The following is a 113744-nucleotide window of genomic DNA, read 5'->3' as shown; positions in this document are numbered from 1 at the left end:
GGACGGGGGCGCGAAGGCCACGCTGACCACAGGCGACGGGGTCTTCTCGCACTGCCTGAGCATCCCGGCGGACGCGCACACGAAGGCCGAGGTCTTCCAGCTCGTCGCCACGTCCGGCGAAGTCCCCGCCCGGTTCTCGGTGCTGGACTCCACCGGGAAGCAGGTCTGCGACCGCGGCGCGAGCACCAACGGCTGGGTGGTCTGCACCCTGACCCCGGGCAAGGCCCACACCGTGCTGGTGACCGGCCGGGACCAGGCCGCCACGTACACGCTGACCCGGCGCGACGTGACCGGAAGCGCCGCCTCGGCGGGGTGCGCCAGGACGGCGGCGGCAAAGGTCGGCGGTCCCTCGGTGGGCGGCACGTACGACGCCCCCGGCACCCTGCGCTGCCACCAGATCACCACCGAGGCGGCCACGGACGTCGTGCACGTCGACGTGCGGGACCCGCTGGGCACCGCCAAGACCGCCGTCCTCGGTGGGGACGGCACCGCCGAGTGCTCCTTCCGCAACCACTCCTGCGCGGTGACCGGCTCCACCAGCCACCAGGTCCTCGTGCAGACCCCGCCGACCGCCAAGGCGGCCCCCACCTACCGCCTCGACGCCCTGCGCATCGCCACCGCGGAAGGCCCCGCCCCCGAGTGCACGCGCGTCCCGTCGGTCGCCTACGGGTACGGGCCGGTCACCGGCACGCTCGACGAGCAGCACACGGCCGTCTGCGCGGCGCTGCCCACCGCCGGCATCGACGTCTTCGACGCCGAGATCACCGACACCACCGGGGCGGACACCACGGCGGTGCCCGCGCTGTACGACAGCGACTGGTCCGACGGCTGTATGCGCTACATCCCGAGCGGCTACCAGTGCTCGGCCGGAGGTTCCGGCTCCGCAGCCGCCCCCACCGTGCTGGTCCTCGGACTGCCCGAGAAGGCGTCGAGCACGGCCTACCGCGCGAAGCTGGTCTGCAAGTTCGGCCTGTGCGGCCCGGACCGGGTGTCCGTCGCCTCGGTGAGCCCGGACACCGGGGCCGCCGAGTCCAAGGTGACGCTCACCGTGACGGGCACTGCGCTCGGCCCGGACGCCGAGGTCCGGCTCGCCCGCAGCGGTGCCTCGCTGACCGCCACCACCCAGTCGGTCTCCGCGGACAACCGGACGCTGACGGCGACCGTCGACCTGACCGGCGCGACCCCGGGCACGTACGGGATCAGCGTGCTCGCACGCGGTGCCGAGTACCAGAAGGGCACGTTCACGGTGACCGGCCCCGAGCTGCGGAACACGGCCGCGCCCGAGGTGACGGGAGCGGTGAAGGTCGGCGCCGAGGTCACGGCGTCGCCCGGCAGCTGGTCGTCGGTCCCGACGTCCTACACGTACCAGTGGAAGGCCGACGGCCAGGCCATCTCGGGCGCGACGGCGCCGACGTACACCGTCCCGGCCTCGCTGCTCGGCAAGCGGCTCGGCGTGACCGTCACCGCGGTCCGCGGCGGATGGAAGGACGGTACGGCGTCCTCGGCGGCCACGGTCGTCGCCGAGGGGGACGCTCTCCGGGCGACCCAGCGCCCGGTGATCTCCGGTACCGCCAAGGTGGGCAAGGCGCTGATGGTGTCCGCCGGAGCCTGGAGCCCCGCCGCGGGGTCCTTCAGCTACCAGTGGTTCGCGGACGGCCGGGCGATCCCCGGGGCGACCGCGCGCGTACTGATCCTGAAGGCCGCGCAGCAGGGCAAGAAGATCACCGTGAGGGTCGTGGCGCACCGTGCCGGCCATCGGGACGGGGCCGCGGTGAGCGGGCCGACCACGGCCGTCGGTGCCTTCCCGGTGACGAACCGGCGCTGACCTGTCTTTAGGCGTCGTCACGTGCAAGGGAGGGGCCCCGTCTCGGCGGGGCCCCTCCGATTCCCCCTAGGCCACCGCTTCCGGCACCCGTTCGTCGGTCGGGGTGTCGGGTTTGGGGGCCCTGGCCGTCACCATCAGGCCCGCGACCAGGCCCGCCAGCAGCATGATGCCGGCGGCCAGCCAGATGGCGACCGTGTAGCCGTGGACCATCCCCTCCCGGACGACCGCCTCGCGCCGGGACGGGTCGGTGAGGTGGGCCGTGATGTAGGAGGCGCTGCTGGTGGTGGCGACCGTGTTGAGCAGCGCCGTGCCGATCGAGCCGCCCACCTGCTGCGAGGTGTTGACCGTCGCGGAGGTCACGCCGGCGTCCCACGGGGCGACGCCGGCCGTGGCGGTGGAGAAGACCGGCATGAAGGTCAGGCCCATGCCGAGGCCCATCAGGATCAGGGCGGGCAGGATCTCGGTGGCGTAGGCCGAGTGCACGGTCATCCGGGTGAGGACCACCATGCCGGCACAGGCGAGGAGCATGCCGGGGACCATCAGCATGCGCGGACCCACGCGGTGCAGCAGCCGGGCCGAGATCTGGGTGGAGCCGACGAGGATCGAGACGGTCAGCGGCAGGAAGGCCAGGCCGGTCTTCACGGGGGAGTAGCCGAGGGCGACCTGGAGGTAGTAGGTCATGAACAGGAACATGCCGAACATGCCCATGACGGCGAGCATCATGGTCAGGAAGCAGCCGGCGCGGTTGCGGTCGCGGATGATGTGCAGCGGCAGCAGGGGCACCGGCGCCCGGGTCTGCCACCACACGAAGACCAGGAGCAGGACGATCCCGGCGGCGAACAGCGCGAGCACGTACGGGTCGGTCCAGCCGCGCGGCTCGGCCTCGCTGAAGCCGTGGACGAGTGCGACCAGGCCGCCGCAGCCCAGCAGGACACCGGGGACGTCGAGGCGGGCGCCGGGGCGGCGGGGGCGGTCCTGCAGCAGGACGAGCGCGCCGATCACGGCGGCGACGGCGATGGGGATGTTGACGTACAGGCACCAGCGCCAGTTGAGGTACTCGGTGAGCGCGCCGCCGACGATGAAGCCGACGGCGGCGCCGCTGCCGGCGAGCGTGCCGTAGATGCCGAATGCCTTTCCGCGCTCCCGGGAGTCGGTGAACGTGGTCGTCAGCAGCGACAGCGCGGAGGGCGCGAGGACGGCGGCGAAGACGCCCTGGAGGGCGCGGGCGCCGAAGAGCATGCCCGGACCGGTCGCGGCCCCGCCGATCGCGGAGGCGGCGGCGAAGCCGACGAGTCCGACGACGAAGGTCCGCTTGCGGCCCACGAGGTCGGCGACCCGTCCGCCCAGCAGGAGCAGTCCGCCGAAGGCGAGGGTGTAGGCGGTGATCACCCACTGGCGGTTGCCGTCGGACATGCCCAGGTCGCGCTGCGCCGAGGGAAGCGCGATGTTCACGATGGTCGCGTCGAGGACGACCATCAGCTGGGCCAGGGCGATCACCATCAGTCCCCACCAGCGGCGGGGATCGGCGTCCGCGGCGGCGGCTCCTTCACCAGTCCGAGCGGCACTCATCTGGCCAGAAGACCATGAATCGGGGCGTATCGCATCTTCACCCGCGTCCCACTGGTTACGGCTCCAGCACCACCTTGCCGGTCGTGCCCCGCGTCTCCAGCGCCCGGTGCGCGGCGGCCGCCTCGGCGAGCGGGAAGCGCTGGACGGCGGGCCTGAGCCGGCCCTCGGCGGCCGCGGCGAGGGCGCGCAGTTCGAGGGTGCGTACGGGGTTGGGACCGCCGGCCTTCTCCATCATCACCGGCCCGAGCACCTGCTCGGAGACCCCCTCGACGAGGTGGGGGCTGCCGTCGTGCAGGCCCTCGCCCGACCAGCCGAAGACGAGGTGCCTGCCGCCGGGGCCGAGCAGGGCGACGGCCTCGCGGGCCACGTCCCCGCCGACGCCGTCGAAGACGACGGTGGCGGTCCGCCCGCCGAGGTGCGCGCGGACCTCGGCCGGCCAGCCGGGGTTCGTGTAGTCGACGGCGAGGTCGGCGCCGTTCGCCGCGACGCGGGCCGTCTTCGCGGGGCCGCCGGCCAGACCGATCACGGTGGCGCCGGCGTTCTTGGCGTACTGCACCAGCAGGGTGCCGATGCCGCCCGCGGCGGCCGGGACCACGGCCACCGCGTCCGGGCCCAGCTCGGCGAACTGCACGATCCCCATCGTCGTACGACCCGTGCCGATCATGGCGACGGCCTCGGCGAAGTCCAGACCGCCGGGGATCTCGTGCAGCCGGGCGGTGTCGGTGACGGCGAGTTCGGCGTAGCCCCCGGGAACGAAACCGAGGTGGGCGACCACGCGCCGGCCGAGCCACTCGTCCGCGACCCCCTCGCCGAGGACGTCCACGACGCCCGCGACCTCGCGGCCGGGGATCGTGGGCAGGGCGGGCAGCTCGGGCGCCGGGCCCCGGACGCCCGCGCGCAGGGCGGTGTCCACCAGATGCACGCCCGCGGCGCGGACGGCGACGCGGACCTGGCCCGGCCCCGGCTTCGGGTCCTCCACCTCTTCGAGGGTGAGGTTCTCGGCCGGGCCGAAGGAGTGCAGACGGATGGCGCGCATGGCGGTCCCCCCAGTGGACGTCGGTGCTCTTGGCCTGACCGCACCCACTCAACGACCTCAAGCCCGCTTGAGGTCAAGTTCCCGCCGCCCGAGCGCCAGGGACACCGCCGTCAGGGCGCTGTTGAAGGAGACCTCCGACAGCAGCCCGGGCGCGGCGACCTGGTCCCCGGCGAGGTAGACGCCGTCGCCGCGGTCGACGGCGGGCCGGTCGCGCCAGGTGGTGCCGGGCGGGTCGACGGCGCCTGTACGGCCGTTCGCCACGGACTCGCGCCGCCAGGTGACGCGCTCGCGCCAGCCGGGGAACCCGAGGTCGAGCAGTTGTTCGGCACGGGCGGTGCCGTCGGCCTTCGACTCGTCCGGGGCCAGGGGGATCTGGCCCTGGATCAGCTGCTCGCCCGCCGGTGCCAGGGTGCGGTCCTGCGCGGTGAACCGCTCGATCCAGCCCGGCGCGTCCAGATCGGAGATCGCGAAGGCGTCGCCGCGCCGGGTCCGCACCGCGAGGTCGACCAGGGTGGTGCGCCCGCTCGGCCAGGTCAGCGCGGGGTCGAGCAGCAGCTTCCGGGCGGCGTCCAGCGAGGTGGCGACGACCACGGGGGTGTCGGTCGGAAGGGCGTCGACCCGGGAGAGGGTCTCCACCCGCACCCCGAGGTTCCAGGCCCGCGCGGCCATCCGGTCGATGAGCCCGCCCCAGCCCCCGCGCGGGTAGTGCGCCTCGGGCGGCAGCTTGGCGGCCCGGCGCAGGCGTTCCTGCACGAAGGCCGCGGACAGGGAGCCGGGGTCGTGGTGGAAGAGGGCCACCGCGCAGTAGTGGGCCGCGGCGCGGGCGCCCTCCTCGCCCGCGATGCCGGTCGCCCAGGTCAGGAAGTCGGTGTCCACGGGGGCCTGCCCGACACTTCGGCGCAGCAGCTTCAGCATGGCGAAGGGCGGTGTGCGGCGCAGCGCGCCCCGGTGCCGCAGCCGCAGCCGCGCCCCCTCCAGCGGGGGAAGGGGCGCGAGCGGTCCGATCAGCCCGCGCTGCTTGAGCCAGGTCCAGTGCGGGCCGCCGTTGTAGAGGGCGTGCGGGCCCTCGTTGGTGCGGTACGGGCCCTCGGCGGTCCGGGCCCGTCCGCCGAGGGTGTGGTGGGCTTCGTGGACGGTGACCTTGGCGCCCGCCTCGGCTGCGGTGATGGCCGCGGTCAGTCCGGCGAAGCCGCCGCCGATGACGGTGATGCGTTGCATGGCTGGGGTCTCCCTCGTGTCGGCGTCGCCTCACGTGTTCCGTTGGCACTGGTGCCTGTGCCTCTGGGGAGTACGACGACCCTGGGCCCCGGAATGTGACATCGGGCCCGCGCCGCACGGCGTCTGCGCGGGCCGGAGGGATTGTCGGTGGTGGGGTGCAGCATGGGGGCATGGCGAGAAGAGCGGCGGGCGGCGGGGGTACGGCGGTGAAGGCGGCACGGCGCCCCGAGGTGCGGCTGCCGTCCCTGGAGCCGTACGGCGGCGGGGAACTGGAGCCCGACGGGGACTATGACGGGCTGGAGTTCCGGGGGACGGACTTCGCCGGGCAGGACGCCGCGGGCGCCCGCTTCATGGACTGCGCGCTGACGGCGTGCGCGCTGGACGAGACCTCCCTGCGGCGGGTCCGGCTGCTCGACTCCGTCCTCACCGGCCTGCGGGGCGTCGGCACGGACCTGGCCGAGGCCACCCTGCGCGATGTCGAGCTGGTCGACGCCCGCCTCGGCGGCACCCAGTTGCACGGCGCGGCGCTGGAGCGGGTGCTGATCCGCGGCGGCAAGATCGACTACCTGAACCTGCGGCGGGCCCGGCTCAAGGACGTCGTCTTCGAGGGCTGCGTCCTGGTCGAGCCCGACTTCGGGGGTGCCCGCCTGGAGCGGGTCGCGTTCGTGGACTGTGCCGTGAAGGAGGCGGACTTCAGCGCGGCGGCCTGCACGGACGTCGACCTGCGCGGCGCCGCCCCGCTGGAGATCGCCCGCGGGGTCGACCGCCTGGCGGGGGCAGTGATCAGCCCGGCCCAGCTGCTGGACCTGGCGCCCGTGCTGGCCGCGGAGCTGGGTGTGCGCGTGCTGGCGGAGCAGTAGGGGCCGGGAGAGGCCTCAGGGCAGCCGGGGGAAGCGGGCCTGCAGGGTCCAGATCGCCGGATTCTCCGCGAGGTCCTCGTGCATGTCCGTGAGATCGGCGATCAGGTCGTGCAGGAAGTCCCTGGCCTCCCGGCGCAGTTCGGCGTGGGAGAAGGACAGCGGCGGCTCCGACGGCGGCAGCCACTCCGCCTCGATGTCGACCCAGCCGAAGCGGCGCTCGAAGAGCAGCCGGTCGGTGGACTCGGTGAAGTCCAGCTCCGCCCGCTGCGGCCGGGACGCCCGGGACCCCGCCGGGTCCCGGTCGATCCGCTCCACGATGTCGCACAGCGCCCAGGCGAAGTCGAGCACCGGCACCCATCCCCAGGCTGTGGACACCTCCCGGTCCGCCTCGGTGTCGGCGAGGTACACGTCCCCGCAGAACAGGTCGTGCCGCAGGGCATGGACGTCCGCGCGGCGGTAGTCGGTCTGCGGGGGGTCGGGGAAGCGGTTGGAGAGGGCGTAGCCGATGTCGAGCACGGGGGTGATGGTGTCATGGTCCGCGCGGACCGGGCCGGGGGCGTCGCCGTCACACGGTGCCGACGGGCCGAGGGTGTCCCCGTCACACGGTGCGGACCGGGGCGGGGGCATCCCCGTCAACACGGTGCGGACCGGGCGGGGGCATCCCCGTCAACACGGTGCGGACCGGGGCGGGGGCATCCCCGTCAACACGGTGTGGACCGGGCGGGGACGCCTCCGTCACGGCCGGTCCGGACGGCCCTCCCCGTACAGCCAGTCCTCCCAGATCACCGAGAAGTCCTCGTCCGGCGCGGTCCTCTCCACGTACGCGGTGAAGTCCTCCGTGTCCGCGTTGCCGTGCCGGTGCGCGGACGCCCAGCCCCGCATCAGCGTACGGAAGCCGTCGTCACCGACCGTCCGCCGGATCTTGTGCAGGACCATCGCGCCGCGCTGGTAGACCGGGCTCGCGGAGATGTGCGCCGCGTCGGGCGGGTCCGCGGGCGGGAACGCCCAGACCGAGTCGTTCGCGTCCTCGCCGTCGTAGTAGTGCCCGGCGTACAGCGCGTCGAAGGTCTCCTGCGCGGTGTCGCCCCCGTGGTCCTCCTGCCACAGCCACTCCGCGTAGGTGGCGAAGCCCTCGTTGAGCCACATGTCCCGCCAGGTCTTCGGGCTGACGGAGTTGCCGTACCACTGGTGGGCGAGTTCATGGACGAGGAGGACGGTGTCGGGGGCGCCGGCGAAGACGGGCCGGTTCTGCGTCTCCAGGGCGTAGTCGGCGTCCTCCGGCCGGTCGACGATCGCTCCGGACGAAGAGAAGGGGTAGGGGCCGAAGTGCTCCTGAGCCCAGGTCAGGACCTCGGCGATCGTGTCCGGCAGCTTCCGGCTCGCCTGCGCCTGTCCGGGATCGACGGCCGTGTACACCGGGAGCCCGTCCCGGGTGGCGGAGCGGTGGACGTCCCAGTCGCCGATCGCGACGGTGGCGAGGTAGCTCGCCATGGGCTCGGTGGTGCGCCAGGTGTACGTCGTCCGGCCCCGGGCGGTCCGCTCGCCGGCCGGTTCGCCGTTGGAGACGGCCCCGAGGCCCTGTGGCACGGTCACCGCCAGGTCGTAGGTCGCCTTGTCGGACGGGTGGTGGTTGCCCGGGAACCAGGCCATCGACCCGGTGGGCTGGCCGAGCGCGAGCGCCCCGTCGGCCGTCCGCAGCCAGCCCTCCTCGGAGCCGTCGGGGTCGGTGATCGTCACCGGGGTGCCGGAGTAGCGCACGGCCACCCGGAACGTCCGGCCGTCGTGGAGCTCGACGGGCGGGCGGACGGTCAGTTCCTGGCCGGCGCGGTTGAAGCGGGCGCCGTGGCCCTCGACGGTGACCTTCTCGACGTCCAGGCCCTTGAGGTCCAGGTTGAACGCCGACAGGTCCTGGGTGGCCCGGGCGGTGATGGTCGCGGTACCGCTCAGCTGGTGGGTGCCGGGGTCGTAGGCGAGGTCCAGGGCGTAGTGGCCGACGTCGTAGCCGCCGTTGCCCGCCTTGGGGAAGTACGGGTCGCGCGCTCCGGAGCCGCCGGGGGTGCCATGCACACCGCCGCCGCACGCCACGAGGGAGGCGACGGCGGCGGCGGTCACCACGGCGAGCGGACGGGGGATGCGCACGCCGTGATCCTATGGGGCGTTTCACGTGAAACACCCGTCGGCAGGGGGCGGCCAGCAGGGGGTGGCTAGTCGGCCAGCGCCGCCGCGCCCGCCCGCGCGAACTTCTCGTCCAGGTCGCCGGAGGGGGCACCCGCGACGCCGATGCCGGCGATCGGAGCGTTCTGGGCGGTGACCGGGACACCGCCGCCCAGGAACAGCGTGCCCGGGATGTCCTTCAGGTTCGGGGCGTTCTCCAGGCGCTTGGCCAGCTCGGAGGTCGGGGCGTTCCAGGAGACCGCGGTGAACGCCTTCTTCACGGCCGACTCGTACGACTGCGGGCCGGCACCGTCGCCGCGCATGGTGAGGATCGTGTTGCCGTTGCGGTCGACCACGGCGACCGAGATCCGCTGGTTCTCCTTCGCGGCGGCCTTCAGCGTGGCCCTCGCCGCCTCGGTGGCGGCGTCGATCGTCAGGTGCGTGGAGGTGGTGGTGTCGTCGCGGTCGACGGAGGCGGCCCGGGCGGCGGCCGGAGCGGCCTCGGGGGCGGCGGCGTTCGCGGACACCGTGCCGAAGGTGCCGGCGGCGACGGCGGCGATGACCGCGCTGCCGGTGACGATGCGGGCGCGCCGGGAGAGGATCTTCTTCATGCTGGTCTGCTCCTTGGAGTCGGCCGGGCGGCCACTGCGGTCCGGCTGCCCGTCTGCACTCCAGCCTCCGTCCGTCACCCCGGGCGGACCGTCGGTGTTCCGGATGCCGATCGGCCGCGGAACGGGCGACGGGCGGGTCATCCGATCGGCTGACCCGCCCGCCGCCCCGAGCGGTCACAATGGGGGTGTTTGCGCAGTTCAGCGCGGTTGGATGGCGCCTTGGGCGACACTGGGAAGGGAGGCGGTCCGCATGCCGAGACCATACGACCCGGACAGCCGGTGGCTGGGTGCCGTCATGCACGTGGCTTTCTTCCTGCTGCTCGGTGGTGCCCTCGCCCGCTTCCTTCTGCGCCACCCCGGTGAGCCCCGCACCCCGTGGATCATCGCCCTGTCCCTCGCCCTCGCGGCACTGCACCTGCTCGGGCCGGTCCTGAGCGGCCCCGGGGCGCGGTCTGCCCGGCGGCGGCTGGCCTGGCTCGGGCTGGTCGTGGTGGTGTGGATGGTGCTGGTCGTCCTCGCGCCCAGCTTCTCCTGGTGCGCGGTGCCGCTCTTCTACACCGGCCTGCGCACCCTGACGGCGCGGGCCTCGCTGGTCCTGGTCGCGGTGCTGACGCTGTTCGTCGTCGCCGCACAGATCCGCCTCGCCGGGCGCTTCGATCCGAACCTGCTGCTCGCGCCGCCCGCCGTCGCCGCCATCGCCACGGCCGTGTTCCTGCAGACCGAGCGGCAGGCGGCCCGGCAGCGGGCACTGATCGACGACCTGATCCGCACCCGCCGCGAACTCGCGGCGTCCGAGCGGCGCGAGGGCACCCTCGCCGAGCGCCAGCGGCTGTCCATGGAGATCCACGACACCCTCGCCCAGGGCCTGTCCAGCCAGCGGATGCTGCTCCAGGCGGCCGAGCGGGTGTGGGAGTCCGACCCCGGCAAGGCCCGCACCCACGTCCGGGGCGCGGCCTCCGTCGCCGAGCACAACCTCGCCGAGGCCCGGCGCTTCGTGCACGACCTGGCCCCCGCCGACCTCGCCCGCGGCGGTGGCCTGGACACGGCACTGCGCGCCCTGGCCGCACGGGAGTCCGGCGACCACCTCACCGTCCGCGTCCAGGTCGACGACGGCGGGCGGGCACCGCTGCTGCCGGACCGCGTCCAGTCGGCGCTGCTGCGCATCGCCCAGGGGGCCCTGGCCAACGTCCGCGAACACGCGGGCGCGACCACCGCCGCGCTCAGCCTCACCCTCCTGGACGACCAGGTCGTCCTGGACGTCAGCGACGACGGACACGGCTTCGATCCGGCCGTCCTCGCCGACACCCCTGCCGGACTGCGCGGCCACGGCCTGCCCGCCATGCGCGCCCGGCTGCGACAGCTCGGCGGCACCCTGACCGTCGAGTCCGCCCCCGGCGAGGGCACCGTCCTGTCCGCCGCCGTCCCCCTGGAGAGTCCCCGATGACCGCTCCCGACCCCGTGCGCATCCTGGTCTGCGACGACCACATCGTCGTACGGGCCGGCCTGCTGGCCCTGCTCGACAGCGCCCCCGGCATCGAGGTGGTCGGCGAGGCGGGCACCGGCGAGGAGGCGCTGGCGCTCGCCGCGAAGCTCACGCCGGACGTGGTGCTGATGGACCTCCAGCTCGGCGAGGGCATCGACGGTGTGGAGACCACCCGCCGCCTCACGGCCGCCCCCGGCACGACCCCGCACGTCCTGGTCCTCACCACCTACGACACCGACGCCGACATCACCCGCGCCATCGAGGCGGGCGCGACCGGCTACCTCCTCAAGGCCGAGCGCCCTGAGGAGCTGTTCGCCGCGATCCACGCCGCCGCCCAGGGCCGTACGGCGCTGTCCGGGCCGGTCGCCAGCCGGGTCATGGCCAACATGCGCAGTCCGCGGCCCTCCCTCACCGACCGCGAGCGGGACATCCTGGCCCAGCTCGCCCGCGGCCTCGGCAACCGGGAGATCGCCCGGGCCCTGTTCATCAGCGAGGCCACGGTGAAGACCCATCTGCGCCGCATCTACGACAAGCTGGGCGTCGACACCCGCGCGGGCGCGGTCGCCGTGGCGAAGGAGCAGCGCCTGCTGCCGTGACGGCACCGGCCGGGGTGCCCGGCGGCTGCCGGTCCGCTCAGTCGTCGAACTCGTCGAACTCGTCGAGCAGGCGGGCCAGTTCCGGCGGCCACAGGGGCTCGGGTGCCTCGGCGAGTTCCTCGCGGCTCCACCACCGCCAGGTGAGGATGCCGTCCGCGGCATGCGCGGCGGCGAGCCGGGCACCGGTCGGCTCGCGGTGCGGACCGTGGGCGAGGTAGACGTGCTCGTGCTGGCGGACGGGGCCGACGCTCAGGTGCGTGAAGTCGTGTTCCCAGGTGCACAGCAGGGGCCCCGGCTCCAGGTCCGTCCAGCCGGTCTCCTCGCGCAGTTCGCGCAGGGCGCCCTCGCGGGGGCTCTCGTCCGCCTCCAGGCCGCCGCCGGGCGGCGCCCAGTGCACGCCGACCTCGGCGTTGTCGTACCGGAAGAGGAAGACCGCGCCCTCGGGGTCGCTTACGACGACGCGGGCGGCGCGGCGCGGGGTGCGCAGCGGCTTGCGCAGCACCGCGCAGGGGCGGCCGCGTCGCAGGTCGGGGCGGCGGTCGACGGTCTCGTAGCCGAGGGCCGTCCAGAAGGCGAGTCCACCGGTGTTGCCGTCGAGGACGGCGAGGCGCACGGCGGTGCGGCCCGCGGCGCGGAAGCGGTCCTCCACCAGGGACGCGAGCCGCCTGCCGTATCCCCGCCGGCGCAGGCCCCCGTCCACCATCAGCAGCCCGATCCACGGGTCCGGGTCGGCCGGGTCGGGGTGGTGGCCGAGGGTGACGGCGACCCCCACCAGCCGGCCCGCGTCCCTGGCGAGCAGCACCTCGGCGCCGGGTTCCGCCAACTCCTCGGCCAGCGCCGCCGCCACCTGCTCCGGACGGATGTCGTCCGGGTCGGGGAAGTCGCCGCCGAGGGCGTGGAAGGCGCGGTTCGAGGCGTGGAGGGCGGTGAGTTCGGTGAGCAGCGGGCCCGGGATGTCGCGGTCGGGGGTGACGCGGAGCGGGGTGAGGATCACGCGGGCACGGTACCGCGGGGGCGCACGGCCTTTCCGGCGTTCCCGCCGGGCGGATCGGACCCCCGGAGTAACGCAGGGCGGACCGGACCCCGGGCGTTACACGGGGCAGACCGGACCCTCGCGCCTTCCGGTCGTGAAGACGCCGGAGCCCCGGCCCCCACGGGCCGGGGCTCCGGCGCTGTGCCGGGGTGCCGTCCGTCAGACGTTCACGCCGAAGTCCTGGGCGATGCCGACCAGGCCCGAGGCGTAGCCCTGGCCGACGGCGCGGAACTTCCACTCCGCGCCGTTGCGGTACAGCTCGCCGAAGACCATGGCGGTCTCGGTCGCCGCGTCCTCCGACAGGTCGTAGCGGGCGATCTCGGCGCCGCCGGCCTGGTTGATGATGCGGATGTAGGCGTTGCGGACCTGGCCGAAGTTCTGCGAGCGGTTCTCGGCGTCGTAGATCGAGACCGGGAAGACGACCTTGTCGACGTCGGCCGGGAGGGCGGCGAGGTTGACGTTGATCGCCTCGTCGTCGCCGGCGCCCTCACCCGTGCGGTTGTCGCCCGTGTGGACGATCGTGTTGTCCGGGGTCTGCTTGTTGTTGAAGAAGACGAAGTGGGCGTCCGAGTAGACCTTGCCCTGCGGGTTGACCGCGATGGCGGACGCGTCGAGGTCGAAGTCGGTGCCGGTGGTGGTGCGGACGTCCCAGCCGAGGCCCACGGTGACGGCGGTCAGGCCCGGAGCCTCCTTGGTGAGCGAGACGTTGCCACCCTTGGACAGGCTTACAGCCATTGTTGGGAGTCCCTTCCCTCGTTTACGTACGGCAAGAAAGTTACAGCTACCCCCATGAACGACGAGAGGGGTACGCAAGGTTCCTGGTCTCTTTACTTTCTTTACCCGGGATATTCGGGTGACGCGGGCCGGGCGCGGGCGGGAACATGGACGGCATGTCCGGACCCCATGTCGTCAGAGGCTCCGTCTCCCTCCCGGAGGCCGAGCTCATGTGGCGTTTCTCGCGGTCGTCGGGGCCCGGCGGACAGCACGTCAACACCACGGACACGGCGGTGGAGCTCCGCTTCGACCTGGCGCGGACCGAGGCGCTGCCCGAGGTGTGGAAGCGGCGGGCGCTGGAGCGGCTGGCCGGCCGGCTGACCGACGGAGTGGTCACCGTGCGCGCCTCCGAGCACCGGTCCCAGTGGCGCAACCGCGAGGCCGCCGCCGTACGTCTCGCGGCCCTGCTCGCCGAGGCCACCGCGCCCCCGCCCAAGCCCCGCAGACCGACGCGCATCCCGCGCGGCATCAACGAACGCCGGCTGCGGGAGAAGAAGCAGCGCTCGGAGACCAAGCGCGGACGCTCCCCGAAGAACTGGTCCTGAGCAGCGGCGCCGCCGGCCCGCGGCCCGGCCCGTGACGCCCGCTGCCGGCCGCCGCCCGGGCCGCGGCTCAGCCCAGCTGCCGGTACCGCCCCCGGAAGTACGCCAGCGGCCTCCCGTCCGCGCTCGGCACCCGGGCGGCGAGCACCCGGCCGATCACCAGCGTGTGGTCGCCGGAGGGCACGCGCTGCTCGGTCCGGCACTCCAGGGTCGCGAGGGCCCCGCCCACCAGCGGCGCGCCGGTCGCCTCGCCCCGCGTGTAGGGGATGTCCTCGAAGAGCAGCCGGTCGCTGACGCGGCCCTTCATCGCGAAGCGGCCGGCGATGTGGCGCTGGCTCTCGGACAGGACGGAGACCGCCCACAGCGGCTGTTCGGTGAGCAGGTCGTCCATCCGGGAGCCCTCGCGCAGGCTGACCAGCACCAGCGGCGGGTCGAGGGACACCGACACGAACGCCGTGGCCGTCATCCCGACGTCCTCGCCGCGCGGGGCGTGCGGGTCGTCGGGGTCGAGCGGCGGCTCCTGCGCGGTCACCAGGACCACGCCCGAGGCCAGCCGGGACATGGCGGCGCGGAACTCGTCGTTGCTCACCCCCTCAGCATGCCCGGCGGCCGGTGACGGCAACGTCGGGGCGGGGACGGCGGCGAGGGTGGGGGAGGGTGTGTTCGGCACGTCGTCACGCTAATCGCCGCCCCGGGCGCCCCGCATCGGGCCCCGGTCCGAGGCGGGACCTAGGACCACCGGCGGAGTCGCGTGCACACCTAAGACATTTGCGTTCAGTAAACGCACGGGAAAATCGCAGAAACATCATTCAATTGTTCACGTTTTGCTGTGACTTGAGTCACAAGAGGCAGTAATTGTTGACCCTGTGTACCGAGTGGGCAGCGCGCTGTGATTCAGTGGCGGGGAAGCTGCCAGGACGATACGCCGAAGAGAACCCTTGATTCGCTGCGAGGTCTCGGGGGGAGGGCGAGCATGGAGACCGAGTCGGAGCCCTACGTCCGCCTTGCGTCCCTGCGGCAGCTCCACCAGGTCATGGCCGACATGAACACGGCCCGCAGCCTGGCGGACACCCTGCAGACCGTCGCCGACGGCGTCGTCCACGCCCTCGGGTACGAGCTGGCGTGCGTGAACCTGGTCCGCGCCGACGGCGACCTCGTCGTCGCAGCCTTCTCCGGCAACCAGGCAGCCGAGGCCCTGATCACCGGCCGGGTCGGCTCCCGCGAGTCCTGGGACCGCAGGCTGGGCATGGGCGAGCAGTGGGGCGACCTGGTCTTCATACCCCACACCGAGGGCTGGGTCCTCGACGACGACGACGTCCCGCAGTGGTACACCGACGGACCCGCACCCCGCTTCGAGGACGAGTGGCACCCCTCGGACCGGCTCTTCGCCCCCATGTACGCGCCCGGACCGCAGGGCGGCGGATCGAGCGGCGAGCTGATCGGCGTGCTCTCCGTGGACCGGCCGCGCAACGGCCGCCGGCCGGGCGCCTGGGGCCGCGAGGCTTTGCAGATGTACGCCTTCCAGGCCGCGATCGCGATCAGCAACGCCCGGCTGAGGTCCAACATGCAGCGCGCCCTGGTCCGCCTGGAGCGCGAGCAGCAGGCCCTCCGGGCCAGCGAGGAGAGCTTCCGGCAGGCGTTCGAGTACGCCCCCTCCGGCATGGCCATCGCCGAGATGGGCGGCGACCAGCACGGGCGGATCCTGCGCACCAACGACGCCCTGTGCCGGCTGCTCGGCCGGCCCGCCTCCGCGATGCGCCGCTACTCCTTCTCCGACCTCGTCCACCCCGAGGACATAGGCACGCTGCTGCGCACCTCGGCCGAGGGCGGGCGGGCGGAACTCAGACTCGGCCGCCGCGACGGCACGTACGTGTGGGTCTCCCTGCGCAACAGCGTCGTCGCCGACGCCGCCGACGGCCCCCGCTTCCTGCTGACCCACGTCGAGGACATCGAGGAGCGCAAGCGCCGCGAGCTCCAGCTCGCCCACCGCGCCTCCCACGACTCCCTCACCGGCCTGCCGAACTCCGCCGAGCTGCGTTCGCGCCTGTCCGCCCGGCTGTGCCGGCGTCCCCAGTCCGCGAGCGACGCCGTGCCGGACACCATGGACGCGGCCTTCGGGCACGCCCTGTTCGACTCCGGCGGCCACTCCTTCGACTTCGGCTCCACCACCGATCCCTACGGGGCCTACGACCACCACGTGCACGTCGTGGCCCCCGAGGGCGACCGGGACGACGGCACAAAGGGGCTGGCGGTCTTCTTCTGCGACCTGGACGGCTTCAAGTCGATCAACGACCGGTTCGGGCACAACGCGGGCGACGCCGTCCTCATCGAGGTCGCCCGGCGGCTCGGCGGCGGCGTGCGAGACGGCGACACCGTGGCCCGGCTCGGCGGCGACGAGTTCGTGATCCTCGCCGACGGGCTCGGCCGGGCCGACGCACAGGACCTCGCCGTACGGCTGCGCAACGAGATCATCCAGCCGATCCGGGCCGAGGGACGGGCCGTCCGCGTCGGCGCCAGCTTCGGCATCGGGTGGGCCCACTGCGGCATGACGGCGGACGAGGTCCTGAAGTCCGCTGACGAACGGATGTACGTCGAGAAACGATCTCGTCCCAAACAGCACCGCCGTGCGGGATGATCCCCAGGTCAGCGAGTTGATGCGGTCGGAGTCACCCGTTCGGGTCATCCGGAGCGGGTAGGCTCGCCCTCTCACCACTCGAACCGCAAACGCACCGCACCTGGTTAGGAGACCTAGGGATGACGCCCGGCAACAACGGCGCGAGCACGCCCGAGGACGACGACCCGTTCGGCTACCTGTACGCCGACGGGCAGGCCAACGGGGCCCAGCCGCCGTCCGGGGGCTACGGCTACCCGAACTCGGTCAACCGGGTGCGTCCCGTCGGCACACGGCAGTACGGCGCGCCGCAGGGCCAGGCCGGCCCGACCGCCGCGTACGGCCAGGCGGCCCCGCAGCAGCAGGGCGCCTACGGCCGTCCGAACGCGCACTACGCGGCGCCGGAGACGCTCCCGGGCGGCGGCGCCCCGGCCGCCCCGCAGCAGCCGTCGCGCGGCGGGGGCACGGGCGGCGGCCGAGGCCGGGGGCCCAACACCAAGGGCCTGCTGATCGGTGCCGTCGCCGTGGTCGCCGCCGTCGTGATCGGCATCGCCGTGGCCATGACGAGCAGCGGCTCGGACGACGACAACGGCGGCAACGAGGCCGGCGGCGACACCACGCCGACCCAGTCCCAGACCACCGACCCGAGCCCGTCGGCGAGCAGCAGCGCCGAGGACGAGGTGGAGCTGCCGACGATCGACGCGAAGGCGCTGCGGCTCTCGCCGGGCGTGACGACCGCGTCCGACGTCCAGGGCGCCGAGTCGGACGGCGGCGTCTACGTGGCCAACCTCAACCAGTCCGGCGCCTCCGTCACCTGGACGGTCGACGGCATCCCGAAGGACGGCGCCTACACCCTCTTCGCCCGCTACAGCGCGGCCGGCGAGGACCAGTCGATGACGCTGACGGTCAACGGCAAGGAGTTCGGCAACAAGCTGAACCTGGGCAACTTCGCCCGCGCCGAGGACGGCGACTTCGCCAAGGGCTGGACCGAGACCTACGCCTGGCCGACCCTCAACAAGGGCACCAACACGATCTCGCTGTCCTGCCAGGACGGAGACAAGTGCAACGTCCTGCTGGACCAGTTCTGGCTGAAGGAAGGCCAGGTCAAGCGCAGCTAGGCCGCGCTGGCCTCCGCCGTCACCGTCACCTGGCCCAGCAGCTCCTCGTACGCCGGGCGGTCGAACTCGCCGGCCGCCGGGGCCAGCACCGTCGCCGCCGACAGGGCGACCGCGCGGGCCAGCCGGTCCGGCCAGGCCAGGTGCTCGACCAGTCCCGCGAGCAGGCCCGCGACCGCCGAGTCGCCGGCGCCGGTCGGGTTGCCGCGGACCCGGGCGGGCGGCGCGGCCCGCCAGTGGCCCTCGGGCGTCACGGCGAGCAGCCCCTCGGTGCCGAGCGAGGCGACGACCGCGTGGGCGCCGCGGCGCCGGGCGTCCCGGGTGGCCCGCAGCGGCTCGTGCGAGCCGGTCAGCTCGGCCAGTTCGTCGGCGTTCGGCTTGATCATGTCCGGGCGGGCGGCGACGCCCCGGCGCAGCGGCTCCCCGCTGGTGTCCAGGAGGACGGGAACCCCGGCGGCACGCGCCGTCCGCACCAGCCCGGCGTACGCGCCCACCGGCACGCCCGGCGGCAGGCTGCCGCACAGGGCGACCGCGGAGACGTCGGGGAGCAGATCCGCGTAGACCTCCTGGAAGGCGTTCCACTCCGCGGGCGCGATGGCCGGGCCGGGCTCGTTGAGCTGGGTGGTGTCGCCGGTGAGCTCGTCCACGACGGCGATCGTGCGGCGGCTGGCGCCGGCGATCGGCACCAGCGCGTCCGTCACGGCCGGCTCGGCGGTGAGCCCGTCCCGCACGGCGTGTCCGGTGGCCCCGCCCGCGAAGCCCGTGACCGTCACCTCGTGCCCGAGGGCCGCGAGCACCCGGGCCACATTCAGCCCCTTGCCGCCGGGACGTTCCGTCACCTCGGTGACGCGGTGGGAGGTGTGCGGCCTCAGGCCACGCACGCGGTAGGTGATGTCGAGAGCGGTGTTCAGCGTGACCGTGAGGATCACCGTGCCGACCTCCCCCGATTGCCTGCGTCCGTCGTCGCCCCGGAGTTGTTCCGGGGGCACGATCATGCCAAACAGACGGCGGCCGGCCCAGCCCCGGACCGGCCACCGTCGGCCGACTCGCCGGACGGATCAGCCCAGTTGGGGATCGACCACCCATTCACCCCGGCGCATGACGCCCACCAGGTCGAAGCCGGAGTCCAGCACCACCAGGTCGGCGTCCTTGCCGGGCTCGAGCGAACCGATCCGGTCGGCCATGCCGAGCAGCCGGGCCGGGTTGGCGGAGATCGCCGCCACCACGTCCTCCACGGGCAGCCCGTCCACCGTCACCGCCCGCTTGAAGGCGCGATCCAGGGTGAGCGTGGAGCCGGCGATCGAGCCGCCCTCCACCAGCCGGGCGACGCCGTCGGCGACCTCGACTTCCATCGGGCCGAGCATGTAGCGGCCGTCCCCGAAGCCGGCCGCGTCCATCGCGTCGGTGATGAAGGCGACCCGGGCGGCGCCCGCGTGGTGGAAGGCCAGCTGGAGCGCGGCCGGGTGCAGATGGGTGCCGTCGTTGATCAGCTCGACGGTGACCCGCTCGTCCTCCAGCAGGGCGGTGATCGGGCCGGGGGCGCGGTGGCCGATCGGGGGCATGGCGTTGAACAGGTGCGTGGCGACGGTCGCGCCCGCGTCGACGGCCTGGAGCGTCTGCTCGTACGTCGCGTCCGTGTGCCCGACCGCCGCGATCACGCCGTGCTCGGCCAGCAGCCGTACGGAGTTCAGGCCGCCCGGCAGCTCGGTGGCCAGCGTCATCATCTTCGCGTGGCCGTGTGCCGCGTCGATCAGCTTGCGGACCTCGGCCGGGTCGGGGTCGCGCAGCAGCTGCTCGTCGTGCGCGCCCTTGCGGCACGGGGAGATGAACGGCCCCTCGAAGTGGATGCCGGCGATGTCGCCCTGCTGGGCCAGCTCGGCGAGCACCCCGGCGTGCCGGGCGAGGAAGTCCAGGTCGCCGGTGACCGCGGAGGCGACCAGCGTGGTGGTGCCGTGCAGGCGGTGGGTGCGGACGCCCTGGAGGATGTCCTCGGGGGTGCCGCCGGCGAAGGAGGCGCCGCCGCCTCCGTGGTTGTGGATGTCGACGAAGCCGGGGACCACCCAGTGGCCCGTGACGTCGACGACCTCCGCGTCCGGGGGTGCCGTGTCCGTGATCCGCGGGCCCTCGACGATCACGCGGCCGTCGTCCACGGTCCCGGTGGGCAGTACCACCCGGGCGCCGGCGAGAACCTTGCTTGGGGCCATCAGGTGGTTACCTCCGGGGGAGTCGTGGTGGTGGTGAGCAGGTCCCAGGCCATGAGCCCGGCACCGAGGCAGCCGGCCGTGTCCCCCAGGGCCGCGGGGACGAGTTCCGGCAGCTTCTGGAAGGTGACGCGTCGCCGGACGGCGTCCCGCAGCGGTGTGAACAAGGTTTCCCCGGCCTCGGCGAGACCGCCACCGATGATCAGGGTGCGCGGGTCCAGCAGGGTGAGCGCGGTGACCAGTCCGTCGGCGAGCGCGTCCACCGCGTCCTGCCACACGCGTGCGGCCCGGGCGTCGCCGGACTCGACCGCCTTGGCGCAGTCGGCGGCGTCCGCGTCCGGGTCCCCGCACGCCTCGGCCCATGCCTGGCTGACCGCCGAGGCGGAGGCGAACCGCTCCAGACAGCCGCGCTGTCCGCACGGGCAGGGGGCAGCGCCGGGGCGTACGACGATGTGGCCGATCTCGCCCGCGAAGCCGTGGGCGCCCGCCTCCACCCGGCCGTCGATGCCGATGGCGCCCGCGATGCCCGTGCCCAGCGGCACGAACAGGAACCGGTCGGCGCCCCGGCCGGCCCCGATCCGGCCCTCGGCGAGTCCGCCGCTGCGCACGTCGTGGCCGAGGGCGACCGGGATGCCGCCGAGCCGGTCGCTCAGCAGGGAGCGCAGCGGGACGTCGCGCCAGCCGAGGTTGGCGGCGTACACGGCGGTGCCGTGCTCCTCGTCGATGATGCCGGGGACGGCGACACCGGCCGCGGCCGCGGGTTCGCCGAACCGCTCGGCGCCCAGCTCGCGCAGCTCGGCGGCGAAGTCCAGGATGCCCGCGACGACGGCCTCGGGTCCGCGCTCGCGCCCGGTGGCCCGGCGGGCCTGGTGCAGCAGCTCGCCGCCCGGACCGGCCAGGGCGGCCTTCATCCCGGTGCCGCCCACATCGAGGGCGATGACATGTCTCACGGGGACAGTGTGGCCCGATGACCCGCGAGAGGTCTAGTCCACTCACGTGGTGTAGACCTTAATCCGGTAAACGAACAGCAGAATCGGCAGGGTGGGGCGACAAAGGTGCAGCGGCGTAGGAAAGGAACGGTCGCGGTGGTGTCCGCACTGGGCATGACGGCGGTCCTCGGCGGCTGCGGGCTCACCGGCGACTCCGGCGAGGTGACGCTCAGGCTGGTGGCCGCCGACTACGGCGACACAAAGGCCAACAGCTCCCGGAACTACTGGAACGAGCTGGCCAAGGCCTACGAGGCCAAGCACCCCGACGTGCACGTCGACGTCACCGTCTACTCGTGGAACGACGTCGACCGCAAGGTCCGGGAGATGGTCGACGCCGGCCAGGCCCCCGACATGGCGCAGATCGGCGCCTACTCCGACTACGCGGCCAAGGACCTGCTCTACCGGGCCGACGACGTGCTGTCCATCCCGGTCCAGGCGGACTTCGTCTCCCAGCTCGCCGCTGCGGGGCAGGTGAACGGGGTGCAGTACGGCATGCCGTTCGCGGCCTCCACACGCGTGCTCTTCTACAACAAGACCCTGTTCGAGAAGGCCGGCATCACCCCGCCCAAGACCTGGGACGAACTCGCCGAGGCGGCCGAGGCACTCAAGGCGGAGGGCGTGAAGTACCCCTACGCGCTGCCGCTGGGCCCCGAGGAGGCGCCGGCCGAGACCATGCAGTGGATGCTCAGCGGCGGGGGCAACTACACCGACGCCGTCGGCACCTACTCGATCGACTCGCCCCAGAACGTCGACACCTTCACCTGGCTCAAGGACGAACTGGTCGCCAAGGACCTCACCGGCCCGGTCGCCCCGGGCAAGCTCAACCGGGCCGACGCCTTCGCCGCCTTCGCGAACGGCGACGTCGGCATGCTCAACGGCCACCCCTCGCTGATGAAGATCGCGTCCAAGAAGAACGTCGAGTACGGCATGGTGCCGACCCCCGGCGTCGACGGCGAGAGCAAGAACACGCTCGGTGTCACCGACTGGATGACGGCCTTCAAGGAGAACGGCCACCAGGAGGAGATCGGCGACTTCCTCGACTTCGTCTACAACGACGAGAACGTGCTCGACTTCTCCCGCGAGTACGACCTGCTGCCGGTCACCAGCTCCGCGTCCGAGGTGATGAGCACGGCCCCGGAGGACAAGCACCTCAAGCCGTTCCTGAACGAGCTGCTGCTCTCCGAGCTGTACCCGGTCGGCAAGAGCTCCTGGGCCTCGGTCAGCATGGACGTCAAGAAGCGCATCGGCCAGGCCGTCGACCCCGGCGGCAGCCCGTCCGCGGTGCTCGGCCAGCTGCAGACGACGGCGGTCCGCGCGGAGAGCGGCGAGTAGCCGCTGTCCGTGCCCGGGGCTACGGTGCCGCACATGGAGTACGAGGCACAGCTCGGGCAGCGGGAGCGGGACATCCTCGCGCTGGAACGCCGCGGCTTCCCCGGCCCCGGCGCGAAGGAGCGGGCGATACGCGAGGAACTGGGCCTCGCCCCCGTCCGCTACTACCAACTGCTCAACGCCCTCCTGGACGACCCGCGGGCCCTGGCCTCGGACCCGGTGACGGTGAACAGACTGCGCCGGGTCCGCGAGGCCCGCCGGGCGGAACGCTGACCCGCGCCCGGGGCGCGGCGCGTCCTTGGCCGTTGCCGGGCGGGGAGGAGCCGGCCCGGCGGCACAGGGCGCCCCGGTCCGCCCTGCGCCGGGACGGACCTCGCCGTTCGCCGGAATGCGGGTCCCCGGGCGCAGGCAGTACGCGCGCGGGTGCGCGGCCTGCGGGGAGCGCTCGTGCCGGTCCCCGAGGACCGTCCGCCCATGGGGGCCGGCGCCCGGGCGGCGGCACCCGGCCGGACGGGTCACGCGTGCGCGCGGCCCCGCCGGGATAGGTTCGGCGTATGGGCAGCCACTCGGACTCCACCCACGCATCGCACGACCACCTGCCGACGCCGGACGGCCGGGCCGGACGCGACGGGCTCGACGCCCTCGTGTCCCGGCCGGCCCGCGCGGTGGTCGCACTCGACTTCGACGGCACGCTCGCCCCGATCGTGCCGGACCCCGACCAGGCCCGCGCCCACCCGGACGCGGTACCCGCCCTCACGGCCCTCGCCCCGAAGGTCGCCTCCGTCGCCGTGATCACCGGCCGTCCGGCCGAGGTCGCCGTCCGCCACGGCGGCTTCGCGGACGTACCCGGCCTGGAACACCTCGTCGTCCTCGGCCACTACGGCGCCGAGCGCTGGGACGCGGCCACCGGCACCGTCACCGCCCCCGACCCGCACCCCGGCGTCGCCGCCGTCCGCGCCGAACTGCCGGCCCTGCTGGAGCGGTCGGCGGCGGGACCGGGCACGTGGATCGAGGAGAAGGGCCGGTCGGTGGCCGTCCACACCCGCCGCGCCGACGACCCGCAGGCCGCGTTCGACGCCCTGCGCGCCCCCCTGTCCGACCTGGCCGGCCGCCACGGGCTGATCGTCGAGCCCGGCCGCATGGTGCTGGAACTGCGCCCGCCCGGCATGGACAAGGGCGCCGCCCTGCTGGCGTACGCCCGGGAGACCGGCGCCGGGTCCGTCCTCTACGCCGGCGACGACCTCGGCGACCTGCCCGCCTTCGCGGCGGTGGACGAACTCCGCTCGGCCGGCACCCCGGGCCTGCTCGTCTGCAGCGGCAGCGACGAGGTCACGGAACTGCGCGAACGAGCGGACGTGGTGGTGGACGGCCCGGCCGGAGTGGTGGCCCTGCTGCGGGCACTGGCGGCCCGGCTGGGGTGACCCGGCCGCGCCGGCGCCGTTGCGGGGCCTTCGTCCGTCAGCCCCGCAACGCCTCCAGCTGATCCAGGAACCACCGCTCCGGCGGCAGCGCCGTGGCCGCCGCGGCCAGCCGCTTCGAGCGCTCCGCCCGCTCCGCCGCCCCCACCGACAACGCCTCGTGCAGGGCGGCGGCCGTCCCCGCCACGTCGTAGGGATTGACGACGACCGCGTCCTCGCCGAGCTCCTCGTACGCCCCCGCCTCCCGCGACAGCACCAGCACGCACCCCTCGTCGGAGACGACCGGCACCTCCTTCGCCACGAGGTTCATGCCGTCCCGGATGGGGTTCACCAGCGCCACGTCGGCCAGCCGGTACGCCGCCAGCGACCGCGCGAAGTCGTCCTTGACGTGCAGGACGACCGGCGTCCACCCCGCCGTCCCGTACTCGGCGTTGATCTCCTGGGCCAGCCGCTGCACCTCGGCCGTGTAGTCCCGGTACACGGCGAGGTCCTGCCGCGAGGGATACGCGAAGGCGAGGTGCACGACGCGCTCACGCCACTCGGGCCGGTCGGCGAGCAGCTGCCGGTACGCCAGCAGCCCGCGCACGATGTTCTTGGACAGCTCCGTGCGGTCCACGCGCACGATCGCCTTGCGGCCCGCGCCGATCTCCGCCCGCAGCGCCGCCATCCGCTCGTCGACGTCGGCCTCGCGCGAGCGCCGCCGCAGGAACTCCGCGTCCGCACCGAGCCCGTGCACACCGATCCGGGTGCCGCCGAGCCCGCCCACGAGAGCGTCGCAGCACGAGGTGAACGCCTCCGCCCAGCGCCGGGTGAGGAACCCGAGCCGGTCGGCGCCGAGCATGCCGCGCAGGATCTGCCCGGCGATGTCGTCCGGCAGCATCCGGAAGTAGTCGACCGGCGCCCACGGCGTGTGCGAGAAGTGGCCGATGCGCAGATCGGGCCGCAGCTCCCGCAGCATCCCCGGCACCAGCGTCAGGTGGTAGTCCTGGACGATCGCGACCGCCCCCTCGGCGGCCTCGTCCGCCAGTGCCTCGGCGAAGGCCCGGTTGTACTCCTCGTACGACGCCCACTGCCGCCGGAACTCCGCGTCGAAGACCGGCTCCAGCGGGGTCTGGTACAGCATGTGGTGGACGAACCAGAGCACGGAGTTGGCGATGCCGTTGTACGCGTCGGCGTGCACGGCGGCCGGGATGTCCAGCATCCGCACGCCCTTCTCGCCCGTGCCGCGCCGCACGGCCTCGCGGTCGCCGTCGGACAGGGCCGAGCACACCCACAGCGCGCCCGCTTCCGGCCCGATGGCCGACAGTCCGGAGACCAGCCCGCCACCACCCCGTTTGGCGTGCAGTGCACCGTCGTGACCGACCTCGTACGAGACCGGGCCCCGGTTGGAGGCCACCAGTACCTGAGCCGCACCGAACGTTGAAGCCATGTGCCTCAACCTAGCCCGGCCCGGAAACGCTCAAACGTACGGTGCGCCAGGTGGCCGGGGGCCGGCCCCGCGCTCAGGCCACCCGCCGTGCCGCGTACTCCGCGATCTCCGTCATCGGCGGCCGTTCCTCGGTGTCCACGGAGTACGTCCGGGGTTCGAAGCCGTCCTCGCTGCGTTCGAACTGGGTGAGCGAGGGCCGGACCAGGTGGCCGCGGGCCAGCCGGAGCTGGGCGGTGCGGTAGATCGCGGCGGACATCCGGCCGAGCGCCTGTCCGTCCTGGTGGCGGTGCTTGCGGACCCCGACGTCGACCTGGGCGAGGGCGTCCAGGCCCACCAGGTGCAGGGCGTCGACCAGCATGCCCAGCTCCACGCCGTAGCCGACGGGGAAGGGAAGCTGCTCCAGCAGGGAGCGGCGGGCCGCGTACTCGCCGCCGAGGGGCTGGACGAAGCCGGCCAGCTGCGGCCAGTGCATGTTGAGCAGCGGGCGGGCCATCAGCTCCGTGACCCGGCCGCCCTGCCCGGCGGTCGTGCCGAGGGGGCGGTCGTACATGGCCTTCACGAGGTGGACGTCCGGCTCGGTCAGCAGCGGGCCGACGATGCCGGAGACGAAGTCGGAGGAGAACTCCCTGAGGTCCGCGTCGACGAAGCAGACGATGTCCCCGCCGGTGACCAGCAGCGACCGCCAGAGCACCTCGCCCTTGCCGGGCACGGCCGGCAGCCGGGGCAGGATCGCGTCGCGGTGCACCACCCGCGCCCCCGCGGCGGCGGCGACCTGCGAAGTGCGGTCGGTGGAGCCGGAGTCGACGACCACGATCTCGTCCACGAGCGGCACCCGCCGCACCAGGTCGCGGCGGATCACCGCGACGATGTCGCCGACGGTCTCCTCCTCGTTGAGCGCGGGCAGCACGACGCTGACCGTCTGACCGGTCGCGTTCTTCGCGGACAGGAGCCGGTGGAGCGGACGGTCGGCCACGGACCAGGAGCGTGTGCTCAGCCAGCGCTCGACTTCTTCCAGCACGGTCGGAGGCTCCTTTGTGATCCATCTCGCGGTACGGACGACTATCTCAACTGTCATCGCCTTCGGTTACAGTCTTGAACAACGCGGATGACCAACGCATGCCGGGGTCGTCGCGCGTACCAGCGAAAAACAACCGCATACCGCTCATCCAGAGGGGCAGAGGGACACGGCCCGATGAAGCCCCGGCAACCCTCCAGCCGGTTCTCGTAGATCGCGAGGCTCCCGGCTAGGGAAGGTGCCAAATCCGTCTCACGGCGAGATGCGTCGTGAGGAAGATGAGGAGAAAGGGCCTCGCCTCACATGGCTGTGCAGACCGTCGCAAGCAACGCCGACACCGCCGCCTCCCCCGTCGACCTGGGTCCCGCCGCCGCGCTCTCCTGCCGCGAATGCGGCCACCGCGTCCCCCTCGGCCCGGTCTTCGCCTGCGAGGAGTGTTTCGGCCCGCTGGAGATCGCCTACGACTTCTCGGCCTACGACACCGAAGAGCTGCGCCGGCGCATCGAGGCGGGTCCCGCGAACATCTGGCGCTACGCCCCCCTGCTGCCCGTCCCCGCGGACGTGGCGACCAAGCCGAACATCAACCCCGGCTGGACCAAGCTCGTCAAGGCCGACAACCTCGCCCGCGAACTCGGCGTCACCGGCGGGCTGTACGTGAAGGACGACTCCGGCAACCCGACGCACTCCTTCAAGGACCGCGTGGTCGCCCAGGCCCTGGAGGCCGCCCGCGCCTTCGGCTTCACCACCCTGTCCTGCTCCTCCACCGGCAACCTCGCCGGCGCCGTCGGCGCCGCCGCGGCCCGGGCCGGCTTCCGCTCCTGCGTGTTCATCCCGCACGACCTGGAGCAGGGCAAGGTCGTCATGGCCGCCGTCTACGGCGGCGAGCTGGTCGGCATCGAGGGCAACTACGACGACGTCAACCGCTTCTGCTCCGAACTGATCGGCGACCCGGCCGGCGAGGGCTGGGGCTTCGTCAACGTCAACCTGCGGCCGTACTACGCCGAGGGCTCCAAGACCCTCGCGTACGAGATCTGCGAGCAGCTCGGCTGGCGGCTGCCCGACCAGATCGTGGTCCCGATCGCCTCCGGCTCCCAGCTCACGAAGATCGACAAGGGTCTGCAGGAGCTGATCAAGCTGGGCCTGGTCGAGGACAGGCCGTACAAGATCTTCGGCGCCCAGGCCGAGGGCTGCTCGCCGGTGTCCACCGCCTTCAAGGCGGGCCACGACGTCGTCCGGCCGCAGAAGCCGGACACCATCGCCAAGTCGCTGGCCATCGGCAACCCGGCCGACGGCCCCTACGTCCTCGACATCGCGCGCCGCACCGGCGGCGCGGTGGAGGACGTGACCGACGAGCAGGTCGTGGACGCCATCAGGCTGCTCGCCCGCACCGAGGGCATCTTCGCGGAGACCGCGGGCGGCGTGACGGTCGGCGTCACGCGCAAGCTGATCGAGAACGGCGTGCTCGACCCGGCCCTGACCACCGTCGTGCTCAACACCGGCGACGGCCTGAAGACCCTCGACGCGGTGGCCGGCACCGGCCTGACCGCCACGATCCGTCCGAACCTCGACTCCTTCCGAGAGGCTGGCCTCGCATGAGCGTGACCGTCCGCATCCCCACCATCCTGCGCACCTACACCGGCGGACAGGCGGAGGTGAGCGCCGAGGGCGCGACCCTCTCCGAGGTCATCGCCGACCTGGAGAAGAACCACACCGGCATCGCCGCCCGGGTCCTGGACGACCAGGGCAAGCTCCGCCGCTTCGTCAACGTCTACGTCAACGACGACGACGTGCGCTTCGAGCAGGGACTGGAGACCGCGACGCCGGACGGCGCGGGCGTCTCCATCATCCCGGCGGTCGCCGGCGGCTGACGTCACGCGCGGTTCACCGGATTGCCCCCTCCGTAAGAGAAACGGAGGGGGCAATTCCGTGTGGTTGAGCGCGGTACAGTTGGGGAACGCGATGCCGACCACGAGGTCGGAAACTCCGAATTCCTGCCGCACGCCCGACAAGAAGTAGCCAAAGTGTGGGTGTATTCTGCGGCTTTTGTTCCTTTTGTGGGGCCCGGGTTGCCCCGAGTTCTGACGAATTCTCACCATATTCCGGACCGGGTGCGTCCAGAATTCTCGTCCGATTGACCTGTTGCAGACGGCAGTTGGACAGATACATTCAGCCGCGGTCGACGCGTTCCGGCGCACGCCCCCAACCGTTGGGGGGTGAGGTCTGACCCGGGTCCGCGAAGTGTGGATCTGTGCAAGGGCCAGTAATAGGGGAGTTAGGCATGGCTCAGGGCACCGTCAAGTGGTTCAACGCGGAGAAGGGGTACGGCTTCATCGCGGTCGACGGTGGTGCGGATGTTTTCGTCCACTACAGCGCGATCCAGATGGACGGCTACCGCACCCTTGAAGAAGGCCAGCGGGTCGAGTTCGAGATCTCGCAGGGCCAGAAGGGCCCGCAGGCCGACATGGTTCGCGTCAGCGCCTGAGGCGCGCGGCCGACCGCAAGCGAACGGTCTTCTCCGAAGGGCCCGCACCCCTGGGGTGCGGGCCCTTCGGCCTGCCCGGACCCCGGCGACACGCCGTGCGCGCCCTGCCCGATCCCGAGGAGCCGCTTGCACTCGGCATGGGCGAGTGCTAATCATTGGCGTTAGCACTCTGAAGGTGAGAGTGACAACGAAGGACCGGGTCGGTGAGGCCCGCGGGCCGGGTGGGGCAAGGAACCACGAGGCCGGCGAGCCGTCCGTCGCGGGCGCGGGCGCGGTCCGAAGGAATCACCCCCAGTCCTGGAGGGACCACTTCACATGGCCAAGATCATCGCGTTCGACGAGGAGGCGCGGCGCGGCCTCGAGCGCGGCATGAACCAGCTCGCGGACGCCGTGAAGGTGACGCTCGGCCCCAAGGGCCGCAACGTCGTCCTCGAGAAGAAGTGGGGCGCCCCCACGATCACCAACGATGGTGTCTCCATCGCCAAGGAGATCGAGCTCGAGGACCCGTACGAGAAGATCGGCGCCGAGCTGGTCAAGGAAGTCGCCAAGAAGACGGACGACGTCGCCGGTGACGGTACGACCACCGCGACCGTCCTCGCCCAGGCCCTGGTGCGCGAGGGTCTGCGCAACGTGGCCGCCGGCGCCAACCCGATGGCCCTCAAGCGCGGTATCGAGAAGGCCGTCGAGGCCGTCTCCGCCGCCCTGCTGGAGCAGGCCAAGGACGTGGAGACCAAGGAGCAGATCGCTTCCACGGCCTCCATCTCCGCCGCCGACACCCAGATCGGCGAGCTCATCGCCGAGGCCATGGACAAGGTCGGCAAGGAAGGCGTCATCACCGTCGAGGAGTCCCAGACCTTCGGTCTGGAGCTGGAGCTCACCGAGGGTATGCGCTTCGACAAGGGCTACATCTCGGCGTACTTCGCCACCGACATGGAGCGTATGGAGGCCGTCCTCGACGACCCGTACATCCTGATCGCCAACTCCAAGATCTCCAACGTCAAGGACCTGCTCCCGCTCCTGGAGAAGGTCATGCAGTCGGGCAAGCCGCTGCTGATCATCGCCGAGGACGTCGAGGGCGAGGCCCTGTCGACCCTGGTCGTCAACAAGATCCGCGGCACCTTCAAGTCCGTCGCCGTCAAGGCCCCGGGCTTCGGCGACCGCCGCAAGGCCATGCTCGGCGACATCGCCATCCTCACGGGCGGCGAGGTCATCTCCGAGGAGGTCGGCCTCAAGCTGGAGAACGCCACGCTCGACCTGCTGGGCAAGGCGCGCAAGGTCGTCATCACCAAGGACGAGACCACCATCGTCGACGGCGCCGGCTCCGCCGACCAGGTCGCGGGCCGTGTGAACCAGATCCGCGCCGAGATCGAGAACAGCGACTCGGACTACGACCGCGAGAAGCTCCAGGAGCGTCTGGCGAAGCTGGCCGGCGGCGTGGCCGTCATCAAGGCCGGTGCCGCCACCGAGGTCGAGCTCAAGGAGCGCAAGCACCGCATCGAGGACGCCGTCCGCAACGCGAAGGCGGCCGTCGAGGAGGGCATCGTCGCCGGTGGTGGCGTGGCCCTGCTCCAGGCCTCCCAGGTCTTCGAGAAGCTGGAGCTCGAGGGTGACGAGGCGACCGGCGCCAACGCCGTGAAGCTCGCCCTGGAGGCCCCGCTGAAGCAGATCGCCGTCAACGGTGGTCTCGAGGGCGGCGTCGTCGTGGAGAAGGTCCGCAACCTCCAGGTCGGCCACGGCCTGAACGCCGCGACCGGTGAGTACGTCGACATGATCGCCGAGGGCATCATCGACCCGGCGAAGGTGACCCGCTCTGCCCTGCAGAACGCCGCCTCCATCGCCGCGCTGTTCCTCACCACCGAGGCCGTCATCGCCGACAAGCCGGAGAAGGCCGCGGCCCCGGCCGGCGGCGGCATGCCGGGCGGTGACATGGACTTCTGATCGGCCCGAGGGTTGATCGAGCGTCCTTGACCGAGGGCGGCACCCCCTGGAGAAGGGGGTGCCGCCCTCGGGCGTTTCCGGTCCGCGCGCCCCGGGGCGGCGGTGCGTGTGACTCGGATCACGGAATTCCGGGGACGGACGGGCCCGTTGTGCTGGACGCATGCTCGATGCATGTGCACATACTGACTGGTATCCGTCTACGAGGAGCCCCCACGTGTCCGTCACCTCCCCCGACGCCGCCTCCCGCGCGGCCGAGATCCTCGCCCGCCCGGCCACCATCAACGGCCTGACCGTCCCGAACCGCATCGCGATGGCGCCGATGACCCGCATGTTCTCGCCGGGCGGTGTGCCGGGTGAGGACGTGGTGTCGTACTACGCCCGCCGTGCCGCCGCCGGTGTCGGGCTGATCGTCACCGAGGGCACCTACGTCGGACACGAATCGGCCGGGCAGAGCGACCGCGTGCCGCGGTTCCACGGCGAGGAGCAGCTGGCGGGCTGGGCCAGGGTCGCCGAGGCGGTGCACGCGGCCGGCGGCACGATCGTGCCGCAGCTGTGGCACATCGGGATGGTGCGCAAGCCGGGCGACCAGCCCTTCCCCGACGCCCCCGCCGTCGGCCCGTCGGGCCTGCGCATCGGCGAGGACGAGGTCACCGGCAAGGCGATGACGCAGGCGGACGTGGACGACGTCGTCGGCGCGTTCGCCGAGGCCGCCGCGGCCGCCGAGCGCATCGGCTTCGACGGCGTGGAGATCCACGGCGCCCACGGCTACCTCGTCGACCAGTTCCTGTGGGCCGGCACCAACCGCCGCACCGACGCCTACGGCGGCGACCCGGTGGCCCGGACGAAGTTCGCGGCGGAGATCGTGGCGGCCGTGCGCGAGACCGTCTCGCCCGGATTCCCGGTCATCTTCCGCTACTCGCAGTGGAAGCAGGACGCCTACGACGCCCGTCTCGCCGAGACCCCGGAGGAGCTGGAGGCGATCCTCGCCCCGCTCGCCTCGGCCGGCGTCGACGCCTTCCACGCCTCCACGCGCCGCTACTGGCGCCCGGAGTTCGACGGCTCCGACCTCAACCTCGCGGGCTGGACCAAGAAGCTCACCGGCAAGACCGCCATCACGGTCGGCTCGGTCGGCCTCGACGGCGAGTTCGGCAGGGCCTTCCAGGGCGAGGGCGCCGGGCTGGGCAGCCTCGACGACCTCCTGGAGCGCCTGGAGCGCGACGAGTTCGACCTCGTGGCCGTCGGCCGCGCGCTGCTCCAGGACCCGCGCTGGGCGGAGAAGGTCCTCTCCGGCCGCTTCGACGAGCTGGCGCCCTTCGACGCCGCGGCGCTGAAGACCCTGAGCTGAGCCGGGCGCCGGCCACGGCGTAGGGTCCGGAGATCACCAACTGGCGTACGTCCAGCGGCAACCAGTGAGGAGTGATCGATGACGAGCACCGAGGCCGTGGAGCCCATGGAGCCCGTGGAGGACGTCGTGCGCACCGCCGCCGGTGCGGTGCGCGGGCGGCGGGAGGCCGGCCTGACCGTCTTCCGCGGCATCCCGTTCGCCGAGCCTCCGGTGGGCGAGGCCCGGTTCGCCGCGCCTCGCCCGCCCCGCCCCTGGGACGGCATACGCGACGCGTACGCCTTCGGGCCGCCGCCCCCGCAGGACCTGGGCCTGGCCGGCCAGACCGGCGCACCGGCCGCACCGGAGGGCGACGAATGGCTGACGGTCAACGTCTGGACCCCGGAGCCCGACCCGGCCGCCCGCCGCCCGGTGATGGTGTGGATCTACGGCGGCGCCTACAAGCTCGGCCACGCCGGCAGCCCCGGCTACGACGCCCGCCGGATCGCCGCCGACGGCGACCTCGTGGTCGTCACCTTCAACTACCGCGTCGGCATGGAGGGTTTCGCCCGCATCGACGGGGCGCCCGCCAACCGGGGGCTGCTCGACCAGGTGGCCGCGCTGGAGTGGGTGCGGGACAACATCGCGGCGTTCGGCGGCGACCCGGGCCGGGTCACCGTGTTCGGCGAGTCGGCGGGCGCCGGTTCGATCGCGGCGCTGCTGGCCATGCCGAGCGCGGCCGGGCTGTTTTGGCGGGCGATCGCGCAGAGCGTGCCGGGCACGTTCTTCTCCGACGAACTGGCCCGGGACATCGCCACCGCCCTCGCCGCCGAGGCCGGCCTGCGCCCGACGGTCGCCGACCTGTCGGCCGTGGCCCCGGACCGGCTCGTGCCGACGGGACAGGCGCTGGCGGCGAAGATGCCCCGCTACGTGGACCGCTGGGGGCAGGCCGCGCCCACGGTCACCCCGTACTCGCCGGTCGTGGACGGCGAGGTCCTGCCGGTGATGCCCTGGCGGGCGCTGGCTGAGGGGGCGGCCCGGGACGTGGATCTGGTCGTCGGGCACAACCGGGACGAGTTCCGCCTCTTCACCGCCATGGCCGGTCGGACGGACGGGATCGGCGACGAGCGGGCCGCCGCGGCCCTGCGCCTGTTCGGCCCCGGCCCGGACGGCGAGAAGGCCTATCGCGCCGCCTTCCCCGACGCGTCCCTGGGCGAGCTGTACGAACGCGTCCAGACGGACTGGCTGTTCGCCATGCCCTCCCTCCACCTGGCCGAGGCGCACCTCGCCGGCGGCGGCCGGGCCCACGTCTACGAGCTGACCTGGCCGGCCCCGGGCAACGGCGGCGGCCTCGGCGCCTGCCACGCCCTGGACCTTCCCCTCCTCTTCGGCACCTTCCACGCCGACGTGGGCGCCCTCCTCTTCGCCGGCACGGAACCCTCCCCCGAGGCCCTGGCCCTGTCCGCCCGCTTCCGCGCGTCCTGGACGGCGTTCGCGAGGACGGGCGACCCCGGCTGGCCCGCGTACGACACGCGACGGCGGCTGGTGCAGGTCCTCGACGCGGAGCCGGTCGTCGTGCCGTACCCGGAGGAGACCTCACGCCGCCTGTGGGAGGGCCACGAGTTCGCACCGCTGCCCCTGCTCGGCGGCGGCGACCGATGAGTTCGCGCGGTGTCCGCAGTCAGAAGGTGTGAATGAGCCACGGAACACGAGGAGACCACCCATGCGCACCCTGATCAGCACCGCCTTCATCTCGCTCGACGGCGTCGTGGAGGCCCCGGGAGGCGAGCCCGGCTACCGGAACTCGGGGTGGGCGGTCAACGGCGTGGACTTCCTCCCGGAGGCGTACGAGATCAAGGGCCGGGAGCAGAAGGAGGCCACCGCGATGCTGATGGGCCGGGTCAGCTACGAGGCGTTCAGCCCGGTCTGGCCGGACATGGAGGACTTCGCCGACTACAAGGTGATGCCGAAGTACGTCGTCTCCACCACCCTCACCGAAGGCGACCTGGTGTCCGACTGGGGCGAGACCACCGTCCTGCGCTCCCTCGACGACGTCGCGGCCCTGAAGCGGACCGAGGGCGGCCCGATCATCGTCCACGGCAGCGCCACCCTCAACCGGAGCCTCGCCGACGCGGACCTCATCGACCGCTACCACCTGCTCGTCTTCCCGCTGCTGCTCGGCGCGGGCAAGCGGCTGTTCAGCGACGCGGACCGGGACACCCGGAAGCTGGAGCTCGTCGAGCACGAGGCGTACGCCAACGGCCTGCAGAAGAACGTCTTCGACGTCGTGCGCTGAGGACGACTGAGGACATTGAGGACGAGCCCCGGCCGCCGGCGCGGCCGGGCTCCTTCTCAGCCCATCGGCTCGATGTCCATCCGCACCGGCGTCCCCCACACCCGCAGCACCTCGTAGTCCGTGAACTCGTGCACGAGCCGGTACGCCATGGCCGGGCGCGGTCCGCGCCGCTGGGCCGCGAGGTACAGCTCGGCCTCGCGGCGGTCCCGGCGCGGGGTGCCGCACAACTGCCACGCCTGACCGTTCCACAGCTCCGGGAGCCAGCGCTGCTGGGGCTGCGGACGGTCGCCGCGGACCCCGTACCGGGACTGGACCGGCTCGGTCTGCGGGGCCGGGAGGGGGCCGCCGCCGTACTCCGCGCGGCGGGCGGCGCGCCGGCGGGTCTCGCACAGCAGGCACAGGTCCGGGGCGGCCTTGTCGACCGGTCCGTTCGGATGCTCGGGGCAGCGGGTGCTGGGGGCCGTCGTCGTGACGCTCTCCTCCAGCAGGTCCAGGGCGCGGCGCAGATCCGTCCTGACCTCGTGCAGCTTCGCGTCCGGGGTGTCGGCGGCCAGGGCCTCGCCGTGCTCACCGAGGAGACGCAGGGCGCGGCCCAGGGCGGTCAGCTGGGCGTGGTTCATGCTCCCCAGCGTCGCACACGGCACCGGCGGCCAGGTCCGCGTCCACCGCCGTCCGCCCGCCCAGGCCGAACAGGTACGTCGCCGCGAAGCCGACCGCGTACCCCGTCAGCAGCCCGCCGCCGTACACCGCCGCCGTCACCGCCCAGCCCCCGCTCCCCGCCAGCAGCGGGAACAGGGCCCATCCCGACGGACCGATCGCCGTCGTCCCCACGTCGGTGCCCAGCATCGCGAACAGGCCGACGAAGGCGCCGCCCGCCGCGCCGCCGGCGCAGGCGGTGAGGAAGGGGCGGCCCAGGGGCAGGGAGACGCCGTAGATCAGGGGCTCGCCGATGCCGAGGAGACCCGCCGGGAGCGCCGACCTGATCGTCGTGCGGAGGGACGTGTCGTGGCGCAGGCGGACGTACACCGCGGCCGCGGCGCCGACCTGGCCCGCGCCGGCCATGGCGAGGACGGGCAGCAGGACGGTGTGGCCCTGCTGTTCGATCAGGGTGGTGTGGATGGGGATCAGCGCCTGGTGCAGGCCCAGCATCACCAGGGGGAGGAACAGCCCGCCGAGGACCAGTCCGGCCAGGGCGCCGGTCGTCGACAGCAGCCAGTTCGCCGCGGTGCCGACGGCGGTGGCGACCTCGCCGGCCGCGTACATGAGGACGTACAGCGTGACCAGTCCCGACACCAGCACCGTCAGGGTCGGGGTGAGCAGGACGTCGGCGGTGCCGGAGAGGCGGGCGCGGCACCACTTCTCGACCCGGCAGGCGAGCAGGGCCGCGGCCAGCGCGCCGAGCACCCCGCCCTGGCCGGGGGCGAGCGTGACCCCGAACGCCGTCACCTTCGCCACCCCCGGGTAGACCACGACGGCCGCGACCGCGCCGCCCAGCACCGGCGTCCCGCCGAACTCCTTCGCCGTGTGGTGGCCGACGAACACCGCGATCAGCGCCATGAAGGCGGAGGAGAGCGCGGCGAGGGCGGGGGTGAGGCCGGGGAGCCACCCCAGATTGGTGAGCAGGCCGCCGACGCCCGCCAGGACGCCGCAGCCGATCAGGGCGGGGATGAGGGGCACGAAGACGGCCGCGAGACGCCGCAGGGCCGTCTTCAGCGGCGTCGCGTTGCGCCGCCTCTGCCGCTCCTTGAGCGCGGCGCCCCGGCGGGCCAGGGCGTCCGCCGTACCGCCGGCCCCGAGCAGCGCCTCGAACGCCTCGGTCACCCGCCCGACCACCCCCGGGCCCAGGACGATCTGGTACGACTCCCCGTCCTCGACCACGCCGAGCACACCGGGCAGGGCGCGCAGCGAGGCGTCGTCCACCCGGGACCGGTCGGCCAGCCCCAGGCGCAGGCGGGTCATGCAGTGGGCGACGGAGGTGACGTTCGCGGGGCCGCCGACCAGGGGGAGGATCGCCGCGGCCGTGGAGTGGGGGTCGTCGTTGCGCACGCTCCGAGCGTGCGCATCAGCCCTTCGCCGCCGCCAGCGCGGCGCGCAGATGGCCGTCGGAGTCCTCCAGAAGGCGGGCGGCCGTCGGGCCGTCCACATCGGCCAGGAGGGTCAGGATGGCGTGCTTGACCTCGCCGTCGGTGGCGGCGAGCGCGGCCTCGATCTCGTCGTCCGGGGCGCCCGTGGCGAGGGCGACGATCCGCCGGGAACGGGCGCGCAGCTTGGCGTTGGAGGCACGGACGTCGACCATCAGGTTCCCGTACGTCTTGCCGAGCCGGATCATCGTGATCGTCGACAGCATGTTGAGGACCAGCTTCTGTGCCGTGCCGGCCTTCAGCCGGGTCGAGCCGGTGATCAGCTCGGGGCCGGTGACGATCTCGATGCCGTGCTCGGCGGCGGCGGCCAGGGCGCTGCCGGTGTTGCAGGCCAGGCCGATGGTGAGGGCGCCGAGCGCGCGGGCGTGCTCGACGGCGCCGATCGCGTACGGGGTGCGGCCGGAGGCGGAGACGCCGACCACCGTGTCGTCGGCGGTCAGGGCGAGGGCGTCGAGGTCGGCCCGGGCCAGCTCCGCCGAGTCCTCGGCGCCCTCCACGGAGGTGACCATGGCCTCCGGGCCGCCCGCGATCAGGCCGACGACCTGTCCCGGCGCGGTGTTGAAGGTCGGCGGGCACTCGGAGGCGTCCAGCACGCCGAGCCGGCCCGCCGTGCCGGCGCCCGCGTAGACCAGCCGGCCGCCGCGGGCCATGCGGGCGGCCACGGCGTCGACGGCGGCGGCGATCTCGGTCAGCCGCTCGGCGACCGCGGCGGGCACGGCGGTGTCCTCGCCGTTCATCAGCCGGGCGATCTCCGCGGTGGGCAGCCGGTCGATCTCGGACAGCTCGGGGCGGAAAGCCTCGGTGGTCAGGTGCTCCAACTGGGCGCGGAGGTCGTGGTGGTGGGAGGTGGAGGTCATGGCGGGCGGCTCTCTTCGGTGGCTTTCCGGTGCGGTACGGGTGCGGTGCGTCTGCTCGGTGAACTCGGTGAAGAGGAGGGCGGGGGCTAGCGGTGCGTTCCGCCGCGCGGGCTGTGCCGGTGGGCCAGCGCCTCGTAGGAGGCCGCCAGCGCCGGCGCCGCCGTCTCGTAGGTGCGCTGCGCCACCCCCACGAACAGGCAGTCCACGACGAGGAGCTGACTGGTCCGGGAGGACATCGCGGCCGGGCGCAGCTCGCTCTCCCGGGAGGTGGAGGTGGTCAGGACGTGGTCGGCGTACTGGGTGACGGGGCTGTCGGGGCGGCCGGTGACGGCGATGGTGGTCGCGCCGTGCTCGAAGGCGACGCGCAGCGGCTCGATGACGTCCCCCGTCGAGCCGGAGTGCGTGATGGCGACGGCGACGTCACCGGCGCGCAGCTGCACCGCGTTGGTCACGGCGAGGTGCGGATCGCCGGGCGCGTGGGCTATCAGCCCTATGCGCAGGAGCTTCTGGGTGAGGTCCTGGGCGACCAGGCCGGAGGCGCCGATGCCGTACACGTCGGTGCGGCGGGCGGCGGCGATCGCGGTGACGGCCGCGCCGAGCTGGGCGGTGTCCAGGCCGGCGGCGGTGTCGGCGAGGGTCTGCTGCTCGTCGTAGGCGAGTTTGGCGACGACGTCGGCGATCGGGTCGTCGATCGCGATGTCGGTCGTGAGGGCGGGCGCGCGGCCGGACTGCTGCTGGGCGGCGAGCCCGGCCAGCGCGAGGCGCAGATCGCGGTAGCCGGGGTAGCCGAGCAGGCGGGCGGTGCGGACGACGGTCGCCTCGCTGGTGCCGGTGAGCTCGGCGAGGCCGGTGACCGTGAGGGCCGCGCAGCCGGCCGGGTCGCTCGCGACGGCCTCGGCGACCCGCTGCATGGAACGGGTCATCGACGGCGCCAGCGTGCGCACCTTGGCCGCGAGGGCGCCGGGTGCGGGAGGAGTGGCGAAAGTTTCCTTCACTTCATCGGTCACTCATGAAAGATATTTTCGGTTCGGCGTGTGGGTCAAGAGTGCGCACAATGGGTGCATGGACCCCATCAGCCCCCTGGAGCAGGCGCTGCACGCCGCGCGCGCCCTCGTGCTCGCCGACCTGATGGCGGGCGAGGTCGCGGAGGCGGACGTCGTGTCGCTCGTCGAGGAGTCGGTCGTCCAGCGGCGGTGGTGGGTCGAGCAGTGGCCGCAGGGTGCGGAGTTCGTGGCCGGGCTCGTCGCGCAGGACGTGCAGGACGCCCTGCTGGAGCGGTACGGCCGCTGGCCCCTGTGCCCGGTGTGCGGCTCCGGCGATCCGCACGCGCTGGACGTCGAGCCCGAACTCGGGCCCGACCCGCACTGGGTGTGCCCCAAGGCGGGCGTGAAGGTCGCGGCGGTCGGCTCGCTGGGCGCGGCCGCCGGCGGCATGCCGTCCTCGTGAGCGCCGCCCGGTGAGCGTCTACATCGACCCGCCGACCTGGCCGGGCCACGGCCGCATGTGGTCACACCTGGTCAGCGACGTCTCCTACGACGAACTGCACACGTTCGCCGCGGCCCTGGGCGTGCCGCGGCGCGCCTTCGAGCGCGACCACTACGACATCCCCGCGCACCGGTACGCGGACGCGGTGTCCGCCGGCGCCCTGGAGGTGAGCAGCCGCGAGGTGGTGCGGCTGCTGCACGGTGCCGGGCTGCGGCGGCGCAAGCGCGTCGCTCAGCCCCGCAGTTCGTAGGCGACCTGCTCGTCGTCCGCCAGGACCCGGCGGAAACCGGCGCGCTCGATGACGCGCTGGGAGGCGGTGTTGGCGGGCTCGGTCGTCGCGAACACGCTCGTCACCTCCTCCCGGGCCAGCGCCCACCCGGACAGTGCGCTCAGGGCCTCGGTGGCGTAGCCGTTGCCGCGGGCCGCCTCGGCGAGGTCGTAGCCGATCTCCACCCGCCCGTCCTCGTCCGGCGCCCCGTGGAAGCCGATGCCGCCGACCGCGCGGCCGTCCTCTTGGCGCACGAGCGCGAACACGCCCCACTCCGGCCGGTGGACGCCGGCCTCGTACGCCTTCAGCAGCATCCCGGCGGCCTCCCGGGTGCCGTCGTACGGGCCGCCGTCGACCCAGGCGAACCCGCCGTCGCCGCCCGTGGCCAGGTCGGCCGCACCGGCGGGCGTGATGCCGTCGAGGGTGAGCCGCCCGGCCGGGATCACGAGGTTGTTGCTCCAGCGCCACTCGGTGACCGGGGCCCGGCCCGGCAGTTCGCCGCGGCCGGTGGCCCACAGCAGGGTGCGCCAGTGGTCGGGTCCGGGCTGGACGTGCGGGAAGATCCGGGTCAGGACGTAGGCGCACACCTCGGCGGGCGGCTCGAACGCCACCCCGAGGCCGGCGGCCATGTCGTGCGTGTGCAGCAGCGCCTCGGCGATGCCCATCGCGGCGAAGCCCTCGCGGTTCGCGCTGCGGAACGGGTACGGGTGGAAGGCGCGCACCTCGCGCGGGGTGGTCCGCACGGTGGCGGCGAGCAGGGCGCCCATCGTCTCGACGACCCGCAGGACGCCCTCGTTGTCGGTGCCGTCCTCCAGGGCGAGTTCGAAGGGCACGTAGCCGTCGGCCGCCCGTCCGGCGAGCTGGCCCGCGTAGCCGACGAGGCACTCGGCGACGTGCAGTGCCGTGTCCCGGCAGCTCCAGTCCAGCCCGGCCGCCGTCACCCGCTCCCAGTCCTGGTCCGTCGCCGCCCGCAGCGCCGCCACGGCGCTCGCGACGGCCTCTTCCACACGTTCCCCGCCCATGTTCCGCATGCCGGGCAGGCTACGGGGCCGGGCTGTCCTTGAGCGAGAGCATTTCCAGCTCGGCGGTGACGTTGTAGCGGGCCGTGGCCTCCCAGTGCTCCCGCCCGTACGGGGTGCGGAACAGGCTGGGCAGGCCGAGGAGTTGGCGCAGTACGGCGGCGCGTCCCTCGCGGAAGGCGTCGTTCGGCACGAAGTGGTACTCCTCGCGCACGGCCGCGGTGTAGGCGGCGTACGCCGACGGCGGCGAGGCGAGGACCGCGAGGTCGGCGTCGCACAGCACCTGCCCGTTCCGGTCGCCGTCGGCCGGATCGTGGCCGGCGGTGAGCCGGACCAGCCGCGCCACCTCGGCGGTCCTCGCCCCCGAGACCCCGGCCTCGGGCAGGGCGCGCTCGGCGAGGCGGGCCGAGCGCTCCTCGTTCTCGGACCGGTCGGGCTGGTAGACGGCGTCGTGGAACCAGGCGGCCAGCCGGACGGCGTCCGGGTCGTCGGCGTACTCCGCCAGCGCGTCGACGCGGTCCAGGACCGCGGTCAGGTGCGCGAGCGTGTGGTAGTGGCGCTGGGGCTCCTGCCAGCGGGCGAGCAGGTTGCCGGCGTACGGCGCCGGGTCGGGGCCGGAGGCGGAGCCCCTGGCTCCGTCCAGCGCGCGGGCGAAGCGGGAGCGCAGGGCATCGAGATCGGCCATGCCTTCATTCTCCCGTGGCGGGGCGTCCGGCCCCTAGCGTGGAGCCCATGACGACTCCTGCCGACGTGCACGACGTACACGACCCCGAGCTGCCCGGGCGGCTGCTGACCATCGAGCGGGACGCGCTGGTGCCGCTGCTGCGCTCCAGGAAGGACGGGGATTTCGCGCTGCCGGTGGCCGCGTGTCCGGGCTGGACCGTGCGGGACGTGCTGGCGCACTGCTCCTCCGCGCTGACCAGGGTGGTGGAGAACCGCTTCGAGAAGGGCGTCTTCTCGCCCGAGTCCAACGACCGGGACATCGCCGAGCGCGCCGGCTGGTCCAACGCCCGGGTGGTCGACGAGCTGGAGCGCGGGATGACCGAGGCGGGGCCGGTGATCGCCCGCGCGGGCGGTGCGCTGGACGCGATCGCGCTGGGCGAGTGGGTGCACGCCGGTGACGTGCGCGTGGCCCTCGGCGAGCCGGGGGCGTACGCCGGGCCGAGCCTGCCGGAGGCGCTCGCGCTGCTGGTCTCGGTCACCCGGGCCGGCGGTCACGTCCCGCTGCACGCCGACCTCGACGACGTGGACGAGCCGCTGAAGCTGGGGGAGGCGAGCGGCGAGCGTCCGCCCGGGCGCTTCATCGGCGACGCGGCGACGCTGGTGCGGCTGTACGCGGGCCGGCCGGTGGACGCCGGTGCCGGGTACGAGCTGGCGGGGGTGGAGCCGGCGGAGCTGAACATCTTCGGTGGCTGACCGGCGGATGGACGCGGCCCGCCGGCGGTGGACGCGGCCGGCCGGCGGCCGGATCAGGACTGATCGGCGGGTGAGGGGAACTGGGTGCGGGTGGTCGGGCGTAGTCTTGGATTGGACTAGACCTGTAGCAGCCCGAGAAGCCTGACGAATGGGGCCCCATGAGCAAGCGTGCAGTCCTGGAGGTGATCGCCCTCGACGTCGAGGACGCGGTCGCCGCCCAGGCCGGAGGCGCCGACCGCCTCGAACTGGTCACCGACATGGCGGCCGACGGGCTCACCCCGTCGGCCTCGACCGTCGCCGCGATCCGCGCCGCCGTCGACATCGACGTACGGGTGATGCTGCGGCTCGCGGACGGGTTCGCCGCCGGGGACGTCGAGCGGCTGGTCCGGGTCGCGCAGGAGATGCGGGGGATCGGCGCCGAGGAGTTCGTGCTCGGGTTCCTGGGCGCGGACGGTGACGTGGACCTGGGCGCGGTGGAGCGGGTCGCCGGGGCGCTGGAGGGCTGCCGGTGGACGTTCCACCGGGCCATCGACCGGGCCGCCGACCGGGACGCCCTGCGCAAGCAGCTCGCGGACTTCTCGGGGCTGGACACGTATCTGACGGCCGGGGCGGCCGGCGGGGTGGACGAGGGGCTTCCGGTGCTGCTCGCCGAGGCGCGGCGGCGGGGGGAGCCGGGGTATCAGCAGCAGTTGCTGGTGGGGGGCGGGCTGCGGCTCGACCACGTGCCGACGCTGCTGGACGCCGGGATCGACGCGTTCCACATCGGGGGCGCGGCGCGGCCCGGCGGGTGGGACGGGCCGGTGTCGGCGGAGGCGGTCGCGGAGTGGCGGCGGGTGCTGGGGGACTGAGCGTCGGCCGCCGCGGGCCGGGGGTGCCGGTGCCGTCGCCTGCCGCCGGCCGGGGGTGGGGACGCGGCCCGGCGTTGCGGGGTGCCGCCGCGCCCACCCGTGCCGCCCTTGGCGGCACGATTGCCCGCGGCTACGGCGGCTGTGCGGCTGCGCCGGCGCGACGGCCCGTGGCCAGCGTTGCAGGGTGCCGCCGCGCCCGCCCACCCCTGGCGGCACGATGGCCCGCGGCTACGCGGCTACGCGGCTACGCGGCTACGCGGCTACGGCGTGAGCTGGTGCCGCCGCCCACCCGTGCCGGCCCTGGCGGCACGATTGCCCGCGGCTACGGCTGTGTGAGCTCGGGTGGGAGGTCTGTGGTGTGGGTGACGATGAGGCCCGAGACCGCTCGGGTCAGGCATACGTACAGGCGGCGTAGGCCCGTGCGTTCGTCCGGTTCGCCGTCGACCACGGCCTGCGGCTCGTCCAGGACCACGTAGTCGTACTCCAGGCCCTTGGCCAGCGACGCCGGGACCAGGGTCAGCCGGGTGTCCTGCGTCGTCTCCTCGCCCGGGCCGAGGTGGCGGATCCCCGCCTCCGTGAGGGACCGGGCCAGCTCCGGGACACGGGCGTCGGCGGCGATCAGGCCGACCGAGCCCTCCCGGTCCAGCAGCTCACGGCACGCCTCCACCACGTCCCCGTCCCCGGTGGCCGTTCGGATCTCGAAGAACCCCGGGTTCTCGCGGATCGACGCCACCGGCGTCAGACCCGGCGCGATGTGCGGCAGCAGCCGGGAGGCGTAGGTGATGACGTCCGTCGGCACGCGGAAACCGGCGGTCAGCTCCTCGATCACGGCATCGGCCTTGCCCAGGTGGGCCAGGGCCTCCTGCCAGCTCCGGGTCGCCCAGGGCGTGGTGCCCTGCGCCAGGTCGCCGAGGACGGTCGCCGAGCCGGTGGTGCAGCGCCGGCCCACCGCCCGGTACTGCATGGGGGAGAGGTCCTGCGCCTCGTCGAGGACCACGTGCCCGAGGGAGTGGGTGCGCTCGATCAGGTCGGTGGCCTCGTCGATCAGCACGGCGTCCGCGGGCGACCACTTCGCCGACTTCACCGACCGGGCGGGCTTCACCCACAGGACCGCCTTCTGCTCCTCCTCGGTGAGGACCCCCTCGGCGTGCTCGGCGAGGAAGTCCGCGTCCGAGAGCAGACGGAGTACGAGCTTCGCCGGGTCGACGGCCGGCCAGATGGCCTTCACGGCCGCCTTCACCGCCGCGTTGCGGGCCACCGCGTTCTGCACCCGGTCGTCCGGCGCCTCGCCCGCCCGCTCCATCTGCACCAGCACGGCGTGCGCGATGCGCTGCGGCAGGGCCTCGCGGGCGGCGCCGTAGCGGATGTCCCGGTCCAGCAGTTCGCGGACGATCTCCTCCAGCTCGTACGCCGCGACGCGCCAGCGGCGTGAGCCGCGTACGACGACGACCGGCTCGGCCGGCATCGTCACGTGCGAGTAGAGGGCCCTGCGCAGCACCTCCGCCATCCGGGCGTCGCCCTTGACCACCGCGGCCTGGGCGTCGTCCGTGCCGCGCACCTCCACGTGCCCGACCAGGTCGTCGACGGTGGCCTGACGGACCGTCAACTCGCCCAGCGCGGGCAGCACCTGCTCGATGTAGTGCAGGAAGGACCTGTTCGGGCCGATCACCAGCGTGCCGGTACGGGCCAGCCGCTCGCGGTGGGCGTAGAGGAGGTAGGCGACCCGGTGCAGGCCGACGGCGGTCTTCCCGGTGCCGGGGCCGCCCTGCACGCAGACGCTGCCGCCGAGCCCGGCGCGCACGATCTCGTCCTGCTCGGGCTGGATGGTCGCCACGATGTCCCGCATCGGACCGACGCGGGGCCGCTCGATCTCCTGCTGGAGCAGCTTGCTGGTCGCCGCCGCCTCGGCCGGGTCCGACAGGTGCTCGTCCTCGTACGCCGTCAGCTCGCCGCCGGTGTACCCGAAGCGGCGGCGCAGCGCGATGTCCATCGGGTCCTTCTTGGACGCCCGGTAGAACGGCTGCGAGACCGGCGCCCGCCAGTCGATGACCATCGGGTCGCCGTCCGCGTCGTGCACATGCCGGCGCCCGATGTAGAAGCGTTCCCCTTCCGCGCCCTCCGCCTGCTCGGCCCCCGGTGAGTGCAGGTAGTCGAGCCGGCCGAAGAACAGCGGGGTGTCGCTGAGGTCGGCCAGGGCCTTGATCCGTTCCTCGATCTGGCTCTCCAGCACGGCGGCGTTGACCCAGTTCGCGGTGACGTCGGAGATGTCGAGGGACTCGACGTCCTCCCGCATGGCGCGCAGCGCGGAACGGGACGCGGTCAGGTGGGAGCGCTCTCGGGAGAGCGGGTCGTCGTGAGCGGGCGTGGACAAGGGGGTGCCTCCGGATGACCTGCTGCGTGGACGGCGCGGGCTGCGCGCGGTGCCGACCGGTTTCCGTCCGGGCGGCGGCACTCCGAAGGGGAGGCGGGCAAGAGCGGCGATTGTAGGGCAGCGGAGACGGTGGCCGCCAACCCTTTTTCCCGTCCCCTTCCGTCCCCTAGGGGACGCGGCCCACCGCTCTGAGGGGAGCGGTCCCCCCGGAGGCGTACGGAACGCGGGGCGGGACCGGGCCCGCAGGCCGATGACGGCCGTATGCCCGGAATCGCACTATGGAGACATGAGTGCAGCAACCATCTCCCCCGCCCCGGCACCGGGCCGCCCCTCCGGCGCCACGCCCGTGGCCGGCAGCCACCGGCACCGGCTCGGTGACGCCCTGCGTGCCGTCCGGGTGTTCGCGGGCGCCGCCTTCGACGTGGTCATCCTCGGCGAGTACGGCGAGGAGGCCGGCGTCCGCCGCCGGTGACACACCGGCCGGGCTCAGCCCTCCTCGGGCAGCAGGATGTCCGCGTCGTCGAAGATCCGCAGCATCACCAGCAGCAACCGCCCCCGGGAGACCATGTACTCGGCGACGATCTGAGAGGTGAGCCTGATCTCGCGGTCCTGCTCGCCGGGGCCTATCGGCCGCGACAGCTCGGTGTAGGGGTCGCGGGCCAGTATCCCGACGGCCTTGTCGAAGGAGGCCCTGCGCGCGGGGTCCAGGCGGTCGCGGTCCCGGGCCGCGGGCTCCGTGTACAGCACCTCGTAGACGTCCTCGTGAGGCATGGCGCCTCCCTTCCCGCGACGTGCCCGCCGCGCCTCAGCGTAACGGCCCCGGGAGTGGCTTTTGGGGCCGTCGGCTCAGCTCTCCGCGAGCAGCTCGTCCGCGTCCACGATCCGGTACGCGTACCCCTGTTCCGCCAGGAAGCGCTGGCGGTGGGCGGCGAAGTCCTGGTCGATCGTGTCACGGGCGACGACCGAGTAGAAGTGCGCCTGGTGGCCGTCGGCCTTGGGGCGCAGCACCCGGCCGAGGCGCTGGGCCTCCTCCTGGCGCGAGCCGAAGGTGCCCGACACCTGGATGGCGACCGTCGCCTCCGGCAGGTCGATGGAGAAGTTCGCGACCTTCGACACGACGAGCACGCTGATCTCGCCCTGCCGGAAGGACTCGAAGAGCTTCTCCCGCTGCGCGTTGGACGTCTCCCCCTTGATCACGGGCGCGCCCAGGTGCTCGCCCAGCTCGTCGAGCTGGTCGATGTACTGGCCGATGACGAGGACCTGCTGCCCGGCGAAGCGCCGCACGATCGCCTCCGTCACCTTCCGCTTGGTGTCGGTCGTCGCGCAGAACCGGTACTTCTCCTCCGTCTCGGCGGTGGCGTACGCGAGCCGCTCGGAGTCGGTGAGATTGACCCGGACCTCCACGCAGTCGGCGGGCGCGATGTAGCCCTGCGCCTCGATCTCCTTCCACGGCGCGTCGAACCGCTTCGGGCCGATCAGGGAGAACACGTCCGACTCCCGGCCGTCCTCGCGGACCAGCGTGGCCGTGAGCCCCAGCCGCCGCCGCGCCTGGAGGTCGGCGGTGAACTTGAACACCGGCGCCGGCAGCAGGTGCACCTCGTCGTAGACGATCAGGCCCCAGTCCCTGGAGTCGAACAGCTCCAGGTGCGGGTAGACGCCCTTCCGCTTCGTCGTCAGCACCTGGTACGTGGCGATGGTGACGGGCCGGATCTCCTTCCGGGTCCCGCTGTACTCGCCGATCTCGTCCTCGGTCAGACTCGTGCGCCTGACCAGCTCGTGCTTCCACTGCCGGGCGGAGACGGTGTTCGTCACGAGGATCAGCGTCGTGGACCTGGCCTGCGCCATCGCCCCGGCGCCGACCAGGGTCTTGCCCGCGCCGCAGGGCAGGACGACCACGCCGCTGCCGCCGTGCCAGAAGTTCTCCACGGCCTGCTTCTGGTAGGGCCTGAGCGCCCAGCCGTCCTCGGCCAGCTCGATCGGGTGCGCCTCGCCGTCGACGTAACCGGCGAGGTCCTCGGCGGGCCAGCCCAGCTTCAGCAGCGTCTGCTTGATCTGCCCGCGCTCGGAGGGGTGCACGACCACCGTGTCGGGGTCGATGCGGGCGCCGACCAGCGGCGTGATCCGCTTCGACTTCAGGACCTCCTCCAGCACCGGCCGGTCGGTGGTGGTCAGCACCAGCCCGTGCGCCGGGTGCTTGGAGAGGGTGAGGCGGCCGTACCGGTCCATCGTCTCGGCGATGTCGACGAGCAGCGCGTGCGGCACCGGGTAGCGGCTGTACCGCACGAGCGCGTCCACCACCTGCTCGGCGTCGTGGCCCGCCGCCCGGGCGTTCCACAGGCCCAGCGGCGTCACCCGGTAGGTGTGGATGTGCTCCGGCGCGCGCTCCAGCTCGGCGAACGGCGCGATGGCCCGCCGGCAGTCGTCGGCCTGCTCGTGGTCGACTTCCAGAAGCAGGGTCTTGTCGGACTGGACGATCAACGGACCATTCACGGGCGGCACCCTCTCGCGTGCGTACGGCCGGACGGCTCGGCCAAACGTCCAGTGTGCCTGATCGGCGGACGGTACTACTTGAGTCCGAGGTTGTTGATCAACGGACCCTCGACGACGACCCCCTCGGTGACCAGGGACTCCACACCCGTGGACGGCAGGGGCAGCGGCAGTGCGGTGGCCTCGGGGGCGAGTGCGCCGAACAGCGCGGCGCCGGTGATGAGGGCGGCCACGGAGACGGCGACGGCGGCGCGGGCGGTGTCGGGGCGCTGGGAACGCATGGGCTTTCCGGCCTTTCCTGAGCAGGGGAACGCGGAACCGGGAGAACACCGGGGAGCGGGCCGGGCCCAGGGGGGCTGGGGCCGGCCCGACGGGATTCAGGGACGGGTCAGAAGGTCACGCCGCCGGTGAGGTCGATACCGACCGCGGCGGCCTCGGCGGCGAATGCGCCGAGGAGCGCGGCGGTGGAGGCCAGGACGGCGGCGACACGACGGAGAGTACTCATCGGGTACTTCCTTTCGTTCGGGTTCAGGACACCCGGTGGCTGCCCTCCCGCCCGCGGCTCGATGCGGTTTATGAAAAAACCTCCCTCGGGGGTGGGAAATCCCCGGTGTGGCGTGCATGAATCGCCGCGTTCACCCGAAAGTGGACAGGAAAGCGGAGGACAGGGCCCACCCCGTAAACCCCGGGGGTCAACGGGCGTCGTCGGCGAGCTCCGCCACTCCCGTGATCCGGTGCAGCGGATAGGTGCGCACCTCGTCGGCGGTGTGGTCGTACGCCGTGACGAAACCGCCCTCGACCCGGATCGGGGCGACGACGCGCTGGCTGGCGGCGCCCTCGGCGTTCACGTAGCCGATCCACAGCGCCTCGCCGGTCAGCACGGCGGCCTGCACGGTGGCGAGGGTCTCGGCCGGGCTGGTGCGGGGCAGCTCCCCGTCCGCCGTCCGGTCGTCCTCGCCGGGGCCCGGCTTGCGCGGGGCGGTGGAGGCGAGGTCGCCGGCCCGGATGGCGCGGATCGCGGCGCCGAGCAGGGTGCCGTCGGGCACCGGCGGGCCGTCGGGCACCGGCTCCGGTGCCGTGCGCGGCGGAGTGCGGTGCGCGTCGACGCGGGCGATCAGCACATCGCCCGCCGCGGACTCGGCGGCCGGCGCGAAGCCCATCGCGCGCAGCCCCTCCAGCAGCGCCGCCGGGTCGGCCTGCGCGGCCAGCACGGTCGGCGCCAGTCGGCGCAGACCCATGGCGGCGGACCGCTTGTCGGCGAGGATCTCGCTGAGCGCCGCGTCGTCGTCGCAGCGCACGTACGCCGAGGCCGCGCCCACCCGGAGCTGCCCGTGCCGGCGGGCCACGTCGTCGATCAGGTAGGCCAGCGGCTGCGGCACCGGCGTACGGGAGTGCGCGGCGAGGAACGCGTGCAGGTCGGCGGCGGTCCGCCCGGCGTCCAGCGCGCGGCGCACCGAGCCGGGCGTGAACCGGTAGACCGTGGCCCCGCCCTTGGACTCCACGTCCGCCAGCACGCCCAGCACCTCCGCGAGAGGACGCTCCAGCGGGCCCGGCGCCACGGCCGTCAGATCGGCCTGGAGCAGCACGTGGTCCAGCGGCTCGGGCAGCAGCGGCGCGAGCAGGCGGGCGGCGGCCGCGGAGGCGGCCGCCTGTTCGGCGGGGGAGGGGGGCGCCGGGGCCGGCGCGGTGCGGTGGTGGACGGGGAGCTTGTCGCCGGGGCCGGCGGGCTCCGGCTGCGCGGGCTCCGCGGGGTGCTGCGCCTCGGGCGCCCCGATCAGCGCCCGCCCGGGTGCCGACAGCGCGCCGCGTCCGGTGACGCCCAGCAGCTCCGCCTCGGACAGCGTCCACCGGGCGAGCCGGGCGCGCAGGTCGTCCTCCCGGCGCCGGGGGCGCTCCCAGGCCAGCCGGGCCAGCACGGACTCCTCGGTGGGCGCGGCGCCCTCGGGCAGCCCCGCCAGCAGGGCCAGCACCCGGTGCCGTACCTCGGGCGCCGCCGACCGGTCCAGGTTCGGCCCCAGCGCCGACAACGTACGGTCCTTGGCGTCCCGCCCGCCGACCAGGCCCGGCGTCCGGGTCGCGAGCAGCCAGGCCCCGGCCAGCCGCGCCCAGCGCTCCGCGGCGGGCAGCTCCCGCCACTCGTCGTACGCCGGGGTCGCCGCGTACCGCTCGTCGGCCTCGCCGTCGGAGGCCAGCAGCCCGGCGGCGTAGGCCAGCTCGACCCAGAAGGCCGCGACCGGCTCCGGCACGTCCAGGGCGACGGCCGTCCGCTTCAGGTCGCGCACGCTCAGTCCGCCGGCCCGCAGCACCGCCGGGCCGCCCTCGTCCCAGTCCTTCAGCAGCTCCTCGACGGTCGTCAGCGCCGCCAGGGCCTGGCCGGCCGCGGTGGCGTCCACCACCTGCGGACGGTGCGTGGCGGCGACCTCGACCGGCGGCGGCACCGGCTCGGGCGTGCGGTGCGCCCGCCCCGCGCGCAGGTGCAGGGCGACCTCGCGGGGGAGGACCACCGTGCCCGGCGCGGTCGGCAGCAGCAGCCCGCGCTCCAGCAGCCGGCGCAGATGCGGCGCGGGGTCGTGGGTGACCTGCCCGTACGGCGGGCCCCAGACGAGCCGGGACAGCACCTCGCGGGACTCCTCCGGCAGGTCGGCGAGGAGCGCCGCCATCCGGGTCCGGTCGGTGAACAGATCGCCGAGCGCGGCCACGGCCGAGACCGAGTCGTGGGTCGAGGGCAGGCCGACGGCGGCGAGGATCTCCTGGATCCGGCCGGGCGACATGCCCGCCGTCGCCTCCTGCACGGTGGGCCCGAGTCCCGTCGGGGACGGGTGCTGCGGGGAGGGCGTCAGCAGCTCGCGGGCGGTGCGCACCAGCCGCAGCCGGTCGTCGCCGCCCCACACCAGCGCCTGTTCGCGCAGGACGCCCAGCGCCCTCGGCAGGGCGGCGGCGACGGCCGGATCGCCCTCGTCACCGGCCAGCAGCCCGAGCAGTTCCCCGTACGACGCCGGATCCGCGGCCACGGCCAGCGCCTCCGCCGTCTGCAGCGCGAACCGGTCCAGCCGCTCCAGGGCCCGTACGACCGAGGCGCGGGTACCGGCGCGCGTGGCGAGCTGGGTGAGGTCCGTGGGGACGGGGGTGATGAGATCGGGGCGGCTGCGCAGGAGGGCGGCCAGGGAGGCGTCGTCCCTGGCGCGGAGCGCTTCCGCGAGGGACCGGGGGGCCGCGGGCTTCTCCTCGGTGCTCATCCGGTCAACGGTAGCGGGTGGGTACGACGGTGGGGCGGCGCGTGCGCCGGTGCGGAGGGACGCGCGCGGGAAAGCGGAGGGACGCGCACGGGAAAACCGCCGTACGCCGGCCGCGCGTCGCCGGTGCGTCGGCCGCCCGTCCGCCGCGCGCGGGAAGATTCGGTACCTTCGTCCGACGGGGTATCACAACACACCCGCCCCGGAGGGGTTCGTGGGCATCGAGAGCGACCAGGTCGTCTACGAGTATCTGAGCCGTGTCGGTGACGTGGCCCAGCAGCGGCAGCTGCCGTCGGCCACCCGGATGAGGCTGGTCGCCGATCTGCGCGACGAGATCGACCGGCGCCGGGCCAGGGCCGCCGTCGACTCTCCCGCCGCCGTCCGCCGCATCCTGGACCGGATCGGCAGTCCCGACGACATCGTGGAGGCGGCCGGGTCGGCCGGCACCGCGGGCGGTGCGCCGCAGCCGCCGCCCGCCGCGGTGCCGGAACAGCGCGAGGCGGACGGCGGGGCCAGGCGCAGGGGCCTGCGCCGTGCCGTACCGCGTCCGCGCCCCGTCGCGCCCCCGCCCGCGCCGGCCGCCCCCTCCGAGGCGGCCTCGCCACCGCACCGGGCGGCCGCGCACGAGCTGGGGGACGGCGTCACGCAGCCGGACTGGTGGCGGGTGGAGAGCGGCCCCTTCGGGGGCGGCGGGGACGGCGTGCCGGGGTTCGTGGGCGGTGTGGAGATCCCGGAACTGCTCAAGCCCCCGCCGGCGAAGGACAAGGACGGGGACGAGGGCGGGAAGGCCGCCGCCGGGGAGGCGGACGCGGAGCCGGAACCGGCCACCGGGAAGGCCGGGACCGGGACGGTCGCGGCCGCGCGCAGACGGCTGCCGCGCCTGTGGCCCGAGGGCGGCTGGAACAACCCGCTGCTGCTGGTCGCCGCCGCGCTGCTGGTCGCCGGCGCCGTGCTCGGCAGCCTCGTCCCGCTGGGCCTCGGCTGGCTGATCGCGTACCTCTCGCGCCGCCTGTCCCCCACCCAGGCGAAGTGGGCGGTGCTGGGGCTGCCCGGCACGGTCGCCGCGGCCGGGGTCGTGTGGCTGTGGGGCCGTACGGAGGGCCGCTGGGGCGAGCCGATCGCCGAGGGCGGCATGAACGACGCCGTCGCCGAGACCTGGCCCTGGGTCCTGCGCGGTGCGGCCGTCGCCACCGCGCTGTACCTGGTGTGGCGGGCCCGCCGCCCCCGCGGCTGACGGCCGGGGGCGCGGCGGGCCCGTCGGATCACTTGGCCAGCTTGGCTTCCAGCTCGTCGAGGATCTGCTCGGCGGCCGTGTAGCCGATGCCCATGAACCACAGGTCGTCGTTGACCTGGAAGGCCCGGTTCGCCTTGACGGCCTTCATGTTCTTCCACAGGGAGCTGTCCAGGGTCTTGCTCTGCCCGGACTTCGAGGCGTCGCCGAAGGACGTGTAGAAGACCGCGTCCGCGTCGGCCTTGTCGATCTGCTCCGGGCTGACCTCGTAGGCGAAGCCGTCCTCGGCCTTGTCGACGACGGCGGGCCGGCCGAGGCCGGCGTCCTCCAGCACCGTGCCGATGTAGTTCTTGCGGCCGTACAGCCGGATGTCGCCGCCCTCGACGAAGCGGGTCGCGCTGACGGTGATCCGCGCGGCCTTCTCCTTGCCGCCGAGCGCCTCGGTGACCTCCGCCGCGTGCTTCTCGTACTCGGCGACGACCTTCTTGGCCTGCTCCTGCTTGCCGAGCGCCTCGGCGTGCAGCAGGAAGTTCTCCTTCCACGGGTAGCCGACGCCCTCGGCGAAGACGGTGGGGGCGATCTTCGACAGCTCGTCGTAGCGGTCGGCGTCGCGGACCTTGCTGCTGAGGATCAGGTCCGGCTTGAGCGCGGCGATCTTCTCCAGGCTGGGCGCGGCGATGTTGCCGACCTTCTCGATGCCCTTCAGCTGGTCCTCGGGCAGGTAGCTGAGGAAGCCGGAGACGACGCCGGCGTGGGTGGCGCCGACCGGCTTGACGCCGAGCGTGATCGCGGAGTCCAGCTCGGCGGTGTCGAGGACGACGACCCGCTTCGGCTCGGCGGGCACCTTCACGTCGCCCATGACGGTCTTCACCACGCGCGTGCCGCCGTCGCCGGAGGTCTTGCCGTCGCCGGAGGCGGAGTCCGAGCCGGAGCCGGAGCCGCAGGCGGCCAGGGCGAGCGAGCCGGCGAGGGCGGCGGCGGTCGCGAGCACCGTACGGCGGCGGCGCGGCGCGGCCGCGGGGATCTTGAGGGTCATCGGGGTTCCTTTCTGGGTGTACGGCGCGTGGGTCCGCCGTGCGGTGCCGGTGCGGCACCGGGGGAGACGGCGGCTCACGTCGTCCGTACCGGGGACGGGACGGAGTCCGTGGGGGGCGTCTTCGGGGGCGGCGAGGGCCGCCAGGGCCGGCCGGGCACGACCAGCGGGCCGCCGGTCACCGGGTCCGGTACGACCACGCAGTCCAGGCCGAACACCTCGCGCACCAGCTCCGCGGTGACGATCTCGGACGGCGGGCCCTCGGCCACGACCCGGCCCGCCTTCATGGCGACCAGGTGACCGGCGTAGCGGGCGGCCTGGTTCAGGTCGTGCAGGACGACCACGACCGTGCGGCCCTTGTCGTGGTTGAGCTGCCGGACCAGGTCCAGCACCTCCACCTGGTGGGCGACGTCCAGGTACGTCGTCGGCTCGTCGAGCAGCAGCAGCTCGGTCTCCTGCGCCAGCGCCATGGCGATCCACACGCGCTGCCGCTGGCCGCCGGACAGCTCGTCCACGGGCCGGTCGGCGAGCGCGGCCACGTCCGTGCGCTCCATCGCCTCGGCGACGGCCCGCTCGTCGGCCTCCGACCACTGCCGCCACCAGCGCTGGTGCGGCTGGCGCCCGCGCGCCACCAGGTCGCCGACCGTGATCGCCTCGGGAGCGGCCGGTGTCTGCGGCAGCAGCCCGATCTGCTGGGCGATCCGCCGGGTGGGCAGCTCGGCGAGGGCCTGCCCGTCCAGCAGGACGGCCCCGCCCTTCGGCTTCAGCAGCCGGCCGAGCGCGCGCAGGGTCGTCGACTTGCCGCACGCGTTCGGCCCGACGATCACCGTGACCTCGCCGTCGGGGACGTCGAGGTCCAGGGCGTCGACGACGGTGCGGTCCTCATAGGCGAGCGTCAGCCCGCGGGCGCTGAGCCGGGTCATCGGGTCCCTCCGATCGACGGAAAACGACGTCCTGCACCGACCGCCCCCGCACACCGCCCACAAGGACCCACCCGACCACTCGGCCACACCCGGCGGGCTGCCCGAGGGGCGAGCGGGGTGCGGACGGTCCCGGCCGCCGGTGGCACGTCGCTGTGCCGGACGCGGACCGCTGCGACCGTCGGTGTTCTGTCCGTGGGCCGGGTGGGGGCGTGTGCCGTGGCGGCCTGGGCGGCCGGCCGGGTGCTCGTGTGCTGGCGGCGGGTCGTCGGGGTGCCGGCGGCGGGGCGGGTGCGGGTGGTCCCGGCCGCCGGTGGTGCATCGGTCTGCCGGGCGTGGGCCGTTGCGGCCGTCGGTGTTCTGTCCGTGGGCCGGGTGGGGGCGTGTGCCGTGGCGGCCTGGGCGGCCGGCCGGGTGCTCGGGTGCTCGGGGCGGGTCGTCGGGGCGCCGGCAGCGTGTGGGGTGCGGGCGGTCCCGGCCGGCGGGCGGCTGCTGGCGTGCCGGGTGGTGGCGGTCCTGGTCTTCGGCGGTGTGTCGGTGGGCCAGGTGGTGGCGGTCCCGGCCAGCGGGGTGCCGGCCACGGGGCCGGTGCGGGTGGTCCCGGTCGTCGGCGGTGTGTCCGTGGGCCGGGTGGGGGCGTGTGCCGTGGGCGGGTGGGTCATCGGGGGGCTCCGGTGCGGCTGCGGGCGATCAGCCACATGAGGTACGGCGCTCCCACCGCCGCCGTCAGCACGCCCACCGGCAGCTCCGTGGGGGAGAACAGGCGACGGGCCAGCAGGTCGCCGAGGACGACGATGACGGCGCCGAGCAGGGCCGAGCAGACGAGCGGGATCTGCGCGGTACGGGTGAGGCGGCGGGCGGTCTGCGGCGCGAGCAGCGCCACGAAGTCGACGGGGCCCGCGGCGCCGGTGGCCAGCGACGCCAGCACGATCCCGAGCAGTACCAGCCCGAACCGCACCCGGCCCAGCCGTACCCCGAGCGCGGTCGCCGTGTCGTCATCGAGCCCGGCCGTGCGCTGCGCCCGCGCCGCCCACGCCACCGCCGGCAGCAGCAGTACCAGCGCCCAGCCGAGCGGCCCGGCCACCTCCCAGCCGCGCCCGTTGAGCGACCCGGCCATCCACACCTGGGCCTGCTGGGCGACGATGTACTCGCCCTTCGTCATGAACAGCGTGGTGACCGACCGCAGCGCGATCGCGAAGCCGATGCCGATCACCACGAAACGGGCCGCGTGAAGTCCGCCGCGCCAGGCCACGAGGTAGACCAGCAGCGCGGCGAGCAGACCGCCCGCGACCGACAGGTACGGCAGCACGGTGTACGAGGTGACGCCGAACGTCAGCGCGCCGACCGTGACCGCGCTCGCGCCCTGGCTGATGCCGATGACGTCGGGGCTGGCCAGCGGATTGCGCGCGACCGTCTGGATCAGCGCGCCCGCCACTCCGAACGCGGCCCCCACCAGCAGGGCGACCACCAGCCGCGGCGCCCGCAGGGTGCCCACGACCAGCTCGTCCGGCGACGGCCGCCCCAGGACCACGTCCAGGGCCGAGCCGGGGGAGACGAAGGACTCGCCCACGCACAGGTACGCCAGCGAGGCCGCGGCCAGCACGAGGGCGAGCACCCCGGCGACGAGGACGGAGCGGCGGTGCAGCAGGAAGGCGGCCGGGCCCGGCCGCAGCACGGCGTACCCGGCGGGACGTACGGGGCGTATGGGCGCGGACGTCATGCCGGCACCGCCTTCCGCCGCACCAGCAGCACCAGGAACGGCACTCCGATCAGCGCGGTCGTCACGCCCGCCGGCACCTCGCCGGGCGGGAACACGATCCGGCCGGCCACGTCGGAGACCAGCAGCATCACCGGGCCGATCAGCGCGGCCAGCGGCAGCACCCACCGGTGGTCGCCGCCGACGATCGCGCGGGCGATGTGCGGCACGGCCAGCCCGACGAACGCGATCGGCCCGGCCGCGGCCACACCGACCCCGGTCAGGACGGTGGCGCCGAGCCCGCCGACGATCCGTACCACCGCGACCCGCTGCCCCAGACCGCGGGCCACGTCGTCACCGAGCGCGAGCGCGTCCAGTCCGCGTGCCACCGACAGCACCAGGACCAGGCCCACCAGCAGGAACGGCCACACCTGGCCGACGACCTGCGCGTCCCGTCCGGAGAGCGAGCCGATCTGCCAGAAGCGGAATTTGTCGAGCGCGGCCGCCTTCGTGGTGAGGACGGCGGTGACGACCGCCACCAGCAGCGCGTTGATCGCCGCACCGCCCAGCGCCAGCTTCACCGGCGTCGCCCCGCCCCGCCCGCCGGCCGCGACGGCGTACACGGCGACCGAGGCGAGCGCGGCCCCGGCGAACGCGAACCACACGTACCCGGTGAGCGTGTGCACGCCCGCGAAGGCGATGGCGAGCACGACCCCGACCGAGGCGCCCTGGCTGACGCCGAGGATGCCGGGGTCGGCGACCGGGTTGCGGGTGATGCCCTGCAGAACCGTTCCGGCGAGCGCGAGTCCCGCGCCGACCAGCACCCCGACCAGGGTCCGCGGCAGCCGCATCTCGCGCACGACCTCGGCGGCCTCGCCGTGCCCGCCGTGCAGCAGGGCGTCGAACACCGCCGACGGGGCGATCGGACGGGCGCCGACGGCCAGGCTGAGCAGCATCGCGAGCGCCAGGGCGAGGACGGCCGCGGGGACCGCGACGGCACGTCTGGCTCGCATGGACGGGCTCTCTTTCGACGGCAGACGGCGTAAAAGTCAGGTAAGGCTTGGCTGAGTTTAGGCCAAAGTCGTACGCGCTCCGTGACCCGGTCGTGCACAGCCCGTGCCCCGCCCCGGTGAGGGACGCCCCGCCGCCCCGGCACAATGGCTCTCATGTCCTCCACGACCCGCCCCGCACCGACCGTCGGCTTCGATCTCGACATGACCCTGATCGACTCGCGCCCCGGCATCCGCGCCTGCTACCTGGCGCTGACCGAGCGGACGGGCACGTACGTCGACGCCGACCTGGCCGTCACACGGCTCGGGCCGCCGCTGGAGGAGGAGCTGGCGCACTGGTTCCCGGCGGAGCAGATCGCGGCCACCGCCGCGCTGTACCGCGAGATGTACCCCGCCTACGCCGTCGCGGCCACGTCCGCGCTGCCCGGCGCCCGGGAGGCGATAGCGGCCGTGCGCGCGGCCGGCGGACGGGCGATCGTCGTCACCGCCAAGCACGAGCCGAACGCCAGGCTGCACCTGGAGCACCTCGGCATCGAGCCGGACGCGGTCGTCGGCGACCTGTGGGCCGAGCGCAAGGCCACGGCGCTGCGCGAGCACGGCGCGGACGTGTACGTCGGCGACCACCTGGGCGACGTGCGCGGCGCGCGCACGGCGGGCGCGTACTCCGTGGCCGTCGCCAGCGGCCCGTGCAGCGCGGACGAACTGCGCGCCGCGGGCGCCGACACGGTCCTCACCGACCTGACGGAATTCCCGGAATGGCTCGCCGCCTACCGGGAGGGGTTCGAGGCCGCGCGCGCCTGACGCCGCCCCGCCGCGACCGACTGGAGCACGCCCGCACCGGCGATCAGGAACCCGACTCCCATCAGCATGCTCAATCCGAACATGTATGTGGGAAAGGGAGCCGTCCCCAGAAACAGCGGGGCCACCGTGACCAATGTGGCCGCGGCACCGATGAAGAAGACGATCGCACCGGCGCGGATCAGCCGATCACCGGGCGCGGCGGAATTCGTTTGGGTTTTGTCACGCACCCGACCAGGGTAGTTCCCAGCGCGAGGGAACAACCGGGCGACGTCTTGTCACCGGCCCGAAGACCATTAGCCTTGGTACCGGCGGGTCCGACGACCCGCCCGAGTGCTATCAAGAGCCGTTTCAGCAGTAGCCAGCAGCAGTTTTCCGACGAGTACGAGGACGAGGACAGACGTGCCTACCGGCAAGGTCAAGTGGTTCAACAGCGAGAAGGGCTTCGGCTTTCTCTCCCGCGACGACGGCGGTGACGTCTTCGTCCATTCCTCGGTCCTCCCCGCCGGAGTCGAGACACTGAAGCCCGGGCAGCGCGTGGAGTTCGGCGTCGTCGCCGGACAGCGCGGCGACCAGGCCCTTTCCCTGACCGTACTGGAGCCGGCCCCCTCGGTCGCCGCCGCGCAGCGCAAGAAGCCCGACGAACTGGCCTCCATCGTCCAGGACCTGACGACGCTCCTGGAGAACATCACGCCGATGCTGGAGAAGGGCCGCTACCCCGACAAGTCCTCCGGCAAGAAGATCGCCGGGCTGCTCCGCGCGGTCGCGGACCAGCTCGACGTCTAGGAATCCAGGGCCTGCCGGACAGGCCCTGGCGTCCGTCAGGGGAAGGCGAGCGCGTCCGGGCCGAGGGCCGGCACCAGTCCCTCGGCCGCCGCGCGCGTCAGCAGTCCCCGGACCGCCGCGTACCCGTCCTCGCCGAGGCCGGCGGTGAACTCGTTGACGTACAGCCCGATGTGCTGGTCGGCGACGGCCGGGTCCATCTCCTGCGCGTGCTCCATGACGTACGGGCGGGAGACCTCGGGGTCGTCCCAGGCGGCGCGCACGGACGTACGGATCGAGTCGGCGAGCAGGGTCAGCGTCGCGGCGCCCAGCGACCGCCTGGCGATGATCGCGCCGAGCGGGATGGGCAGCCCCGTGGTGCGCTCCCAGTGCTCGCCCATGTCGGCGAGCTTGTGCAGCCCGTAGTTCTGGTAGGTGAAGCGCGCCTCGTGGATCACGAGCCCCGCGTCGACCTTGCCGTCCCGCACGGCCGGCATGATCTCGTGGAACGGCATCACCACGATCTCCCCGACCCCGCCGGGCACGGTATCCGCCGCCCACAGCCGGAACAGCAGGTACGCCGTCGACTTCTCGCTCGGCACCGCGACCGTGCGCCCGCGCAGGTCGGTGTCCGCCTCCCGGGTCAGCACCAGCGGCCCGCAGCCCCGGCCCAGCGCGCCGCCGCAGGGCAGCAGGGCGTACTCGTCGAGGACGTACGGCAGGACGGCGTACGACACCTTCAGCACGTCGAACTCGCCGCGCTCGGCCATGCCGTTGGTGATGTCGATGTCGGCGAACGTCACGTCCAGCGCGGGCGCGCCGGGGACCCGGCCGTGGGCCAGGGCGTCGAAGACGAAGGTGTCGTTCGGGCAGGGCGAGTAGGCGATCTTCAGGGGCTCAGCGGTCATGTGGGTTCCAACTCGTCAGGACGGGCCCGAGCTTCCCGAAGGCATCCGTCAGGGCGGCGAGCGCGTCGCCGATGCGCCAGGCGGCACGGTCGCGCGGGCCGACCGGGTTGGAGACGGCGCGCAGCTCCAGCACCGGAACCCCGTGCGCGGCCGCGGCCTCGGCGACGCCGAAGCCCTCCATGGCCTCGGCCAGGGCGCGGGGGTGACGGGCGCGCAGCAGCGCCGCGCGCTCGGCGGTGCCGGTCACGGTGGACCCGGTCAGGACGGTGCCCGGGCGGGCCCCGGTCGCGTCGGCGACCGCGCGGACCAGCTCGGCGGGCGGATGGTGGGTGACGGTCCCGAAGCCGAGCTCGGTGACCGGGAGGAAACCGTCGGCCGTCTCGGCGCCGAGGTCGGCGGCGGTGATCGTGTCGGCGACGACGAGGGAGCCGACCGGCGCCCCGGGCGCGAAGCCGCCGCCGATCCCGGCGGAGACGACCAGGCCGTACGGGGCCGCGTCGAGGGCCGCGGCGGTCAGGGCGGCCGCCGTGGAGGCGGCGGCGAGGGCGGGGCCGACACCGGCCGCCAGGAGGTCGCAGGCGCCGTCCGGGACCCGGTGGAGCGTCACCCCGGGGCGGGGCACCTCCCGGACCGGTCCCGGGAACGCCCGGGCCACCGCGTCCCGTTCGGCGGGGACCGCGGTGGCCACGAGGACGCGCACGGAGGACGTGGTCAGTCGTCCTTCTTCAGCTTGAAGGACCACAGGCCGGTGGCCTTGTCGCTGTCGTCCTTGCCGTCGCCGGCCTTGACGGTCACCAGCGTCGAGTCGCCCTGGGCGCCGTACTGGGCGTTGAAGAACACGCTGCCGGGGACCGTGCGGTAGGTCTTGTTGCTGTCGTCGGTGAGCTGCTGACCGTTCATCAGGATCGTCCAGCGCTTGTCGGCGACCTCCGGGTCGACGCCGATGCGCACGGTCTCGTCCGGGTCGACCGTGATGGTGTCGACGTCCTTGTCCTGCAGGCACTTCTGGATCTCGGCGGTCGTGAGGACCTTGTCCTCACCGCCGCAGGTGGCCTCGGAGCTGACCGAGGAGCTGCCGACCGTGACCGTCGACATGGGCGTCGGCTGGTCACACGCCGACAGCAGGAGCAGTCCGGCGGATACGGCGCCGGCGGCGGCGACGGCGCGGCGGCGTCGCACAACGGATTGCAACGTGGTCATGGGCGAAGGCTATCTGGCATGCCCACCGCGTTCCCCACCTGGGTACGGCGTGCCGTACGTCACGCCACCCTCGGCCGTGCGCCGCCACCGTGCCGCGCCGAGCCGATCAGCCCCCTCGCGGTGGTCAGCCAGCCGGTGGCGACGATCGCCGCGGCCACCGACAGGCCCAGCGTGCCGTTCAGCGGCAGCACGATGCCGACCGCCCCGCCGAACACCCAGGACACCTGCAGCAGCGTCTCCGACCGGGCGAACGCCGAGGTGCGGACCTGCTCGGGCACGTCCCGCTGGATCAGCGCGTCCAGCGACAGCTTGGCCAGCGCCTGCGCGAATCCGGCCATCGCCGCCAGGACCGCCACCAGGACCGCCCCGAAGAACACCGCGGCGGTGACCGCGGCGCCCAGCACGCACGCCACGACCGTCACGATGATGATCTCCGGCGCCCGCGCCCGCAGCCAGGCGCCGACGGCCGTGCCGAGCGCGTTGCCCGCACCGGCCGCGACGCCCACGATGCCCAGCGACACGGCCGCGCTCTGGCCCGTCATCGGATGCTCGCGCAGCAGGAAGGCCAGGAAGAAGATCAGGAAGCCCGACAGGCAGCGGATGGCGGCGTTCGCGGTCAGCGCGTGGGTGACCGCCGGGCCGACCGTGCGCAGCCCGGGACGCTTGACCGGCCGCCGGCGCGGCACGTGCAGATGGTGCTCGTCCGCGGCGAGCAGCGCCCGGTCCTCGCCCCGCGCCGAGTCGACCTTCGGCGGCAGCGTGAAGGACAGGAACGTCCCCACCACGAAGATCACGAAGGCGCCGTACAGCGGCCAGCGCGGCCCGAGCTGCTGCAGCCCCGCCCCGATCGGCGCGGCGGCCCCGGTGGCGAGCAGCCCGCAGAGCGTGACCCGCGAGTTCGCCTTCACCAGCGAGAAGCGGGGCGGCAGCAGCCGGGGCACCACCGCGCTCCTGACCACGCCGTACGCCTTCGAGGCGACCAGCACGCCCAGTGCGGCCGGATACATCTCGATGCTGCCGGTGATGACCGCCCCGGACAGCACCAGCGCGAGCAGCGCCCGGGCCGCCATGGCCGTCGCCATCGCCGCGCGGCGGCCGTGCGGCACGCGGTCCAGCAGCGGGCCGATCACCGGCGCGAGGAGCGTGAACGGTGCCATGGTGATGGCGAGGTAGAGCGCGACCCGGCCCCGGGCCTCGTCGGTGGGGACGGAGAAGAAGACGGTGGAGGCGAGGGCGACGGTGATCATGACGTCCCCGGCGCCGTTCACCCCGTGCAGTTCGATCAGTTTGCCGAGGCCGGACTCGCCGGCGCCGTGCGCGTGCGTGGCCCGGCGGATGCCGCGGGCCGTGCCCGTCACCGGCAGGTGCAGGGCGCGGCCGACCGCACGGAACCGCCCGGGACCGCGTCCCCGGCTCCCGCCCTTGAACTCCGTCCGCGCGGCTGCCACCCCGTCATAGTGCCCCGAGAGCCCGGCGTATAGCGCCGATACGGCGCGGATGGCGCTGATCGGGTCGGTCCGGGCACCCCCGTGGACGGCGGCTGCGCGACCGGCCCGGGCCGGGCCCGGAGCCGGTCCGTGCCCTCGCCGAAACTCCCGTCGGTGTAGGCCCAGCGCACATGAGCAGGTAGCGTGCGTAGCGCGCCGTGGCGAACGTTCTCGGCCGCGCGCCGTACGGCCATCCCGCAGAATGGATGACGTAGGTGTGCCCGAGCGCGATCGGGCGCGGACGTCGACGCGGTCCACAGGTCCGCTCCGTCCGCCCCTCGCAGGCAGCGGCGCACTCGTGAGACGGCGTATGGAGAGAAGCGATACCTGTGAGCGCAGCGACAACGCGAAGCCGCACCCCCGACCGCCTGTGCGCCGAGGCGGTCGACCTCGCCCGGGCCGCGGCGGAGGAGGCGGCCGCGCCCGGCGTGGTCGGCGAGCACGAGGGGCTCGTGTCGGAGGGTGACCGCGTCGTCACGCACTTCTTCGCCTGCAAGGAACTCGGGTACCGGGGCTGGCGCTGGGCCGTGACGGTGGCCCGCGCCTCCCGCGCCAAGATCGTCACGGTGGACGAGGCCGTGCTGCTGCCCGGCCCCGACGCCGTGCTCGCCCCCGAGTGGGTGCCGTGGAGCGAGCGGCTGCGGCCCGGCGACATGGGCCCCGGCGACCTGCTGCCCACCGACGCCGAGGACCTGCGTCTGGAGCCGGGCTGGTCCGGCGAGGACGAGCCGCCGCCGAACTCCGCCGTCTCCCACGAGATGGCCGACCTGGTGGAGGCCGAGGACGCCGAGGTGACGGCGGGCCCGCCGGCCGGGCTGCCGGCCGTCCCGGCGCGCGGTTCGATCGCGGCGGTTGCCGAGGAACTGGGCATGCGCCGGGCCCGGGTGCTGTCCCGGTACGGCCTGCACATCGCGGCCGACCGCTGGGAGGAGGCGTTCGGCCCCAAGACGGCGATGGCCCAGGCGGCCCCCGCCTCCTGCGCCTCCTGCGGCTTCCTGACCCCCATCGGCGGCTCCCTGGGCCAGGCGTTCGGCGTGTGCGCCAACGAGTTCTCACCGGCCGACGGGCGGGTCGTCTCCCTGGCCTACGGCTGCGGAGGCCACTCCGAGGCCGCGGTCATGCCGAGGCCGCCGCAGCCGGCTCCGCCGGTGATCGACGAGACGCGGATCGACCCGTTCCCGCTGCGGCCGGCGTCGGACTCCGGGTCGGTGCCGGTGACCGAGGACGAGTCCTCGGCGGAGCTGGGGCATTCCTGAGCCGTGCCCTGCCGGGTGGGGGGCGGGTGCGGTTGCCGTCGTGCCGGGTGCGCGCCGGCGGCGGGTGCGGGTGCGTCGTGGCGCGCGTCCCCGGGGGCTGCGCCCCCGGACCCCCGGTCGGCCCTGACGGCCTCGTCCTCAAACGCCGGACGGGCTGGAAGGTGGCGCTGACGGCGATCGGTGGCTGATCGTCGGTTGGGCTGGGAGGTGGCGCTGACGGCGTTCGGGCTGATCGTCGGCCGGGCTGGGTAGTGGCGGCGGCCGTGGTGCGGTGGCTGATCGTCGGTCGGGCTGGGAAGTGGTGCTGAGCGGCGCTCGGTGGCTGGTTGTCGGTCGGGCCGGGAGGTGGCGCGTCCTCGGTGCCGCTGGGGATGGGGCTGTGGCGTGGGACGGCTGGTCGCCCGGTGGGGCGGCGGGCGGCGTAAAGCGTCGGGGCGGGCTGAGAATGGTGTTGACCGGGGCTCGACGGCTGATCGCCGGACCGGCGGGTCGGCGTCCTCGCGGTACCTTCGTGATCCGTCGATGAGGAGAGTGACCGTGAGCAAGTTCGTGCGGCCCGCCGCCGAGGGCGCGGACCCGTTCGGTACGGCACGTCTGCGGCGCGGGGTGCTGGACGCCTGGGCGACGAGCCCCGCCCGGTTCCGTGAGGACGCCAACGCCGAGGAGGACCTGGTCCTCGGCGGCTACCGGGACCGGCTGGTCGTCGAGCTCGCCCAGAACGCCGCCGACGCGGCCGCCCGCGCGGGTGTGCCCGGCCGGCTCCGTCTCACCCTGCGTGACGGCGTCCTCGTCGCCGCCAATACCGGCGCCCCGCTGGACGCGGCCGGCGTCGAGTCGCTGTCCACCCTGCGTGCCTCCGCCAAACGGGACACCGGCGCCGGTGCCGTCGGCCGGTTCGGCGTCGGCTTCGCCGCGGTCCTCGCGGTCACCGACGAGCCCGCCGTCGTCGGCCGGCACGGCGGCGTGCGCTGGTCCCTGGCCGAGGCCCGGGACCTGGCCGCCGACACCGCCCGGCACAGCCCCGGCCTCGGCGACGAGATCCGCCGCCGCGACGGGCACGTCCCGCTGCTGCGGCTGCCCTACGCCGCCGAGGGCACCGCCCCCGACCCGTACGACACGGTCGTCATCCTCCCGCTGCGCGACGCGGCCGCCGCCGACCTCGCCGAGCGGCTCCTGCACGCCGTGGACGACGCCCTCCTGCTGGCCCTGCCCGGTCTGGAGGAGGTCGTGATCGAGACGACGGAGGTCCGCACCCTGCGGCGCCGCAGCGCGGGCGCCCTGACCGCCGTGGACGACTCCCGCGAGGGCGTCACCCACTGGCGCACCACCGCCGCGCACGGCCCCCTGACCGCCGACCTCCTCGCCGACCGGCCCGTCGAGGAGCGGCTGCGTCCGCACTGGTCGGTCACCTGGGCGGTGCCCGTCGACAGCGAAGGTGCCCCCGTCCGGCCCCGCACCAGCCCCGTCGTCCACGCCCCCACCCCCAGCGACGAGCCCCTCGGCGTCCCCGCCCTGCTCATCGCGTCCTTCCCCCTGGACTCCACCCGCCGGCACGCCGCCCCCGGCCCGCTGACCGACTTCCTGGTGCAGCGGGCGGCGGACGCCTACGCCGGACTCCTCGCCGACTGGCGCCCGGTCACCGCCGGGATCATCGACCTCGTGCCCGGCCCGCTGGGCAAGGGCGAGCTGGACGGCGCGCTGCGGCAGGCGATCCTCGACCGGCTGCCGCGTACCTCCTTCCTGCCCCCGGCCGTCCCGCCGGCGGAACACGGCGACGAGGACCTGCCCGAGTCGCTGCGGCCCCGTGATGCCGAGGTGGTCGAGGGCGCGGGCGCCGACACCGTGCGGGTCCTCGCCGAGGTGCTGCCCACCCTGCTGCCCGCCGGACTGGAGCGCCGCGCGGAACTGCGCGCCCTGGGCGTGGCCAGGGTCCCGCTGACCGACGCCGTCGACCGGCTGGCCGGGCTGGAGAAGGAACCGGACTGGTGGCGGCGCCTGTACGACAGCCTCGCCGGGGTCGACCCCGACCGGCTGTCCGGGCTTCCGGTGCCGCTGGCCGACGGCCGTACGACCATCGGCCCCCGGCAGGTCCTGCTGCCCACCCCGGACGCGGCCCCCCTCGACCCGGAGATCCTCGCCCGCCTGGGCCTCAAGGTCGCCCACCCCGACGCCGCCCATCCCCTCCTGGAAAAGCTCGGCGCCCTCCCGGCCGTCCCCCGCGCGGTGCTCACCACCCCGCAGGTCCGGGCCGCCGTCGCCGCGTCCCTGGACGACGAGGGCGGCACGAGCTGGGAGGAGGACGCCCTCGACGCCGAGGAACTGGCCGACACGGTCCTCGGCCTGGTGCGGGACGCCGGACTCGAGCCCGGGGACGAGCCGTGGCTGGGCGCGCTCGCCCTGCCCGACGAGGACGGCGAGCCGGCCCCGGCCGGCGAACTCGTCTTCCCCGGCGGTCCCTTCGCGCAGGTGATGCGCGAGGGCGAACTCGCCGCCGTGGACCTCGAACTGGCCGAGAAGTGGGGCCCCGGGCCCCTGGCGGCCTGCGGTGTCCTCGTCGACTTCGCCCTCGTCCGCGCCACCGACGTCGTCCTCGATCCGGACGAACTGGAGCCCCGCGAGGGCGACTTCGCCGAGCCGGACGACGCGGGCCTGCTGGACGCGGTGGACGTGTGGAGCGAGGACGTCCTCGACCGCTTCCCGGACACCCCCGTCCCGCCGGTCGCCACCGAGATCGTCGCCGTACGCGATCTGGACCTCGTCGACGACGACAAGTGGCCGCAGGCGCTGGCGCTGCTGTCGAAGCCCCCGCTGCGCGACGCGATCGTCGAGCCGGTGCGGATCCTGCTGGCGGACGGCACGCACGAGGTCGTACGCCCGTACACCGCCTGGTGGCTGCGCGGGCACCCGGTGCTCGGCGGCCGCCGCCCGGCCGGTCTGCGCGCCGCCGGCGGGGACCCGCTGCTGCGCGGCCTGTACGACGAGGCCGACGCCACGGGCTTCGAGGACGAGCAGGTGCTGCGGGCGCTGGGCGTACGGACGTCCGTCGCGGCGCTCCTGGACGAGCCCGGCGGCGCGGCGGAGCTGCTGGACCGCCTCGCCGACCCCGACCGCCCGGTCACGGCCGCCCAGCTCCACGCCCTGTACGGGGCGCTGGCCGAGCTGGACCCCGAGCAGGTGACCCTGCCGGACGAGCTGCGTGCCGTGGTCGACGGCCGGGTCGAGGTGGTGGACGCCGCCGACGCGGTGGTCGTCGACTCGCCCGACCTGCTGCCCTTCACCTCGGGCGTGCCGCTGCTGCCCGTGCGTCCGACGCGGGCGGCCGAGCTGGCGGAGCTGTTCCAGGTGCGGCGGCTGAGCGAGTCGGTCACCGGCCGGGTGGACTCCGAGGGCGCCGAGCACGACGTACCGGAGCCGGTGCGGGTGCTCCTCGGGGCGCGGACCCCGATGTGGTACGTCGAGCACGAGGAACTCGTCGTCGACGGTGTGGAGATCGACTGGCGGCTGACCGACGACGGTGTCCTGCACGCCGCGACCCTGGAGGGCGTCGCCGCCGGGCTCGCCTGGGCGGCCGGTCAGTGGCCGCGCCGGTTCGAGGTGGCGGCGCTGCTGGAGGACCCGTCGCGGACGGAGGAGCTGGCCCGCGACCGCTGGTTCGACTGAGGCGCAACCCCTTGAGGGGCTCGACCCCAGCCGATCGTCACGCCGGGAAGCGGCGGTCCACCCACCTCCACAGGAGCTCCAGGGCGGCCGCCGCCACCGCCGCGATGGCGACCGCCGCCCAGGGCATGGTCACCCCGACCAGCCTCAGCGCGAAGAAGTCCTGGAGCCACGGCACCACGAGCACCACCACGAATGCCGCGCCCATCGCGGCGACCAGCGCGACGCGCCACCAGGTGTAGGGGCGGGCGATGATGGCCAGTACCCACATGGAGACGAGGAACAGCGTCAGCGTCGCCGCGCTCGTCTCCGCGTCCAGGGCCCCCGGGCCGGAGTAGTGGTGCCGGGCGACCAGGTACGTCGCGAAGGTCGCCGCCGCGGCGACCACTCCGCCGGGGATCGCGTACCGCATCACCCGGCGCACGAAGTTGGGTTTCGCGCGTTCCTTGTTCGGCGCGAGGGCCAGGAAGAAGGCCGGGACGCCGATCGTGAGCGTGGACAGCAGGGTCAGGTGCCGGGGCAGGAACGGGTACTCGACCTGCGAGCACACCACCAGGATCGCCAGCAGCACCGAGTACACGGTCTTCACCAGGAACAGGGTCGCGACCCGGGTGATGTTCCCGATGACCCGGCGGCCCTCGGCCACCACCGACGGCAGCGTGGCGAAGCTGTTGTTCAGCAGCACGATCTGCGCGACCGCCCGGGTGGCCTCCGAGCCGGAGCCCATCGCCACCCCGATGTCGGCGTCCTTCAGCGCCAGGACGTCGTTCACCCCGTCCCCGGTCATCGCGACCGTGTGCCCGCGCGACTGCAGGGCGCCCACCATGTCCCGCTTCTGCTGCGGGGTGACCCGCCCGAACACCGTGCCCTCGTCGAGGGCCGCGGCCATCCCGTCCCGGTCGGCGGGCAGCCGGCGCGCGTCGACGGTCGCGCCGGACAGCCCGAGCTTGCCGGCCACGGCGCCGACCGACACCGCGTTGTCGCCGGAGATGACCTTGGCGCGGACGTTCTGATCGGCGAAGTAGCGCAGGGTGTCGGCGGCGTCCGGCCGCAGCCGCTGCTCCAGGACGACCAGCGCGGTCGGCGCCGGGTCCTTCGCCACCTCGGGGTCGTCGAGGTCCCGGCGGGTGCGGGCCAGCAGCAGTACCCGCATGCCCTGCTCGTTGAGCCGGCCGGTCTCGGCGAGGGCGGGGTCGTCCTCGGCCAGCAGCACGTCCGGCGCCCCCAGCAGCCAGGTGCTCGTCTCGCCGTCGCCCTCGCTGAAGGCGGCGCCGCTGTACTTGCGGGCGGAGGAGAACGGCAGCGCCTCGGTGCAGCGCCACTCCTCGGCGTCCGGGTACGCCTCGATGACGGCCCGCAGGGAGGCGTTCGGGCGCGGGTCGGACTCGCCGAGGGCGCCGAGGACCTTGCGCACGTAGTCCTCGTCGGCGCCGTTCAGCATGCGCAGCTCGGTGACGTCCATGCCGCCCTCGGTGAGGGTGCCGGTCTTGTCCAGGCAGACGGTGTCGACCCGGGCGAGCCCCTCGATGGCGGGCAGCTCCTGGACGAGGCACTGCTTGCGGCCGAGCCGGATGACGCCGATCGCGAAGGCCACCGAGGTCAGCAGCACCAGGCCCTCCGGGACCATGGGCACGATGCCGCCGACCGTCCGGGCGACGGAGTCCTTGAGGTCGTTGTCCTTGACGATCAGCTGGCTGATGACCAGGCCGATCGCGGTCGGGACCATCATCCACGTGACGTACTTCAGGATCGTGGAGATCCCGGAGCGCAGCTCGGACTGCACGAGGGTGAACCGGGACGCCTCCTCGGCGAGCTGCGCGGCGTACGCCTCGCGCCCCACCTTGGTCGCGGCGAAGGCCCCGCCGCCCGCGACCACGAAGCTGCCGGACATGATCCGGTCCCCCGGCCGCTTGACGACCGGGTCGGCCTCACCGGTCAGCAGCGACTCGTCGATCTCCAGCCCGTCCGCCTCGACGCACACCCCGTCGACGACGGCCTTGTCCCCGGGCCCGATCTCGATGACGTCGTCCAGCACGATCTCCGACGTACTGACCTCGGCGGCCACCCCGTCCCGGCGCACGGTCGGTCTCACCTCGCCGATCAGCGCCAGCGAGTCCAGGGTCTTCTTCGCCCGCCACTCCTGGACGATGCCGATGCCGGTGTTGGCGAGGATCACGAAGCCGAACAGGCTGTCCTGGATCGGCGCGACGAAGAGCATGATCACCCAGAGCACGCCGATGATCGCGTTGAACCGGGTTAAGACGTTGGCGCGGACGATGTCGGCCAGGGAGCGGCTGCTGCGCACCGGTACGTCGTTGATCTGACCGCGCGCGACCCGTTCGGCGACCTCGGCGGCGGTCAGCCCGGTGGCCGGCGCGGCGACCGGAACGGGGTGCACAGGGTCGAGTTCGGCGCCCGCGTCGATGTGCGTCATGCATTCGACGGTACGTGCGGATCTACGGCTTCACCCGCCGAGTGGGCGGAAGATCCGACCTGGGTAGGACGGCCGGCGTGGACGGTGTGCTGCCGTGGTACTACGCGGAGCCCCGCTGTCGGCGTGGTCCTACGCGGAGCCCCGGGCCCGCTTGATCGCGGCGTCCCGCTTGCGCACGTACCAGATGCCGATCAGTCCGAGTCCGCCGCCGGCCAGACAGGTCCACAGCCACCAGGTGTGCCCGTGGTCGTCGAACCAGCCGTAGAAGGGGAGCTGTACCAGGAAGAGGACGAACCAGACGACGGTGCCGCCGGTGATGGTGGCGACCACGGGCCCCTCCAGGGGCTCCGGCGCCTCGTGCGTAGGTGTCCACTTCGCCATGCGTACAGCTTACGAGGGGGCCCCGTCCGGGCCTCCGCCGCACGGGTCTACGCGCGGAGATAGCGATCTGCGGCTCATACGTTCATACTGAACCCGTTTGTCTCTGACCGCTTTCATTCGTAGGAAACACCAACAAGGCCGTGGGGGAACCTGTTGGTGATGAGGTCTCGCATGTCCACCTCGGCCACCGCCAAGGTCCCCCCTTCCCCCGAGTCGCCCGAAGACCGCCGGCCCCCGCAGAACGCCGTCGACCGCTACTTCAAGATCTCCGAGCGCGGCAGCACGCTGGCCCGTGAGATCCGGGGCGGTCTCGCCACCTTCTTCGCGATGGCCTACATCATCGTGCTGAACCCGATCATCCTGGGCAGCGCGAAGGACATGTACGGCCACCAGCTGGACAACGGCCAGCTGGTCACCGCGACCGCCCTGACGGCGGCGTTCACCACGCTGCTCATGGGCGTCATCGGCAACGTCCCGATCGCGCTGGCCGCCGGCCTCGGCGTGAACTCCGTCGTCGCCCTCCAGCTCGCCCCGCGGATGTCCTGGCCGGACGCCATGGGCATGGTGGTGCTGGCCGGCTTCGTGGTGATGCTGCTGGTCGCCACCGGTCTGCGCGAGCGCGTGATGAACGCCGTGCCCTATGGCCTGCGCAAGGCCATCGCGATCGGCATCGGCCTGTTCATCATGCTCATCGGCCTCGTCGACTCCGGGTTCGTCACCCGGATGCCGGACGCCGCCCAGACCACCGTCCCGCTCCAGCTGGGCACGGGCGGTCACCTGGTGGGCTGGCCGGTGCTGGTCTTCGTCCTCGGCGTGCTGCTCACGCTGGCGCTGATCGTCCGCAAGACCCCCGGCGCCATCCTGATCTCCATCGTCGTGATGACCGTCGTCGCGATGATCATCAACGCCCTCGCCGACATCCCCACGTGGGGCCTGACCACCCCGGAGTGGCCCGGCAACCCCGTCGCCACCCCCGACTTCGGCCTGGTCGGCCAGGTCAGCCTGTTCGGCGGGTTCGAGAAGGTCGGCGTCCTGACCGGCGTCCTCTTCGTCTTCACCGTCCTGCTGTCCTGCTTCTTCGACGCCATGGGCACGATCATGGCCGTCAGCGACGAGGCGAAGCTGACCGACGCCGAGGGCCAGATGCCGGGCATCAACAAGGTCCTCCTCGTCGACGGTCTCGCGGTCGCCTCGGGCGGTGCCAGCTCCGCCTCGGCCACGACCTGCTTCGTGGAGTCCACGGCCGGTGTCGGCGAGGGCGCCCGCACCGGCTTCGCCAACATCGTCACCGGCGCGCTGTTCGCCGTGGCCCTGTTCCTCACGCCGGTCGCCACGATGGTCCCGTCCCAGGCGGCCACCCCGGCGCTGGTCGCCGTCGGCTTCCTGATCCTGGCCGGTTCGATCCGGGAGATCGACTGGGCGGACTTCACGATCGCCATCCCGGCCTTCGTGACGATGCTGATGATGCCGTTCACCTACTCGATCACCAACGGCATCGGCATGGGCTTCGTCGCCTTCTGCGTGCTGCGCCTGGCGGCCGGACGGGGCCGCGAGGTGCCGGTGGCGATGTACGCGGTGTCGGCGGTGTTCGCCTTCTACTACCTGATGCCGGCCCTGGGTCTGACCTGAGCCGCCGGGGTCAGGTGACCCCGTAGAACCGCTCCGTCTCCTCGACGGCGGACTGGAACCGCTCGTCGAAGTCATCCCGAATGAGCGTCCGGACGACATAGTCCTGGACGCTCATTCCTCTTTTCGCCGCATGGTTGCGGAGCCGCTCTAGCAGCTCCCCGTCTATCCGCAGGCTGAGCACGCTGGTCCCCATGGACACGAGGGTCACCTCGGGGGGCCGGGTGACGCGTCCATTTCCGGACGTAGCTCACTCGTACGGGTGATGTTCGGGTTTTCGTGGCCGGTGTCACGGGCACCCGACGGCACCTGCGGTGGTACTTCGTCAATCTAATGAGTTACCCTAAAGACATGCCGGACCTCAACCATGGCGACGACGCCGCCGCCGTGAACTCCCTGCGATCCGCCGTCATGCGGCTGTCCCGTCGGCTCAAGCACCAGAGGGTCGACGAGTCGCTCAGCCCGACCGAGATGTCGGTGCTGGGCACCCTGTCGAACTGCGGCAGCGCGACCCCGGGCGAACTCGCCCGCAAGGAACACGTCCAGCCGCCCTCGATGACCCGCATCGTGGCGCTGCTGGAGGCCAAGGGACTGGTGCGTCTGGAGCCGCACCCCGAGGACCGGCGCCAGAAGGTCGTGACGCAGACCGAGCAGGCAGTGGTGATGCTCGAGGAGAGCCGCCGCAAGCGGAACGCGTTCCTGGCCACGCTGGTCGAGGGACTCGACGAGGACGAGTGGGCGAAACTGCGCGCCGCCGCCCCCGTGCTGGAGAAGCTCGCACACCTGTAGGCAGCATTCACGAGGAGGCGAACCCTTTGAGTACGGGACCCGGAGCAGCTTCCGTCCCCGCACCGGACCACGACGACCCCGTTTCCCCGACCCCGCGCAAGCCCTCCATGTTCGCCTCCCTGAAGGTCAGGAACTACCGCCTGTTCTTCATGGGCCAGGTCGTCTCCAACATCGGCACCTGGATGCAGCGCATCGCCCAGGACTGGCTGGTGCTGAGCCTCACCGGCTCCTCGGCCGCCGTCGGCATCACGACGGCCCTGCAGTTCCTGCCGATGCTCCTCTTCGGCCTCTACGGCGGCGTCCTCGTCGACCGCCTGCGCAAGCGCCCCACGCTGCTGGTCACCCAGACCGCGATGGCCCTCACCGCCCTGTTCCTGGCCGTCCTCACCCTCACCGGCCACGTCCAGGTCTGGCACGTCTACGTCGCCGCGTTCGCGATGGGCCTGGCCACCGTCGTCGACAACCCCGCCCGGCAGTCCTTCGTCTCGGAGCTGGTCAGCCGTGACCAGCTGCAGAACGCGGTCAGCCTGAACTCCGCCAACTTCCAGTCCGCCCGCCTGGTCGGCCCCGCCGTCGCCGGTCTGATGATCACCGGCGTCGGCACCGGCTGGGCGTTCCTGTTCAACGGCCTGTCCTTCGTCGCGCCCCTCACCGGCCTGCTGCTGATGCGCTCCCGCGACCTGCACGCGGTCGAGCGCGCCCCGCGCGGCAAGGGACAGCTGCGTGAGGGCCTGCACTACGTCGCCGGACGCCCCCAGCTGATCTGGACCATCGTCCTCGTCGGTTTCGTCGGCACCTTCGGCTACAACTTCCCGGTGGTGCTGTCCGCCTTCGCCGACGACGTCTTCCGCGCCGGTGCCGGCACCTACAGCCTCTTCAACACCCTGATGGCCGTCGGCACGCTCGCCGGCGCCCTGCTGGCCGCCCGGCGCGGCACGGCCCGGCTGCGCCTCCTGATCGCGGCGGCCCTCGCCTTCGGCGTCCTGGAGGTCGTGGCGGCGATCGTCCCCGGCCTGTGGCTGTTCGCCCTGCTGATGGTCCCGATCGGCGTCTTCAGCATGACGGTCAACGTCACCGCCAACACCACCATCCAGATGTCCACCGACCCGGCCATGCGGGGCCGCGTGATGGCCCTGTACATGATGGTCTTCCTCGGCGGTTCGCCCGTCGGCGCCCCGATCGTCGGCTGGATCACGGACACCTACGGCGCCCGGGTCGGCTTCGCCGCCGGAGGGGCGATCGCGGCCCTCGCCGCGGCCGTCATCGGCCTGGTCCTGGCCCGCGTCGGCAATCTGCGCCTGTCGGTCGGCTGGCACCACGGCCACCCGCAGGTGCGGTTCGTGCCGCGGGAGCGGCGGGAGGAGCTGGCGCCGGCGGCGTAGCGCGCGGGGCGGGGGCGCGTCAGTCGCGCGGGAAGTCGTCGGTCTTGAGGACGAGGCCGACGGCCGTCCCGGTCAGGTCGACGTCCTCGCCGAAGCCGAAGCTGACGACGGCGTGGTACTTGCCGTCCTGCGGCTGGGTGTGCAGGTGCCACTCGCCGGTGTACGGGTCGACGATCAGGTACACCGGGACGCCGGCGGCGGCGTACGTGTCCTTCTTCGGCCCGTAGTCGTTGGCGGCGGTGTCCTTGGAGATGACCTCGGCGACGAACTCGATGTCCTCGTGGTGCCAGTGTCCCTTGTCGTCCCGTTGGGCTCCCTCGGCGAGGGCGACCACGTCGGACGCGAACCCGTTGAGACGCCCCGGGTAGTCCATGCGGACGTCGGACTTCACACGCTTGCGCGGGTACTTGGTGCGCAGCTGATCGTAGATGTCCGCGATGATGTCCCAGTGGGTGTCCCGCTGCGGCGTCATGAAGATGTGCCCCCCGACGATCTCGGTCTTGTATCCCTCGGGGACGGGCATCTTCTCCAGCCACTCGAACAGCATGTCGAGCGTGAGTTCGCCGCTGCTCTCGGCCATCTCGATCCTGTCTGCAAGGACGGTCATCGTGGCGCTCCTCCCCGGCCGCCCTCGACGCGAGTGCGGCCGCGCGGTACAACGATACGCACGGTGACCAGGACACGCGCGGACGTACACCAGTTCTCCGGGGGAGACTGACCCCATGAGACTGTTCGCCGCCGTCCTGCCCCCGGAGAACGTCACGGCCGCCCTCGCCGCCGAGCTGGCCGCGCTGAAGAAGCTGCCCGGCGCCGACCGGCTGCGCTGGACCGGCCGCCCGGGGTGGCACTTCACGCTCGCCTTCTACGGGGAGGTGGACGACGATCTCGTCCCCGACCTGTCGGCCCGCCTCGAGCGCGCCGCGGACCGCACCGAGCCCTTCTCGCTGGCCCTGCGCGGCGGCGGCCAGTTCGGGCACGGGCGGGCGCTGTGGGCCGGGGTGGAGGGCGGTGTGCGGACCATGCGGCTGCTGGCCGACCGCGCCGAGGCGGCGGCGCGCAAGGCGGGCGTGCCGATGGGGGAGCACCGCCGCTACACGCCCCATCTGACGCTGGCCCGCAGCCGCGAGTCCCACGACGTACGGGCGTACCTGGACGCCCTGGCCGGTTTCACGAGCCCCGAGTGGACCGTGGAGGAGCTGGCGCTGGTGCGCAGCAACCTGCCGAAGTCCGGGGTGCCGGGGGAGCGGCCCCGTTACGAGGCGGTCGCCCGCTGGCCGCTCGGCGCGTCCGGTTAGGCTCTCATCGTGGACCCGAAGACCCGGAACCGGATCATGGCCGGTGTGCTCGTACTGATGCTCGTGGTGGTGGCGGTGGCGGCGGCCCTCGGATAGCCGAGGAAGCGGCCGCCGGGCCGCCGCCCCGCCCACCGCGCTACCAGGCGAACGCCTCCGGGGACGGCCCCGGGCCCGGGAAGATCTCGTCCAGCCCGGTCAGCAGCTCCGGGGACAGCTCCAGCTCCACCGCCCGCAGCGCGGACTCGAGCTGCCCGGCGGTCCGCGGACCCACGATGGGGCCGGTCACACCGGGCCGGGTGAGCAGCCAGGCCAGTGCGGCCTCGCCCGGCTCGACGCCGTGCTTGTCGAGCAGGTCCTCGTACGCCTGCACCTGCGCGCGTACGGCGGGGTCGTTCAGCGCGTCGGCGGCCCGTCCGCTCGCCCGTCGCCCGCCCTGGACCTCCTTCTTGATCATGCCGCCGAGCAGGCCGCCGTGCAGCGGCGACCAGGGGATGACGCCCAGCCCGTAGTCCTGCGCGGCGGGGATGACCTCCATCTCGGCCCGGCGCTCGGCCAGGTTGTACAGGCACTGCTCGCTGACCAGCCCGATGGTGCCGCCGCGCCGGGCGGCGGTCTCGTTGGCCTGGGCGATCTTGTATCCCGGGAAGTTGGAGGAGCCCGCGTAGAGCACCTTGCCCTGCTGGACCAGTACGTCGATCGCCTGCCAGATCTCCTCGAAGGAGGTGGCGCGGTCGATGTGGTGGAACTGGTACAGGTCGATGTGGTCGGTCCGCAGCCGCTTCAGGCTGGCCTCGACCGACCGCCGGATGTTGAGGGCGGACAGCTTGTCGTGGTTGGGCCACGCCGGGCCGTCGGCGCCCATGTTCCCGTACACCTTGGTCGCGATGACGACCTTGTCCCGGCGGCCGGCGTCCTTGGCGAACCAGTTCCCGATGATCTCCTCGGTACGGCCCTTGTTCTCGCCCCAGCCGTACACGTTGGCGGTGTCGAAGAAGTTGATCCCGGCGTCCAGCGCCGCGTCCATGATCGCGTGGCTGTCGGGCTCGTCGGTCTGTGGACCGAAGTTCATGGTCCCGAGGACCAGCCGGCTGACCTTGAGTCCTGTGCGTCCGAGCTGCGTGTACTCCATGGGCCCCAAGCCAACGGCTTGGAGTGCGCTCCAGGCAAGGGTGTCCGCCGCGGGGGGAAACCGCCGGTCCCGAGGGCTCGCGGGTGAGGCCGAGGACGGTCATCGCGGGCCGGTGCAGCCGCGCGGTACAACGATACGCACGGTGACCGGGACACGGGAGGACGTGCATATGCCGGAGCGGGACCGTACCGACCATCTCGTCGCCCTCGTCCGGCGCCACCTCGGCGACGACGTCCTCGGCGTCTACGCGCACGGCTCCGCCACCCTCGGCGGCCTCCGTCCGCACAGCGACCTCGACCTCCTGGTCGTCGTGCGGAACCGCACGACGTACGCGCAACGCCGGGCGATGACCGAGGAGTTGCTGAAGGTCTCCGGTGGGGAGGGGCGGCGGCCCGTCGAGCTGATCGTCGTCGTACGGGACGAGGTGCGGCCCTGGCGTTACCCGCCGCACCGCGACTACCTCTACGGCGAGTGGCTGCGCGACGACTACGAACGCGGCCTCGTCCCCCAGCCGGAGGCCGATCCCGACCTGGCCCCGCTGCTGACGATGGTGCTGCGCGCCGACGCCCCGCTGTACGGCCCGCCGCCCGCCGGCCTGCTCGACCCCGTTCCGCCCGGGGACCTGCGGCGGGCGATCGTCGCCGGGGTGCCGCGCCTCATGGCGGACCTGGCCGACGACACCCGCAACGTGCTGCTCACGCTCGCCCGGATCTGGAGCACCCTCGCCACCGGTGACATCCGGTCCAAGGACGCGGCGGCCGACTGGGCCCTCGCACGCCTGCCCGCCGGGCACCGCCCCGTGATGGCCCGTGCCCGTGCGGTCTACCTCGGCCGGGAGGAGGAGCGGTGGGACGACCTGGCGGGGGCCGTCGGGCCGTGCGCCCGCTTCCTCACCGGGGAGATCGCACGCTACGACGACCCGGCGTAGGGGCCGCCCAGGTCCCACTCCGCGTACATCGCGTCCGCGAACGCCGCCGCGATCTTGTGCTCACCGCTCGCGTTGGGATGCGTGCCGTCGTAGGTGTCGGTGTGGATGTCGTACGACGCCGGGGGCGCGGCGAGCAGCAGCGGGGAGCCGGGTTCGTCGAGGTCTATGACGGTCTTCGCGAGGAGGTCGTTGAAGCGGGTGACCTCCGTGGCGAAGGACGGGTCGGCCTCGGCCCGGATGTTGGGGATCACCGGGAGGACGGCCATCCGCACGCGCGGGTCGGCCGCGCGTGCCTCGGCGACGAAGGCGCGGACGTTGTCCGCCGTCTGCTCGGCGTTGGTGTAGAAGCCGAGGTCGATCAGGCCCAGGGAGACCAGGAGCACGTCCGCGCGGCAGGTCCTGACGGTCTCGCGGATCAGCGGGGCCATGTGGAGCCAGCCCTCGCCCCAGCCGGCCAGGTGGGCCCGCGGGAAACCGGGGTCGGCGTAGGCGTAGGAAGTGGGGGTGTCCGTCGCCGGGTCGTGCAGGGCCTCGCGCGGACCGACGAGGGTGAAGGGACCGGCGTACGTGGCGCACAGGTGCTGCCACAGCCGGTAGCGCCACGTGTGTTCGCCGGCGCTCCCGATGGTCATGGAGTCACCGACGGACATGAACCTGAGCATCCGATCATCATGGACGATCGGCCCGGTCGCCGCGATGTGAGACCGGCCACCCGAGGTGAACGGCCCGTGGGGATGGCAGGCTTGGGGCATGCGCGGACCCTTCGCCCTGCTCGCCTCGGCCCTTCTCGTGGGCGCCCTCGCCGTGCCCGCCTCGGCCGCCGACGGGAGCGAGGGCGGTGACGGGAGCGACGGGTTCACGATCACGGACCCCCGCATCACCGAGTCCAGCGGCCTCGCCGCCTCCCGGCTGCACCCCGGCGTCTACTGGACGCACAACGACCAGGACGACGGGCCGTACCTCTACGCCGTGGACGGCGGCACCGGCAGGACCGTCGCCCGGATCGCCCTGTCCGGGGTCGGCAAGCCCCGGGACGTGGAGGCGATCGCCGTCGGACCGGGGAACCGCATCTTCGTCGGCGACATCGGCGACAACCTCGGCGGCACCTGGCCGCACGTGTGGATCTACGAGCTGCCCGAGCCGAAGGAGCTGAAGGACCAGACGGTCCGGGCCACGCAGTACGTCGTGAAGTACGAGGACGGGGCCCGGGACGCCGAGTCGCTCGTCGTGCACCCGAAGACCGGGCGGGTCTACATCATCGACAAGCAGGAGGACGGCGGGCATCTGTACGAGGGGCCCGCCGAACTGTCCGCCTCCGGCACCAACGTCTTCCGGCGCACCGCCGCCGTCGACCTGTGGGCCACCGACGCAGCGTTCTCCCCCGACGGCCGGCGGCTCGCCGTCCGCGGCTACTTCGGCGGGATCTGGTACGACTGGAACGACGGCGACATCCGGCGCAAGGGCCGGCTCAACGTGCCCCTGGGGCAGGGGGAGTCCGTCACCTACACCGCCGACGGGTCGAAGCTGCTGCTCGGGATGGAGGGCGCCGACAGCCCGGTGCGGGCCCAGGAGGCGCCCGGGGGCGGAGGCGAGTCCCGCACGCCGTCCGGTGGTGGGGACTCCGCCGGCGCCGGTGACGGGACCGGCGGGGACACGCTCAAGGTCGGGGCGCTCGGCCTGGTCGTCGCGTGCGCGGCCCTGTTCGGCCTACGACGGCTGTTCCGGCGGAGCTGAGCCGTCCGCCGCGCCCCGCGCGGCCACCAGCACCTCCAGCCCGTCCAGGATCCGCTGCAGTCCGAACTCGAAGTGGTCGAAGCCGGGGCCGAAGGTGTCCTCGGAGAGGGAGGCCAGGACGGGATAGCGGCCGCTGGTCATGACCTTCTCCAGCGCCGGCTGCTGGGCCTCCCAGAACTGGGCGTCCGTCAGCCCCGAGGTGCGCTCCGCCTCCTCCTGGTACACCTGCGTGCGGGCGGCCCCGACGACGTACCCGTCGATCGCGACGATCGCCGACAGCAGCTCCGGGTCGGACAGGCCCATGGGCTTGATCCGGGCGAGCACCTTCTCCATGCCGTCGAGGGCGCTCGGGCCGAGGATCGGGCGGGACTGGTTGACCTCCAGCAGCCACGGGTGGCGGCGGTAGAGGGCGAGGGTGGCGCGGCCCATGGCCTCCAGGGCCGCGCGCCAGGAGCCGTCGCCGAAGTCGGTCTCGTCGGCGGAGGGGCGCTGGACGCGGTCCAGCATCAGATCGAGCAGCTCGGCCTTGCCGGGGACGTAGCGGTACAGGGACATCGTGCCCGTGCCGAGTTCCGTGGCGATCCGGCGCATCGAGACCGCGCCGAGCCCGTCCCGGTCGGCGACGCCGACGGCGGCCTCCACGATCCGCTCCAGCGACAGGCCCGGTTTGGGGCCCCGGCTGGGCCGCCGGCCGGTGTCCCACAGCAGTTCGAGCGTGCGAGCGATGTCGCCGCTGCCGCTCCTCTCCGTACCGCTCGTCATGTGCGCAGTCTAGTTCCGCACCGAAAAACTGGGTACGGCGTACGCGCAATCGGGTACGGTGTACCCAGTTACTGGAAGGGGGACCCCATGAACGACGGTTACGCGGTCCGCGCGGAGGCCCTGGAGAAGCGGTACGGCGAGAAGCGCGCCCTGGACGGCTTCGACCTCGCCGTCCGGGAGGGCACCGTGCACGGACTGCTCGGGCCGAACGGCGCCGGCAAGACCACCGCCGTGCGCATCCTGTCCACGCTGATCCGGCTGGACGGGGGGCGGGCCCGGGTGGCCGGCCTGGACGTGGCCCGGCAGGCCCGCGAGGTACGGGCGCGGATCGGGCTCACCGGGCAGTACGCGGCCGTGGACGAGGTGCTGACGGGGCGGCAGAACCTGGAGATGTTCGGGCGGCTGTTCCACCTGGGCGGCAAACGGGCCCGGCTGCGGGCCGTCGAGCTGCTGGAGCAGTTCGACCTGACCGACGCCGCCGACCGGGGCGTCGGCAAGTACAGCGGCGGGATGCGGCGCCGGCTCGACCTGGCCGCCTCCATGATCCTCGCCCCGGCCGTCCTGTTCCTGGACGAGCCGACGACGGGACTGGACCCCCGCAGCCGGGGCGAGGTCTGGGAGTCCGTGCGGGCGCTGGTGGCGGGCGGCACGACGGTGCTGCTGACCACGCAGTACCTGGAGGAGGCCGACAAGCTGGCCTCCCGCATCACCGTCATCGACCAGGGCCGGGCCATCGCCGACGACACCCCGGACGGGCTGAAGAACCTGGTCGGCGGCGACCGCGTCGAGGTCGTGGTGGCCGAGCGGGCCGACATTCCGCGCGCGGTGAAGGTGGTCGCCCGGGTCTCCGACGGCGAGCCCGAGACGGACGAGGACGGACTGCGGGTGCACGCCCCGGTCACCGACCGGGTGAACGCCCTGACCGAGGTGGCGCGCACCTTGCAGGACGAAGGGGTCCGGGTGGAGGACATCGGGCTGCGCAGGCCCAGCCTCGACGACGTGTTCCTGCGCCTGACCGGACACCGCACCGACGTCTCGCAGCCGAAGGAGGCCGCCGCATGAGCGCCGTCGACACGAGCACCGTCGACACGAGCGCCGTCGACCTGACCGGTCCGGGCAGCCACGGACGCCTGTACTGGCTGCTCGCCGACTGCGCCAACATCGTCCGCCGCGGACTGACCCACTACCAGCGCCAGCCCGTCAACATCGCCTGGCAGCTGGGCTTCCCGATCCTGTCGGTGCTGCTGTACGGCTATGTCTTCGGCAGCGCGATGAAGGTGCCCGGAGGCGGCGACTACAAGGACTTCCTGATGCCCGGGATGTTCGTGATGACGATGGCCTTCGGGTTCATCAACACGGCGACCGTCGTCGTCTACGACTCCACCAAGGGCGTCATCGACCGGTTCCGCTCCATGCCGATGGCCTCCTCGGCGGTGGTCGCCGGGCGCGGTGTCACCGACCTCGTGGTCGCCTGCGCCGAGCTGGGGATCATGATGCTGACCGCGCTGGCCATGGGCTGGCGGCCGGACGGGGGCTGGGGCTTCCTGGGCGCGTTCGGGCTGCTGCTGTGGCTGCGGTTCGCGCTGATCTGGATCGGCGTGTGGCTCGGGCTCCTCGTGCCCAACCCGGAGGCGGCGGGCGGGCTGTTCGCGGTGGCGTTCCCGCTGACGATGATCTCCAGCATCTTCGTCGCCCCGCAGCTCATGCCCGACTGGCTGGGCTGGGTGGCCGCCTGGAACCCGATCTCCTCCACGGCCGCGGCCGCCCGCGAGCTGTTCGGCACGCCGGTCGGCGGCGGGGACTCCTGGGTCGAGCAGCACGCGCTGCTGATGGCGGGGGTGTGGCCCGTGGTACTGACGGTGATCTTCCTGCCGCTGGCGGTGCGGCGGTTCCAGAAGCTCAGCCGGTAGCGGACGGGCGTTGGGAGGCAGTCCGTAGCGGAAGAGCAGTGAGGGGCGCCCGGCGAACACCGGGCGCCCCTCACCGTCGTACGAGGGCGGCGGCTACAGCTTCTCGATCACGTAGTCGACGCACTTGGTCAGCGCCTCGACGTCCGCCGGGTCGATCGCCGGGAACATCGCGACGCGCAGCTGGTTGCGGCCCAGCTTGCGGTACGGCTCGGTGTCGACGATGCCGTTGGCGCGCAGCACCTTGGCGACGGCGGCGGCGTCGACCTCGTCGGTGAAGTCGATGGTGCCGATGACCTGCGAGCGCTTGGCCGGGTCGGCGACGAACGGGTTCGCGAACTTCACGTCCTCGGCCCAGCCGTACAGCGTGCGTGCGGAGGCGGCGGTGCGGCCGGTGGTGAAGTCCAGGCCGCCCTGGCCGTTCATCCACTCCAGCTGCTGGTTCAGCAGGAACAGCGTGGCGAGGGCCGGGGTGTTGTACGTCTGGTTCTTGCGGGAGTTGTCGATCGCCGTCGGCAGCGAGAAGAACTCCGGGACGTGCCGGCCGCTCGCGTGGATCCGCTCGGCACGCTCGATCGCGGCCGGGGAGAAGATGCCGATCCACAGGCCGCCGTCGGAGGCGAAGGACTTCTGCGGGGCGAAGTAGTAGACGTCGGTCTCGGCGATGTCGACCGGCAGGCCGCCGGCGCCGGAGGTGGCGTCGACCAGGACGAGGGCGCCCTCGTCGGCACCGGCCACACGCTTGACGGGCATGGCGACGCCGGTCGAGGTCTCGTTGTGCGTGAACGCGTACACGTCCACGCCGGCCTCGGCCTGCGCCTCGGGGTGCGTGCCCGGGTCGGAGGAGATGACGGTCGGCTCGGCCAGCCAGGGGGCGAGCTTCGCGGCCTTGGCGAACTTGGAGCTGAACTCGCCGAAGCTGAGGTGCTGCGACTTGTTCTCGATCAGGCCGTGGGTCGCGATGTCCCAGAACGCGGTGGAGCCGCCGTTGCCGAGGATCACCTCGTAGCCCTCGGGGAGCCGGAACAGCTCGGAGATGCCCTCGCGGACCTTGCCGACCAGGTTCTTGACCGGGGCCTGGCGGTGGGAGGTGCCCATGAGGGAGGTACCGGTCGCGGCCAGCGCGTCCAGCGCTTCCGTCCGCACCTTGGAGGGACCCGCGCCGAATCGACCGTCCGCGGGCTTGATGTCAGCAGGAATCTGGATCTCAGCCACGAGCCGGAGGGTATCTCTTCGGCGAAACCGGACGGAAACGTGTCCGTCGGATGAGACGAGATCTCCGCCGTCCGGACCTGTGGGGAGCTACGAGAGCATCCTGGACGCATGAACGGTCTGGAGGCAGCACTGCGCGGGGCCGTCCGGGGCGAGGTCGGCTTCGACGTCACCTCCCGGGCGCTGACGACGATGGACGCGTCCAACTTCCGGCGGGTCCCGCTGGGCGTGGTCGCCCCGCGCGACGCCGACGACGTGGCCGCCGTACTGGAGGTGTGCCGGGCGCAGGGGGTGCCGGTCGTGGCGCGCGGCGGGGGCACCTCGATCGCCGGGCAGGCGACGGGCACGGGCGTGGTCCTGGACTTCACCCGGCACATGAACGGGCTGCTGGACCTGGACCCGGGCACCCGCACGGCCGTCGTCCAGCCGGGCCTCGTCCTCGACCGCCTCCAGGAGGCCGCCGCCCCGCACGGCCTGCGCTTCGGACCCGACCCCTCCACGCACAGCCGGTGCACGCTCGGCGGGATGATCGGCAACAACTCCTGCGGGTCGCACTCGGTGGCCTGGGGCACGACGGCGGACAGCGTGCGGGAGCTGACCGTGCTCACCGCGCGCGGGCGGCGGCTGCGGCTCGGGCAGGGCTGGGCCGGGGCGCCGGACGGCCTGCGGGAGCTGGCGGAGGGCGACTTGGCGAGGCTGCGCACCGGCTTCCCCGAGCTGCCCCGCCGTATCTCCGGCTACGCGCTGGACGCGCTGCTGCCCGAGAAGGGCGCCGACGTGGCCCGCTCGTTCTGCGGGTCGGAGGGCACGCTGGGCGTGCTGACCGAGGCGGTCGTCCGGCTGGTCGAGGCGCCACGCGCGCGTGCCCTCGCGGTGCTGGCGTACGCCGACGAGAGCGCGGCGGCCGAGGCGGCGGCCGGGCTGCTGCCGCTCGGGCCGCTGACGGTGGAGGGCATGGCGGCCGACCTGGTGCCGGCCACGGCCGGACTGCCGCGGGGCGGGGCCTGGCTGTTCGTGGAGACCGGAGGTCGGACGGAGGCGGAGGCACGTGCGCGTGCCGAGACGATCGTGCGGGCCGCCGACGTCGTCGACTCCCGGGTGGTGACGGACCCCGCCGGGCAGCGGGCGCTGTGGCGGATCCGGGAGGACGCGTCCGGCACGGCGACCCGCATGCCGGACGGCTCGGAGGCGTGGCCCGGCTGGGAGGACTGCGCGGTGCCGCCCGCCCGGCTCGGCGCGTACCTGCGGGACTTCCGGGGTCTTTTGGCCGCCCATGGCCTGCGCGGCACGCCCTACGGGCACTTCGGGGACGGCTGCATCCACGTCCGCATCGACTTCGACCTGCTGACTCAGGCGGGCGTCGCCCGCTTCCGCCGCTTCTCCGAGGAACTGGCCGAGCTGGTGGTGGCCCACGGCGGCTCGCTGTCCGGCGAGCACGGCGACGGCCAGGCGCGCGCGGAACTGCTGCCGCGCATGTACGGCCCGGAGACCGTCGCCCTGTTCGAGCGGGCCAAGGCGGTCTGGGACCCGGACGACCTGCTCAACCCCGGCATGCTGGTGCGCCCGGCACCGCTCGACGCCAACCTCCGCTTCTCCGTCCTGCCGCGCGGCCCGGTGGACGTGGAGTTCGGCTATCCCGCCGACGGCGGGGACTTCTCGGCGGCGGTCCGGCGCTGCGTGGGCGTCGCCAAGTGCCGTACGGCGTCGGCGCCGGGCCCGTCCGTCATGTGCCCGTCCTTCCGGGCGACGGGGGAGGAGGAGCACTCCACGCGCGGGCGTGCCCGGCTGCTGCACGAGATGCTCGCCGGCGAGCTGGTGACCGACGGCTGGCGGTCGACGGAGGTCCGCGACGCCCTCGACCTGTGCCTGTCCTGCAAGGGGTGCCGGTCGGACTGCCCGGTGGAGGTCGACATGGCCACCTACAAGGCCGAGTTCCTGCACCACCACTACGCCGGGCGCCGCCGCCCCGCCGCCCACTACGCCATGGGATGGCTGCCGGTGTGGCTGCGCTGGGCGGACCGCACGGGCACGGCCGCACTGGTCAACGCGCTGGCGTCCGTACGCCCGGTCGCGGCGGTGGCGAAACGGGCGGGCGGGATCGCGGCCGAGCGGGCGATACCGCGGCTGGCGGGGCAGACGTTCAGCCGGTGGTGGCGGAGGCGGGCTCGCACGCGGGGCGCGGGGGAGCTGGTCGTCCTGTGGCCCGACACCTTCACCGAGCACCTGTCGCCGTCCGTGGGCCGCGCGGCCGTACGGGTCCTGGAGGCGGCGGGGCTGCGGGTGGCGCTGCCGCCGACGCTGCGGATGCCGCGCGGCCGGGTGGGCGACGGCGGGTCGCGCACGGCCGCCGCCCTGCTGACGGCCCGTCGGGCCCGGGTGTGCTGCGGGCTGACGTACGTCTCCACGGGCCAGCTCGACCGGGCCCGCGCGGTGATGCGCCGCACCCTCGACCTCATGGCACCGGTGCTGGAGACGTCCGCCCCGGTCGTCGTCCTGGAGCCGAGCTGCGCCGCCACCCTGCGCACCGACCTGCCGGAGCTGCTGCCCGACGACCCCCGTGCCGCCGCCCTCGCAGGCCGCGTCCTCACCTTCGCCGAGACCCTGGAGCGGCACGCCCCGGGCTGGACGCCCGCGGCGGTGGACCGGCCCGTCACCGGCCAGACCCACTGCCACCAGCACGCGGTGCTCGGCGACACGGCCGACCGCCGCCTGCGCGCGGCCGCGGGCCTGACGGGTGAGCTGAGCGGCGGCTGCTGCGGGCTCGCGGGCAACTTCGGCTTCGAGAAGGGTCACTTCGAGGTGTCGGCCGCCTGCGCGGAGGACCAGCTGCTGCCGGCGGTGCGGGAGGCGCCGGAGGGAGCGGTGGTCCTGGCGGACGGCTTCTCGTGCCGGACGCAGCTGGAGCAGCTGGCCGGGGTACGGGGGCGGCATCTGGCGGAGGTGCTGGCGGAGGGGCTGGGGTGACCCCGGAACCGCACGGGGTGGCCGATGCGTGATCGTTCGCATGGGCGATCCGGGTGAACAGGGGCGGCGGCCGCGACGACGCTTCGGCAGGCGGTCGCGGGTGGTCGGGCCCGCCGCCGCGGTGGCCGTGCTGGCGGTCGTCGCGGGGGTCCTGGTCGCCGACGACGGGCCGGCCCGCATCGCCGCGCCGCACGGCTGCCGCACCACCGTCCACGGCACCGCCCCGGCCGCCCGGCCCGCGTCGGACCGGCCCGCCCCGGCCGGCGCCGTCCCCGCCGCCGACTTCGACGGGGACGGGCACGCCGACCTGGCCTTCGGCTCGCAGGGGGACGTGAAGGGCGGGTACGGCGGCGGCAGCATCGAGGTGGCGTACGGGACGGGGGACGGAACGGGCCTCGGCCGCTGCCAGTACCTCACGCAGGACGACCCCGGGATTCCCGGGAAGAACCGCCACGAGGCGTTCTTCGGGACCGACGTGGTGGCCCGTGACTTCGACGAGGACGGGTACACCGACCTCGCCACCGCCGTCTTCGACTGGAAACCGTCCGTCGTCGTCATGTGGGGTTCCCCGGACGGGCTGTCGCGTGCCGCCCGGGTACCGGGGACGGACGGCAGCCACGTCGCGTGGGACAACGACCCGATCCTGGAGGAGCAGCTCGCAGCCGGTGACTTCGACGGGGACGGGCACGCCGACCTCGTCTTCGGGCTCGGCTCCGGCAAGGGGCTGCTCAAGGGCCCCTTCGAACGGGACGGCACCCCGGCGGGGACGGGGCGGGTCCCCGCCCCGCGCGAACCCGAGCGGGGTGTCGGGTCCGCGAACTTCCGTGACCTCGTCGCCGGGGACCTGGACGGCGACGGCGCCGACGACCTGGTGACCTTCCACTCCGGCGGGCCCTCCGGTGCGCCGTGGTCCGAGAAGCGCCGGCCGGTCGGCTACTTCCGGGGCGGCCCGGACGGCCTCACCCAGCCGGACGGCGTCGACCTCCCCGACGCGGCGACGGCGGCCGTCGGTGACGTGGACGGCGACGGATACGGTGACCTGGTCCTCAGCCCCCGGGGCGGCGACGCGAGCCGCAGCGGGGTGACGGTGGTGTACGGGTCGAAGACCGGGCCGGGGAAGCGGAGGACGACGATCGACCGCGACACGCCGGGCGTGCCCGGTGCGGAACCCCAGGACGAGGACGCCGTCCTCGAGTCCCTCGACACCGGGGACGTGAACGGTGACGGATACGCGGACGTGGTGGCCGGGTCCCCGCGGTGGGGCCCGTACGCGAAGCCGGGCCCGGAGCAGGTGCTCTTCCTGGCGGGTGGCCCGGACGGACTCACCGGCGAGGGCTCCCGGGTGTTCGAGGGCGGTGACTTCGCCGGCTCGGGCGAGCGGGCCGGTTTCGGTGCGTCGGTGGCCCTCACCGACCTGGACGGCGACCACCGTGCCGACCTGGTGGTGGCCGAGCCGGGCAGCGACACGACCGGCAGCTCCGCGTGGCTGCTGCCCGGCACGGCCGACGGGCCGTCCGCGAGGGGCGTCACCCGGCTGTACGGGGACACCTTCGACGACACCGAGGGCCTGGACCTGCTCATGGGCGGCGGAGGGATCGCCCGCTAGCGCCGCGGGAAGCGGTACTTCAGGTGGGTGGCCGACGGAGTGCCGACCACCCTGATCAGTTCCAGGTCGCGCCGGACGGCGCCCGGCCCCTCGAAGAGCCGCAGCCCGTCGCCGAGGAGCACGGGCACCACGTGCAGCTGGAGCTCGTCGACGAGGTCCGCTCCGAGGTACTGCCGCACCGTGTCCGCCCCGCCCGCGATGTCGACGTTCCGGTCCCCGGCGGCGGCCTTCGCCTGCTCCAGGGCGCTGTGGATGCCGTCGGTGACGAAGGTGAAGGTGGTGCCGCCCTCCTTCACCAGGGTGGGGCGGGGGCGGTGGGTGAGGACGAAGACCGGGGTGCGGAAGGGCGGGTTGTCGCCCCAGAACTCCTCGCCCGTGTCGTACATCGTCCGGCCCATGACCACCGCCCCGGTGGCGTCGAACCACTCCCGGATCAGCTCCGAGTCGCGGTTCTCGTCCCCGCCGGTCATGCCCTGGCGCTCCCGCCAGCTCGCCAGGGTGTGGATCCACTCGAAGACCGGCTCGGCGCCGTCGCCTCCGGGGTTGTCGAGGGTGACGTTCGGGCCGGCGACGTAGCCGTCGAGGGTGATGGCCAGGTCCGCGGTGACGGTCATGATGCGTGCTCCTCGGGTGGGGTGTGGACTGCCTTCACCTCTGCGTCGACCGGGAACCGGCGTTTTCGACCCCGCCTCACGGGACCGTCTCGCCCCGCACCAGCGGCCGGCACACCGGCTGGACGCCCTCGGGCAGGTCGTCCGGGTCGCACCAGCGGGCCTCCAGGATCTCGAAGGGGTCGATGCGCAGCTCGCCGCCGAGCAGGCGGGCCTCGTAGGCCACCTCCAGGCGGGTGCGCAGGCCGCTGTTGAGCATGACCAGCCGGCCCACCTCCACGTCGAGGCCGGTCTCCTCCTTGACCTCTCGGACCACGGTCGCCCGGAAGTCCTCGCCCTTGCGCGCGAAACCGCTCGGCAGGCCCCACTGGCGGCCCGGCGGCCACATCCGGTGCCTCAGCATCAGTACCCGCCCCTCGTCGTCGCGCACGACGCCGGTCACGCCGACCACGAACTTGGCGTTCAGCAACCACATCACGCGGCTCTGCACCGGGCGCAGGATGCGCCAGATGCGGGCGAGGAGTCGTCTCACGGGGCCTCCGGGAGGGTGCGGGCCGGCTTCGTCGTTGCGGACGGTATCCCGCCGGTGATCGCTCCCGTACGACCAGCCCTGCCCGCCGGCCCCGTCCGCCCGGTCCCGCCCGCCGGTCCGGTCCTGTCCGCCCGGCGGACTTCCGTTGACAGCCGCGTGTCCGGGCGACGACAGTTGCATGACCGGCTTACACGCCTGACCGAGTCCACTACCCTGGACTACGCCGTACAGCGCGGTGAACGACATCGAACCGTAGACCGTCCCCGGAGCCCCCGTGAGCACCCCCAGCGCCACCCCCGGCACCCCGACCCCGGCCGCCCCCACGGCCGCGCACGCCACCGGCCCCGCGCCCGCCCCGGGCGGCGCCACCGGCCGATGGGGTTCCCTCGGCCCGGTCGGCCTGGTGCTCGCCGGAGGCGTCTCCGTGCAGTTCGGTGCCGCGCTGGCGGTCAGCCTGATGCCCCGGGCCGGGGCGCTCGGGGTCGTGACGCTGCGCCTGGTCGTGGCCGCCGTCGTCCTGCTCCTGGTCTGCCGCCCCCGGCTGCGCGGCCACTCCCGCGCCGACTGGGGCACGGTCGTCGTCTTCGGCATCGCCATGGCCGGCATGAACGGCCTCTTCTACCAGGCCGTCGACCGCATCCCCCTCGGTCCCGCCGTCACCCTGGAGGTGCTCGGCCCGCTTGCCCTCTCCGTCCTTGCCTCCCGCCGCGCGGTCAACCTGGTCTGGGCCGCGCTCGCCCTGGCCGGCGTCTTCCTGCTCGGCGGCGGCGGCTTCGACGGCCTCGACCCGGCCGGTGCCGCCTTCGCGCTGGGGGCGGGCGCGATGTGGGCGGCGTACATCGTCTTCAGCGCCCGCACCGGACGCCGCTTCCCGCAGGCCGACGGGCTGGCCCTCGCGATGGCGGTCGGGGCGGTGCTGTTCCTGCCGCTGGGCATCGCCGAGTCGGGGGCGAAACTGGCCGACCCGGTGACGCTGGCGCTGGGCGCGGGCGTCGCCCTGCTCTCCTCCGTCCTGCCGTACACCCTCGAACTCCTCGCCCTGCGCCGCCTGCCCGCGCCCACCTTCGCCATCCTCATGAGCCTGGAGCCCGCCCTCGCCGCGGCGGCCGGCTTCCTCATCCTCGACCAGTCCCTGTCCGCCACCCAGTCCGCCGCCATCGCCCTGGTCATCGCGGCCAGCATGGGAGCGGTGCGGACCCAGGTGGGGCGCGGCGGGCGGGCGAAGCGAGAGCTGCCGGGCCCGGGGGCCGACGGCCGGTAACCCCTCCCACCGCCCAGCGCGGGGCCCGGGCTCGGGCCGGGCACGAATTCATGCAAGCATGCTTGATTGTTTCCCGGCCTCCTGCCATGCTCCCCACCACACCGCGCCGCACGCCGCCGTGCCCGAGGGGAGCGCTTCGTGTCCGACCCGACGCCCGTGATCGACGACCTGCGCGAGGAGAGCGAGGAACTCGACGCGCTGGTCGCCCGGCTGAGCCCCGGGGAGTGGCGCCTCGCCACCCCGGCGCCCCGGTGGACGATCGCCCACCAGATCGCGCACCTGACCTGGACCGACCGGTCCGCCCTGCTCGCCGTCACCGACGAGGACGGCTTCCGCGCCCTGGTGGACAAGGCCCTCGCCGCGCCCGGCACCTTCGTCGACGAGGGCGCACAGGAGGGCGCCGCCCTGCCGCCCGCCGCGCTGCTGACGGCCTGGCGGGAAGGACGTGCCGCGCTCGACAAGGCGCTGCGCGAGGCTCCGCCCGGCGCCCGCTTCCCCTGGTACGGCCCGCCCATGGCGGCCGCCTCCATGGCCACCGCCCGGCTCATGGAGACCTGGGCCCACGGCCTGGACGTCGCCGACGCGATAGGCGTGACGCGCCCGCCCACCGACCGCCTCCGCCATGTGGCCCGCATCGGGGTGCGCGCCCGCGACTACGCCTTCGCGGCCCACGGCCTCACCCCGCCCGCCGGGCAGTTCCGCGTCGAACTCACCGGGCCGCACGGCGACCGGTGGGCGTACGGGCCCGAGGACGCCGCCCAGCGCGTCACCGGCCCCGCCCTCGACTTCTGCCTCCTCGCCACCCAGCGAGCCCACCGCGCCGACCTCGCCCTCACCGCCGAGGGCCTGGACGCCGACCGCTGGCTCGACATCGCCCAGGCCTTCGCGGGCCCGCCCGGCACCGGCCGCCCGCCGAAGGGGGCCGCCCGGTGAGCGTGCTCCGCATCGGCAACGCCTCCGGCTTCTACGGTGACCGCTTCGACGCCATGCGCGAGATGCTCACCGGCGGCCCGCTGGACGTCCTCACCGGCGACTACCTCGCCGAGCTGACCATGCTCATCCTGGGCCGCGACCGGCTCAGGAACCCGGACGCCGGGTACGCCCGCACCTTCCTGCGCCAGCTGGAGGAGTGCCTGGGCCTCGCCCACGAGCGCGGGGTGCGCATCGTCGCCAACGCCGGCGGGCTCAACCCGGCCGGACTCGCCGACGCCGTACGCGCACTGGCCGCCCGGCTCGGCCTCCCCGTCCGTGTCGCGCACGTCGAGGGCGACGACCTGGGGGACCGGTATCCGGGCAGCCTCGCTGCCCACGCCTACCTCGGCGGCTTCGGCATCGCCGAGTGCCTGCGCGCGGGCGCCGACGTCGTGGTCACCGGGCGCGTCACCGACGCCGCCCTGGTCACCGGGCCCGCCGCCGCGCACTTCGGCTGGGCGCCGACGGACCACGACCGGCTCGCGGGCGCGGTCGTCGCCGGTCACGTGCTGGAGTGCGGCACGCAGGCCACCGGCGGCAACTACGCCTTCTTCCACGAGCACCGGGCGAGCCACGACCTCCGGCACCCCGGCTTCCCGCTCGCCGAACTCCACGCCGACGGCACCTGCGTCATCACCAAGCACGACGGCACCGGCGGCCTCGTCGACACCGGCACGGTGACGGCCCAGCTGCTGTACGAGACGGCCGGCGCCCGGTACGCGGGACCGGACGTCACCGCCCGGCTGGACACCGTGACGCTCACCCAGGACGGTCCCGACCGCGTACGGATCGACGGCGTGCGCGGCGAGGCCCCGCCACCCACGCTCAAGGTCGGCCTGAACCGCCTCGGCGGCTTCCGCAACGAGGTCACCTTCGTGCTCACCGGCCTCGACATCGAGGCCAAGGCGGCCCTGGTGCGGGAGCAGATGGAACCCGCCCTCGGCAAGGTCACCGACGTCCGCTGGGACCTGGTGCGCACCGACCGCCCCGACGCCCCCACCGAGGAGACGGCCAGCGCCCTGCTGCGCCTCGTCGTCCGGGACCCCGACCAGCAGGCCGTCGGACGGGCGCTGAGCGGGGCCGCCGTCGAACTCGCCCTCGCCGGCTACCCCGGCTTCCATGTGACGGCGCCACCGGGGAAGGGCGCCCCCTACGGCGTCTTCGAGGCCGCGTACGTCCCCCAGGACACCGTGGACCATGTGGCCGTCCTCCACGACGGACGCCGGGTCCCCGTGGCCCCGGCCCAGGACACCGCCGTGATCGACGCCGTACCGGAACCACCGCTGCCGGAGCCGCTGCCGCCGGGGCCCCGCAAAAGCGCACCCCTCGGCCTCGTCGCCGGCGCCCGCAGCGGCGACAAGGGCGGGAACGCCAACGTCGGCGTGTGGGCGCGCACCGACGAGTCCTGGCGCTGGCTCGTGCACGAGCTGACCGCCGACCGCTTCCGGGAGCTGATCCCCGAGGCCCGCGACCTGCCCGTCACCGGGCACGTGCTGCCGAACCTGCGCGCACTGAACTTCGTCGTCGAGCACATCCTCGGCGAGGGCGTCGCCGCCCAGGCCCGCTTCGACCCGCAGGCCAAGGCGCTCGGCGAATGGCTGCGCGCCCGCCACCTCGACATCCCGGAGATACTGCTGTGACGGTCCTGTCCTCCGCCCTGGACCCGGCCGGCCCGGACCACCGGGCCCACCGCGAGGCCATGCTCGCCAAACTCGCCGACCTGGACGCCGAGCACGCCAAGGCCCTCGCGGGCGGCGGCGAGAAGTACGTCGAACGGCACCGGCGGCGTGGCAAACTGCTCGCCCGCGAACGCATCGAACTGCTCCTCGACCCCGACACGCCCTTCCTGGAGCTGTCCCCGCTGGCCGCCTGGGGCAGCGAGTACGCCGTCGGCGCCTCCCTCGTCACCGGCATCGGCGTCGTCGAGGGCGTGGAGTGCCTGATCACCGCCAACGACCCGACCGTGCGCGGCGGCGCCAGCAACCCGTGGAGCCTGAAGAAGGCCCTGCGCGCCAACGACATCGCGCTCGCCAACCGGCTGCCCTGCATCAGCCTGGTCGAGTCCGGGGGCGCCGACCTGCCCTCCCAGAAGGAGATCTTCATCCCGGGCGGCGCGATCTTCCGGGACCTGACCCGGCTGTCGGCGGCCGGCATCCCGACCATCGCCGTCGTCTTCGGCAACTCCACGGCCGGGGGCGCCTACATCCCCGGCATGTCCGACCACGTGATCATGGTCAAGGAGCGCGCCAAGGTGTTCCTCGGCGGCCCGCCGCTGGTGAAGATGGCCACCGGCGAGGAGAGCGACGACGAGTCCCTCGGCGGCGCCGAGATGCACGCGCGCACCTCGGGCCTCGCCGACTACTTCGCCGTGGACGAGCCGGACGCGCTCAGGCAGGCCCGGCGGGTCGTCGCCCGCCTGAACCACCGCAAGGCGTACCCCGACCCGGGCCCTGCCGAGCCGCCCAAGTACGACCCGGAGGAACTGCTGGGCATCGTCCCCGGCGACCTCAGGACCCCCTTCGACCCGCGCGAGGTGATCGCCCGGATCGTCGACGCCTCCGACTTCGACGAGTTCAAGCCGCTGTACGGCACGAGCCTGACGACGGGCTGGGCGGCCCTGCACGGCTATCCGGTCGGCATCCTGGCCAACGCCCAGGGCGTCCTCTTCAGCGAGGAGTCCCAGAAGGCCGCCCAGTTCATCCAGCTCGCCAACCAGCGCGACATCCCGCTGCTGTTCCTGCACAACACCACCGGCTACATGGTCGGCAAGGAGTACGAACAGGGCGGCATCATCAAACACGGCGCCATGATGATCAACGCGGTCAGCAACAGCCGCGTCCCCCACCTCTCCGTCCTCATGGGCGCCTCCTACGGCGCCGGCCACTACGGCATGTGCGGCCGCGCCTACGACCCGCGCTTCCTGTTCGCCTGGCCCAGCGCCAAGTCCGCCGTCATGGGCCCGCAGCAGCTCGCCGGCGTGCTGTCCATCGTCGCCCGCCAGTCGGCCGCCGCGAAGGGGCAGCCGTACGACGAGGAGGGCGACGCGGCGCTGCGCGCCATGGTGGAGCAGCAGATCGAGTCCGAGTCGCTGCCGATGTTCCTGTCCGGGCGGCTGTACGACGACGGCGTCATCGACCCGCGCGACACCCGCACCGTGCTCGGCCTGTGCCTGTCGGCCATCCACACCGCGCCCTACGAGGGCGCGCGCGGCGGCTTCGGCGTCTTCCGGATGTGAGGGGATCACCTTGATCAGCACTGTCCTCGTCGCCAACCGGGGCGAGATCGCCTGCCGGATCTTCCGCACCTGCCGCGAACTGGGCATCGGGACCGTCGCCGTGTACTCGGACGCCGACGAGAACGCCCTCCACGCGCGCGTGGCCGACGCGGCCGTACGGCTGCCGGGCGCGACGCCCGCCGAGACGTACCTGCGCGGCGACCTGATCGTGAAGGCCGCCGTCGCCGCGGGCGCCGACGCCGTGCACCCCGGCTACGGCTTCCTCTCCGAGAACGCCGGCTTCGCGCGCGCCGTCGCCGACGCGGGCCTGACCTGGATCGGGCCGCCGCCGGAGGCCATCGAGGCCATGGCGTCCAAGACACGCGCCAAGGAACTGATGGGCATCGCCCCTCTGGACCAGGTCACCGAGGCCGACCTGCCGGTACTGGTGAAGGCGGCGGCGGGCGGCGGCGGACGCGGCATGCGCGTGGTCCGGCACCTCGCGGACCTGGACGCCGAACTCGCCGCCGCCCGCGCGGAGGCGGCGAGCGCCTTCGGCGACGGCGAGGTCTTCGTCGAGCCCTACGTGGAGAACGGCCGCCACGTCGAGGTGCAGATCCTCGCCGACACGCACGGCACCGTGTGGGCGCTCGGCACCCGGGACTGCTCCCTCCAGCGCCGCCACCAGAAGGTGATCGAGGAGGCACCGGCACCGGGACTGACCGCCTCGCTCACCGAGGACCTGTACGAGCAGGCCATCCGGGCCGCCCGCGCCGTCGACTACGCCGGCGCCGGCACCGTCGAGTTCCTGGTCGCCGACGGAAAGGCGCACTTCCTGGAGATGAACACCCGCCTCCAGGTCGAACACCCCGTCACCGAGGCCGTGTGCGGCGTCGACCTGGTCGCCCTCCAGCTCCGCGTCGCCGAGGGCCACGCCCTCGAAACCGACCCTCCACGCGCGCGGGGCCACGCCGTCGAGGCCCGCCTGTACGCCGAGGACCCGGCGAACGGCTGGGCCCCGCAGACCGGCCGCCTGCACCGCCTCGCCGTCCCCGACGGCATCCGCCTCGACACCGGCTACACCGACGGCGACGACATCGGCGTCCACTACGACCCGATGCTCGCCAAGGCCGTCGCCCACGCCCCCACGCGCACGGAGGCGATCCGCCTCCTCGCCGGCGCCCTGGAGCGGGCGGCGGTCCACGGCCCGCTCACCAACCGGGACCTGCTCGTGCGCTCCCTGCGCCACGAGGAGTTCACCGCCGGCCGCATGGACACCGGCTTCTACGACCGCCACCTGCCCGAACTGACCGCACCCGCACCCGACCCCCTCGCCCCCCTGGCCGCCGCCCTCGCCGACGCCCACGGCCGCTCCCGGTTCGGCGGCTGGCGCAACCTGCCCTCGCAGCCGCAGGTCAAGCGGTACGCCATGGCCGGCGAGGAACACGAGGTGCGCTACCGGCACACCCGCACCGGCCTCACCGCCGACGGCGTACGCGTCGTGCACGCCGACGCCCGCCTCGTCGTCCTCGAAGCCGACGGCGTCCGGCGCCGCTACGAGGTCGCCCGCTACGGCGACCGGGTGCACGTGAACGCCACCGCCCTCACCGCCCTGCCCCGCTTCCCCGACCCCACCACCCAGCACGCCCCCGGCTCCCTCCTCGCCCCCATGCCGGGCACGGTCGTCCGCGTCGCGGAGGGCCTGACCGAGGGGACTGCCGTCCAGGCGGGCCAACCCCTCCTCTGGCTGGAGGCGATGAAGATGGAACACAAGATCACCGCCCCGGTCACCGGCACGCTCACGACCCTGCACGCCGTACCTGGTCAGCAGGTGACGGTGGGCTCTCTGCTCGCGGTGGTCGGAGAGACGTAGGGGCGCGGGGCTGCATCGAATATGCGGCTCCGCCGCGTGGGCGCGACCAGCCACGACGAAACCCGCACTCCGAAGGAGCACAGTGACCACCCTCATCGAATCCGAAGAGCACAAGGCCCTCCGCGAAGCGGTCGCTTCGTTCGCGAGCAACCACCCCCACACCCCCGGCACCGACAACAAACAGTTCTGGCAGGACGCCGCCAAGCTCGGCTACATCGGCGTCAACCTGCCGGAGGCATACGGCGGTGGAGGCGGCGGCATCACCGAACTCTGCCTCGTCCTCGAAGAGATGGGCGCCGCCGGCAACCCCCTGCTGATGATGATCGTCTCCCCGGCGATCTGCGGCACGGTCATCGCCCGCTTCGGCACCGAGGCCCAGAAACGCGCATGGCTCCCCGCCCTGGCCGACGGCAGCCGCCTGATGGCCTTCGGCATCACCGAGCCCGACGCCGGCTCCAACTCCCACCGCATCACCACCACCGCCCGCCGCGACGGCGACACCGGCGACTGGATCCTGACCGGCCGCAAGGTCTTCGTCAGCGGCGTCGACATAGCCGACGCCACTCTCATCGTCGGCCGCACCGAGGACGCCCGCACCGGCAGGCTCAAGCCCTGCCTGTTCATCGTCCCCCGCGACACCCCCGGCTTCGAGCGGCGGCGGATCGACATGGAACTCAACGCCGCCGAGAAGCAGTTCGAGCTGGTCCTGGACGACGTACGGCTCCCCGCCGAAGCCCTCGTCGGCGACGAGGACGCCGGGCTGCTCCAGCTCTTCGCCGGCCTCAACCCCGAACGCATCATGACCGCCGCCTTCGCGATCGGCATGGGACGGTACGCCCTCACCAAGGCCCTCGCCTACGCCCGCGAACGCACCGTCTGGAAGACCCCCATCGGCGCCCACCAGGCCATCGCCCACCCCCTCGCACAGGCGCACATCGACCTCGAACTCGCCCGCCTGATGATGCAGAAGGCCGCCCACCTGTACGACGCCGGTGACGACATGGGCGCGGGCGAGGCCGCCAACATGGCCAAGTACGCCGCCGGGGAGGCCTGCGTGAAGGCCGTCGACCAGGCCGTGCACACCCTCGGCGGCAACGGCCTCACGCGCGAGTTCGGACTCGCGTCGCTGATAACGGCCGCGCGCGTGGCTCGTATCGCCCCGGTGAGCCGGGAGATGATTCTCAACTACGTCTCCCACCAGACCCTGGGTCTGCCCAAGTCGTACTGATCCGGCACGGCGTTGTGCGAGGAGGAACCATGTTCCGCAGCGAGTACGCAGACGTTCAGCCCGTCGATCTCCCCATCCACGAGGCCGTGCTCGGCCGGGCCGCCGAGTTCGGCGCCGCCCCGGCGCTGATCGACGGCACCGACGGCACCACCCTCACGTACGAGCAGGTGGACCGGTTCCACCGGCGCGTCGCCGCCGCCCTCGCCGAGGCCGGGGTGGCCAAGGGCGACGTGCTCGCCCTGCACAGCCCCAACACCGTCGCCTTCCCCCTGGCCTTCTACGCCGCCACGCGCGCGGGTGCCTCGGTCACCACCGTGCACCCGCTCGCCACGGCGGAGGAGTTCGCCAAACAGCTCGGCGACGCACGGGCCCGCTGGATCGTCACCGTCTCCCCCCTGCTGGACACCGCGCGCCGGGCGGCCGCACTGGCCGGCGGCGTCCAGGAGATCTTCGTGTGCGACAGCGCCCCGGGCCACCGCTCCCTCATCGACATGCTGGCCTCGACCGCCCCCGAACCCCGTGTCGCGGTCGACCCGGCCGAGGACGTCGCCGCCCTGCCGTACTCCTCGGGCACGACCGGTATCCCCAAGGGCGTGATGCTCACCCACCGGCAGATCGCCACCAACCTCGCCCAGCTCCACCCCTTGATGCCGGCCGCGCCCGGCGACCGCGTCCTGGCCGTCCTGCCGTTCTTCCACATCTACGGCCTGACCGCGCTGATGAACGCCCCGCTGAGGCAGGGCGCCACCGTCGTCGTCCTGCCCCGCTTCGACCTGGAGCAGTTCCTCGCCGCGATCCAGAACCACCGCATCACCGGCCTGTACGTGGCCCCGCCGATCATCCTGGCCCTCGCCAAGCACCCGCTGGTCGCCGAGTACGACCTGTCGTCGCTGAAGTACATCGTCAGCGCCGCCGCCCCGCTGGACGCGAAGCTCGCCGCCGCCTGCTCCGAACGGCTCGGCCTGCCGCCCGTCGGCCAGGCCTACGGCATGACCGAACTCTCCCCGGGCACCCACGTCGTCCCCCTGGACGCCATGCGCGAGGCGCCCCCCGGAACCGTCGGCAAGCTGATAGCCGGGACCGAGATGCGCATCGTCTCCCTCGACGACCCCGGCAAGGACCTCGGCCCCGGCGAGTCCGGCGAGATCCTCATCCGCGGACCCCAGGTGATGAAGGGCTACCTGGGCCGTCCCGAGGCCACCGCCGCGATGATCGACGGCGACGGCTGGCTGCACACCGGGGACGTCGGACACGTCGACGAGGGCGGCTGGCTGTTCGTCGTCGACCGCGTCAAGGAGCTGATCAAGTACAAGGGCTTCCAGGTCGCCCCGGCCGAACTGGAGGCCCTCCTCCTCACCCACCCCGCCATCGGCGACGCGGCCGTCATCGGCGCCCACGACCAGGACGGCAACGAGGTGCCCCACGCCTACGTCGTACGCCAGCCCCATGCCGCCGGCCTCTCGGAGAACGAGATCATGCTCTACGTCGCCGAACGCGTCGCCCCCTACAAACGCATCCGCCGCGTCACCTTCATCGACGGCGTGCCCAGGGCGGCCAGCGGGAAGATCCTCCGCCGGGAACTGAGGGACCGCTCGTGACCCTGATCGCCCGCACGCGCGCGCGGGGCGTCGAGACCCTGACCCTCGACTCCCCGCACAACCGCAACGCCCTGTCCGCCGCACTCGTCGGCGAACTGGCCGACGCGCTCACGAAGGCGGGGAAGGACGACGGCGTCCGGGCCGTTCTCCTGACCCATTCCGGCACCACCTTCAGCGCCGGTGCCGACCTGCGCGACCCGCCCGACCCGGACGCGCTGGTCGCCCTGCTCCGGCAGATCGTGGAGCTGCCCAGGCCCGTCGTCGCCCGCGTGACCGGACACGTCCGCGCGGGCGGCCTGGGCCTGCTGGCCGCCTGCGACGTCGCCGCGGCCTCGACCGGCTCCACCTTCGCCTTCACCGAGGTGCGCATCGGCGTGGCGCCCGCCGTCATCTCCCTGACCCTCCTGCCCCGCACCGACCCCCGCGCCCTCGCCCGCTACTACCTCACCGGCGAGCGCTTCGACGCCGCCGAGGCCGCCCGCATCGGCCTGGTCACGGCGGCGGGCGACGACGTGGACGCCGTACTGGAACCCGTCCTGGACGGTGTGCGCCGCGCCTCACCCCAGGGCCTGGCCGAGACGAAACGGCTGCTCACGGCTAGGGTGCTGGAGGTATTCGACCGGGACGCGGACGGCCTGACCGCGCTCTCGGCCCGGCTGTTCTCCTCCCCGCAGGCCCGCGAGGGGATGACGGCCTTCCTCGAACGACGGGATCCGGAATGGGTGGTGTGAGCACGGCCGACCGTGCGGAACGAGTCCCCAAGCAGGACCGCAGCCGGGCCACCCGGCAGCGGCTCCTGGAAGCCGCCGTGGCCTGCCTCGCCGAACACGGCTGGGCGGGCTCCACGGTCTCCGTCGTCGCCGAACGCGCCGGAGTCTCCCGGGGCGCCGCCCAGCACCACTTCCCGACCCGCGAGGACCTGTTCACCGCGGCCGTCGAGTACGTCGCCGAGGAACGCTCCGTCGCCCTGCGCGCCCTCTTCCCCGAGGGCGCCGCGGCCGGCGACCGCCACGCGGTGGTCGCCGCCCTCGTCGACCTCTACACCGGGCCCCTGTTCCGCGCCGCGCTCCACCTGTGGGTGGCCGCCTCCGACGAGGACCAGCTCCGCGGCCGCGTGACCGAACTGGAGGCCCGCGTCGGCCGCGAGACCCACCGCATCGCGGTCGACCTCCTCGGCGCCGACGAGACCCGCCCCGGCGTCCGCGAAACCGTCCAGGGCCTGCTGGACATGGCCCGTGGCCTCGGCCTCGCCAACCTCCTCACCGACGACACCGCCCGCCGGGAGCGGGTCGTCCAGCAATGGGCGGGGCTGCTGGACGAGGCGCTGGACTGACCCGTGGGCGACCGGTTCCAGGTCATCGTCGACCTCGACGCGAGCGAGGCGGACGCCGAGCGGCTCGCCCGGCGGGTCGTGGACCGGCTCGTGGCCGAGGGCATCGTCCTCGCCGAACGCACCGGCTGCGTCCCCGGGCAGCCCCTGGGGCACCCGCCGGGCCCGCACTGGGAACGCGCGGTGAGCGACGACTGGGACTTCAAACCCTGGGACGGACTCGCCGTCCACACCCGCCGCACCGGCTTCACCAGCGGCGCGAACATGCCCGGCGCGGCCCTCTGCCCGCACTGCGGAGCGCACACCCCCCTCCAGGACGCCCAGTGGCGGCGCTTCAGCACCGCCATGCGGACCTGGCACGACACGGGCGCCGCGAGCGTCGGCTGCCCCGCCTGCGCCCGCGCCGTCCCCGTCCCGGACTGGACCTGGGACGAGGCCCCGCTCGCCTTCGGCGCCCTGGGCTTCGAGTTCTGGAACTGGCCCGACCTCGGCGACGACTTCCGCGCCCGGCTGGCCGGGCTGCTCGACGGCCACCGAACGGCCTACGTCTGGGGGAAGATCTGAGGAGCCCGCGGGACCGGCCTCAGGGACTGAGCCGCTCCACCCGCCATGCCCCGTCCGCCTGCGCCACGTACCGCAGCCGGTCGTGCAGCCGGTTCTCCCGCCCCTGCCAGAACTCCACCGTCCGCGGCACCACCCGGTACCCGCCCCAGTGCGGCGGCACCGGCACCTGCTCGCCCTCCGGATAGCGCGCCGCCAGCTCCGCGTACGCGGCGTCCAGCTCGGCGCGCGAGCCGACCACCGACGACTGGGCGCTGGCCCAGGCACCGAGCTGGGAGCCGTGCGGCCGCGACCGGAAGTACGCGACCGTCTCCTCCCGCCCGGTGCGCCGCGCGACTCCGGCGACGATGACCTGCCGGGCCATCGGATGCCAGGGGAACAGCAGCGACACGTAGGGATTGCCGTCCAGCTCACGGGCCTTCTGGGAGTCGTAGTTGGTGTAGAACACGAACCCCCGCTCGTCGAAGTGCTTCAGCAGCACCGTGCGCGAACTGGGCCGGCCCTCGGTGTCGGCCGTGGAGACGACCATGGCGTTCGGCTCGAACATCCCGCCTTCCGTCGCGGCCTGCTTGAACCAGCGCGCGAACTGCTCCAGCGGAGTGGCGGCCAGCTCGGTCTCGGAGAGCCCCTCGGCCCGGTACTGCTTGCGCATCGAGGCGAGATCGAAGGGCACGGCTTCTCGGTCGGTCACGCCGGTCATCCTGCCGTATCGGCGGTGTTCTTGGTCACCGAGTGGCACTCAGTGCCGCAAACTCTCCCCAAGAGTGGCACTCGGAGATATCGTGCTGGTGCCGTCCCGGTTGGATGACCGGCCGTACGGGGCATCACAGGGAAGACGCGAGGACCGCGAGTCGACCGTAGGACCGCGGATCCGTCACGCGTCGGCCACCACCGCACCGCACGCCCGCAGCCGCATCGCCGCACATCACGACCACGATCACGAGGAGCCGCCTGATGTCCGACTTCGTACCCGGACTCGAAGGAGTCGTCGCGTTCGAGACGGAGATCGCCGAACCCGACAAGGAAGGCGGCGCCCTCCGCTACCGCGGCGTCGACATCGAGGACCTCGTCGGGCACGTCTCCTTCGGCAACGTCTGGGGACTGCTCGTCGACGGCGCCTTCAACCCCGGACTGCCGCCCGCGGAGCCGTTCCCCATCCCCGTGCACTCCGGTGACATCCGGGTGGACGTCCAGTCGGCCCTGGCCATGCTCGCGCCCGTGTGGGGCCTGAAGCCCCTGCTGGACATCGACGCCGAGCAGGCCCGCGCGGACCTCGCCCGCGCCGCCGTGATGGCCCTGTCCTACGTCGCCCAGTCCGCCCGCGGCCAGGGCCTGCCCATGGTGCCGCAGCGCGAGATCGACAAGGCGCAGTCCGTCGTGGAGCGCTTCATGATCCGCTGGCGGGGCGAGCCGGACCCCAAGCACGTCGCCGCGGTGGACGCCTACTGGACGAGCGCCGCCGAGCACGGCATGAACGCCTCCACCTTCACCGCCCGCGTCATCGCCTCCACCGGCGCCGACGTCGCGGCGGCCCTCTCCGGAGCCGTGGGTGCCATGTCCGGGCCCCTGCACGGCGGCGCACCCTCGCGCGTGCTCGGCATGATCGAGGAGATCGAACGCACGGGCGACGCCGAGGCGTACGTCAAGCAGGCCCTCGACCAGGGCGAACGCCTCATGGGCTTCGGGCACCGCGTCTACCGCGCCGAGGACCCCCGCGCCCGTGTCCTGCGCCGCACCGCCCGCGAACTCGGCGCTCCCCGCTTCGAGGTCGCCGAGGCCCTGGAGAAGGCGGCCCTCGCCGAACTCCACGCCCGCCGCCCCGACCGCGTCCTGGCCACCAACGTCGAGTTCTGGGCGGCCATCGTCCTGGACTTCGCCGAGGTCCCGGCGCACATGTTCACCTCGATGTTCACCTGCGCCCGCACCGCCGGGTGGTCCGCCCACATCCTGGAGCAGAAGCGCACCGGCCGCCTGGTCCGCCCCTCGGCCCGCTACGTCGGCCCGGGTCCCCGCGACCCGCGCGAGATCGAGGGCTACGAGGCCATCGCGACCTGACCGGCCCCTGGACGCAGACGACCCGCGAGTCTGGTTCCTCCATCGGAGGAGCCGGCCGGACGTACCGGCGACTCGCGGGTCGGGTGACTGCTTGGGATTGGGCCGGCTGCACGCGTCTCTCGCGCACTGGTCCGGCACCGCACTGAGTGTGGTGGCGAGCCGCTAGCCCGCAGTCACCTCACGCGTCCGGTTTCCATACATCTGCCGAACCACCTCCCTTCTCGTGTACTGCACACCCTAGGAACCGGTCGGCGCCCGATCAATCGGTTTTTTCGGAGTCGCTTCGCCACCGGTCTCCCATGGACGCGTCTGCGCTGGTCACCTAGCGTTCCGCCCATGACGAAACGACAGGGGGAGGCGTCGGCTCCGGCGCTGCGGACCGAGACCGCCGAGGACGAGGACGCGCTACGGGACTGGCGGCACGTGCACAACGTGATCGTGCCGCCCGCCGCGATGTCCCTGGACGAGGTGCGGGAGCGCAGCCGGCGGTACCGGCTGGAGAACGCCTATCTGGAAGACGTGCTCGTCGGGTGCTCCACCGTGCGGCCCCCGGAGGGGGAGGACCGGGTGGCGACCGTGATCGTCCGGGTGCTTCCGGCGTTCCGCGGGCGGGGGATCGGCACGGCGCTCTACGAGAAGGGCCTGGCGCATGCCCGGGGGCTCGGTGCCGGGGCGGTGGAGACCGTGGTGCTGCGGCCAACGCCGAGGGGCTGCGGTTCGCCGAGGCGCGCGGGTTCGTCGAGCGGGAGCGGTACGTGCTGGACGGCGAGAGTGCCGAGTGGATCGACCTGAGGCTGGTGCCGGAGGGCCGGTGACGGGGGCGTATGCCGGATTGCCGCCGGACAACGATTCCTGCAATCTTGCGGGAACCCGATGTGTGCTGTGTCACGTTCGAGTTGAATGAAGGCCAGTGTTGAACCGACGTACCGCGCGGCGGACGCAGCCTGCAGGGGGTCCAGGTGAGTGCTTCCCGGCGTAGTGGGACCACGGACGAGCTGGGGCCGGACGAGCCGGAGCAGCCCGAGCGGGACGGCGCGGACCTGCTGGCCGCGCTCCTCGACGGCATGGACGCGGCTCTGTGCGCCTTCGACGCGGACGGTGTCGTCACGCACTGGAACCGCGAGGCGGAGCGCATCCTCGGCTGGACCGCGGCCGAGGCCGTGGGACGGCGGGGGTTCGCCGGCTGGGCCGTGCGCAGCGCGGACGCCGAGGAGGTCGCGGAGCGGCTGCTGTCCGCCATGCGGGCGCCGGGGCGGCAGGTGCACGAGTTCGCGCTGGTGACCAAGGACGGCGGACGGGTGCTGGTGCGTACGCAGTCCGCGGCCGTACGCGGCCCCGACGGCAGGCCCGCGGGCGTGTACTGCGCCTTCAGCGAGGTGCACGCGCAGATCGACCTGGAGCGCTCCATCGCGCTGAGCGAGGCGCTGCTGGAGGACGCGGGCTGGGGTGTCGTGCTGGTGGACGCCGATCTGCGTCCCGCCGTCGTCAACGCCCACGCGGCGCGGGCGCTCGGCGCGGGGCGTACGTCGGTGCTGGGCCGGCCGCTCGGGGACCTGCTGGCGCAGGGCGTGGAGGAGCTGGAGAACGCGCTCACGCACGTGCTGGCGGAGGGCGCGCCGCCCGCGCCCGCCGAGGTGTGGGTGAGCGTGCGCACCCCGGAGGGCGAGCGGCGCCGGTGCTGGCGCAGCGGTTTCGTGCGGCTGGCGTCGCCGCTGGCGGAGGAGCCGGTGCCGCTGGGCGTGGGCTGGCTGTTCCAGGACGTCACCGAGGCCAAGCAGGCGGAGCAGGAGGCGGCGCTGCTGCGGTTCCGCACGAACCAGTTGCACCGGGCGGCGCGCGCCGCGGCGGACTGCGAGGACCCGGCGGAGGCGGCGACCGTGCACCTGGACTTCGCGCTCGCCGGGTTCGCCGATCACGCGCTGATCGACCGGGTGGCCGGCGGTGCGCCGCCGGACGCGGACGCGGCGGGACCGGTGCGGCTGGTCCGGGTCGTGGCCACGCCCTCCGGGTCGCCGGGGCCGAGTCTGCCGAGCGGCGCGACCGGGCTGCCGGTGCGGTACGGGGAGGGGCATCCGGCGCTGCAGTGCGTGGAGCGGGCGGGGACGGTGCGGGCCGGCGTGGGCGCCCGGGAGGCGTCGGCCGAGCGGGTGCGCGAGTGGGCGCTGGCCCGGCAGTGGCCGTCCGACACGGTGCACGCCCTGTGCGCGGTGTTGCGCAGCAGGGGGCGGACGCTGGGTGTCGTGACGTTTCTGCGGGGGGCGGGCCGGAGCCCGTTCGAGCGGGCCGACGTGATGTACGCGGAGGACGTGGCGGTGCGGATCGCGGCCGTGCTGGATCTGGCCGGGCTGGTCGGGAAGGGGTAGGGCCCCGAGGCCCGCCCCGTGGCCGGTGTCCGCTCAGTGCCGGTAGAAGATCCGGTCCCGGTACTGCTCCAGGACGCGGCTGTTCCACTCGTGGCCGCCGTCCACGTTGCCCGAGCGCAGCAGCGGCGGCTCGATGCCGCGGTCGGCGAGGGCCCCGGCCGCCGTGGCGGTCACCGCTTGCAGCAGGGCCGTGGTGACGGTGGTGGAGGCGGGACCGAAGGGGGCCGGGACGGTGTCGAGGGTGAGCTCGGCGTCGCCGACCGAGATCCGGGAGTCCAGGACGATGTCGCAGTGGTCCTTCAGGAAGGTCCCCGACTCGTGCCGGGACGTCGTCTCGGAGGCGTACGCCACCGAGGTCACGCCGATGACCTTCACGCCGAGCGCGCGGGCCTTCATGGCCATCTCCACGGGAAGCGCGTTGCGTCCGGAGAGCGAGATGATCACCAGGGCGTCGCCCGCGCGGACGGGGGAGGACTCCAGCACGACGCTCGCGAGTCCGTCGACGCGCTCCAGGGCGGAGCCGAGCGTGGCCGGCATCACGTCCACGCCGACGACGCCGGGTACGGCGAGCAGGTTCATCAGGGCGAGCCCGCCGGCGCGGTAGACGACGTCCTGCGCGGCGAGCGAGGAGTGGCCGGCGCCGAAGGCGAAGAGGCGGCCGCCGTTCTCCACCGTGTCGGCCAGCAGGGTGCCCGCCGCCTCGATGGCGTCGGCCTCCTCGTCGCGGATGCGGCGCAGCAGGTCGATCGCCGCGTCGAGGAACTGGCCGGCCAGCTTGCGGTCGCTCATGCGGGGTCCCCTTCGGTACGGCTGCGTCGCGGATCACGGTGCGGTCTGGACCAGTACGGTGTCAATACGCCCGTGCGGCGTACGGGGGCCGCGGCGGCGCCCGGAACCCGCAGGCCGGTGGGGCCGTGGCCCTCCGCGTGGCCCGTCCTTCCTCAGGCACGGCACGGTTGTCAGTGGTATGCGTCAGAATTGAATGCAGGGCCAGCGCACGCGCCGGGGTCGTAGCCTCCGGCAGATCTCATCGAGGGGCACGTATGTCCGGACTGATCGACACCACGGAGATGTATCTCCGCACCATCCTCGAGCTGGAGGAGGAAGGTGTGGTCCCCATGCGCGCCCGGATCGCCGAGCGACTGGACCAGAGCGGCCCGACGGTCAGCCAGACGGTGGCGCGGATGGAGCGCGACGGCCTGGTCTCCGTGGCGGCCGACCGCCACCTGGAGCTGACCGACGAGGGCCGCCGGCTGGCCACGCGCGTGATGCGCAAGCACCGGCTGGCGGAGTGTCTGCTCGTCGACGTGATCGGCCTGGAGTGGGAGCAGGTGCACGCCGAGGCGTGCCGCTGGGAGCACGTGATGAGCGAGGCGGTCGAGCGCCGCGTGCTGGAGCTGCTGCGCCACCCGACCGAGTCGCCGTACGGCAACCCGATCCCGGGTCTGGAGGAGCTGGGCGAGAAGGACGGCGCCGACCCCTTCCTGGACGAGGGCATGGTGTCCCTCGCCGACCTCGACCCGGGCCTGGAGGGCAAGACGGTCGTGGTGCGCCGTATCGGCGAGCCGATCCAGACGGACGCGCAGCTGATGTACACGCTGCGCCGGGCGGGTGTGCAGCCCGGCTCGGTGGTGAGCGTGACGGAGTCGGCGGGCGGCGTGCTGGTGGGCAGCGGCGGCGAGGCGGCGGAGCTGGAGGCGGACGTCGCCTCCCACGTGTTCGTCGCCAAGCGCTGAGCGACCTCGCCGCCGGCCCCCGCGGGGCGCGGCCGGCCCGAGTGGCGGCTCCGGATCCGGGGCCGTGCCGGATCCGGGATTCGGTGGGCCGAATCGCAGCGCCCGGACGATTCCCGTGCGAGGCTGTCGGGCGAGGCATATGACGTACGGGCTCTTGGCCGTGCCCCGGCAGCGGTGCCGGCCGGTCGGAGAGGGGGAGGACGTGCGGAGAGACGGAGAGGGCCCCGGCGCCGTGCGGCGCCGGGGCCTGTCCTCCCCTGTGCTGACCCGGAGCCCCGAGCTCTCAGGGTCATTCCCCTCGGACCGTTTTCCCCGAGCGGTCCGCCTCCCGTTGAAGATCTCCCCTGGGTAGCGGCGGTCAATCCCCGAGAGGTGTCACTCGAATGAGGGGTGTTGCCCATCGGGACGGCTTTTTCGAATGTGCATTCGATAGTCTGCGGGGCGCCGAGCGGCCGCGGACACCACGGCAGGCACGGCAGGCAGGACACGGTTCACAGGACCGGGCGGGACGGGCGGTCCGAGCGGAGCTTGGGGGTGCCAGGACCTATGACGCGGCGTATCGACGTGACCGGCGCGGGCGGCGTACGGCTCGCCGCCTGGGAGTTCGGCGATCCTCCCAAGGCCGACCACGGTGACCCGGAGCGGGAGGCGGCCACCGGGCACGCGGAGAGCGGTTTCTCCGGCGTGCTGTTATTGCACGGCCTGATGGGCCGTGCCTCGCACTGGGCGCCCACGGCCCGCTGGCTCTCCGAGCGCCACCGGGCCGTCGCCCTCGACCAGCGCGGCCACGGCCGCAGCGAGAAGCCCCCGCGGGCCGCCTTCACCCGGGAGGCGTACGTCGAGGACGCCGAGGCCGCGCTCGAACAGCTCGGCCTGGGCCCGGCCGTCGTCATCGGCCACGCCATGGGAGCGCTGACCGGCTGGCAGCTCGCCGCCAAACGCCCCGACCTGGTGCGCGGCCTGATCGTCTGCGACATGCGGGCCTCCGCCCTCGGCGCCGCGTCGCAGCGCGAGTGGACCGAGTGGTTCCGTACATGGCCGGTCCCCTTCGCCACGCTCGCCGACGTACGCAAGTGGTTCGGCGAGGACGACCCGTGGGTGGAGCGCCCGAACCCGGCCAGGGGCGAGTTCTACGCCGAGGTGATGGCCGAGTCCCCGGACGGCTGGCGCCCCGTCTTCGACCCCGAGCAGATGCTCAAGTCCCGCGAGACGTGGGTCTACGACGCCCACTGGGAGGAGCTGGCCCAGGTGCGGTGCCCGACCCTGGTCGTCCGCGGCCTCGACGGCGAGCTGGGCCGCGCCGAGGCGCAGGAGATGGTCCGCGTGCTGCCGCACGGCCAGTACGCGGAGGTCGCCGACGCCGGCCACCTCGTCCACTACGACCAGCCGGAGGCGTGGCGGGCGGCCATCGAACCGTTCCTGGACGGTCTCCGGGAGGGCTGACCCCAAGACGGCGCCGGCCCTCCCGGGGGCGTCCCGGTGTCAGCCCTTGCTGACCGCGGTCAGGATCTCCGGCAGCCGCCGTGCCGTCTGCGGCGCGGCCAGCCGCAGCCCGAGCACGGTCATCCCGGCCCCGTAGACCGTGCCGACCGGCAGCAGCAGCCAGTCCCACGCGTCGCCGCCGGCGCTCACGTTCAGCCAGATCGTCAGCGCGATGACGGGCGCGCACAGCAGGGCAGCGCCGACCATGCCCCCGAAGATGGAGATCCAGGCGAGCCCGACCTGACCGGGCGCGACGTTCCGGTGCCCCTCCTGCGGGATGGAGTACGGGAAACGCGCGGAGGTCCACGCCCCGGTCGCCAGCATCGCGCCGAGCAGCGCGAAGGACAGCCCCAGCGCCTCCGGCAGCGTCCGCCAGTCGCCGAGCATCGCCGTCGTCAGGACGGTGACCAGGGTGGCGTACGGCAGGGTCACCAGCAGCAGGGCCAGCGCCCGGGCGCGCAGCTCGACGTAGGCGTCCCGCGTCGAGGAGATGGTCATCGCGACCATCCAGAACGCGGAGGTGTCCTGCCCGAACTGGTTGTACATCTGGATGCCGAGCATCCCGGCGGCGAAGCAGGCGAAGTACACCGACCCGGTGCCCTGCCAGGCGTTGAACACCGGCACGATCAGACCGATGGCCAGCGAGGTCACCCACGCCGCCTTGGTCTTGGGATCGCGCCACACGTACCGCAGCGTGCGTTCCATGGTGGTGCCGGTGCGGCCCGCCGGCAGCAGCCGGGCGAGCCCCGTCGCGCTGCGCTCGCGGGCGGGCCTGCCGTCCGTCTGCAGCGTCGAACCGTCCGGTGAGGTCATCAGCCGGGTCAGATGCCGCGCCCACACCCTCAGCAGCAGCACCAGGGCCGCCGCGGTCAGCGCCAGCTGGGCGGCCGCCACCCCGTACGAGCCGTCGCTCGCCGCGTCCACCGCGCCGATCGCCGAGGCGGGCGGCACCCAGCGCAGCACGTCGGCCGCCGGGTCGAGCTGTTCCAGACCGGACGAGCCCAGCCGCTGCGCACCGAAGTTGACCAGCTGCGCGCCGACGGCGACGACCAGCCCGCTCAGCACCGCGAGATCACGGCCCTTGCGGCTGGTCAGCAGCCGTACGTTGGCGGCGGCGACGGCCCGCGCGAGGGTCGCGCACAGCAGCAGCGCGAGGACGACGCCGACGACACCGACGGCGAACGCCGCCCCGCCGTGCGCGACCGCGATCACGGAACCGGCGAGCATGCACAGCGTGAACAGCGGCCCGGTGCCGACCAGCGAGGCCGCGAGCAGGGCCCGCACCAGGGGGCGGGGCCGCAGCGGCAGCATCACCAGCCGGGTGGGGTCGAGGGTCTCGTCGCCGCCGGGGAAGAACAGCGGCATCACCGCCCAGCCCAGCCCCAGCACGGCCACCAGCAGCACGACCAGCGAGTCCCCGTGCGCGAACCCGCGCAGCGCGATCAGGCCGATGAGCTGGAGCGCGGCGAAGAGCAGCACGACGACGGCAGAGGCGACGTAGGCGGCCCGCCGCCCGCCGGACTGCCGCAGCCCGTTGCGCAGCAGGGACAGTTTCAGCCGTATGAAGACGGACGTGACGGCGGCGGGGGAGGAGGCTTGCGCGGTCATCGGGCCCCGCCGCCCAGCCAGTCCAGGTCCGACCCGGCGTCCCGGCCGCCCGCACCGACGAGTTCGAGGAACGCCTGCTGCAACGAGGGCGCCTCACCGCGTACTTCGGCGAGCGTGCCGGTGGCGCGGATGCGGCCGGCGGCCATGACGGCCACCCAGTCGCACAGCGACTCCACCAGCTCCATCACGTGGGAGGAGAAGACGACGGTCGCCCCGGAGGCGGTGTAGCGCTCCAGGACACCCCGGATCGTCTGGGCCGAGACCGGGTCGACGCCCTCGAACGGCTCGTCCAGGAACAGCACTTCGGGGTTGTGCAGCAGGGCGGCCGCGAGCCCGATCTTCTTGCGCATGCCGGTCGAGTAGTCCACGACCAGCTTGTGCTGGGCGCCGGCCAGGTCCAGTACGTCGAGGAGCTGGGTGGCCCGCTTGTCGACCTCGGCGCCGGGCAGTCCGCGCAACCGCCCCGAGTACGCGAGCAGTTCCCGCCCCGACAGCCGCTCGAACAGCCGCAGCCCCTCCGGCAGCACCCCGATCCGGGCCTTGACCTCGACCGGATCACGCCACACGTCGTGCCCGACGACCTCGACCGAGCCCTGATCGGGCCGGAGCAGCCCGGTCACCATCGACAACGTGGTGGTCTTCCCGGCCCCGTTCGGCCCGACGAGCCCGATGAACTTGCCCGCGGGCAGCTCCAGATCGATCCCGGCCACCGCGACCTGCTGCCCGAACCGCTTCCAGAGCCCCCGCACCCGCACGGCGCTTGCATCCACCAACGTCTCCCTCCGTCAGGGGAAACCCTACGGGGAGAGAACCGCCCCGCCAGGGGCGCGGGACCGTGCTGATGTGCGGCTCCGCCGCGTGGGCGCCCCTAGCGATCCCTGCCGCACGCGTACGCCAACGGCGAGATCAACTCCTCCACGTCCGGCAGCCACCGGTTCGCGGGCGTCGGCCGGCAGGCCCACTGCACGGCCCCCCGCGTCCCGTACCGCGTCGGCGGCGCCGCGACGTACGAGCCCTCCCCCAGCGCGGTCAGATCGAGGGCCGGGGGAGACCAGCCCAGCTTGCGCACCAGCTCCGGCACCTTGGCGGCGGCCCCCGGAAGCACGAAGAACCGCATCCGCCGGTCCGGCGCCAGCGTCACCGGCCCCAGCGTCAGCTCCATCCGCTCCATCCGGGCGAGCGCCAGGAACCCCGCGCTCTCCGGCACGTCGATCGCGTCGAACGTACGCCCCGTGGGCAGCAGGATCGACGCCGCCGGCTGCTTCTGCCACATCCGGCGGGCGACGGTCGCGCTGCCCGTCGCCTGTGCCGCCCAGTCCGCGCGTGCCGGGTGCGCGCCCGGCACGGCGCACGCCGCGTCCCCGCAGGAGCAGCGCTGCACCCCGCCGACGGCCTCCAGCCAGGTGCCGGGGAACACGTCCCAGTGGCGGTCCTCGGCGTAGCGGACGGCGGTCTCCAGCAGCGACGCCCCGCGCTGCTGCGGAATCTGGGCGACTTGGGTGTCCGGGATGGTCTCTTCCACGTGGAGCTCAACTCCCGTGCCCACCCCGGGTTACGGCCCCCGCGCACGCGGGGGAGGAGCATCGGTTCCGCATCCGGGGCGCATGGGTGCACGTGCGGGGGCGCGCGGGAGGATCCGCGGCGGGAGCTGGGTAGCCAGGTGTGGGGCCGGCACCAGCCGTCACCCCGGCAATCCTCGCAAGCCTCGCATTGTCGGCAGACCGGCGGGGCATTGATCTTCACGGCCGGATCTTTTCGTTCCGCCGAGACAGCAGGGGGTACGCCATGGCCGCAAGGCCTCTCGTCGCGCGGCAGCCGAACGAACGGCTGCAGGCGCTCATCCAGGAAGCGGGCTGCTCCAACGCAGGGCTCGCCCGCAGGGTCAACATGTGCGGCGCCGAACACGGCCTCGACCTGCGGTACGACAAGACGTCCGTGGCCCGCTGGCTGCGCGGACAGCAACCGCGGGGCAGGGCACCGGCGATCATCGCCGAGGCGCTCGGACGCAAACTCGGCCGTACGGTCACGATCGACGAGATCGGCATGGCCAACGGCAAGAACCTCGCGTCGGGCGTCGGCCTCCAGTTCTCGCCGACGGTACTGGGGGCCATCGAGCAGGTCTGCGAGCTGTGGCGCAGCGACGTGGGGCGGCGGGACTTCCTGTCCGGCTCCTCCGTCGCCGCGTCCGCGCTGGTCGAACCCAGCCGGGACTGGCTGATCTCCGCTCCCGACTCGCAGGTGTCGCGCTCGGCCGGGCCCCGGGTGGGCCCGTCCGACGTGGCGGCCGTCCGCGCGATGACGCAGGCGCTGGTCGAACTGGACCACCAGTACGGCAGCGGGCATGTGCGCCCGGTGGTCGTGCACTACCTCAACAGCGTCGTCTCCGGGCTGCTCGCGGGCTCGTACCGGGAGGCGGTGGGGCGTGAACTGTTCGCCGCCGTGGCCCGGTTGACCGAGCTGGCCGGATACATGGCCGTCGACACCGGCCAACCGGGCCTGGCCCAGCGGTACTACATCCAGTCGCTGCGGCTTGCGCAGGCGGCCGGCGACCGCGGCTACGGCGGCTATGTGCTCGCCGCCTCCATGAGCCACCTGGCCGCACAGCTCGGAAACCCCCGTGAGATCGCGCAGTTGGCGCGCGCGGCGCAGGAAGGGGCGCGGGGACGGGTGACCCCGCGTGCGGAGGCGATGTTCCACGCCGCCGAGGCCCGCGGCCACGCGCTGCTCGGTGACGTACGGGCCGCCCAGGCGGCCGCCGGCCGCGCGGTCGGCGCCCTGGAGGCGGCCGATCCGGCCACGGGCGACGACCCGGCGTGGATCGCGCACTTCGACGAGGCGTACCTCGCCGACGAGTTGGCGCACTGTCACCGGGACCTCGGCCAGGCCGAGGCGGCGGCGCGGTGCGCGCGGCAGTCCCTGGACGGTCACCCCGAGTCGCGTGCCCGCAGGCGCGCCATCGGCTATGTGCTGCTGGCCACCGCGCAGGTGCAGCAGCGTGAGATCGAACAGGCCTGCAGCACCGGGCTGAAGGCCGTGGAACTCCTGGAGAACCTGCGCTCCAACCGGGGTGCGGAGTACCTGGAGGACTTCCAGCACCGGCTGGAGCCGTACCGGGAGGAGGCGGTGGTCAGGGAGTTCGGGGCGCGGCTCGACCTGCAGGCGGCCGCGTGAACGCCGGGCCCGCCGGCGTGTGAACGCGCGGGAAACTCCCGGGCGCAGAGCAGGGACGGACATCAACAGCGCTTCGCGGCCCGGTTTTGTTACTGCGGTCACAGGGAAAAAGATCAAGCCCGGTGCGGCGTGGCAGCGGGCTCGGGGTACCCGGTAGCGTGAGCCGACGATTCCGAAGGTCCCCCATTCGTAGGAGTCCCGGTGACGCAGAGTGGACAGGGCGAGGAGCCCTCGGCGCGGCACGCGCGCGAAGGCATCGTGCTGCCCTCCGACGGCAGTGCGCCCCTGCTGCCGGGCCCGATGGGGGCTCCGGCCGCCCCGCAGCCGGGCGGGCCCGCCCCCGCCGGGGCCCCGGCGGGCGGCCAGGCATGGGACCGGCCGTGGGGCCCGGAGCCGCAGCAGGGTCCCCAGCCCGGCCAGGAGTGGCCCGCTGCGCCCGGCGGGCCCTGGGGATCACCGGACCCCTCCCAGCAGGCCGCGCAGCACGCCTGGCCCGCGGCGCCCGGTGGCATGCCGCCCCAGGCCGGCCCCGGCCCGCTGCCCCCGGAGGGCGCGCAGCCCCCGGCCTACGGCACGCCCGGCCCGGCCTATGGCGCCCAGCCGGCCTACGGGACGAACGGCCACGTCTCCGCGCCGCTGCCCGCGGCCGACGAGGGCGCCACCCAGTACCTGCCGCCCGTCGCGGCCCCCGCGGACGAGGGGGCGACGCAGTACATACCCCCCGTCACGCCCGGGGCGCTGCCGCCCGAGAGACCCGTCGAGACGCCGTCCGAGGAGACGCGCTTCCTGGGCCGGGCACCGCAGCACCCCGCGGCCGGCCATCCGATGCACGCCGGTCCCGGCCCGCTACCGGGCGCCGGTCCCGCCCCCGCCGCCGGTCCCGACGCCGAGGCCACGCAGTACATAGCCCCCGTGCCCGGGGGACCCGCGGGCCCCGGGGCCCCCTACGGCGCCGCGCCGGGCGCCGACGAGGGCCGGCAGCCGCCCGCCGAGTTCGACAACCTCTTCCGCAGCGAGGCGGGCGGCGACAGCCCGGCCTCGGCCACCCAGCAGCTGCCCCGCTTCGACGAGCCGGGGCCCCCGCACCCCGCCGGCCGCTCCGGATACGCCCCGCAGGGCCCCGGCGGCGGCAGGGCGCGCAGCGGCTACGACGGTGACGGCGGCCGGGGCGGCCGGGGCGGGCGCACCGGTTCGCGTCTGCCGCTGCTCGCGGCCGTGGGCGTCGGCATCGCCGTCGTCGGCATCGGCGCCGGCGCGCTGCTGGCCGGCGGGGGCGGCGAGGACGACGAGGGCGGCAACCAGCCCGTGTCCGCGACGGCTCCCGCGACGTCGGAGGCGGCGTCCTCGTCCCCGTCGCCGTCCGCGGACCCGGTCCGGCAGCAGGCCGTGGAGCTGGACAAGCTGCTGGCCGACAGCGGCAGCAGCCGGACCGCGGTGATCAACGCCGTGGAGGACGTGAAGTCCTGCGACAACCTCGCCCAGGCGGCCAAGGACCTGCGCGACGCGGCCAAGCAGCGCACCGGGCTGGTCACGAGCCTGTCCCAGCTGTCCGTGGACAAGCTGCCCGCCCACGCCGAGCTGACCGCCGCGCTGACCAAGGCGTGGCAGGCGTCGGCGTCGGCCGACAACCACTACGCGGCGTGGGCCGACCAGACCGCGGGCAAGAAGGGCTGCAAGAAGGGCAAGGCCCGCGTCACCAGCCACACCCAGGCCGCCAACCGGGCGAGCGGCACCGCCAGCACGGAGAAGGCCAAGGCCGCCAAGCTCTGGAACGCGATCGCCAAGCAGTACGGCCTGACCGAGCGCCAGCCCACCCAGCTGTGAGACGTCCGGGCGGGCCCACCCGGCCCGCCCGCCCCGGTCCGGCTCAGGCCACGTCGGCGTTCTGCAGCGCCTGCGTGGTGTCGACGGAGCCCTTGCTGGCGGACACCAGCCGCCCCTGCCGTACCACCTGAAGCGTGACCTCGGTGTTGACCAGGCGCGGAAAGCCGACCGAGGCCAGTTTGTCCTGGAACTTCCACTGGAGCGTGGGCGTGAGCCCGCCCGTGCCGACCTTCAGCCCGTCGTCGAGG

General features: G+C 73.5%; 103 protein-coding genes, 1 pseudogene and 1 riboswitch (2 of these 105 running past the window's edge). Of the genes and pseudogenes, 54 read left to right on the top strand and 50 right to left on the bottom strand.

Going from position 1 to position 113744, the window contains the following annotated elements; translation table 11 throughout:
* Positions 1-1825 carry the 3' portion of a Tat pathway signal protein gene (locus tag H0H10_RS38270; protein WP_223181042.1) on the top strand. 1442 nt of this gene lie to the left of the window's left edge, so only the last 1825 of its 3267 coding nucleotides appear in the window; its start codon lies off the left edge, out of view; its stop codon occupies positions 1823-1825.
* A gap of 66 nt (positions 1826-1891) precedes the next feature.
* Here the strand turns inward: H0H10_RS38270 and H0H10_RS38265 are convergent, their stop codons facing one another.
* From H0H10_RS38265 to H0H10_RS38255, 3 genes are read right to left on the bottom strand one after another with little or no spacing between them, the layout of a single operon-like run.
* On the bottom strand, positions 1892-3394 hold the full coding sequence (locus tag H0H10_RS38265; RefSeq protein WP_188185830.1) for an MFS transporter: 1503 nt from the start codon (positions 3392-3394) through the stop codon (positions 1892-1894).
* A gap of 55 nt (positions 3395-3449) precedes the next feature.
* Positions 3450-4430, bottom strand: a complete 981-nt coding sequence (locus H0H10_RS38260) for a zinc-binding dehydrogenase (RefSeq protein ID WP_188185829.1) — start codon at positions 4428-4430, stop codon at positions 3450-3452.
* 57 nt (positions 4431-4487) lie between these two features.
* Entirely contained in the window at positions 4488-5648 is a 1161-nt protein-coding gene (locus H0H10_RS38255; RefSeq protein ID WP_188185828.1) for an NAD(P)-binding protein, read from the bottom strand.
* 170 nt (positions 5649-5818) lie between these two features.
* Between H0H10_RS38255 and H0H10_RS38250 the strand changes: the two genes are divergently transcribed.
* Positions 5819-6508 (top strand): pentapeptide repeat-containing protein, encoded by a 690-nt coding sequence (locus H0H10_RS38250; RefSeq protein ID WP_188185827.1) that lies wholly within the window; start codon positions 5819-5821, stop codon positions 6506-6508.
* A gap of 15 nt (positions 6509-6523) precedes the next feature.
* Here H0H10_RS38250 and H0H10_RS38245 read toward each other — a convergent pair whose 3' ends face one another.
* The 3 genes from H0H10_RS38245 to H0H10_RS38235 all read right to left on the bottom strand — a co-directional run bounded on the left by H0H10_RS38245 (position 6524) and on the right by H0H10_RS38235 (position 9273).
* Entirely contained in the window at positions 6524-7024 is a 501-nt protein-coding gene (locus H0H10_RS38245; RefSeq protein ID WP_188185826.1) for a hypothetical protein, read from the bottom strand.
* Positions 7025-7243: 219 nt separating this feature from the next.
* Positions 7244-8647: a M1 family metallopeptidase gene (locus H0H10_RS38240; RefSeq protein WP_188185825.1), complete on the bottom strand. Its 1404-nt coding sequence runs from the start codon at positions 8645-8647 to the stop codon at positions 7244-7246.
* Positions 8648-8712: 65 nt separating this feature from the next.
* Positions 8713-9273, bottom strand: coding sequence for a GlcG/HbpS family heme-binding protein (locus H0H10_RS38235; protein WP_188185824.1), 561 nt, complete (start codon positions 9271-9273; stop codon positions 8713-8715).
* 250 nt (positions 9274-9523) lie between these two features.
* Between H0H10_RS38235 and H0H10_RS38230 the strand changes: the two genes are divergently transcribed.
* Together H0H10_RS38230 and H0H10_RS38225 are read left to right on the top strand one after the other, a co-directional pair.
* Positions 9524-10717, top strand: a complete 1194-nt coding sequence (locus H0H10_RS38230) for a sensor histidine kinase (RefSeq protein ID WP_188185823.1) — start codon at positions 9524-9526, stop codon at positions 10715-10717.
* Complete coding sequence (locus H0H10_RS38225) at positions 10714-11352, top strand: response regulator (RefSeq protein ID WP_188185822.1); 639 nt, start codon at positions 10714-10716, stop codon at positions 11350-11352. The genes H0H10_RS38230 and H0H10_RS38225 overlap by 4 nt, the downstream gene beginning before the upstream one ends.
* A 37-nt stretch (positions 11353-11389) precedes the next feature.
* Here the strand turns inward: H0H10_RS38225 and H0H10_RS38220 are convergent, their stop codons facing one another.
* Positions 11390-12346, bottom strand: coding sequence for a GNAT family N-acetyltransferase (locus H0H10_RS38220; protein ID WP_188185821.1), 957 nt, complete (start codon positions 12344-12346; stop codon positions 11390-11392).
* A 198-nt stretch (positions 12347-12544) separates the two neighbouring features.
* Positions 12545-13120 (bottom strand): TerD family protein, encoded by a 576-nt coding sequence (locus H0H10_RS38215; protein WP_188185820.1) that lies wholly within the window; start codon positions 13118-13120, stop codon positions 12545-12547.
* Between the two features lie 146 nt (positions 13121-13266).
* On the opposite strand from H0H10_RS38215, the gene arfB reads away from it, so the two are divergent.
* Positions 13267-13704 carry an alternative ribosome rescue aminoacyl-tRNA hydrolase ArfB gene (gene arfB, locus H0H10_RS38210; RefSeq protein WP_188185819.1) on the top strand — a complete coding sequence of 146 codons (438 nt, stop codon included), beginning with the start codon at positions 13267-13269 and terminating at the stop codon, positions 13702-13704.
* A 67-nt stretch (positions 13705-13771) separates the two neighbouring features.
* Here arfB and H0H10_RS38205 read toward each other — a convergent pair whose 3' ends face one another.
* On the bottom strand, positions 13772-14371 hold the full coding sequence (locus tag H0H10_RS38205) for a flavin reductase family protein (RefSeq protein WP_188185818.1): 600 nt from the start codon (positions 14369-14371) through the stop codon (positions 13772-13774).
* Positions 14372-14674: 303 nt separating this feature from the next.
* Between H0H10_RS38205 and cdgB the strand changes: the two genes are divergently transcribed.
* Both cdgB and H0H10_RS38195 read left to right on the top strand, forming a co-directional pair.
* Positions 14675-16336 (top strand): diguanylate cyclase CdgB, encoded by a 1662-nt coding sequence (gene cdgB / locus H0H10_RS38200; protein WP_188185817.1) that lies wholly within the window; start codon positions 14675-14677, stop codon positions 16334-16336.
* Between the two features lie 119 nt (positions 16337-16455).
* Positions 16456-17430 (top strand): carbohydrate-binding protein, encoded by a 975-nt coding sequence (locus tag H0H10_RS38195; protein WP_188185816.1) that lies wholly within the window; start codon positions 16456-16458, stop codon positions 17428-17430.
* Here H0H10_RS38195 and H0H10_RS38190 read toward each other — a convergent pair.
* From H0H10_RS38190 to H0H10_RS38180, 3 genes are all read right to left on the bottom strand, one after another.
* Positions 17427-18356, bottom strand: a complete 930-nt coding sequence (locus H0H10_RS38190; RefSeq protein ID WP_188185920.1) for a 1-phosphofructokinase family hexose kinase — start codon at positions 18354-18356, stop codon at positions 17427-17429. The two genes, H0H10_RS38195 and H0H10_RS38190, sit on opposite strands and share 4 nt — an antisense overlap.
* Positions 18357-18485: 129 nt before the next feature.
* Positions 18486-19631, bottom strand: a complete 1146-nt coding sequence (gene nagA, locus H0H10_RS38185) for an N-acetylglucosamine-6-phosphate deacetylase (RefSeq protein WP_188185815.1) — start codon at positions 19629-19631, stop codon at positions 18486-18488.
* Positions 19631-20578, bottom strand: a complete 948-nt coding sequence (locus H0H10_RS38180) for an ROK family protein (RefSeq protein ID WP_188185814.1) — start codon at positions 20576-20578, stop codon at positions 19631-19633. The genes nagA and H0H10_RS38180 overlap by 1 nt, the downstream gene beginning before the upstream one ends.
* Before the next feature lie 105 nt (positions 20579-20683).
* On the opposite strand from H0H10_RS38180, the gene H0H10_RS38175 reads away from it, so the two are divergent.
* The 3 genes from H0H10_RS38175 to otsB all read left to right on the top strand — a co-directional run bounded on the left by H0H10_RS38175 (position 20684) and on the right by otsB (position 23367).
* A complete protein-coding gene (locus H0H10_RS38175) occupies positions 20684-21949 on the top strand; it encodes an ABC transporter substrate-binding protein (protein WP_444875699.1) in 1266 nt (421 codons plus the stop codon).
* A 33-nt stretch (positions 21950-21982) separates the two neighbouring features.
* The gene (locus H0H10_RS38170; protein WP_188185813.1) at positions 21983-22219 is read left to right on the top strand and encodes a DUF3263 domain-containing protein; all 237 of its coding nucleotides are present in this window, start codon (positions 21983-21985) and stop codon (positions 22217-22219) included.
* Between the two features lie 281 nt (positions 22220-22500).
* Positions 22501-23367 (top strand): trehalose-phosphatase, encoded by an 867-nt coding sequence (otsB, locus tag H0H10_RS38165; RefSeq protein ID WP_188185812.1) that lies wholly within the window; start codon positions 22501-22503, stop codon positions 23365-23367.
* A gap of 37 nt (positions 23368-23404) precedes the next feature.
* Here the strand turns inward: otsB and H0H10_RS38160 are convergent, their stop codons facing one another.
* Both H0H10_RS38160 and H0H10_RS38155 read right to left on the bottom strand, forming a co-directional pair.
* Entirely contained in the window at positions 23405-24793 is a 1389-nt protein-coding gene (locus H0H10_RS38160) for an alpha,alpha-trehalose-phosphate synthase (UDP-forming) (protein WP_188185811.1), read from the bottom strand.
* Positions 24794-24866: 73 nt separating this feature from the next.
* A complete protein-coding gene (locus H0H10_RS38155; protein WP_188185810.1) occupies positions 24867-25811 on the bottom strand; it encodes a glucosyl-3-phosphoglycerate synthase in 945 nt (314 codons plus the stop codon).
* Positions 25812-25952: 141 nt separating this feature from the next.
* Positions 25953-26093: riboswitch (SAM riboswitch) on the top strand.
* An 18-nt stretch (positions 26094-26111) separates the two neighbouring features.
* Here H0H10_RS38155 and thrC point away from each other — a divergent pair.
* From thrC to H0H10_RS38120, 7 genes are all read left to right on the top strand, one after another.
* The gene (gene thrC / locus H0H10_RS38150; protein WP_188185809.1) at positions 26112-27404 is read left to right on the top strand and encodes a threonine synthase; all 1293 of its coding nucleotides are present in this window, start codon (positions 26112-26114) and stop codon (positions 27402-27404) included.
* Entirely contained in the window at positions 27401-27676 is a 276-nt protein-coding gene (locus H0H10_RS38145; RefSeq protein WP_188185808.1) for a MoaD/ThiS family protein, read from the top strand. Before thrC ends, H0H10_RS38145 begins: the two co-directional genes overlap by 4 nt.
* Before the next feature lie 410 nt (positions 27677-28086).
* Positions 28087-28290, top strand: a complete 204-nt coding sequence (locus tag H0H10_RS38140) for a cold-shock protein (protein ID WP_010035953.1) — start codon at positions 28087-28089, stop codon at positions 28288-28290.
* Between the two features lie 315 nt (positions 28291-28605).
* Positions 28606-30228: a chaperonin GroEL gene (gene groL, locus H0H10_RS38135; protein ID WP_188185807.1), complete on the top strand. Its 1623-nt coding sequence runs from the start codon at positions 28606-28608 to the stop codon at positions 30226-30228.
* A 214-nt stretch (positions 30229-30442) separates the two neighbouring features.
* Positions 30443-31573, top strand: a complete 1131-nt coding sequence (locus H0H10_RS38130; RefSeq protein WP_188185806.1) for an NADH:flavin oxidoreductase — start codon at positions 30443-30445, stop codon at positions 31571-31573.
* A gap of 78 nt (positions 31574-31651) precedes the next feature.
* Positions 31652-33211: a carboxylesterase/lipase family protein gene (locus H0H10_RS38125; RefSeq protein ID WP_188185805.1), complete on the top strand. Its 1560-nt coding sequence runs from the start codon at positions 31652-31654 to the stop codon at positions 33209-33211.
* A 61-nt stretch (positions 33212-33272) separates the two neighbouring features.
* On the top strand, positions 33273-33845 hold the full coding sequence (locus tag H0H10_RS38120; RefSeq protein ID WP_188185804.1) for a dihydrofolate reductase family protein: 573 nt from the start codon (positions 33273-33275) through the stop codon (positions 33843-33845).
* A gap of 56 nt (positions 33846-33901) precedes the next feature.
* Here the strand turns inward: H0H10_RS38120 and H0H10_RS38115 are convergent, their stop codons facing one another.
* From H0H10_RS38115 to H0H10_RS38100, 4 genes are all read right to left on the bottom strand, one after another.
* On the bottom strand, positions 33902-34465 hold the full coding sequence (locus H0H10_RS38115) for a hypothetical protein (protein ID WP_188185803.1): 564 nt from the start codon (positions 34463-34465) through the stop codon (positions 33902-33904).
* Positions 34413-35891 (bottom strand): PTS transporter subunit EIIC, encoded by a 1479-nt coding sequence (locus H0H10_RS38110; protein WP_309142002.1) that lies wholly within the window; start codon positions 35889-35891, stop codon positions 34413-34415. The genes H0H10_RS38115 and H0H10_RS38110 overlap by 53 nt, the downstream gene beginning before the upstream one ends.
* A gap of 16 nt (positions 35892-35907) precedes the next feature.
* Positions 35908-36843, bottom strand: coding sequence for an N-acetylmuramic acid 6-phosphate etherase (gene murQ / locus H0H10_RS38105; protein ID WP_188185801.1), 936 nt, complete (start codon positions 36841-36843; stop codon positions 35908-35910).
* An 86-nt stretch (positions 36844-36929) separates the two neighbouring features.
* Entirely contained in the window at positions 36930-37850 is a 921-nt protein-coding gene (locus H0H10_RS38100) for a MurR/RpiR family transcriptional regulator (RefSeq protein WP_373566966.1), read from the bottom strand.
* 55 nt (positions 37851-37905) lie between these two features.
* Here H0H10_RS38100 and H0H10_RS38095 point away from each other — a divergent pair, with 55 nt between their 5' ends.
* A complete protein-coding gene (locus H0H10_RS38095; RefSeq protein ID WP_188185800.1) occupies positions 37906-38289 on the top strand; it encodes a DUF8819 family protein in 384 nt (127 codons plus the stop codon).
* A 10-nt stretch (positions 38290-38299) separates the two neighbouring features.
* A complete protein-coding gene (locus H0H10_RS38090; RefSeq protein WP_188185799.1) occupies positions 38300-38578 on the top strand; it encodes a DUF4031 domain-containing protein in 279 nt (92 codons plus the stop codon).
* Here the strand turns inward: H0H10_RS38090 and H0H10_RS38085 are convergent.
* Both H0H10_RS38085 and H0H10_RS38080 read right to left on the bottom strand, forming a co-directional pair.
* The gene (locus H0H10_RS38085) at positions 38560-39627 is read right to left on the bottom strand and encodes a GNAT family N-acetyltransferase (RefSeq protein ID WP_188185798.1); all 1068 of its coding nucleotides are present in this window, start codon (positions 39625-39627) and stop codon (positions 38560-38562) included. The genes H0H10_RS38090 and H0H10_RS38085 overlap by 19 nt on opposite strands.
* Positions 39628-39637: 10 nt before the next feature.
* Positions 39638-40300 carry an HD domain-containing protein gene (locus tag H0H10_RS38080; RefSeq protein WP_188185797.1) on the bottom strand — a complete coding sequence of 221 codons (663 nt, stop codon included), beginning with the start codon at positions 40298-40300 and terminating at the stop codon, positions 39638-39640.
* Between the two features lie 47 nt (positions 40301-40347).
* Between H0H10_RS38080 and H0H10_RS38075 the strand changes: the two genes are divergently transcribed.
* Together H0H10_RS38075 and H0H10_RS38070 are read left to right on the top strand one after the other, a co-directional pair.
* Positions 40348-41031, top strand: a complete 684-nt coding sequence (locus tag H0H10_RS38075; protein ID WP_188185796.1) for a maleylpyruvate isomerase family mycothiol-dependent enzyme — start codon at positions 40348-40350, stop codon at positions 41029-41031.
* Between the two features lie 158 nt (positions 41032-41189).
* A complete protein-coding gene (locus tag H0H10_RS38070; RefSeq protein WP_188185795.1) occupies positions 41190-41879 on the top strand; it encodes a copper homeostasis protein CutC in 690 nt (229 codons plus the stop codon).
* A gap of 322 nt (positions 41880-42201) precedes the next feature.
* Here H0H10_RS38070 and H0H10_RS38065 read toward each other — a convergent pair whose 3' ends face one another.
* Positions 42202-44250 carry a HelD family protein gene (locus H0H10_RS38065; protein ID WP_188185794.1) on the bottom strand — a complete coding sequence of 683 codons (2049 nt, stop codon included), beginning with the start codon at positions 44248-44250 and terminating at the stop codon, positions 42202-42204.
* A 286-nt stretch (positions 44251-44536) separates the two neighbouring features.
* Between H0H10_RS38065 and H0H10_RS38060 the strand changes: the two genes are divergently transcribed.
* Positions 44537-44722, top strand: a complete 186-nt coding sequence (locus H0H10_RS38060) for a hypothetical protein (protein ID WP_188185793.1) — start codon at positions 44537-44539, stop codon at positions 44720-44722.
* 14 nt (positions 44723-44736) lie between these two features.
* Here H0H10_RS38060 and H0H10_RS38055 read toward each other — a convergent pair whose 3' ends face one another.
* The 4 genes from H0H10_RS38055 to H0H10_RS38040 form a co-directional block, all read right to left on the bottom strand.
* Complete coding sequence (locus H0H10_RS38055; RefSeq protein WP_188185792.1) at positions 44737-45021, bottom strand: hypothetical protein; 285 nt, start codon at positions 45019-45021, stop codon at positions 44737-44739.
* Between the two features lie 75 nt (positions 45022-45096).
* Complete coding sequence (locus H0H10_RS38050) at positions 45097-46740, bottom strand: DNA repair helicase XPB (protein WP_188185791.1); 1644 nt, start codon at positions 46738-46740, stop codon at positions 45097-45099.
* A gap of 74 nt (positions 46741-46814) precedes the next feature.
* Entirely contained in the window at positions 46815-47018 is a 204-nt protein-coding gene (locus H0H10_RS38045; RefSeq protein WP_188185790.1) for a hypothetical protein, read from the bottom strand.
* A 411-nt stretch (positions 47019-47429) separates the two neighbouring features.
* The gene (locus H0H10_RS38040; protein ID WP_188185789.1) at positions 47430-49973 is read right to left on the bottom strand and encodes a helicase C-terminal domain-containing protein; all 2544 of its coding nucleotides are present in this window, start codon (positions 49971-49973) and stop codon (positions 47430-47432) included.
* 211 nt (positions 49974-50184) lie between these two features.
* Between H0H10_RS38040 and H0H10_RS38035 the strand changes: the two genes are divergently transcribed.
* Positions 50185-51204 carry a hypothetical protein gene (locus H0H10_RS38035; protein ID WP_188185788.1) on the top strand — a complete coding sequence of 340 codons (1020 nt, stop codon included), beginning with the start codon at positions 50185-50187 and terminating at the stop codon, positions 51202-51204.
* Between the two features lie 28 nt (positions 51205-51232).
* Here the strand turns inward: H0H10_RS38035 and H0H10_RS38030 are convergent, their stop codons facing one another.
* The 4 genes from H0H10_RS38030 to H0H10_RS38015 all read right to left on the bottom strand — a co-directional run bounded on the left by H0H10_RS38030 (position 51233) and on the right by H0H10_RS38015 (position 55863).
* A complete protein-coding gene (locus H0H10_RS38030) occupies positions 51233-52237 on the bottom strand; it encodes an ABC transporter substrate-binding protein (protein WP_188185787.1) in 1005 nt (334 codons plus the stop codon).
* Between the two features lie 74 nt (positions 52238-52311).
* A complete protein-coding gene (locus tag H0H10_RS38025; RefSeq protein ID WP_188185786.1) occupies positions 52312-53157 on the bottom strand; it encodes an ABC transporter ATP-binding protein in 846 nt (281 codons plus the stop codon).
* Positions 53158-53812: 655 nt separating this feature from the next.
* Entirely contained in the window at positions 53813-54874 is a 1062-nt protein-coding gene (locus H0H10_RS38020; protein WP_188185785.1) for a FecCD family ABC transporter permease, read from the bottom strand.
* Positions 54871-55863, bottom strand: a complete 993-nt coding sequence (locus tag H0H10_RS38015) for a FecCD family ABC transporter permease (protein WP_188185784.1) — start codon at positions 55861-55863, stop codon at positions 54871-54873. Before H0H10_RS38015 ends, H0H10_RS38020 begins: the two co-directional genes overlap by 4 nt.
* Before the next feature lie 153 nt (positions 55864-56016).
* Here H0H10_RS38015 and H0H10_RS38010 point away from each other — a divergent pair, with 153 nt between their 5' ends.
* Positions 56017-56661 carry an HAD family hydrolase gene (locus H0H10_RS38010; RefSeq protein ID WP_188185783.1) on the top strand — a complete coding sequence of 215 codons (645 nt, stop codon included), beginning with the start codon at positions 56017-56019 and terminating at the stop codon, positions 56659-56661.
* On the opposite strand, the gene H0H10_RS38005 is transcribed toward H0H10_RS38010, so the two are convergent.
* Positions 56628-56888: a hypothetical protein gene (locus H0H10_RS38005; protein WP_188185782.1), complete on the bottom strand. Its 261-nt coding sequence runs from the start codon at positions 56886-56888 to the stop codon at positions 56628-56630. The genes H0H10_RS38010 and H0H10_RS38005 overlap by 34 nt on opposite strands.
* Positions 56889-57060: 172 nt before the next feature.
* On the opposite strand from H0H10_RS38005, the gene H0H10_RS40855 reads away from it, so the two are divergent.
* On the top strand, positions 57061-57444 hold the full coding sequence (locus H0H10_RS40855; protein WP_188185781.1) for a cold-shock protein: 384 nt from the start codon (positions 57061-57063) through the stop codon (positions 57442-57444).
* 35 nt (positions 57445-57479) lie between these two features.
* Here H0H10_RS40855 and H0H10_RS37995 read toward each other — a convergent pair whose 3' ends face one another.
* The 4 genes from H0H10_RS37995 to H0H10_RS37980 are packed head-to-tail and all read right to left on the bottom strand — an operon-like array spanning position 57480 to position 60976.
* Positions 57480-58328 carry a 1,4-dihydroxy-6-naphtoate synthase gene (locus tag H0H10_RS37995; RefSeq protein ID WP_188185780.1) on the bottom strand — a complete coding sequence of 283 codons (849 nt, stop codon included), beginning with the start codon at positions 58326-58328 and terminating at the stop codon, positions 57480-57482.
* Positions 58318-59028 carry a futalosine hydrolase gene (locus H0H10_RS37990; RefSeq protein WP_309141999.1) on the bottom strand — a complete coding sequence of 237 codons (711 nt, stop codon included), beginning with the start codon at positions 59026-59028 and terminating at the stop codon, positions 58318-58320. Before H0H10_RS37990 ends, H0H10_RS37995 begins: the two co-directional genes overlap by 11 nt.
* An 11-nt stretch (positions 59029-59039) precedes the next feature.
* Positions 59040-59528 (bottom strand): DUF2771 domain-containing protein, encoded by a 489-nt coding sequence (locus tag H0H10_RS37985; RefSeq protein WP_223181037.1) that lies wholly within the window; start codon positions 59526-59528, stop codon positions 59040-59042.
* A 59-nt stretch (positions 59529-59587) separates the two neighbouring features.
* Positions 59588-60976: an MFS transporter gene (locus H0H10_RS37980; RefSeq protein ID WP_188185779.1), complete on the bottom strand. Its 1389-nt coding sequence runs from the start codon at positions 60974-60976 to the stop codon at positions 59588-59590.
* 368 nt (positions 60977-61344) lie between these two features.
* On the opposite strand from H0H10_RS37980, the gene H0H10_RS37975 reads away from it, so the two are divergent.
* The gene (locus H0H10_RS37975; RefSeq protein ID WP_188185778.1) at positions 61345-62271 is read left to right on the top strand and encodes a DUF3027 domain-containing protein; all 927 of its coding nucleotides are present in this window, start codon (positions 61345-61347) and stop codon (positions 62269-62271) included.
* A 537-nt stretch (positions 62272-62808) separates the two neighbouring features.
* Entirely contained in the window at positions 62809-65931 is a 3123-nt protein-coding gene (locus tag H0H10_RS37970) for a sacsin N-terminal ATP-binding-like domain-containing protein (protein ID WP_188185777.1), read from the top strand.
* Between the two features lie 37 nt (positions 65932-65968).
* Here H0H10_RS37970 and H0H10_RS37965 read toward each other — a convergent pair whose 3' ends face one another.
* Both H0H10_RS37965 and H0H10_RS37960 read right to left on the bottom strand, forming a co-directional pair.
* Complete coding sequence (locus H0H10_RS37965) at positions 65969-68362, bottom strand: HAD-IC family P-type ATPase (RefSeq protein ID WP_188185776.1); 2394 nt, start codon at positions 68360-68362, stop codon at positions 65969-65971.
* Positions 68363-68491: 129 nt separating this feature from the next.
* On the bottom strand, positions 68492-68743 hold the full coding sequence (locus H0H10_RS37960; protein WP_188185775.1) for a DUF2530 domain-containing protein: 252 nt from the start codon (positions 68741-68743) through the stop codon (positions 68492-68494).
* Positions 68744-68914: 171 nt separating this feature from the next.
* Between H0H10_RS37960 and H0H10_RS37955 the strand changes: the two genes are divergently transcribed.
* Positions 68915-70372: an NCS2 family permease gene (locus tag H0H10_RS37955; RefSeq protein WP_188185774.1), complete on the top strand. Its 1458-nt coding sequence runs from the start codon at positions 68915-68917 to the stop codon at positions 70370-70372.
* 10 nt (positions 70373-70382) lie between these two features.
* On the opposite strand, the gene H0H10_RS37950 is transcribed toward H0H10_RS37955, so the two are convergent.
* The gene (locus tag H0H10_RS37950; RefSeq protein WP_309141998.1) at positions 70383-70571 is read right to left on the bottom strand and encodes a ribbon-helix-helix protein, CopG family; all 189 of its coding nucleotides are present in this window, start codon (positions 70569-70571) and stop codon (positions 70383-70385) included.
* Positions 70572-70720: 149 nt separating this feature from the next.
* Between H0H10_RS37950 and H0H10_RS37945 the strand changes: the two genes are divergently transcribed.
* On the top strand, positions 70721-71158 hold the full coding sequence (locus H0H10_RS37945; RefSeq protein ID WP_188185772.1) for a MarR family winged helix-turn-helix transcriptional regulator: 438 nt from the start codon (positions 70721-70723) through the stop codon (positions 71156-71158).
* Between the two features lie 26 nt (positions 71159-71184).
* Positions 71185-72540 (top strand): MFS transporter, encoded by a 1356-nt coding sequence (locus H0H10_RS37940; RefSeq protein ID WP_188185771.1) that lies wholly within the window; start codon positions 71185-71187, stop codon positions 72538-72540.
* A gap of 19 nt (positions 72541-72559) precedes the next feature.
* Here H0H10_RS37940 and H0H10_RS37935 read toward each other — a convergent pair whose 3' ends face one another.
* A complete protein-coding gene (locus tag H0H10_RS37935; protein ID WP_188185770.1) occupies positions 72560-73147 on the bottom strand; it encodes a Uma2 family endonuclease in 588 nt (195 codons plus the stop codon).
* 115 nt (positions 73148-73262) lie between these two features.
* Here H0H10_RS37935 and thpR point away from each other — a divergent pair, with 115 nt between their 5' ends.
* The gene (gene thpR / locus H0H10_RS37930) at positions 73263-73835 is read left to right on the top strand and encodes an RNA 2',3'-cyclic phosphodiesterase (protein ID WP_188185769.1); all 573 of its coding nucleotides are present in this window, start codon (positions 73263-73265) and stop codon (positions 73833-73835) included.
* Between the two features lie 136 nt (positions 73836-73971).
* Here thpR and H0H10_RS37925 read toward each other — a convergent pair whose 3' ends face one another.
* Positions 73972-74964 (bottom strand): aldo/keto reductase, encoded by a 993-nt coding sequence (locus H0H10_RS37925; RefSeq protein ID WP_188185768.1) that lies wholly within the window; start codon positions 74962-74964, stop codon positions 73972-73974.
* A 169-nt stretch (positions 74965-75133) separates the two neighbouring features.
* Here H0H10_RS37925 and H0H10_RS37920 point away from each other — a divergent pair, with 169 nt between their 5' ends.
* Entirely contained in the window at positions 75134-75892 is a 759-nt protein-coding gene (locus H0H10_RS37920; RefSeq protein WP_188185915.1) for an aminoglycoside adenylyltransferase family protein, read from the top strand.
* On the opposite strand, the gene H0H10_RS37915 is transcribed toward H0H10_RS37920, so the two are convergent.
* Positions 75874-76554, bottom strand: coding sequence for a GDSL-type esterase/lipase family protein (locus H0H10_RS37915; RefSeq protein WP_188185767.1), 681 nt, complete (start codon positions 76552-76554; stop codon positions 75874-75876). The two genes, H0H10_RS37920 and H0H10_RS37915, sit on opposite strands and share 19 nt — an antisense overlap.
* Positions 76555-76642: 88 nt before the next feature.
* Between H0H10_RS37915 and H0H10_RS37910 the strand changes: the two genes are divergently transcribed.
* The gene (locus H0H10_RS37910; RefSeq protein ID WP_188185766.1) at positions 76643-77626 is read left to right on the top strand and encodes a WD40 repeat domain-containing protein; all 984 of its coding nucleotides are present in this window, start codon (positions 76643-76645) and stop codon (positions 77624-77626) included.
* Here H0H10_RS37910 and H0H10_RS37905 read toward each other — a convergent pair.
* Positions 77600-78388 (bottom strand): TetR/AcrR family transcriptional regulator, encoded by a 789-nt coding sequence (locus H0H10_RS37905; RefSeq protein WP_188185765.1) that lies wholly within the window; start codon positions 78386-78388, stop codon positions 77600-77602. The two genes, H0H10_RS37910 and H0H10_RS37905, sit on opposite strands and share 27 nt — an antisense overlap.
* Before the next feature lie 87 nt (positions 78389-78475).
* On the opposite strand from H0H10_RS37905, the gene H0H10_RS37900 reads away from it, so the two are divergent.
* Together H0H10_RS37900 and H0H10_RS37895 are read left to right on the top strand one after the other, a co-directional pair.
* Positions 78476-79450 (top strand): ATP-binding cassette domain-containing protein, encoded by a 975-nt coding sequence (locus tag H0H10_RS37900; RefSeq protein WP_188185764.1) that lies wholly within the window; start codon positions 78476-78478, stop codon positions 79448-79450.
* On the top strand, positions 79447-80298 hold the full coding sequence (locus H0H10_RS37895) for an ABC transporter permease (protein WP_188185763.1): 852 nt from the start codon (positions 79447-79449) through the stop codon (positions 80296-80298). Before H0H10_RS37900 ends, H0H10_RS37895 begins: the two co-directional genes overlap by 4 nt.
* Positions 80299-80391: 93 nt before the next feature.
* Here H0H10_RS37895 and serC read toward each other — a convergent pair whose 3' ends face one another.
* On the bottom strand, positions 80392-81510 hold the full coding sequence (gene serC / locus H0H10_RS37890) for a phosphoserine transaminase (RefSeq protein ID WP_188185762.1): 1119 nt from the start codon (positions 81508-81510) through the stop codon (positions 80392-80394).
* Positions 81511-81618: 108 nt separating this feature from the next.
* Between serC and H0H10_RS37885 the strand changes: the two genes are divergently transcribed.
* Both H0H10_RS37885 and H0H10_RS37880 read left to right on the top strand, forming a co-directional pair.
* Positions 81619-84471: an FAD-binding and (Fe-S)-binding domain-containing protein gene (locus H0H10_RS37885; RefSeq protein WP_188185761.1), complete on the top strand. Its 2853-nt coding sequence runs from the start codon at positions 81619-81621 to the stop codon at positions 84469-84471.
* Positions 84472-84499: 28 nt separating this feature from the next.
* Positions 84500-86077, top strand: coding sequence for an FG-GAP and VCBS repeat-containing protein (locus tag H0H10_RS37880; RefSeq protein WP_309141997.1), 1578 nt, complete (start codon positions 84500-84502; stop codon positions 86075-86077).
* Here the strand turns inward: H0H10_RS37880 and H0H10_RS37875 are convergent.
* Positions 86074-86691 carry a dihydrofolate reductase family protein gene (locus H0H10_RS37875; RefSeq protein ID WP_188185760.1) on the bottom strand — a complete coding sequence of 206 codons (618 nt, stop codon included), beginning with the start codon at positions 86689-86691 and terminating at the stop codon, positions 86074-86076. The genes H0H10_RS37880 and H0H10_RS37875 overlap by 4 nt on opposite strands.
* A gap of 76 nt (positions 86692-86767) precedes the next feature.
* Positions 86768-87220 carry an NUDIX hydrolase gene (locus H0H10_RS37870; protein ID WP_188185759.1) on the bottom strand — a complete coding sequence of 151 codons (453 nt, stop codon included), beginning with the start codon at positions 87218-87220 and terminating at the stop codon, positions 86768-86770.
* 274 nt (positions 87221-87494) lie between these two features.
* Between H0H10_RS37870 and H0H10_RS37865 the strand changes: the two genes are divergently transcribed.
* From H0H10_RS37865 to H0H10_RS37820, 10 genes are all read left to right on the top strand, one after another.
* The gene (locus H0H10_RS37865) at positions 87495-88481 is read left to right on the top strand and encodes an EamA family transporter (protein WP_188185758.1); all 987 of its coding nucleotides are present in this window, start codon (positions 87495-87497) and stop codon (positions 88479-88481) included.
* A gap of 138 nt (positions 88482-88619) precedes the next feature.
* Positions 88620-89414: a TIGR03084 family metal-binding protein gene (locus H0H10_RS37860; protein WP_188185757.1), complete on the top strand. Its 795-nt coding sequence runs from the start codon at positions 88620-88622 to the stop codon at positions 89412-89414.
* Entirely contained in the window at positions 89411-91093 is a 1683-nt protein-coding gene (locus H0H10_RS37855; RefSeq protein WP_188185756.1) for an acyclic terpene utilization AtuA family protein, read from the top strand. Before H0H10_RS37860 ends, H0H10_RS37855 begins: the two co-directional genes overlap by 4 nt.
* Positions 91090-92688 carry an acyl-CoA carboxylase subunit beta gene (locus tag H0H10_RS37850; protein WP_188185755.1) on the top strand — a complete coding sequence of 533 codons (1599 nt, stop codon included), beginning with the start codon at positions 91090-91092 and terminating at the stop codon, positions 92686-92688. The genes H0H10_RS37855 and H0H10_RS37850 overlap by 4 nt, the downstream gene beginning before the upstream one ends.
* A 10-nt stretch (positions 92689-92698) precedes the next feature.
* Positions 92699-94540, top strand: coding sequence for an acetyl/propionyl/methylcrotonyl-CoA carboxylase subunit alpha (locus H0H10_RS37845; protein WP_188185754.1), 1842 nt, complete (start codon positions 92699-92701; stop codon positions 94538-94540).
* Positions 94541-94622: 82 nt separating this feature from the next.
* A complete protein-coding gene (locus tag H0H10_RS37840) occupies positions 94623-95768 on the top strand; it encodes an acyl-CoA dehydrogenase family protein (RefSeq protein ID WP_188185753.1) in 1146 nt (381 codons plus the stop codon).
* A gap of 29 nt (positions 95769-95797) precedes the next feature.
* Complete coding sequence (locus tag H0H10_RS37835) at positions 95798-97366, top strand: 4-coumarate--CoA ligase family protein (protein WP_188185752.1); 1569 nt, start codon at positions 95798-95800, stop codon at positions 97364-97366.
* Entirely contained in the window at positions 97363-98097 is a 735-nt protein-coding gene (locus H0H10_RS37830) for an enoyl-CoA hydratase family protein (RefSeq protein WP_188185751.1), read from the top strand. The genes H0H10_RS37835 and H0H10_RS37830 overlap by 4 nt, the downstream gene beginning before the upstream one ends.
* The gene (locus H0H10_RS37825; protein WP_188185750.1) at positions 98085-98699 is read left to right on the top strand and encodes a TetR/AcrR family transcriptional regulator; all 615 of its coding nucleotides are present in this window, start codon (positions 98085-98087) and stop codon (positions 98697-98699) included. Before H0H10_RS37830 ends, H0H10_RS37825 begins: the two co-directional genes overlap by 13 nt.
* Positions 98700-98702: 3 nt before the next feature.
* Positions 98703-99260, top strand: a complete 558-nt coding sequence (locus H0H10_RS37820) for a hypothetical protein (RefSeq protein ID WP_188185749.1) — start codon at positions 98703-98705, stop codon at positions 99258-99260.
* 19 nt (positions 99261-99279) lie between these two features.
* Here H0H10_RS37820 and pdxH read toward each other — a convergent pair whose 3' ends face one another.
* The gene (pdxH, locus tag H0H10_RS37815; protein ID WP_188185748.1) at positions 99280-99957 is read right to left on the bottom strand and encodes a pyridoxamine 5'-phosphate oxidase; all 678 of its coding nucleotides are present in this window, start codon (positions 99955-99957) and stop codon (positions 99280-99282) included.
* A gap of 254 nt (positions 99958-100211) precedes the next feature.
* Between pdxH and H0H10_RS37810 the strand changes: the two genes are divergently transcribed.
* The 3 genes and pseudogenes from H0H10_RS37810 (at position 100212) to H0H10_RS37800 (ending at position 103675) form a co-directional block, all read left to right on the top strand.
* On the top strand, positions 100212-101312 hold the full coding sequence (locus H0H10_RS37810; RefSeq protein ID WP_188185747.1) for a citrate synthase 2: 1101 nt from the start codon (positions 100212-100214) through the stop codon (positions 101310-101312).
* A 336-nt stretch (positions 101313-101648) separates the two neighbouring features.
* Positions 101649-102127: pseudogene (locus H0H10_RS37805) on the top strand (GNAT family N-acetyltransferase).
* Positions 102128-102271: 144 nt separating this feature from the next.
* On the top strand, positions 102272-103675 hold the full coding sequence (locus H0H10_RS37800) for a PAS domain-containing protein (RefSeq protein WP_188185746.1): 1404 nt from the start codon (positions 102272-102274) through the stop codon (positions 103673-103675).
* A 33-nt stretch (positions 103676-103708) separates the two neighbouring features.
* Here H0H10_RS37800 and H0H10_RS37795 read toward each other — a convergent pair whose 3' ends face one another.
* A complete protein-coding gene (locus H0H10_RS37795; protein ID WP_188185745.1) occupies positions 103709-104464 on the bottom strand; it encodes an SIS domain-containing protein in 756 nt (251 codons plus the stop codon).
* Positions 104465-104718: 254 nt separating this feature from the next.
* Between H0H10_RS37795 and H0H10_RS37790 the strand changes: the two genes are divergently transcribed.
* Together H0H10_RS37790 and H0H10_RS37785 are read left to right on the top strand one after the other, a co-directional pair.
* Positions 104719-105411, top strand: a complete 693-nt coding sequence (locus tag H0H10_RS37790; RefSeq protein WP_188185744.1) for an iron-dependent transcriptional repressor DtxR — start codon at positions 104719-104721, stop codon at positions 105409-105411.
* Between the two features lie 546 nt (positions 105412-105957).
* Complete coding sequence (locus H0H10_RS37785; protein WP_188185743.1) at positions 105958-106854, top strand: alpha/beta fold hydrolase; 897 nt, start codon at positions 105958-105960, stop codon at positions 106852-106854.
* Positions 106855-106893: 39 nt separating this feature from the next.
* Here the strand turns inward: H0H10_RS37785 and H0H10_RS37780 are convergent, their stop codons facing one another.
* From H0H10_RS37780 to H0H10_RS37770, 3 genes are all read right to left on the bottom strand, one after another.
* A complete protein-coding gene (locus H0H10_RS37780; protein ID WP_188185742.1) occupies positions 106894-108501 on the bottom strand; it encodes a transporter in 1608 nt (535 codons plus the stop codon).
* Entirely contained in the window at positions 108498-109274 is a 777-nt protein-coding gene (locus H0H10_RS37775) for an ABC transporter ATP-binding protein (RefSeq protein WP_188185741.1), read from the bottom strand. The genes H0H10_RS37780 and H0H10_RS37775 overlap by 4 nt, the downstream gene beginning before the upstream one ends.
* 95 nt (positions 109275-109369) lie before the next feature.
* On the bottom strand, positions 109370-110023 hold the full coding sequence (locus H0H10_RS37770; RefSeq protein ID WP_188185740.1) for a bifunctional DNA primase/polymerase: 654 nt from the start codon (positions 110021-110023) through the stop codon (positions 109370-109372).
* A gap of 263 nt (positions 110024-110286) precedes the next feature.
* Between H0H10_RS37770 and H0H10_RS37765 the strand changes: the two genes are divergently transcribed.
* Positions 110287-111672 (top strand): NsdA family TPR-like regulatory protein, encoded by a 1386-nt coding sequence (locus H0H10_RS37765; RefSeq protein WP_188185739.1) that lies wholly within the window; start codon positions 110287-110289, stop codon positions 111670-111672.
* A gap of 201 nt (positions 111673-111873) precedes the next feature.
* Positions 111874-113496: a hypothetical protein gene (locus H0H10_RS37760; protein ID WP_309141996.1), complete on the top strand. Its 1623-nt coding sequence runs from the start codon at positions 111874-111876 to the stop codon at positions 113494-113496.
* 43 nt (positions 113497-113539) lie between these two features.
* Here the strand turns inward: H0H10_RS37760 and H0H10_RS37755 are convergent, their stop codons facing one another.
* Positions 113540-113744 carry the final stretch of an ABC transporter substrate-binding protein gene (locus H0H10_RS37755; protein WP_188185738.1) on the bottom strand. It continues 1112 nt past the right edge of the window, so 205 of the gene's 1317 nt are visible here — the last part of the coding sequence; its start codon lies off the right edge, out of view; the stop codon is at positions 113540-113542.

It is taken from the genome of Streptomyces griseicoloratus, assembly GCF_014534645.1.
Taxonomy (GTDB): domain Bacteria; phylum Actinomycetota; class Actinomycetes; order Streptomycetales; family Streptomycetaceae; genus Streptomyces; species Streptomyces griseicoloratus.
This window is presented reverse-complemented; position numbering and strand designations above follow the sequence as displayed.

Excerpts from the sequence above, each read along its gene's own strand:
- H0H10_RS38170 (WP_188185813.1), top strand. The coding sequence starts at position 21,983 with ATGGAGTACGAGGCACAGCTCGGGCAGCGGGAGCGGGACATCCTCGCG.
- H0H10_RS37835 (WP_188185752.1), top strand. The coding sequence starts at position 95,798 with ATGTTCCGCAGCGAGTACGCAGACGTTCAGCCCGTCGATCTCCCCATC.
- H0H10_RS38075 (WP_188185796.1), top strand. The coding sequence starts at position 40,348 with ATGACGACTCCTGCCGACGTGCACGACGTACACGACCCCGAGCTGCCC.
- H0H10_RS38085 (WP_188185798.1), bottom strand. The coding sequence starts at position 39,627 with ATGCGGAACATGGGCGGGGAACGTGTGGAAGAGGCCGTCGCGAGCGCC.
- H0H10_RS38030 (WP_188185787.1), bottom strand. The coding sequence starts at position 52,237 with ATGACCCTCAAGATCCCCGCGGCCGCGCCGCGCCGCCGCCGTACGGTG.
- H0H10_RS38140 (WP_010035953.1), top strand. The coding sequence starts at position 28,087 with ATGGCTCAGGGCACCGTCAAGTGGTTCAACGCGGAGAAGGGGTACGGC.
- nagA (WP_188185815.1), bottom strand. The coding sequence starts at position 19,631 with ATGGCCCCAAGCAAGGTTCTCGCCGGCGCCCGGGTGGTACTGCCCACC.
- thpR (WP_188185769.1), top strand. The coding sequence starts at position 73,263 with ATGAGACTGTTCGCCGCCGTCCTGCCCCCGGAGAACGTCACGGCCGCC.
- H0H10_RS38255 (WP_188185828.1), bottom strand. The coding sequence starts at position 5,648 with ATGCAACGCATCACCGTCATCGGCGGCGGCTTCGCCGGACTGACCGCG.
- groL (WP_188185807.1), top strand. The coding sequence starts at position 28,606 with ATGGCCAAGATCATCGCGTTCGACGAGGAGGCGCGGCGCGGCCTCGAG.
- H0H10_RS38230 (WP_188185823.1), top strand. The coding sequence starts at position 9,524 with ATGCCGAGACCATACGACCCGGACAGCCGGTGGCTGGGTGCCGTCATG.
- H0H10_RS37955 (WP_188185774.1), top strand. The coding sequence starts at position 68,915 with ATGTCCACCTCGGCCACCGCCAAGGTCCCCCCTTCCCCCGAGTCGCCC.
- H0H10_RS38235 (WP_188185824.1), bottom strand. The coding sequence starts at position 9,273 with ATGAAGAAGATCCTCTCCCGGCGCGCCCGCATCGTCACCGGCAGCGCG.
- H0H10_RS37985 (WP_223181037.1), bottom strand. The coding sequence starts at position 59,528 with ATGACCACGTTGCAATCCGTTGTGCGACGCCGCCGCGCCGTCGCCGCC.
- H0H10_RS37780 (WP_188185742.1), bottom strand. The coding sequence starts at position 108,501 with ATGACCGCGCAAGCCTCCTCCCCCGCCGCCGTCACGTCCGTCTTCATA.
- otsB (WP_188185812.1), top strand. The coding sequence starts at position 22,501 with ATGGGCAGCCACTCGGACTCCACCCACGCATCGCACGACCACCTGCCG.
- H0H10_RS38125 (WP_188185805.1), top strand. The coding sequence starts at position 31,652 with ATGACGAGCACCGAGGCCGTGGAGCCCATGGAGCCCGTGGAGGACGTC.
- H0H10_RS38080 (WP_188185797.1), bottom strand. The coding sequence starts at position 40,300 with ATGGCCGATCTCGATGCCCTGCGCTCCCGCTTCGCCCGCGCGCTGGAC.
- pdxH (WP_188185748.1), bottom strand. The coding sequence starts at position 99,957 with ATGACCGGCGTGACCGACCGAGAAGCCGTGCCCTTCGATCTCGCCTCG.
- H0H10_RS38070 (WP_188185795.1), top strand. The coding sequence starts at position 41,190 with ATGAGCAAGCGTGCAGTCCTGGAGGTGATCGCCCTCGACGTCGAGGAC.
- H0H10_RS38265 (WP_188185830.1), bottom strand. The coding sequence starts at position 3,394 with ATGAGTGCCGCTCGGACTGGTGAAGGAGCCGCCGCCGCGGACGCCGAT.
- murQ (WP_188185801.1), bottom strand. The coding sequence starts at position 36,843 with ATGACCTCCACCTCCCACCACCACGACCTCCGCGCCCAGTTGGAGCAC.
- H0H10_RS38020 (WP_188185785.1), bottom strand. The coding sequence starts at position 54,874 with ATGACGTCCGCGCCCATACGCCCCGTACGTCCCGCCGGGTACGCCGTG.
- H0H10_RS38250 (WP_188185827.1), top strand. The coding sequence starts at position 5,819 with ATGGCGAGAAGAGCGGCGGGCGGCGGGGGTACGGCGGTGAAGGCGGCA.
- H0H10_RS37945 (WP_188185772.1), top strand. The coding sequence starts at position 70,721 with ATGCCGGACCTCAACCATGGCGACGACGCCGCCGCCGTGAACTCCCTG.
- H0H10_RS37810 (WP_188185747.1), top strand. The coding sequence starts at position 100,212 with ATGTCCGACTTCGTACCCGGACTCGAAGGAGTCGTCGCGTTCGAGACG.
- cdgB (WP_188185817.1), top strand. The coding sequence starts at position 14,675 with ATGGAGACCGAGTCGGAGCCCTACGTCCGCCTTGCGTCCCTGCGGCAG.
- H0H10_RS37920 (WP_188185915.1), top strand. The coding sequence starts at position 75,134 with ATGCCGGAGCGGGACCGTACCGACCATCTCGTCGCCCTCGTCCGGCGC.
- H0H10_RS37885 (WP_188185761.1), top strand. The coding sequence starts at position 81,619 with ATGAACGGTCTGGAGGCAGCACTGCGCGGGGCCGTCCGGGGCGAGGTC.
- H0H10_RS37905 (WP_188185765.1), bottom strand. The coding sequence starts at position 78,388 with ATGACGAGCGGTACGGAGAGGAGCGGCAGCGGCGACATCGCTCGCACG.
- H0H10_RS38215 (WP_188185820.1), bottom strand. The coding sequence starts at position 13,120 with ATGGCTGTAAGCCTGTCCAAGGGTGGCAACGTCTCGCTCACCAAGGAG.
- H0H10_RS38010 (WP_188185783.1), top strand. The coding sequence starts at position 56,017 with ATGTCCTCCACGACCCGCCCCGCACCGACCGTCGGCTTCGATCTCGAC.
- H0H10_RS38060 (WP_188185793.1), top strand. The coding sequence starts at position 44,537 with ATGAGTGCAGCAACCATCTCCCCCGCCCCGGCACCGGGCCGCCCCTCC.
- H0H10_RS38225 (WP_188185822.1), top strand. The coding sequence starts at position 10,714 with ATGACCGCTCCCGACCCCGTGCGCATCCTGGTCTGCGACGACCACATC.
- H0H10_RS38095 (WP_188185800.1), top strand. The coding sequence starts at position 37,906 with ATGGACCCCATCAGCCCCCTGGAGCAGGCGCTGCACGCCGCGCGCGCC.
- H0H10_RS37925 (WP_188185768.1), bottom strand. The coding sequence starts at position 74,964 with ATGGAGTACACGCAGCTCGGACGCACAGGACTCAAGGTCAGCCGGCTG.
- thrC (WP_188185809.1), top strand. The coding sequence starts at position 26,112 with ATGGCTGTGCAGACCGTCGCAAGCAACGCCGACACCGCCGCCTCCCCC.
- H0H10_RS37795 (WP_188185745.1), bottom strand. The coding sequence starts at position 104,464 with ATGAGCGACCGCAAGCTGGCCGGCCAGTTCCTCGACGCGGCGATCGAC.
- H0H10_RS38115 (WP_188185803.1), bottom strand. The coding sequence starts at position 34,465 with ATGAACCACGCCCAGCTGACCGCCCTGGGCCGCGCCCTGCGTCTCCTC.
- H0H10_RS38015 (WP_188185784.1), bottom strand. The coding sequence starts at position 55,863 with ATGCGAGCCAGACGTGCCGTCGCGGTCCCCGCGGCCGTCCTCGCCCTG.
- H0H10_RS38045 (WP_188185790.1), bottom strand. The coding sequence starts at position 47,018 with ATGCGTTCCCAGCGCCCCGACACCGCCCGCGCCGCCGTCGCCGTCTCC.
- H0H10_RS38160 (WP_188185811.1), bottom strand. The coding sequence starts at position 24,793 with ATGGCTTCAACGTTCGGTGCGGCTCAGGTACTGGTGGCCTCCAACCGG.
- arfB (WP_188185819.1), top strand. The coding sequence starts at position 13,267 with ATGGACGGCATGTCCGGACCCCATGTCGTCAGAGGCTCCGTCTCCCTC.
- H0H10_RS37895 (WP_188185763.1), top strand. The coding sequence starts at position 79,447 with ATGAGCGCCGTCGACACGAGCACCGTCGACACGAGCGCCGTCGACCTG.
- H0H10_RS38040 (WP_188185789.1), bottom strand. The coding sequence starts at position 49,973 with ATGAGCACCGAGGAGAAGCCCGCGGCCCCCCGGTCCCTCGCGGAAGCG.
- H0H10_RS38120 (WP_188185804.1), top strand. The coding sequence starts at position 33,273 with ATGCGCACCCTGATCAGCACCGCCTTCATCTCGCTCGACGGCGTCGTG.
- H0H10_RS38145 (WP_188185808.1), top strand. The coding sequence starts at position 27,401 with ATGAGCGTGACCGTCCGCATCCCCACCATCCTGCGCACCTACACCGGC.
- H0H10_RS37765 (WP_188185739.1), top strand. The coding sequence starts at position 110,287 with ATGGCCGCAAGGCCTCTCGTCGCGCGGCAGCCGAACGAACGGCTGCAG.
- H0H10_RS37960 (WP_188185775.1), bottom strand. The coding sequence starts at position 68,743 with ATGGCGAAGTGGACACCTACGCACGAGGCGCCGGAGCCCCTGGAGGGG.
- H0H10_RS37995 (WP_188185780.1), bottom strand. The coding sequence starts at position 58,328 with ATGACCGCTGAGCCCCTGAAGATCGCCTACTCGCCCTGCCCGAACGAC.
- H0H10_RS37790 (WP_188185744.1), top strand. The coding sequence starts at position 104,719 with ATGTCCGGACTGATCGACACCACGGAGATGTATCTCCGCACCATCCTC.
- H0H10_RS38260 (WP_188185829.1), bottom strand. The coding sequence starts at position 4,430 with ATGCGCGCCATCCGTCTGCACTCCTTCGGCCCGGCCGAGAACCTCACC.
- H0H10_RS37915 (WP_188185767.1), bottom strand. The coding sequence starts at position 76,554 with ATGCTCAGGTTCATGTCCGTCGGTGACTCCATGACCATCGGGAGCGCC.
- H0H10_RS38055 (WP_188185792.1), bottom strand. The coding sequence starts at position 45,021 with ATGCCTCACGAGGACGTCTACGAGGTGCTGTACACGGAGCCCGCGGCC.
- H0H10_RS37825 (WP_188185750.1), top strand. The coding sequence starts at position 98,085 with ATGGGTGGTGTGAGCACGGCCGACCGTGCGGAACGAGTCCCCAAGCAG.
- H0H10_RS38025 (WP_188185786.1), bottom strand. The coding sequence starts at position 53,157 with ATGACCCGGCTCAGCGCCCGCGGGCTGACGCTCGCCTATGAGGACCGC.
- H0H10_RS37875 (WP_188185760.1), bottom strand. The coding sequence starts at position 86,691 with ATGACCGTCACCGCGGACCTGGCCATCACCCTCGACGGCTACGTCGCC.
- H0H10_RS37785 (WP_188185743.1), top strand. The coding sequence starts at position 105,958 with ATGACGCGGCGTATCGACGTGACCGGCGCGGGCGGCGTACGGCTCGCC.
- H0H10_RS37965 (WP_188185776.1), bottom strand. The coding sequence starts at position 68,362 with ATGACGCACATCGACGCGGGCGCCGAACTCGACCCTGTGCACCCCGTT.
- H0H10_RS37900 (WP_188185764.1), top strand. The coding sequence starts at position 78,476 with ATGAACGACGGTTACGCGGTCCGCGCGGAGGCCCTGGAGAAGCGGTAC.
- H0H10_RS38195 (WP_188185816.1), top strand. The coding sequence starts at position 16,456 with ATGACGCCCGGCAACAACGGCGCGAGCACGCCCGAGGACGACGACCCG.
- H0H10_RS37910 (WP_188185766.1), top strand. The coding sequence starts at position 76,643 with ATGCGCGGACCCTTCGCCCTGCTCGCCTCGGCCCTTCTCGTGGGCGCC.
- H0H10_RS37935 (WP_188185770.1), bottom strand. The coding sequence starts at position 73,147 with ATGACCGTCCTTGCAGACAGGATCGAGATGGCCGAGAGCAGCGGCGAA.